The organism is Pseudomonas sp. TMP9 (assembly GCF_037943105.1).
In the GTDB taxonomy this organism is placed as follows: domain Bacteria; phylum Pseudomonadota; class Gammaproteobacteria; order Pseudomonadales; family Pseudomonadaceae; genus Aquipseudomonas.
In genome coordinates this window covers 1,903,164-2,012,946 of record NZ_CP149803.1, presented here as the reverse complement: position 1 = coordinate 2,012,946, position 109,783 = coordinate 1,903,164, and the positions used below count along the sequence as shown (strand labels likewise).

Sequence of the window (109,783 nt, the reverse complement as noted above, 5' to 3'; positions counted from 1 at the left end):
GGAATGGCGAACGGCAGCAAAATCAGCACATTCATCACCGCGTCGAGCTTGGGGAAGTGATAACTGACCACAAACAACAGCGGCAAAATCAAGACTAACGAAAGGGCCAATGCGGCAAAGCAGATCAGCAGCGAGCGGCCGAACGCAGATAAAAAGCGTGCATCGCTCCACAGCGCTAGGTACCACTTGAAGGTCAGCCCGCTGGGCAGAATGGTCGCCGACCAACTGGTAGAGAGTGAGTAGATAAGCGTGCCGAGCAGCGGCATGAGCAGAATCAACGTTAGGGTATACACCACCAGCTGATGAAACAGCGGTGAGCGTTTTTCAGCGTGGGACATGGTAGCTCCGGCGCAGCAGCCATTGGTGAACGATGGTGATCAGGGTCATCAACCCCACCAGAATCATTGCCAGAGCGCTGGCCATATTCGGGTCGAGAAAAATGTCGCCAGAGACCATGGCCGCAATCCGAATCGGCAAAATATTGAAGTTGCCGGTGGTCAGCGCATACACCGTGGCGTAAGCGCCCAAGGCATTGGCCAGAAGAATGACAAAGGTGCCGAGCAGTGCCGGGGTCAGCACGGGCAAGCCGATATGTCGCCAGAACTGCCAGTTGCTGGCACCGAGTAATTCAGCGGACTCGCGCCAGTCTTCGCGCAGTGCATCGAAAGCCGGGTAGAGCAGCAACACACCCAGGGGGATCTGGAAGTAGGTGTAAAGCACTATCAAACCGGTCTTGGAATAGAGGTTGAAGTCCTCTATCACGCCCATCTGTTTGAGCAGTATGGTCAGCGCGCCGTTAAAACCCAGCAGGATGACAAAGGCAAATGCCAGTGGTACACCAGAAAAGTTGCTGGTCATGTTGGAAAACGCCATGACGAAGTCGCGCAGCTTGCTGTCGACTTGGCGCAGCGAATAACTGCCGAGGATGGCAATGCTGATGCCGATCAAACTCGACCAGAACGCCACCTCCAAACTGTGGCGTATTGCCTGACGGTAAAAGGGCGAGGCAAAGGCTTCGGTGAAGTTGCCCACTCCCCAGCCGTTGGCGCTTTGCAGGCTATTGCTGGCCACCCACAACAGCGGTGCAATCTGGAAAGCGATAAAAAACAGGGCAAAGGGCAACAGGCACAGCAGCGCCAGCCATTTGCCGCGCAGAGCATGGATCATGCTAAAAGCTCCCGGCACACAGGCTTGTCGTGAGGCACACCGAGTAGCTCGCAAACTGTGCCGCACAACTCCAGCTGTTTAGGCTGGGCGTTGGCGTCGAGGCTGAAGGCGCTGCCGAGCACCAGCAACGGCACTTCGCGCTCTTCTGGTAAGAGTCCGTTATGCGAGCGGTCGTTGTTCATGCCGTGATCGGCCGTTACCAGAATCTGGTAACCCGCATCCAGCCAAGGTTGGATGTATTCGGCTAAATGCACGTCGGCCATGCGTGCGCTGTTACGGTATTGCGCGCTGTCGAGGCCATGTTTATGACCGGCATCGTCGATATTCATGGGATGCACCAGCAGCAGATTTGGCGAATGGCGCTGACGCAGGCTGTCAGCATCGGCAAACAGGTGCGAATCCGGGTAGTGGTCGGCGTAGTAAAAGTGGCCGTACTGAATCGGCAGCGCCGCATCGCTGGTATGGCGATCACGGGCGGCCTGGAAAGGGGAACGGTTATACAGCTCGCTGACCCAATGATAAGCCGCCGCCGCGGTAACCAGTCCGGCGTCGCGGGCATAATGGAACATGCTGCGCTGCGTCGAAAGGCGCGATACATCGTTATTGACGATGCCGCTGTCGATGGGTGTAACGCCCGTCAGAATGGCTTCATACAGCGGACGTGACAGGGCCGGGAGTTCACAGTCGAGCTTGTACAGTGCGGCGCGTCCGGCTTGGCAATAAGCCTGCAGATGCCCCAGCGCATGCTGAGCCACCTGATAGCTCAGGCCATCCAGAACGACGAGGATGACGTTGTGCGACATGGTTAAAAGCCTTAGCAATTGAATCGGCCCCAGAGGAATCTCTGGGGCCAGATGTATTAGTTCATGTTGATGATGACGTGCTCTTGCCACAAGCGCGGCAGGGCTTTTGAGGTGGCTTCCCAGGCAGCGGTATCCTTAACGGGCTGGACATTAGCGTATTGCTCTTGCGGCAACAGCTTGGCTTGGACCTCAGCCGGCATGTCGATGTGCTCCGCGCGGATCGGCCGGGCATTGCCTTTGGCCAGGTTGATCTGACCGGCATCGCTCAAGATGTACTCACGCGCCAGCTTGGCGGCGTTAGGGTTTTTCGCCCACTTGTTGATGATGGTGCTGTAGCCCGAGATAACCGAGCCGTCAGACGGGATCAGCACTTCGAAGCGCTCCGGGTCAATCTGGTCGCGGTAGCTCAGGCCATTGAAGTCCCAAACGATACCGACTTCGACTTCACCTTTTTCCAGGGTTTGAATAGTCGGGTTAGCCAGCGACAAACGGCCCTGTTTAGCCAGCTCGCCATAAAACTCCAACGCCGGTTTGACGTTGCTTTCATTGCCGCCCATGGCAATTGCAGCAGCCAGTACACCATTGACCGCTTGTGCCGCTGTGCTGACGTCGCCGGCAGACACTTTATAGGTGCCAGTTTTCAGGTCCGCCCAAGAACGCGGGATGTCCTTGACCAGTTGCTTGTTGACGATAAAAGCAATGGAGCCGGTGTAGGCGAGCATCCAGTGGCCGTCGGTGTCTTTAGCCCAGGCTGGAATCTGTTCCCAAGTGCTCGGTTTGAAGGCTTGCGTTACACCCTGCTGCACCGCGATGGGGCCAAAGGCAGCGCCGACGTCACCTATATCGGCGGTGGCGTTTTCTTTTTCAGCAGCGAACTTGGCAATCTCTTGGGCCGAGCTCATGTCCGTGTCCATATGCTTCAAGCCGTACAGCGTATTCAAATCGGCCCATGTATCCTTCCAGTTAGCCCAGCTGTCGGGCATGCCCACACTGTTCACCGCGCCTTCAGCGCGTGCGGCTTGTTCCAGTGCTTGCAAGTCCGTTTCAGCAGCCATGGCCGAGGTGGCCAAGGCGATGGCTGAGCCCATCAGTGAAGCCAGCAGCAGTTGTTTCATTGGAAGCTCCTTTGCGTTTGCGTTTGCGTTTGCGTTTGAAGTGCCTGCGGTGAAAAGTTCTGGTCTAGGTCAGCAAGACCCACGCCAATTTAGGCGAATTAAATGACAGTTTTATGTATGTGACCCTTTTTGAGCCTGAGCCACGGTTGCACACATTGCGGAGTCTCTAGCGTAGACCATGCTTAAGATCAGTTGAATAGTGCTTAAAGACTGAGTTTTATCAGCTTTTGCACCGCCTGTAAGAAAGTTGTCATAGCGTAGTCATCAAGACTGCTTAAACTTGAAACAAAATTTTTGGCACTGAACACACAGATAAACGTCTTTAAATGGGGTTGGACTAGTCCAAATTTGGAGGTCTTGATGCGCGATGAAGCGCCGCGGGCAGTCACGGCTATATGCCGGGCATTGGAAGAGCAGATCGAGCACGGCTTATTACTCGCCGGCAGCCAGTTGCCAGCAGAACGTAAGCTCAGCGAGGTATTTGATACCACGCGCATTACTCTGCGCGAGGCGTTGGGCCAGCTTGAGGCGCAAGGGTTGATCTATCGTGAGGAGCGTCGCGGTTGGTTTGTTTCGCCGCCGCGGGTGGCCTACAACCCATTGGTGCGCAGTCATTTTCACGCCATGGTCGGTGAGCAAGGCCGGATACCAGCCACCGAAGTGCTGAGCGCCAAGCTGATTCCAGCCAGTGCCGAGATCTGCCAGCTATTGGCGTTGCCGGCGCTGTCCAGCGTTTACCAGATTCGTCGTGCGCGGCGCATCGATGGACGGTTGGTGCTGTATGTCGAGCACTACCTCAACCCCAATTACTTTGCCGGCATTCTGGAGTTTGATCTGACGCGCTCGCTGACTGAGCTGTATGGCAGCGAGTACGGTATTTATTACGGTCGCGTCCGTTTCGACATGGTACCCACCGCCTTAAAGAGTGAAGCAGCGGCGGCTTTGAAAGTAGCAGTGGGCAGCCCTGCACTGCGGATTGTGCGTATCAACCGTGACCAGCATGGCCGCCTGATCGATTGCGATCTGGAGTTCTGGCGCCACGACGCCCTGCATGTCAGCGTCGAGGTACCAGAGTAGGGCGGGCTTAAGTCGCTGTTCGTAGGGTGGGTTGAGCGCAGCGATACCCACCAAGGCGTCAGCAGCTACAACTCGATGATGGCATGGCAACGTTGTAACCCGGATGCAATCCGCAACTATCGAGCGCTGCTCAAGCGGCTCCCAGATTGCATCCCGGCTACCTATTTAGCGGGTTTATGGCAGCTCGGCACTGGCAAAAAAAGCTGTTAGCACTTTCACCAAGTGGGCTAAGTCATGGCTGCCGGCCAGTTCGCGAATCGAGTGCATGGCGAAGGTTGGCAAGCCGATATCCACGGTGCGCACCCCCAGTTGGCTGGCGGTGATTGGGCCGATGGTTGAGCCGCAACCCATGTCGCTGCGGGTGACGAAACTCTGCACCGGCACCTCATTTTCCAGGCACAAGTGGCGGAAGAAGCCGGCACTTTCGCTGGTGGTGGCGTAGCGTTGGTTGCTGTTGATTTTGATCACTGGACCGGCGTTGAGTTTGGGGCCGTGATTTTCGTCGTGTTTGTCAGGGTAGTTGGGGTGCACGGCGTGGGCGTTGTCAGCCGAGACCAGCAGCGAGCGCTGGATGGTTCGCACGAAGGCATCTCCTTCGGGCAGCACACGGCGCAAGACTTGCTCCAGCATCGGGCCGTCGGCACCGCAGGCGGAACAGGAACCGACTTCTTCGTGATCGGTACAGATCAGCACGCAACTCTCGTCATCCGGCGCCGCCAGCAAGGCGAACAGGCCGGCATAGCAGGACAGCAAGTTGTCTAGTCGCGCGCCGGCGATAAAATCACCATTTAAGCCAATCACTGCCGCGCTCTGGGTGTCGTAGAAACTCAGCTCGTAATCCAGCACTGCGTCAGCACTAAAATCATGTTGGCGAGCCAGTTGGTCGGTGAGCAGGGCGCGGAAATCGGCTACATCAGTGCCAGTCAGTTGCGCCAGAATGGGCGGCAGTTCGTTCTGTGGGTTGATCGTCCAGCCTTGGTTGGCCTCACGGTTGAGGTGAATGGCCAGGTTGGGAATCACTGCGATGGGGCATTGGAAGTCGATCAGCTGGCTTTCCACCTTACCGTCACGGCGGTAGGTGACGCGGCCAGCCAAAGACAAGTCGCGATCAAACCACGGTGCCAGTAATGCACCGCCATACACCTCGACACCGAGCTGGAAAAAACCTTGGCGCTGCAGTTCTGGCTGCGGTTTAACCCGCAAGCACGGGCTGTCGGTGTGCGCGCCCACGAGTCGAATACCACCTTCGAGCGGCGCACGCTTACCGAGTTTGAAGGCGATGATCGAGGAGTCGTTGCGGGTCACGTAATAACGCCCGCCAGCTTGGGTGTGCCAGCTGTCACGTTCGTCTAGGTGTTGAAAGCCAGCCGCTTCGAGGCGCTGAGCCAGGCTTGCAGTGGCATGAAAGGGGGTGGGTGAGGCCCTGAGGAAATCGATCAGGCCTTGATTCAAATCGTCGCGCATAAGGCACTCCAGACGGCAATCGGACGAGTTTAGCGGATTTGGCCTGGGCTTTGGGCGGCCGCACTCAACAGATCAGCGCGGGATGCTGACCAGGCTGAGCACGTAGCCCTCGAACTCAGCGAACTGCCCTTGCAACTCGCTGCCAGCAGGCCACTCAGCATGCAGGTCAAGCAGCAAACGCATACTGACGCGATTGTCTGCGGCAACGCTCAAGAGTTCGGCGTCCTGAAAATAGAAGTGTTTGCGCACCGCCGGGTGGAGCGCCTTGAACAGGCTTTCCTTGAGTGAGAAGGTCAGGCTGATACGCGGCGCACGCTGTTCAATGGGCAAGCGCTCAAGGCGCAATAACTCGGCGGGGGTCAGGATTTCTTTCGCCAGGCGTTCTGCGCGGTTGGCCGGCATGATGCGCTCAACATCCAGGCCTAGGCCGAACCAATCTGAGCGATTGCCGACCACGGCAGCCGCCCAACCGCTGCCATGGGTGATGGAACCCAGTGTACCGTCTGGCCATTGGGGGGTTCGGTCTTCACCCATGCCGGGCGTAAGCGCAACGCCGCTGAGTTGCCGCAGGGCCTCGCGCGCGCACAAACGCCCGGCGAGGTATTCGCTCTGACGCTTGGCAATACCCTTGATCGGTTCGATTGCACAACGGCTGAAATCTTCATCATTCAAGCGCGCGGGGTCAAAGCGAGTGTTGATTAAACGCACTGCAGGCAAGGCGTGGGGTAAAGGCCAGTGCTCACTCAATGGGGCGCAGCAGGCAGGCAGGTAGTCTTTATTCATAGGCGCATTCTGCCGTCTGTGTGCGGCGGCGACCAGCCGCGTGCGTGCAGCCTTTGCCTGCATTGCTCTGAGCAATGAGTAGGGGGTCTTTGCGGTAGCTTTTTTTGGTTACGCCCCGCACATGCCTTGCTGCTAATTTTTGCTGAGGCGGGCCGATACTACTTATTTGCGCACCAGCAGACTGTCTGGTTTCAGTCGGCCATGGCATGCGCCAGCACCCCTCGATTGAGTCGATGTTCTATCAGGCGTTCGTTCTTTGCGGTGATGTGAGGTGTGTAGGTTACCGGCACAGCGGTCGCTGCATGTTAATCTGCCGAGATGGCCGAATTAGAGCCGTTCAGTGAGCTTGCCAATGTCTGTTGTTGCTTTATCTGCACACTTGATGCGCGGCACCGGCGCATACCGCCGGGCAACGTTTGCGTTGTTCTGCGCCGGCTTTGCCACCTTTGCTTTGCTGTATTGCGTGCAGCCATTGCTGCCGTTATTGGCCCAGCATTTTTCTGTTTCGGCGGCGGGCAGCAGTTTGGCCCTGTCACTGACGACCTTGAGCTTGGCACTTTGTTTGTTGGTGTCCGGCGCGCTGGCCGAAAGTTGGGGGCGAAAACCGGTTATGGCTGCTGCCTTGGGCTTGGCGTCGCTGTTGGGGATTGCCTGCGCACTGGTTGACAGTTGGCAGCATTTGCTCTGGCTGCGCGCCTTGCTCGGCCTGGCTCTGAGCGGGTTGCCAGCCTTGGCCATGGCCTATGTGGGCGAAGAGTTTGACCCCGCTGCGTTACCGGCAGCCATGGGCCTGTATATCGGCGGCACCGCGCTAGGCGGTTTGCTCGGGCGACTGTTGGCGGGCTTGCTCAGTGATCTGGGCGGTTGGCCGCTGGCATTGGCCGGCGTGGCCGGCATGGGCTTGCTGGCGTTGGGATTATTTATCGGGTTGCTGCCACCCTCACGTCATTTTCATGCGCAGTCGCTGTCGCTGCGCGGCCTGCTGAATAATTTCGCTGTGCACATGGCTAATAGCCAGTTGCGCCGTCTATTTTTGCTGGCGTTTTTGTTGATGGGCGGCTTTGTCGCCTTGTTCAACTACGTCGGCTTTCGCCTAGCGGCGGCACCGTTCAACTTGTCTTCTAGCCTGATCGGCCTGCTGTTTACGGTTTATCTGGTCGGTATTTTCAGCGCCGGCTGGGCGGGGCGACTGGTACCACGATTGGGTGCACGGCAGGTGATGCAGGCCAGTATTGGCATCATGCTGGTGGGCGTGGCGTTGTGTGCGACACCTTGGTTAAGTGCGGCAGTGGCGGGACTTGCCTTGTTTACCCTCGGCTTTTTTGCCGCGCATGCGGTCGCCAGTGGGCAAGTCGGGCAACGCGCAACAGTGGCCAAGGCGCAGGCTTCTGCGTTGTACCTGTGCGCTTACTACCTAGGCTCGAGTGTGATTGGTTACGCGGCAGGGTATATCTGGGAGCATGCCGGTTGGCTGCCAATGTTGGCGGTACTGGCGACGTTGTTTATCGCCGCCGGGATCAGCGCCCGCACATTGTGAGCCTTGGGCATAGGTTGTGCTGCCAGGCTTAAGCGCTGCGATAGCGATGATGTTGAGGCGATGGGTGTTATCACTGCGCGACGCGACCCATCTTCAGGACGAGCGTTTTAGTTTTGCTTATTCAGCGGCATCTCAATGGGTATTAGTACTTCATTGCGGCGCAAAAACCATGGCATAAACGGCGGGTTATAGCGGGCCCAGATGGGTTCGCCGACTGCGCGGAAGGCGTTTTTGGCTATCCAGGCGTCCAAATTAGCCTTGTTGCTGGCGTAGGCCTTTTCACTCCAAAAGCCTGAATAGCGCACGGCTGCCATATGCCGGGCGGGCACTTGGCGCAGCGTCACTTCCGGGTCTTTGGGGACCGGCAGGGTGTCCAGCGAATAACCCGCGGGCATCATAAAGCTCACTGCCCATTTGCCATTCACCTGCTGCTGGCCAACGGGTGAGGTCATGTCAATTTTTTCGCTTTCAGCTTCTTGGGCAACCGGGGCCGTCATGTCGATTTTCTGGCTGGAGGTGTTATTGCCGGAAATATAGTCAAACAGCCGGCTAAAGGCTTTGCTCCCCGCCTTGTCAAAATCTCCGTTCACCAGCGTTTCAGCGACGACATGGGGCTCATAGTTGCGGACCTCGAAGTTCTGCTCCTCAAGCACCACTGTGTATTGCGCTTCTTCAACTGCCATAGCGTTTCCAGCCCCGAGAATCGCGCCAAAAATGACTGCAGCCACCTGTTTTAGAGCTGTCATAAGCGTCCACCCTCAAATTACCCAACAATTAATAGTTAAAACCCGCTTGCCGTGTGTGCCAAGTGGCACCTGTTGCCGCCGGCTGTTGCGTGTGTCGTCGCGGCGTTTGGCCTAAGCGCTGCGTGCATATGCAGTCGGTTCAGCATTGGTTCAGCAAAGGTTCAGCGGCCGTTCAGGTTGGCGCAGGCAACATAGCAATACCTTAAGCAATAACGACTCAGCACTGGAGGCACGGCCTGAACCGCACACCGAGCAACCACCCCTTAATCCGTGTCGCGAACATAGCTGGCAGCCGGGTACCGATTTAGACCGACATTAACAGGCGCAATTCCATCGCCCTAACGGCGACCCAAATAGCCGCCGGCATGAGCAGATAAACAGCACTGGCCAGTATTGCCGGCAACACACGTGGACTGCACAGCGTTTCAGGCAGCTCAAACACACATATTACCAACCCTTACGAGTGAGAGAAAAACCATGAAAGCGATCAACTATATCGGTCTGTGCGCCCTTGCCTTGGCCGCCAACCAAGCCGCAGCCAACAGCGTTGTTGTTAACCAAGGCATTGCTCAAGAAGAAGTCTTGCAGGCGCAGCAAGCCTGGTGCGGTGCGCTGGTGAACATCAGCAACACCCACAAAAAAGAAGGCCAACGTGCGGCTAAAGATGTGGCTGAGCGAGTGATTGATGCCGCTTACGGTTATCAGATGGGTGCTGTGTTGTTCAAACCGACGCTCACTGTCGCCCCGCAAACCTTCCGCACCACCCGCGAAGGTGCCCTGTCTTACTTTGTCGGAGGTGATCCCGCTTTCCCGCAAGACAGCGGTTTCGCCTTGCAAGGCTGGAGTAAATGCGAGGTCGATAACGCCGCCGTGTTTATCGCTGGCGACAGTGCCACCACTATGGGCAAGGTGCACTTCACCGGTAAAGACGGCCAGGTGACCTCCGTAGACAAGACCTGGATGTTCGTCAAAGATGACGCCGGCCAACTGCGCATCGTTGCTCACCATTCATCGCTGGAATATCAGCCGTGATGCTTTGAGGCGAGCCAAACGTTGCGGGCACCTACTTGTCTGAAAACGGGTGCCAAAATTCGACCGGGCTGGCCCGGCCGTTGTATGACTGGAGACGCACGATGAAATTGCTGGTTGTGGAAGATGAAGCGCTGTTGCGGCACCACCTTTCAAGCCGGCTTGGTGAGCAAGGCCATGTCATTGATGCTGTTGCCACGGCGGAAGAGGCGTTGTACCGCGCCGCGCAATACAACCATGACCTGGCCGTGGTTGATCTTGGCCTGCCCGGCATGAGTGGCCTTGATCTGATTCGCCAACTGCGTAGCCAAGATAAACGCTTTCCCATCCTGATTCTGACCGCCCGCGGTAACTGGCAAGACAAGGTCGAAGGCCTGGCTGCCGGTGCCGATGATTACCTGGTTAAGCCCTTCCAATTTGAAGAGTTAGAGGCACGTCTTAATGCGTTGCTGCGCCGCGCTTCTGGCTTTACCCAGGCCAGCATTGCTGCTGGCCCGCTGGTGCTCGACCTGAATCGCAAACAAGCATTAATAGAAGGTCAGCCTCTGGCGTTGACGGCTTTTGAATACCGCATATTGGAATACCTTATGCGCCATCAACAGCAGGTCGTGGCCAAAGAACGGCTGAGCGAACAGCTCTACCCAGATGACGAAGAGCGCGACCCCAATGTGATTGAAGTGTTGGTGGGGCGACTGCGCCGCAAGCTTGAAGCGCAACTGGATTTCAAACCGATTGAAACCGTGCGCGGCCAAGGCTATTTGTTTACCGAGCGCTGCCGATGAGCGCCATTCAAGGTGCCACGCGGGCCAAAACCCTTCGCCGCACGTCACTGCGTTGGCGCCTGATGTTTTTTACTGCCGTATTAGCGGTGCTGTTTATGGTGGCGCTGCTGGCTGCTGTGCGCGGTGCCTTTCTCATCGCCCTTGAGAAATCTGTGGAGAAACGCTTGGCATCGGAAGCCGCCGCGCTGATCTCGGTTGCGCGTGTCGAGCAGGGTCAGTTGCTCATGCCTGCCGACCTGCCAGATGAAAAGCTCAATACCCTTACCGCTAAGCTGTTGGGGTTTATCTATGGCCGTAACGGCGTGCTGGTGTGGCAGTCCCGTTCTTCGCTGGACGAGAGCATCGATTACCGTCCGCAGTTCGACGGACTCGGTCAAGGGTTTGCGCGCATCGTTGATGGCGGTGGCAACGAATTTTTCGTTTACGAGATCGAAAGCCAACGACTGCGCGGGCAGAATGTGGCCTTCAGTGTTGTCATCATGCAGCCAGCCAGCGATTACCAAGCCATGTATCAAGGCTTTATGCAGCAGCTCTACCTGTGGTTGGGCGTAACCCTGCTGGTGCTGCTCGGTTTGCTCTGGTTCGGCCTGACGTGGGGTTTTCGTAGTTTGCGCGGCCTGAGTGCCGAACTCGATCAAGTAGAGGCAGGCACCCGCGCCAGCCTCAGCGAGCAACACCCCAGCGAACTGCTGCGCCTGACCGGCTCGCTCAACCGCCTGTTGGAAAGCGAGCGCCAGCAGCGCGAGCGTTATCGGCATTCCCTCGACGATCTGGCGCATAGCCTAAAAACTCCGCTGAGCGTGTTGCAAAGCGTCGCTGAAGTGATTGCCACCCAGGCGCAAAGCGGCGAGCACTCTCAGGTGCTGCAACAGCAAGTTGAGCGCATGAGCCAACAGATCAGCTATCAACTGCAGCGCGCCAGCCTGCGTAAAAGCGGCCTGGTGCGCCACAGCGTTGGCTTAAACGAGGTGCTCGACATGCTCTGCAATGCGCTGGATAAGGTCTATCGCGACAAAGAGGTAGACGTGCTGCGCGATTTTGCCCTTGAGCAGCACCTGCCAATGGAGCGCGGCGCGCTGCTGGAGCTGCTCGGTAATTTGCTTGAAAACGCTTACCGGCTGTGCCTGAGGCAAATTCGCGTCAGTGTCATCCGTCAAGGCCGCCTGCTCGAGCTGCGCGTAGAGGACGACGGTCCCGGCGTACCCGCCGACCAACGCGAACGCATCCTGCGCCGTGGTGAACGCCTGGACGCTCAGCATCCAGGGCAGGGCATCGGCACCGCAGTGGTTAAAGACATCCTCGACAGCTATGGCGGGGAACTGCTGCTGGAAGATTCAGCGCTGGGCGGTGCGTGCTTCAAGGTGCGTTTAAGTGATTGAGGCACCGGCCTTCAGTAACCAGAGTCTCTGAGGCCGCGCCGATTAAGCAAGGTGGGAGCGGTCAGCGTTGGTAAGGCCTCACATATCCCGGAACAGGTCGTTGGCATTGAGCAGGCTATAGGCGATTTCCGGGCGTTTTTCCAGAGCGCGGCGGATGGCCTTGGGGATGGCTTGGCGAGTTTTACGGCAAAGCCCAGGCTGCATTTCAATCTGGATACCGATGCCGCGCATGCTGCGCACTTCAGTTAGGCCAGGTGCGACGGTAATGCTTACGCCCAGCTGTTGATGGATGCGTTGCTGCATGTTCTCTAGATCAGCCAAGCTTTCAAGGTTTTCCAATCGTTCTAGCAGGCGCTTCTCTTCGGCGCGAGTGAGTAAGAGGATACGGGCGTCGCCACGAGCGTCGCAACGGGCGTCGTTACAGGTGCTGCTACCGGCTTTGTCTAACAGCTGCTCACGCCCGCAGTCGCAGGCGCCGGGAGGGCAGGGTTGGCGGATAAGGGGCGGATTAGTCATGGGGCGATCATAGCCATCTCAGCGGGCTTTTGCCCATGGGCTTAGGCTCTAGCCGCCAGCTTGAGTGGGCTTTAATGGCTGCCAGCAGTTTCTATTAGGCGCTATTTTGACGATTGGCTGCGGTGTACAAATGGCTTTATCGGTGCATAATCGCTTACCCAACTGCTTGCAGACCTTTTGGTTGTTATGCGCTCACTGAAAATTGCCCTGATCTGGATGCTAATGCTCGCCCTCCCGGCGCAGAGCATGGCGGCTATCAGCATGCAGTTATGCGCAGTTACGCAGTCCAGTGGTTCGGCGGCCCAGGTTGGTGCGCAAATGGCCGCGCATCATCCGGGCGCCATGCTTATGTCCGCGCCTGCCGGTGCCGATCGAGCTGTCCATCACGCCAGTAACGCCGACAGTTCGGATACGGGTGCGCCCACCGCAGATAACAGCCTGTGCAGCCTCTGCGCGTTCTGCGTCGGTGCAGTAACCCTCAGTTCGTTGATCAGCAGTGCTTCCCCGTTACACGCCATTGAGCCCTCGATGGCACGTCTGCATCAATTTGTCGGTTTTATCGCCGAAACCCCGGAAAGACCCCCCCGCCTGTTTCTCGCCTAAGCCAAACCATGCGTTGACGTGTCGGCCTTAATAAAAGCCGTTCTGCGTACTCCGCGTATTTAGCTCATAGCGGTCGCTCGCCTGTCATACGCAGGTAGCGCCGCTGCATGCGAGATGTTTCGATGAAGTGTTCTCTTTTTGCCCGTCAGCAGGCGCTAGCCTGTCTGGTGTTGCTACTTCCCATCAGCGCTTGGGCTGAATTGCCTGATCCGCTCGACAGCGCGGCTGCCACCACGGCCCTGGACTATCAATCGCCGCTCAAAACCTACCAAGGTTTTCGCGAGCAACCGCTGCAAAACTGGCGCGAGGCTAATGACTTGGTGGGTCGCATCGGTGGCTGGCGCACCTATGCCATGGAGCCCTGGGAGCAACCGGTCGACAGTGCGCCTGCGCCCTCTGCAATGCCGATGGGGGATAACCCACATGACCATCATTGAGGCGCGACCTATGACGCTCTTCTCACGCGCCAAGGGCGGCGTGCTCTTTGCACTGCTTGCGCTGCTCGGCGGTTGCGCCAGCTTTACCCCGGATGGCGGCTTCACGGCAGTGGAACAGGCTGGAGCGCAACTGGATAAACAGGTGGTGTGGGCGAAAACCCCAGAGCAACGTAGCCAGCTGGCCGAACGCGTCGCTGAGTTGTTGGCGCAGCCGCTGACGGTAGAGGCCGCCGTGCAGGTGGCCTTGCTGAATAACCGCAGTTTGCAGGCGAGTTTCGACGAGCTGGGCATCAGCGAGGCCGAACGGGTGCAGGCGGGGCGACTCCCTAACCCTGGTTTTTCCTTCGGCCGGCTGGAGAAAGGCACCGAGGTGGAATATGAACGCGGCCTGCATATCAACCTGGCGCGCCTGATTGCCATGCCGCTGACCTCCGGCATGGAGGCCAAGCGTTTCGAGCAGGTGCAACGGCAAACCAACCTAGCCCTGTTTGAATTGGCTACACAGACGCGTAAAGCCTGGTATGGCGCCGTAGCGGCGCAGGAAAGTTTGGGCTTTATGCGCCAAGTGATGGACTCCGCCGAGGCCGGTGCTGAACTGGCACGGCGCTTGGCCGCAGTTGGCAACTACAGCCTGCTGCAGCAGGCGCAGGAGCAGAGCTTTTACGCTGATGCCGGCTTGAACCTGATTCGCGCTGAACAAGCGCGGGTGCAGGCGCGTGAGCAACTGACGCGGTTACTGGGATTGTGGGGCGAGCAGATCGATTATCGCCTGCCTGAGCGTCTGCCCAAGTTGCCGGCTATGGCCGAGCAGTTGCCGGATATTGAGCGGCTGGCGATGCAGCAGCGTCTGGATATTCAGGCCGTACGCCTGGATGCTGAGCGCCTGGCCAGCAATCTGGGTTTGAGTAAAACCACGCGCTTTATCAACGTGCTGGAGCTGGGTGTAGTCAACAACCGCTCCAACGAGGAGCCGACCCAGCGCGGTTATGAGATCAGCGTCGAGTTGCCGTTGTTCGACTGGAGCGGGGCCAAGGTGGCCAAAGCCGAGGCGCAGTACCGGCAGATGCTCAATCGCGCGGCTGCCACGGCGGTCAATGCCCGCTCACAGGTGCGCGAGGCCTATTTGGGCTATCGCGCGGCCCATGACATCGCGCGGCATTACCGCGATGAGGTGATACCGCTGCGGGCGCGCATCGCCGAGGAGAACGTCCTGCAATACAACGGCATGTTTATCAGCACCTTTGATTTGCTGGCCGATGCGCGCAAGCAAATTCTCGCGGTGGACGGTTACCTGCAAGCGCAGCGTGACTTCTGGATAGCCAAGGCCGATTTGGATATGGCTCGCCTGGGGGCACCAAGCCTGTCAGCCAGTATGGCGACCACCACCGTTAGCGAAGAGCCCGCTGGGCACTGATCAAGGACACTTAGCCATGGTTTCACGACGTGATTTTTTCTTGGGTGCCAGCGCTATTACCGCTGCTGTCGCCACCTCTGCCGTTAGCCGGGTATCGCTGGCCGGCATTCCCGAGGCTGTGTCGCAAAGCAGCGCGGACACCATGCCGCCGTTGCAGCCGCAAAACGGTCGCCCCTATAACCCGGTGGTCACGCTAAACGGCTGGACACTGCCGTGGCGCATGAACAATGGCGTCAAGGAGTTCCACTTGGTTGCCGAGCCCGTGGTGCGCGAGCTGGCGCCTGGTTATAAGGCCCATCTGTGGGGCTACAACGGCCAGTCACCGGGGCCGACCATCGAGGTGGTGGAGGGCGACCGGGTGCGCATTTTCGTTACCAACAAGCTGCCCGAGCACACCAGCATTCACTGGCACGGCCAACGCTTGCCAAATGGCATGGACGGCGTCACGGGCCTGACCCAGCCAGCGATTCCGGTGGGCAAAACCTTTGTCTATGAGTTCGAGGCACGCCGCCCCGGCACCTTTATGTACCACCCCCATGCCGACGAAATGACGCAGATGGCCATGGGCATGATGGGCTTTTGGATCACCCATCCCAAGGCCCATCACCCGCTAATCAGCGAAGTGGATCGTGATTTTTGCTTCCTGCTTAACGCCTATGACATCGAGCCGGGGGCGTACACGCCGAAGATTATGACCATGCTTGATTTCAACCTGTGGACCTTCAACAGCCGCATTTTCCCCGGTATTGACCCGTTGGTGGTGCGGCATAACGACAAGGTGCGTATTCGCGTCGGCAACCTGACCATGACCAACCACCCCATCCACCTGCATGGCCACGAGTTTGAGGTGACCGGCACCGATGGTGGGCCGACACCTGTGGGTTCGCGTTGGCCGGAGGTCACCACCGACATCGCGGTGGGGCAAATGCGTCAAGTCGAGTTTCTTGCCGACGAGGAAGGCGATTGGGCGTTCCATTGCCACAAGAGCCACCACACCATGAATGCCATGGGCCATGACGTGCCGACGCTGGTGGGCGTCGATCACCGCGACATGACCCGTAAGATCGCCAAAATCATCCCGGATTACATGGTGATGGGCGAGCGCGGCATGGCAGACATGGCAGAAATGCAGATGCCGTTGCCGGCCAATACCGCGCCGATGATGACCGGCGACGGTCCCTTTGGCTCGGTGGAAATGGGCGGCATGTTTACCGTGCTCAAGGTGCGTAAGGACCAGCCGGCAGGCGATTACCGCAACCCTGGCTGGTTCCAACATCCGGCGGGCACGGTGGCCCACGAATGGACGGGTGAGCTGGCTAAACCGGCGCGCTCAAACGAGGCAGGCGGGCAGTCGATGCTGCTTAAGCAACCGATTACTGAGCCGGTCGAAGTGCAGGTACGAAAGCCTGGCGGGCATAACGGTCATTGATAAGAAATGTCTTTTTTGGAGAGGCTTTAGTCACGAACGTCGTGTGTGTCGTTGCGGCTAAAGTCCCTCCTTTGGGCGTTATTGAATTTGAGGAGATGGATCAATGAAACAGATACATGCTTTACCAATAGCCCTGCTCTGGTTTGGCCTGATGCTTAGCGGTCCAGCGCTGGCCCACAGTGAGCAACACGCCGCGCTGCACAGCGTGGCCGTAATCAAAGAGCAGAAGCCCTGGGGTATTGCCGGGGATCGTGAACAGATCAGCCGCACCATCGAGATCAGCATGAGCGACCAGATGCGTTTCAGTCCTGATCAGCTGGAGATTAAACAAGGCGAAACCATCCGTTTTATACACCGCAACCAAGGCAAGATGATGCATGAGTTCGTGCTCGGTACCCGAAAGGAGTTGGATGCGCACGCGGCCATGATGGCCAAGTTCCCCGGTATGCAACACGACGAGCCGTATATGGCCCACGTTGGGCCGGGGCAGGGCGGGGAGATTATCTGGACCTTTAATCAGGCTGGCGAATTTGATTTCGCCTGCCTGATTGCCGGGCATTACCAAGCCGGCATGGTCGGTAAAATTCGCGTGCAGGCTGAATAACGTTTTACCCAATCGAGAGGAAGCAAAATGAAAAAGCTATTAAATGCGATCGCTATGGTCGGTATGTTGAGCGCTGCAGCCTTCACCACTGTTCACGCAGCTGAAACAGCACCAAGCAGTACTGTGGCCATGAGCCAGGCCGAGGTGCGTAAAATCGATACAGCTAACCAGAAGATCACCCTGCGCCATGGCCCGTTAGCCAACTTGGGCATGCCGCCGATGACCATGGTGTTTAGCGTGCAGGATGCCGCTGAGCTCGAGGGGCTAAACGTGGGTGACAAGGTGCAATTTGTTGCGCAACAGCAGGGTAGTCAGTTTGTCGCAAGCGAATTGCAGGCCGTGCAGCCTTAGCGGATTAATCGGAGCCGTTATGCGGCCCCGATTACTTAATCAGGCTGCAGCGAAACGCTCGTTGAGGTAGGCAATGATCGCCTTGGACTCATACAGCCAGGTGCTCTGACCGTTTTCTTCGATGCGCAGGCACGGCACTTTAATCTTGCCGCCTTGCTGCTCCAAATCACTGCGTGCTTGGGCGTCGTTCTTCGCGTCGCGCAGGGTCACTGGCACATTGAGTGCGTGCAGCGCGCGGCGGGTTTTTACACAGAACGGGCAAGCATGGAATTGATACAGCGCCAGGTTGCTGGCGCTCTGCTCAACGGCAGCTTGTGCCTCGGGTGTACGTTTGAGCTTGGCCGGACGGCTGATCCAGTCGAGGAAGATAATCAACTGGCCGAGGCCGATGCGCAGTGCTTTGATAATCATGCTGAAGCAACCCTTGGGACGATAAATACGGGAGCGCAGCTTACCCGAGTTTTTTCACCTTGGCGTCGGTGCTGGTCTGGGTCTGCGCTCAACGGCATACTCCGCGCCTGATTGCTCAACCTCGGTGAGTGTGCGATGAAACCCGAAGACCTGCTGTTGCTGGTCACCCGCGAGATGCCCTTCGGCAAACACAAAGGCCGCTTATTGGCCGATTTACCGGGTAATTACCTTAATTGGTTCGCCCGCGAGGGCTTTCCTGACAGTGAAATTGGCCGGCTGCTGGCGCTGATGCAGGAGATTGACCATAACGGTTTGTCCGGCCTGCTCGACCCGCTGCGGACTAAACCGCGGGTGCCGTTCAAGGGTCAATAGAATGTTTTGCCGGCAATAAAAAACCGGCGCCAGGCCGGTTTCTTTTTTCGTAAACGTTGCTTAGTTATTCACCAGACTAAGTAACTCGCTACGTGTGGCCGCATTCTCACGAAACTCGCCGAGCATCACCGAGGTCACCATGGAGGAGTTCTGCTTCTCCACGCCGCGCATCATCATGCACATGTGTTGGGCCTCAATCACCACGGCGACGCCGAGTGCGCCGGTGACCTGCTGGACGGCTTGCGCAATCTGCCGGCTAAGGCCTTCCTGAATCTGCAGGCGGCGCGCATACATATCAACGATGCGCGCGACTTTGGACAGGCCGAGCACTTTGCCGTTGGGGATATAGGCGACGTGGGCCTTGCCGATAAAGGGCAACAGGTGATGCTCGCACAGTGAATACAACTCAATGTTTTTCACCAGCACCATTTCGCTGGCATCAGAACTGAACAGCGCATTGTTAGTGACGTCCTCAAGCGTTTGCTGGTAGCCCTTACACAGGTACTGCATGGCCTTGGCGGCGCGCTTGGGGGTGTCGAGCAGGCCTTCGCGGGAAACGTCTTCACCGAGCTTGGCAAGGATCGAGGTGTAATTTTTTTCGAGTGACATGGACACCCTCGTGGGTCTTTGCAGAGCGCGCAGGGTAGGGCGCAGAGGCAGGACTGGCAAGTACGCCAGCCCCGGGTGCAGCTACTTATTCGTCGCGGCCATCCATCATGGTGCGCTTGAGCAGCACGTAAACCGCGCCGGTGCCGCCGTGTTTGGCCAGGCATGAGGTAAAGCCGAGTACTTGTGGATGCTGACGCAGCCAGGTGTTGACATGGCTTTTGATCATCGGTTTGCGGCCATCCATGCGCACCGCTTTGCCATGGGTGATGCGCGCGCAGCGCACCTCTAGCTTGTTGGCCTCGGCGATAAATTCCCACAGGGTATCGCGGGCTTTCTCCACGTTCATGCCATGCAGGTCGAGGCTGCCCTCAAAGCTGATTTGCCCCAGTTTAAGTTTGCGCATCTGGCCTTCTTGCACACCATTAGCGGCCCAGTACAGGGGGTCTTCGGCGCCCACATCAATAACGAATTGATCAGACAGGCCATCGACTTTGATGCTGTCAACCCGCGCAGTGGCGGCCTGACGCAAGGTGGCCAGTTGGGCGCGGTTAGGTTTTGCCTTACCGGTGTCTGCACGGTCGTGCTTGATCGGTTTAACGCCTTGCAACTGGGCTTTAAACAGGGAAATGTCGTCGTCTTGCATTGAGGCCTCCGCTAGAGGCGCTAGTGTAACCAACCTAGCGGCCTTCGTGCGGGGCGGATCAGTCGCGCTTTTTCATCAGGTGCGGCGCCATGCTTAGGTCGCTGGAGAGACGTGAGCGGCGTCGGCAGCGACGCCAAAGCAGCACGCCGGTGCTCAGCAACACCAGGCCGATGATTATAAATACGCCGGCAGTGGTGGGTGATTCGTTGAGTGGGCTAAGCCCGGCCGGGCGGCCAAGCAGGGTCGCCATGCCAGCCATGCTCAGCAGCACGCCGAGTGTGGCCAACAGCGCTGCCAGCCCAGCCCCCAGGCGTAAGCGCCCGGTGCTGGCATTGCGTGGGCGCAAGCGGCGCGCGTCAAACCCGTCGGAGAGCTTCATGCCGAATTCCTCATGCCAAATTCCTCGGTGGCTATCGGCGGTATGACCGGTGTGTGCGGCTGGGGTTCAACTAAAGTGGCCAACGTGAGCCCGGGTTGCCAACCGTTAAGACGTTGCAGGCGCCGTTAGGTCAACGCGGCAGCGCGTGCAACCACTGCGGCAAAGTTGTCAGCCAACGCGATCATTTCCGCGCGGTGCATATCGGCGGCGCTGATCACGTGGCCATCTAGGGTTGGCAGGTCGCGGGTGGCGCAAGCGGCATCGACCACGGTGCAGCGGTAACCATAATCCTTGGTGGCGCGCACGGTGGTGCTGATGCTCGAATGGGTCATAAAGCCGCAGACGATCAGGTCTAAGTGCCCCAAGGACTGCAAGCGCTCGTGCAGGTCGGTGCCATTAAAGGCGTTGGGCATGCGTTTTTCGACGATGATTTCCCCCGGCAGTGGCGCCGCTTCAGGCAGATGCCTGCCGCGTGGGCCGCGTGGGTCGAGCAGGCCGTCGGGGATGCCCAAGTGTTTGACATGGACGATGGCGCTGCCCAGTTGGCGCGCGGTGGCCAGCAGTTGGGTGATTTCCTCCAGTGCGGCGTCCAGCCCCGGCAGGCGTAACACGCCGCTGCGGTATTCCTCTTGCGCATCGATGATCAGCAAGGTCGAGGTGCTCAAGCTGGCGGGGGCGTGGCCACGGCCGGTCAGGGCAAATAATGTTTGCGCGGTGGTCATGGCAGGGACTCCAAGCTGGCATGGGCAATACGGCCATTGTCCGCTTGTACTGCGCTGCTGTGAACCGCTGTGGGCGATGTTCTTTCGTGTGACCTCGACAGTCGGCGTCACTAAGGCTGGTGATTAACCGCAGGTTGGCCCTGCCTGAGCGCGAGCGCGTCGGACAGGCTGTTAGAATGACGAACTTTTTTCTGCGGAGAGCTACCGTGACCGACGTTACACACACTTACCCCACTCGCCTGCGCACCGTGCGTGACTATATTCGCTGGGCAGTCAGTCGGTTTCATGGCGAGGAACTGTTCTTTGGCCACGGCACTGACAATGCCTGGGACGAAGCGCGCCAGTTGGTGCTGGGTGCCCTGCACCTGCCGTATGAAATTGCCGACAGCTACCTCGATTGCCGCTTAGAAGACGACGAGCATGCGCACGTGCACGGCTTGCTTGCCCGGCGAATTGACGAGCGGGTGCCCACCGCCTACCTCTTGGGTGAAGCGTGGTTTTGCGGCCTGTCGTTTATCGTCGATGAGCGCGTGCTGGTTCCGCGCTCACCGATTAGCGAGCTGATTGAGCAGCACTTTGCGCCGTGGCTGGCCATGCAGCCTGCGCGCATACTTGACCTGTGCACCGGCTCGGGCTGCATCGGTATTGCCTGCGCTTATGAGTTCCCGGAGGCCGAGGTGGTGCTGGGTGACCTGTCTTATGAGGCGCTTGAGGTGGCTAATCAAAATATCGAGCGCCATGGTTTAGATGAGCGCGTTTACACCGTGCAGGGCGATGGCTTTGCCGGGTTGCCGGGGCAGCGCTTTGACTTAATCGTGTCTAACCCGCCGTATGTCGACGCCGAGGATTTCGCTGACATGCCGGCCGAGTACCAGCACGAACCGGAGTTGGGTCTGGCCTGCGGTGAGGATGGCTTGGACCTGGTGCGACGAATGCTGGCGGAGGCGGCCGACCACCTGACGGAGAAAGGTGTACTGATTGTTGAGGTCGGTAACAGCCAAGTGCATGTCGAAGCGTTGTACCCGGAAGTCGATTTCACCTGGCTGGAATTTCAGCGCGGCGGCCATGGCGTGTTCCTATTGGCCGCCGAGCAGTGCCGCGCGCATCAAACCTTGTTTCGCCAGCGCCTCTGAGACCGCTTAACGCAAGCTCAGGTGACGGCTAAGCAGGGCGCGTAACGCCGCCGGTTTAATCGGCTTGCTCAGGTAATCAAGGCCGGCAGCATGCACCTGAGCAATCAGCTCGGGGCGGCCGTCGGCGCTGATCACCACGCCAGGGAGAGGCTCACCCAAGCGCGTGCGCAGCCAAGCCATTAACTCGGTGCCGGTTTCGCCGTCATCCAAGTGATAGTCCACCAGTGCCAGTTGTGGCCGTACGTCTTCGCTGAGCAAGTGTTCGCACTCTAAGCGGTTACGTGCCGTCCACACTTGGCAGCCCCAACGTGACAACAGGCTGTGCATGCCCGTGAGGATGCTGTCTTCGTTATCCACGCAGAGCACTTGAATCCCGCCTAGCGGTTGGCCGTGGTGGTCCACTTGGGCGATAGGCGTGGCTACCTCGGCATGTTGCGCCAGTGGCACCGTGACGCTGAACACGCTGCCCTTACCTGGCCAGGAGCGCACCTGCAAGCTGTGTTCAAGTACCCGGCACAGCCCATCTGCAATCGCCAGGCCCAGGCCCAAGCCTTTTTCGGCGCGGGTTTGGTGGCTGTCGAGGCGTTTAAATTCTTCGAAAATAACCTTGCGTTTGTCGTCCGGTATACCCGGGCCACGGTCCCAAACCTCCAGTCGCAGGTGCAGGCCTTGACGGCGCACCCCCAACACCACACGACCCTTGGCATAACGAAAGGCATTGGTCAGGAAGTTCTGCAAGATACGTCGTAGCAGCTTGATGTCACTGTCGACGCGCAGATGACTGCCGCGTAAACGGAAATCTACGCCTTGTTCGGCGGCCAGTACCGTGAACTCCGCGCCTAGGGTGTCGAGCAGGTTGTTCAGCACAAACCCGTGGCGGTCCGGGGTGATGCGACCATTTTCTAGGCGCGAGATGTCCAGCAAGTCACTGATCAGGTCTTCAGCCGAACGCAATGAGCTGTCCAGGTGGCGAACCAGTTCGCGTGTGTCCTTCGGCAGGGCTTCATCTTGATGGGACAGGGCGGCAGAGAACAACCGCGCAGCGTTTAACGGTTGCATCAGGTCATGGCTGACGGCGGTAAGAAAGCGAGTCTTCGATTGGTTGGCGGCTTCGGCCACGCCCTTGGCCTCAGTCAGCGCCTGGTTCAGTTGGGACAACTCATGGGTGCGTTCGCTGACCCGTTGCTCCAGGCCTTCGTTGGCATCCTTGAGGGCGTGCTCCGCTTCGCGGAACGCGGTGATATCAGTAAAACTCATGACAAAACCGCCACCCGGCATCGGGTTGCCAATCAGTTCAATAAACTGGCCATTAGGGAACAACCGCTCGGAGGTGTGCGCGGTGCCTTGACGCATCCAATACAGGCGCTTGCTCACCTGCTCCTCAACATCGCCTGCACCGAGTAAGCCCCGTTCGGCGTTAAAGCGGATCAACTCCGCCACCGGTCGGCCGACATACACCTGGCCTTCGGGGTAGTTGAACAGTTCGATGTAGCGGTTGTTCCAGGCCACCAGGCGCAGCGACTGATCGACCACGCTTATGCCCTGGGTGATGTTCTCGATGGCCCCTTGCAGCAGCGCGCGGTTGAACTGCAGCACCTCTGAGGCTTCATCGACGATGCGCACCACATCTTCGACCTGCATCTCGCGGCCCTCGATGGCAGCCTTGACCACAGCGCGGGTCGAAGAGGCGCCGAGCACGCCGGCCAATAAACGTTCGGTGTGGGCGATCCAGTCACTGTTGGCGGTTTGGCTGGGGTCAAAGCCTTTACCCTGGCGATAGGCAAAGCGCATAAAACTCTGCCGCGCACGGTCTTCACCGACAAAGCGGTTAGCCAGCAGCAGCAGGTCGCCAACCTGCACCGCGAGCATGCTGCGGTTACTCGGTTTGTTGCCTAAGTCGTGGCCAATAAAGCGCCCGGCTTGCCAGTATTCGGCCACTCGCGCGCGGGAAAAATACGACACCGAGGCAAACAGCAAAAAATTACCGGCCAGCGACAGCACCACACCGCGGGTCAGCGGATCGACCTGAAAGCCCAGCGGCCCGTAAAGCAGCGTTTGGATGCCGGGCAACACGTCTATTGGCCAGCCAAAGCTGCGGGCAATCAACGGCATGACCAGGGTGTAGAACCAAATCAGCGCACCCAAAAATAGGCCAGCAAATACCCCTTGGCGGTTAGCTTGTTTCCAAACCAGCGCGCCAAACATGGCTGGGGCTAGCTGGCCGATGGCGGCGAAAGAGACTTGGCCAATGGTCGCTAAGCTGGCGTTGGAGCCGAGCAAGCGATAACACACGTAGGCCAGCAGCAGAATCACCACGATGCTGACTCGGCGCGCGGTGAGCATCCAGTGGCGGAAGGCTTCGAAGGGCCGCTCAGTGGTTTGCCGGCGCAGCAGCCAAGGCAGCAGCATGTCATTGGAAATCATCGTTGATAGCGCTACTGAGGCGACAATTACCATGCCCGTGGCCGCCGAAGCGCCGCCAATAAACGCCAGCAGGGCTAAGGCAGGGTGGGCTTCGGCCAGGGGTAGGCTGATCACGAATGAATCCGGGGTCACACCGGCCGGTAACAGCATTTGCCCAGCCAAGGCAATCGGCACCACAAACAATGCAGCCAAAATCAGGTAGGCGGGGAAGACCCAGCGCGCCAAGTTGAGGTCTTTAGGCTCGATGTTTTCCACCACCGTGACGTGAAACTGACGCGGCAAGCAGATGATGGCGATCATGGCCAGGCCGGTCTGAGTCATCATCGCCGGCCAGTTCACCGTTTGCGCCCAAAAATTATCCAGCGCAGGGCTGCTTTGGGCCTGGCTGAACACATCGCCAAAGCCGTTGTAGAGGCCATAGGTAACAAACACGCCGACGGCGAGAAACGCCAGCAGTTTGATCAGTGACTCAAACGCAATCGCCAACACCATGCCGCGGTGGTGTTCGGTGACATCCAAGTTGCGGGTGCCGAACAAGATGGTGAATAAGGCCAGGACCAATGACACGATCAACGCGGTGTCTTGCGCGCCGGGGCCATTAGCGCCTGCACCCGCGCCACTGAGCAGGTTGACGCCGAGCACGATGCCCTTGAGTTGCAGGGCGATATAGGGCAATACGCCGACCAAACAAACCAGCGCGACGACCACCGCTAACGCTTGGGATTTGCCATAGCGTGCGGCAATAAAGTCGGCGATTGAGGTGATGTTTTCCTTTTTGCTGATCATCACCATCTTCTGCAGCACCCAGGGTGCGAAGACCAAAATGATGATCGGCCCCAAGTAGATCGGCAAAAAAGACCAGAGCTGCTCGGCGGCTTGGCCAACTGCGCCAAAAAACGTCCAGCTGGTGCAGTACACCGCCAGCGACAGGCTATACACCCAAGCCCTTACCTTGGGCGGCATCGGCGTGGCACGGCGGTCACCATAGAAGGCGATGGCGAACAGGATGGCCATGTAGATCAACGCAACGGCGGCGATCAGCCCGCTGGACAGGGTCATGCATACTCCAAAAACAAACAAACAGGGCTGTTGGGCCAATGGCCGGCGCAGTGGCTGCGAGAGCCTAACGCGTCAGCGCCAAGACCAATAATTGCCAGTAGTCTCGCAGCAATGTGGCGGGGCGTCAGGTGCGACCAAGGTCGCACGCGTTCAACGCGCAAGGGGAGCGGCTGCATGACGCCATAATTGAAGCGTTTTGCATCCCGCATTGGCAAAACATTGTCCAAGTCCTTGCCGATTAGCGGGTAGCCATCCAGATCAATAGACCGGCCTGAAACACGCAAAAAGCCACTAAACAGGCGATGGTGAAGCGTAAACTGCCGTCTTCGCGTTTAAATACCTCGACGCGGTTTTCGAGTTTGCGCACTTTAACCTCAAACTCGCGCACGCTCTGATCCGCTTGCTGCAGCATGTTGGCGGCGTCGAGTAATTCAACGATCTGGACTTTTTCAGTGTGCCAATCACTGTGCAGCGAGCTGACCCGGGGCGCGCTGCACTGGGCCTTGATATTCAGTGGGTCGAGGTATTCAACCACCAGGCCTTGGGCCTGCAAGCAATGATCACGGCGGGCACGCGCTTCATCACTGAAGGCATCTTTGCTCGCCAGGGCGGTGGTTTCCACTTGATAGTGGGCGAAGTGCTGGCGCGCCCAGCCAATGCCTTGGGCCAACATAAAGCGGCCTAGGCCACGGTTTTCGGGTTGCACCAGCAGGCCTGTTTCAGGGCCGAAGCTGATCAGGCGCTGCGAGTGATTGGCCCACACCTCAAGAATGTTCTGCTCTTTGCGCACCAACTGGTTGGGCAGCTGTAACGTCAGGCGCAACAAGCTGTGATGCTTGCCCAGGCGCTCGACGCGGCCGAACTGGATAAAACGCAGCGGCCGTGCCCCGGTGTGGCGGTCGGTGGGCAAGGGCGCTAGGCGTAATAAACGGAAATGCTCAGGCGCAAGCTCAGCCCAAGGGTGGCTTTGTTCGACGACGGCCTGAGTAGCGGCGTCAGTTTCGGTTTGTGGCGCGGGGCTATCAGGCATAACGGCAATCCTGTTTGCGGCACGTAAAGGTAATTGTTATGGGTCTGTTATGCGTCGGCCCTGTGGCCTAAACGCAGATCGGGTGCGGCGCGGGGAGGCGCATTTACTCCGGTAAATCCAGCTTTCTAGTCGTGTTCTGCTGGCGATACGCTAAAAAGTGGCTTTGCACCCTCTGTTGTTGTCATTGCGCTTATCGGCCACCGGCCCGCTAACTGGAGGCTGGCATTTTGCCGCTGCGCTGGATAAACGTGACGATCTGCTCGCTTAAGCCATATGCCAACGGTAGTTGAGGGTTGTTATAGCTGGCCAGTTGCGCCGGTAAATCCAGCGCGCTGATGCGCAGCATATGGTTCATGCCGGGGATGATCACAAGTTCGGCATCCGGCTTGGCCACTTGTAATGCCTGAGCATCGGTGACGCTAACTTGAATGTCGTGGCTGCCTTGCACGATCAGCGCGGGAATTTTTAACTGTGCAAAGGCCTTGCTGGGTTCCTGTTGCAGCAGCGAGATCAAGTAAGGCTGCACGCTGGGACGAAACAGCACCTGCAATTGTGTGGGCACCTGCGGGCTTAGCTGCCCAGCCAGCAGGCGATCAAGCAGCCGGTTACTGTGCGCCAGCAAAGGCGGCGGCAGGCGCGCGGCCAGTTGTTCACGTAGCAGCTGGTCAATCGGCCGCGAACTGCCGGCAATCGATACCAGCGCATCGGCCTGAGCCTGTTTGGCTGCCAGGCTGGCAATCAGCGCGCCTTCGCTGTGACCAATCAGAATCAGCCGATTAAATGCAGGATCAGCCTTGAGCAATTGCGCCCAGGCCACCGCGTCGCTGACATAGCGGTCGACACTCAGGTCGCGCTCATCCGGTGTGGCGGCGCGGCTGGCGGCGACCCCGCGTTTGTCGTAGCGCAGGCTGGCGATGCCCTGTTTGGCCAGGCTTTGCGCTAAGCGTTTGAGGCTATCGTTTTGCCCGCCTTCGGGGTTGTTGCCGTCGCGATCAGTGGGGCCGGAGCCGGCAATCAGCAAAACCACAGGCATTGGTGTCGTTACATTGGGTTTCAGTAATGTGCCGTACAGCACGCCTTGGGCGGTTTGCAGGCGCATCGACTGTTGCACGCTGCTATGTGAGTGAGGCGCTGCTTGAGCCAGGGTGGGGAGCAGGCAAAAAGTCATTAGAAGCGCTCGCAACATGGAAAACATCTGCCAAAGAGGGGGACTGTTGGACGTTTATACGTGCTGAAGGTTCGAGGATGAACTGTGCGAACGCCACGGGTATACTCGCCGCCACTACTTAAATGGGGTTTGGCGCGGGTTAGCGCGGCCCTGCGCTGATTTTCGCGGAGCGTTTTGCACATGTCCGGCAATACCTACGGCAAGCTGTTTACTGTCACCACCGCTGGCGAAAGCCATGGCCCGGCGTTGGTCGCTATTGTTGATGGCTGCCCGCCGGGGTTGGAAATCAGCCTTGAAGACCTGCAGCGTGACCTTGATCGGCGTAAGCCGGGCACCAGTCGTCACACCACGCAGCGCCAGGAAGACGATGAGGTGGAAATCCTCGCTGGGGTGTTCGAAGGCAAAACCACCGGTTGCTCAATTGGTCTGCTGATTCGCAACACCGACCAGAAGTCCAAGGACTACTCGGCGATCAAGGATTCCTTCCGCCCGGCCCACGCCGATTACACCTATCACCACAAATACGGTATCCGTGATTACCGTGGCGGTGGTCGCAGCTCGGCGCGCGAAACCGCTATGCGTGTGGCGGCCGGCGCCATCGCCAAGAAGTACTTGGCCACCCAAGGCATCGTCATTCGTGGCTACATGAGCCAGCTCGGCCCGATCGAAATCCCGTTCAAAAGCTGGGACAGCGTCGAAGACAATGCATTTTTCTGCCCCGACCCCGACAAAGTGCCGGAGCTGGAAGCCTATATGGACCAACTGCGCCGTGATCAGGACTCGGTTGGAGCGAAGATTACGGTGGTCGCTGAAGGTGTCATGCCGGGGTTGGGCGAGCCGGTATTTGACCGTTTAGACGCTGACCTGGCCCACGCGTTGATGAGCATCAACGCCGTTAAGGGTGTGGAAATCGGTGCAGGGTTTGCCTGCGTGGCGCAGCGCGGCACCGAGCACCGCGATGAGATGACGCCTGAGGGCTTTTTGTCGAATAACGCCGGCGGCATTCTCGGCGGCCTCTCCAGCGGTCAGCCGATTGTTGCTCACTTGGCGCTTAAGCCAACGTCGAGCATCACCACGCCGGGCCGCTCCATTGATGTGCATGGCAACGCGGTGGATATCATCACCAAAGGTCGTCACGACCCGTGCGTGGGCATCCGTGCGACACCTATTGCGGAAGCGATGATGGCCATCGTGCTGATGGATCACCTGCTGCGCCACCGCGGGCAAAATGCTGATGTGCAGGTCAGCACGCCGGTACTGCCGCAGCTGTGACCAGCCGTGCGGGTGTACTGGCACGGCCTCACGTTTCGGCTCCAGGTTTATGCACGCCATGACCCCGGGGTTGCCTTACTGGCGTCTCTCCGGGTTCTACTTTTTCTACTTCTCGCTGCTCGGCGCCACGGCGCCGTTTCTGGCGCTGTATTTCGATCACCTGGGTTTTTCCGCGGCGCGCATTGGCGAGTTGATCGCCATTCCCATGCTGATGCGCTGTATCGCGCCAAATATCTGGGGTTGGTTGGGTGATTACAGCGGCAGGCGGCTGGCCATCGTGCGTTTTGGTGCGCTGTGCACGCTGCTGTGTTTTGCCGGCATCTTTATCAGCCAGAGTTACGCCTGGCTGGCGTTGATCATGGCCTTGCACGCGTTTTTCTGGCACGCGGTGCTGCCGCAGTTTGAGGTCATCACCTTTGCCCACCTCAAAGACAAAGCTGAGCGCTATAGCCAAATCCGCCTATGGGGCAGCATCGGTTTTATTGTCGCAGTGGTGGGGCTGGGTGAGTTGTTTGAGGTTCTCAGCCTAGACGCTTACCCCTGGGCGTTGATTCTGATCATGGCAGGCATCGTGCTGAGCAGTTGGTGGGTACCCAATGCGCAGCCGCACATGCGGCCTAATACCGAGGACCATGGCGGGTTTTTAAAGCAAGTGCGCCGGCCGGGGATTATGGCGTTCTACCTCAGCGTCGGCTTGATGCAACTGAGCAATGGCCCGTATTACACCTTCCTCAGTTTGCACCTTGAGGCGCTGGGCTATTCGCGCGGGATGATCGGCCAGTTATGGGCGCTGGGCGTGTTGGCGGAAATTGTGCTGTTTATGCTGATGGCCCGCTTGCTGGCCCGCTATTCACTGCGCACGGTGCTGCTGGCGAGTTTTTTGATTACCGCGCTGCGCTGGTTGTTGCTGGGTAACTTGGCCGACCATTTGCCCGTGCTGTTGTTCGCCCAGTTGATGCACGCTGCAACCTTTGGTGCCTTCCACGCCGCAGCCATGCATTTTGTGCAGCGCAGTTTTGCTGACCGGCAGCAGGGCCAGGGCCAAGCGCTTTATGCGGCGTTAGCGGGCGTAGGTGGGGCCATGGGTGCACTGTATTCTGGCTACAGCTGGCACAGCCTCGGCGCGGCCTGGACCTTTGCCATCGCCAGCTTGATTGCGCTGTTAGCGGCGGCGATCACCGCTCGTTACATGGGTGATGAGCGGCCACAGTCCTTATTTAAATAGACCTTACGAGAGCCCTGCCGATGAGCTGCCTGACCGTTTACCACCAGTCTTCGCCTGAGCATCCAAACAAGTTGCTGAGCCATGTCGAAGACATTGCCAGCACCTTAGCCGCGATCAACGTGCAATTCAGCCAAGTGCCGGTGCAACAGCCCGTTATCGCCGGTACTGCCAGCGCTGAGTTGATCACCGCGAATGGTGTGCAGATTGAGCAGTTGAAGGCGTTGTATGGCCATGCCAGTGTCGAGATTATCAGCCTGTGCGATGAGCGCGGCGAGGGCAGCGAACTGGCCCGTGACCTGCGTCAAGAACAAGCCTGCCAGCCGGCTCAGGTGCATTATTACCTGGCCGGCCGTGGCCTGCTGGCGCTGCACAGCGGTGATTATGTCTACAGCCTGTTATGCGAGAAGAATGATTTGCTGCTGCTGCCTGCGGGTATTGCGCACTGGTTCGATGCTGGCGCACACCCACGCGTTGCCGTGTTGCGTTTGTTTGACGCGCCGCAGGTGCCAGCATTTACCAGTGTTGCAGATGATTTTGCGGCGTCTTTTACGGGGCTGGATGATTGCTGATTAGGCCCACGCTGAACTCTTTGGGCCTGCGTCTATCCTAGCTAAGCGAAACCATCGCATAGGAGCGACAACGTATGGGTTCAATGTTTAACGGTTTACTGGGGCTGGTGATTCTGGCACTGGACATCTGGGCGATCCTCAGCGTCATCAAAAGTAACGCTACAACCGGCATCAAAGTCTTGTGGATACTGCTGATCGTCTTACTGCCGGTGATCGGCCTGATCATTTGGGCGCTGATGGGCCCGCGCGGCACGGTCAAGTTCTAATGCTGTGGCGGTCGGGTGCGTATCTGTTGGCGTTATGCCTGCTGAGCGGTGCCACTCAGGCCGAGGATCAGCAAGCCTGGACGGCGCTGCGTGAAGGCCGCGCCGTTTTGCTGATGCGCCACGCCACCGCGCCCGGCAACGGTGATCCGGCGAATTTTCAGTTAGGTGACTGCCGTACTCAACGCAACCTCAATCAGGCCGGCCGCGAGCAGGCGCAGCGCTGGGGGCAATTGCTGCAACGTCAGTGGATTAAACCGCGTCTGCTCAGCAGTCGCTGGTGCCGCGCTGAGGATACGGCTCGGGAAATGGGTGTTGCTGCAGTCGAAGTGTTGCCCGCTCTGGATTCGTTCTTTCAAACCCCCGCCACTGCCCGAGAGCAGACGGCTGCACTGATCGAGCAGGTCAATGCGCAAGCCCGTGGCGCGCCGATGGTGCTGGTCTCCCATCAAGTCAATATCACGGCCTTGACCGGCATCTATCCGGCGTCTGGCGAGGGGCTGATTCTGGCCTTGCCGCTGCAGGCTCCGGTGCGTGTGCTGGCGCGTATTCGGCCCTGAATTGTCGCGTGTTAAATACTCAGCAGCCGTTGTTCCGGTAGCTGCGCACCTTCCAGCTTGAGCAACAGTGCTTTGCGCGGCAAACCGCCGGCATAACCCGTGAGGCTGCCGTCGCGGCCGATGACCCGGTGGCAGGGAATGATGACGGCAATCGGGTTAGCACCATTGGCAGCGCCCACCGCGCGGACTGCTGTGGGCCGCGCGATCTCGGCGGCGAGGGCGCTGTAACTGCTGGTCTGCCCGAACGGAATGTACCGCAGCGCTTGCCATACCGCCTGTTGAAACACCGTGCCCTGCGGCGCTAAAGGCAGATCAAAGCGCTGGCGGCGCCCGGCGAAGTATTCATCCAATTGCTTGCATACTTCATCCAGCTCATGTGCTGCAGCGCGCCACTGCTCGCCGATTTTCCAAGGCTTGCCGTCGATATCCATGAGCACTTGCTGCAAACCACCGGCATCGCCGCTTAGGAGCAAGCGGCCGATGGGGCTGTCGTAGTGACGATAGAACATCGGCTTACCCTCGAAGTAGATGACCCTGCCAGACAATACGCGCAGCCTGAGCTGTTGTCAGAGCCTCACTGACGCCTAACGGGCTGAACAGACTATTGGTCGCCCCGATCAGGCATGCCCAATCCTTAGCAAATTCCCTGACGGTATTGCCCTGGCGTGAGGCCCTTCCAGCGCTTGAAGGCATGCAGAAAGTTTGACACTTCGCTGTAGCCCAAGCGCTCGGCGATGTCCTCTTGGCTCAGGCTTTCAATTGCCAGCAGTTCTTCGGCCAGGGCCTGGCGTACTTCTTCCTGTAATTGGCGAAAGCTGCTGCCTTGCTCGCCCAAACGGCGACGAAGAGTGCGGCTGCTGATATTCAATTCACCTGCGATTAGCTCCATGTCCGCCAGCCGGCCGGGATTACTCAATAAGCGATCACGGATCTGCCCGGCCAGTCCGTTGCGCACTTGGCGTTTGGCCAGCAAGGCTTGGCATTGCAGTTCGCAGAGCTGAGCGCTGTGCAGGTTGGCGCGCGGTAAAGGCAGATCCAGTAAGTGGCTGGGGAAGCTGATACGGTTCTGCGGGCAGGCGAACTCGGGTAACAGGCCGAATTGCTCGATAAAGCGCGCCGGGTCAGCCGGCGCTGGCAGGTTCAGTTGCACGCGGGTTAAAGGCACTTTGGCGCCGGTGAGTTCGCGCTGTATCACCATCACCGCCACCGCATCACGCAGCAACAGAAAATCGCGTACCGCATCGGGTAAATGGCTGCCATCCAACTCAAGGTGAGCGTGGTGGGTGTCTTCACTCAGGGTGATCCGGTTGAAGGCAAATGTGAGGTCTAGGTAGCGCAAGCCCAGTTCAGCGGCTTGGCGAAAGGTCTGGCTGCTGAGCAGGGCATAGCCCCAAATCCCGTAAGTGGTCAGTTTGTAGCGTCTGCCGGCTTGTAGGCCCAGATCCTGTTGCTCGGGCAGGGCGCTGATCAGGTTGTTGATCAGCTGCAGTTCCTGCGCACCTTCGATTTCACTGTGCAACTCCGCCAGCTGCAACGGGCTTAAGCCGGTATTGTGCAGGCAGCGCTCGACACTCAGGCCATGGTCGAGGCCCAGTTGGGTCAACAGTTGGGCGCTGGTGATGCTGCGTTTTGGCAGGTGGAAGGTGCTGGCTGGCATGCGTTGTCCGCGGCGTTTGTCCGAAAGTCACAATCAATTGGCCGACTATGCCATAACTCGCCAAGTGACAGGTACGTAGCATCGCTGTATCGATACTATTTGCGGTTGGGGATCTAACAATGCACAACACCTCCCAGAACCAAGCCTCATTACGCGTGCTGATTATTGGCAGCGGTTTTGGTGGCTTGGGCATGGCCATTCAGCTGCAAAAAGCCGGTATCAACGATTTTCTGCTGCTGGAAAAAGCCGCCGAGGTTGGCGGTACGTGGCGTGATAACAGCTATCCCGGCGCGGCGTGCGATGTGCCGTCGCACCTGTATTCATTTTCCTTCGAGCCGAAAACCAACTGGAGCCGCAAATTCGCGCCCCAAGCGGAAATTCACGGCTACATGCTGGACTGCGTAGCCAAGTATCAGCTGCGCTCACGTATCCGTTGTAATGCCGAGGTGGCCACGGCAGCGTTTGACGAAGCAGATGCCCTGTGGCGGGTAACCCTGAGCAATGGTGAAGCGTTCAGCGCCCAGGTTCTGATCAGTGCCTGTGGCCAACTTAACCAGCCGGCTTATCCGGCGTTGCCCGGTATTGAGCGCTTTGCTGGCGAGGCCTTTCACTCGGCGCGCTGGCGTCATGACGTGGATCTAATTGGCAAGCGCGTGGCAGTGATCGGTACCGGCGCATCGGCCATTCAGTTTGTCCCGAGAATCCAGCCCAACGTGGCGCAGTTGCAGCTGTTCCAGCGCTCGCCGGCCTATGTGCTGGCTAAACCAGACCGCACGTACCGGCCTTGGGAGCTGGCGCTTATGCAGCGCATGCCCTGGTTACAAAAAATTGACCGTGGCCTCAAATACTTGCATCACGAGGTGCGTGGCCTGGCGTTTATCAGCATGCCGTGGCTGATGAAATTGTTTCGCTTCAGCTTTGATCGCCACCTCAATAAACAAGTCAGTGACCCGCACTTGCGCGCGCAATTGCAGCCGGATTACCCCATGGGCTGCAAGCGTATTTTGATCAGCAATGACTACTTCCCGGCCTTGGCGCAGCCCAATGTAACGGTGGTGAGCGAGGCGATCAGCCGCGTGAGCGAAACAGCCATCATCACCGCTGACGGCCGTGAGCATCCCTGCGATGTGCTGATCTATGGCACCGGCTTTGCGGCTACGGATTTTCTTGCGCCCATGCACATCACCGGGCTTGGCGGGCAAGAGCTGAACCAGGCGTGGCGAGATGGAGCAGAAGCTTATAAGGGCATTAGCGTCAGCGGTTTCCCCAACCTGTTTATTCTCTATGGCCCCAATACCAACTTGGGGCATAACTCGATCATTTACATGCTGGAAAGCCAGTTCCGCTACGTACTCGGTTGCCTCGATTTACTGCGCGAGCAGGGCCTGCGTTACCTGGATGTAAAAGCGCCGGTGCAGCAGCGCTTTAATCAGCAGATCCAGGCCAGCTCACACCGCACGATCTGGGAGCAGGGCTGCTCAAGCTGGTACAAAACCGCCTCCGGTAAAAGCACCAACAATTGGCCGGGCTATACCTTCACCTATCGCCTGCAAACCCGCGCACCGGAGTTGAATGACTATGATTGCACCCGCTAAAACTGCAGCCGCCGAATTCACCCCGCCAGCCGCCGATCAAGCCTTCCTGCGCAGTGTATTGCGCACCAGCCTGCGCCTATTGTTCCGTGGCTTGGTGCGCCCGCCAATGCCCATTGCCGGGCAGCGTGGGTTGTTGCGCCTGTTGACTGCCGTCAGCCCAGCGCCACGTGGCGTCAGCCGTAGCAGCGGCATGCTAGGCGAGCGCTCGTGTGAGTGGCATAAACCCCAGGGTGGTGGCAGCACGGTCATGCTCTACCTGCACGGCGGTGCTTTTTTGATCGGCGGGGCGAATACCCATCGGGCGATTTGCTCAAACTTGGCTAAACGCGGGCAAATGGATGTGTGCGCCTTGGACTATCGCCTGGCGCCCGAGCATCAATACCCCGCGGCGCGCGACGATGCCTTGGCCGCGTTTCAAGCGTTAATCGACTTGGGCTACAGCCCTTCGCGCATCGTTATCGGTGGTGATTCCGCCGGCGGCAACCTGAGCTTGATCACCAGTTTGCGCTTGCGTGATAGGGGTTTGCCGCAACCGGCGGCGCTGGTGTGTTTTTCCCCGGTGACTGATTTTACCGGCAGCCACTTACATGAACCGCCGGCTGGTGATCCGTTGATTAACCATAAATGGGTGGAGCAAGCGCTGGCGCTGTATTGCCCGGCTGATGTAGCGCACGACGATCCCGGTTTATCACCGCAGTTTGCTGATCTGCATGACTTGGCACCGGTGCTTATTCAGGTGGGTGAAGACGAAATATTGCGTAACGACAGCCTGCGTTTTGCGGATAAGGCCAAGGCAGCGGGTGTGGATGTCTGCTTGCAGCGTTATCCGGGCTTGTGGCACGTGTTTCAGGCCCACGCGGGCATGCTCAATGCAGCGGATTTCGCCTTGGCTGAAGTGGTAGATTTTCTGCGCGCCCGGGGCTGCTGATGCGCAATATTTTAATTACGGGTGCAGCCTCAGGTATTGGCGCGGCCACCGCGCGGTTGTTTTATCGCCACGGTTGGCAGGTGGGTTTGCTGGATATAAATGCCCAAGCCCTGGCCGAGTTAGCCGCAGAGCTGGGCAATGCGTGGCACGCTGAACTGGATGTGACGGACCCTGCGGCGGTCAAGGCTGCACTGGCGGGCTTCTGCGCCCTACACGGCGGCCAATTACGCCTGCTGTTTAACAGCGCGGGGATTTTGCACTGCGGTCATTTCGAGGAAATTGAACTCAGCGCGCATACACGCATTGTGCAGATCAACGTGCTGGGTACGCTGAATATGACGCACGCGGCCTTCACTTACCTGAAAGCTACGCCGCAGGCGCAGGTGATCAATATGTGTTCGGCCTCGGGGCTGTATGGCGTGCCGCATTTGGCCAGTTACTCGGCGTCCAAATTCGCTGTGCGCGCGCTGAGTGAAGCGTTGGACCTGGAATGGGCTAAATATGGCATTCGCGTTGGTGATTTGATGCCGCCATTTGTGAGCACGCCGATGCTCAGTAATCAGCGGTTTAAAGCCCCAGTTTTGCGCCGCTTAGGCGTCAATCTTGAGGCGCAGGCGGTGGCTCAAGCTGCCTGGGAGCAAGCGCAGCACAGCAAGGTGCATCGGCCCATTAGCCTGCAGTTCAAGTTGTTGTACGGATTTGGCCAGCTGACACCCGCTTGGATAACTCGACGGATCATGGCCTGGCTCAGTCGTGACTGAGCGAGCTTGTCTATTTTTTGCTGGGCAAACCCCGATCGATAGGACTAATCTGCAAACAGCGCTTCAGGCTTGGGCACTCTGCTTAGGCCTGCGTTAACCGGTCCTGCTTTCGGGTCTGGCTATGGCACCTCAAGCGATCTAATCGCTTGACTCTCGGGCGGCACTGCTAAGGGTGCCGCGACATCGCTGAAGCTCAAGCGGTAGCAACTGGAAAGCGTTTATCAGGTTCTCGCACTGCAGTATCGACATTGAGTTGGTTCTTTAGCGTCCTGTAAATTTATCCATCGCCTGAGGAGATCACGTTATGAGCACAGCCTTGCACGATGATGCTAGCAATGGCGTTTTACGGCGGATGAAGGAGGGTGGTTTCGACTTTGCCAGCTTCCATCCCATCGAGTTTTATGCACTTTTTCCGGATGAGGCGCGAGCCCGTCAGGCCACCCGTAACTTTCGCGGTGAGTCGCTTCACGCCCTCGTAACCGAGCGTGATGACGGTGTTTGGCACCTACAAGTCAGTAAAGTTATGTTCGCCACTCACCATGGTATTGACGACTTTGAGCATGATCTGGAGTCGGTTGTGCTACCGCTTGGTGGCAAGCTGGATGGTTGGGGCGTAACCCAGGAGGTCAGACAGCCCTGAGTGCCATACACCGGCCAGCCATATGCTGGCCGGTGTCATTTCTACCTCGCTATCTCACGCCCAATCAATCGCCCCTCGACCCCAGCCTGCGCTTTGCTTCAGACTTGGCGCATGACCGATATTCTGATTTTGACTCACATTGATTACTGTCCACCGGCCCACCTCGCCAAGATGCTGGAGCAGGCTGGCCACTCTTTTACCGTGTTGCGCGTCGATTTGGGCGAACTGGAGAGCATCGACCTCGACCGCCCCAAGGCCGTGGCCATTATGGGCGGGCCAATGAGCGTGAATGACCCGCTTGCTTGGATTGAGCCTGAAGTGGCCGCGCTGCAGCATTTTATCCAACGCGATATCCCGCTGATCGGTCACTGCCTGGGCGGCCAGTTACTGGCCAAGGCGTTGGGCGCGGAAGTCCAGCGCGTGCTCTTTACCGAAAGTGGCTGGCAGCCGCTTAGGCGGCTCGATCAGGCCGCACCCAGCCCGTGGCTGGCCCATCTGCCCGAAACCTTTCCGATGTTTCAGTGGCATGGTGACAGTTTTGCTATCCCAGATGGTGCGCAGCCCTTACTCAGTAGCCCTTGGTGCAGCAACCAAGCGTTTGCCTGGGGTGACAAGCTGTTAGCCCTGCAGGGCCATCCGGAAATGAACGAAGCCTTAGTGCGCCAATGGCTAGACGATTGGCACCACTTGCTTGATGCCAGCCAACCGAGCCAGCAGAGCAGAGCGCAGATGCTTGAAGACCTGCCGGCCAAGGTCATGGAGTTGAACCGAGTCGCTGAAGGCTTCTATCGACATTGGCTCCAGCTGGCTGAGTTATGACGTCGTTAAGCGGGCTGATACTTTGCTCCTCTACCACCTGCGTAAAGCCACATGCCTTAGCCCGCTGACGACTTAAAATGGCGCGCCCCGCGCCCTGCAGGTCACGATTACGCTCCGGCTTGGTGCGTCCCTCGTCTGATAAATACTTAACATACTGATTTAAAACATTTTTACTGTGTGGCGCGAGCTTTGCAAAGCCGATTCCATGTCCGGGTGACAAGGAGTACGGCATGGCCCGCAGCTTTTATGATGAGATGTATGACGCGAGTGGCGTTGTCCGCCCGCACTATCAAGCGTTTTCCCGCTGGTTAGCGGATACCCCAGAGGAACTTCTGGCACAGCGCCGCCGTGAAGCTGACCTACTGTTCCATCGTGCGGGCATTACGTTCACCCTGTATGGCGATGATCAAGGCACCGAGCGGTTGATCCCGTTCGACATCATCCCGCGCAGCATTCCGGCCAGTGAATGGCGCATTGTCGAGCGGGGCTGCATCCAGCGCGTGCAGGCGCTGAACATGTTTCTCGCCGACCTTTACCACGACCAGCGCATCCTCAAAGCTGGGATCATTCCCGCCGAGCAGGTACTGGCTAACGAGGGCTACCAGATCGCCATGCAGGGCCTTAACCTGCACCGCGACCTGTACGCGCACATCGCAGGCGTCGACTTGGTGCGTGACGGCGATGGCAGCTACTACGTGCTCGAAGACAACCTGCGCACCCCCAGCGGCGTCAGCTATATGCTCGAAGACCGCAAGATGATGATGCGTCTGTTTCCTGAATTGTTCGCCGCCCAGCGCGTGGCGCCGATTGATCATTACCCCAATCTATTGCTCGATACCCTCAAGTCCTCCAGCCCACTGGATAACCCCAATGTAGTGGTACTGACACCGGGGCGCTTCAACAGCGCCTATTTTGAGCACGCCTTTCTCTCCCGCGAAATGGGTGTGGAGTTGGTCGAGGGTGCCGACCTGTTCGTGCGCGACGACAAGCTGTTTATGCGCACCACCTCGGGCGCTAAACAGGTGGATGTGATTTACCGCCGTCTTGACGATGCCTTCCTCGACCCATTGGCCTTCAACCCAGACTCCATGCTCGGTGTGCCCGGCCTGTTGGCGTGCTACCGCAGTGGCAATGTGGTGCTGGCCAATGCCATTGGCACTGGGGTGGCGGACGATAAATCCATCTACCCCTATGTCGACGACATGATCCGCTTCTACCTGAGTGAAGAGCCGATTCTGAAAAACGTGCCAACCTTTCAGTGCCGCAAACCGTCCGAGTTATCTCACGTGCTGGCCAATCTTGAACACTTGGTGGTCAAAGAAACCCAAGGCTCCGGCGGCTACGGCATGCTGGTTGGCCCCGCGGCCACCAAGGCCGAAATCGAAGATTTTCGCGCCCGTCTGATCGCTAAGCCTGAGGCCTATATCGCCCAGCCGACGCTGTGCCTGTCAACCTGCCCGACCTTTGTTGAGCGCGGTATCGCGCCACGGCATATCGACTTGCGTCCTTTCGTTCTGTCCGGCAAGGAAACCCGCATCGTCCCAGGCGGACTCACCCGCGTGGCCCTGCGCGACGGTTCGCTGGTGGTCAACTCGTCCCAAGGTGGCGGCACCAAAGACACGTGGGTAGTGGAGGATTCATCATGCTGAGTCGTACCGCCTCAGATTTGTACTGGATGTCGCGCTACCTAGAGCGTGCAGAAAACCTCGCGCGCATGCTGGATGTTAGCTATTCGCTGTCACTGATGCCGCAAGACGGCCGTGGCGATGGTCTGGAAGAGCTTGCCTTGCCACTATTGATTACCGGCACCCTTGACGACTACCTAGAGCGTCACGGTCCGATGCATGCCGAGCGCATGCTGAATTTCTTTGCTTTGGATGCGAGCAATCCGGGGAGTATTTATTGCTGCCTGCAGGCCGCGCGCAGTAACGCTCACGCCGTGCGCGGGCGAATCACCGCCGATATGTGGGAAAACATCAATGCCACTTGGCTGGAGATTCGCGGCATCGCCGAACAGGGCCTGGGCCGTTACGGCATCAGCCGCTTCTGTGAGTGGGTCAAAGAGCGCTCGCACCTGTTTCGTGGCGCCACCTTCGGCACCATCATGCGCGGCGACCCGTACCGCTTTATCCGTCTGGGCACCTTTATCGAACGCGCCGATAACACCCTGCGCCTGATCGATGCGCGCTATGAAATGCTCGGCGAAGACATCGACGAAATCGACGGTCGCCCAGCCCGCAGCTACTACCAGTGGACTGCGCTATTGCGCGCATTATCGTCATTCGAGGCGTTTGCCGAGATCTACCGCGGCTCGCCTGATACGCGCAAAGTCTCTGAACTGTTGTTGCTGCGCGCCGACATACCGCGCTCGCTGCGTGCCTGCATGGACGAGCTCAACCTGATGCTCGCCAGCCTGCCCGGCGACAACGGCCGCCCAGCCCAGCGTTTGGCCGCCGAGCTGGAAGCGCGGCTGCGTTACACCAGCATTGAAGAGGTGCTCGACGAGGGCCTGCACGCTTGGCTCACCGATTTCATCCTGCTGGTTCGCCAGCTAGGTCAAGCCATCCAAAGTTCCTACCTGGAGGTCGCATGAGACTGTCAATCAGCCACGACACTACCTATCGTTATGAAGATCAGGTACGCAACAGCATCCAGTATTTACGCATGACCCCGCACGACAGTGAGCGACAGCACGTGCTCAGCTGGGCATTAAGTTTGCCGCGCCCGGTGCGTGCGCAGATTGACCCCTACGGCAATATCCTGCACGTGCTGACGATGGATGAACCTCACGAATCCATCGTCATCGGCGCGCGGGGTCAGGTGGAGATCGACGAGGCCCGTGAAGCCGAGCACGAAAGCCAGTCGGCCTGGCCGTTTCTGCGCTTTACCCGCCTGACCGAAGCCGATGCCGCCCTGCGCGAGTTCGCCCAGTTGCAAAGCCACAGCCGCGCTGACCGCAGCGGCCTGATCGACCTGATGTACGCACTGAATGCACACATCAGCTACCAGCCCGGCACCACCGCCGTGGAAACCAGCGCCAGCGAGGCCTTCGCCGGCGGCAGGGGTGTCTGCCAGGATCACGCTCACGCCTTTCTCGCCTGCGCGCGCAGCCTGGGTGTTCCAGCGCGTTATGTTTCGGGTTATCTGTTTACCGACAGCGAAGACCATCTGGCCAGCCACGCCTGGGCCGAAGCCTGGCTGGATGGTGCTTGGTACAGCTTTGACGTAACCAACTGCCTGGCCAAACCGGAGCGGCATTTGAAGTTGGCAGTGGGCCTGGATTATCTGGATGCCTGCCCGGTACGCGGCATGCGCCGTGGTGGCGGCATCGAGCAGATGCACGCGCAGGTGGAGGTAGCACCGGTGATTCGGGTGCAACAGCAGTAGGCCGCTCTTCAGCCTCTCTGTCCGCTTGCGGGAGGCGATTGCATAGATGCAGGAGGTGGGATGGGTGTCACATTGTTCAACCCATCCTCCGGTCTTGGTCGATCAATGCGGCTGCCCCGCACAAAGCCCTTAAGGCTTCACCTTCCTCCCCGCCATATGCCGCAAATACTCAACCAATTCCCCCAGCGCCTTGTCACTTAACACCTCAACCGCAAACCCCGGCATCTTGCCTTGCGGCCAGCGACGCAAGCTCTGTGGGTCGCGGATATAGCGGGTAAGAAAGTTGCCCCTGAAATACTCGGTCGGGTTGTGCGGGATGTTCAGATCCGGGCCGAATTGCGAGTCGCCAGCACCGTTCAGGCGGTGACAGGCCATGCAATTCTTCTGGTACTGGGCAAAGCCTGCTTGCACCGCTGGGCTGGCGTCGGCAGCGGGAAGCAGCAGTGGGAAGCGCTGCGCCACTGGGGCCAGTTTGCGAATGGCGACGAGTTGGAACGGCCATTGCTCCGGGCCAATCTGACTGGCTGCTGGGTTTTGCCAGACCAGGTAAAACGGTCCGGCGCTGGCTTTGCCGTTACCGAGGGCGGGCCAGGGCTGCGCTGGGTCTTCGATGGCCAGCCAAGCTTGGCTACCAGTTTTGCTCAGCACAGGCGCAGCGGGCAGTTCGGCGGCAAAGCCGTCGCTGGCCACCAGCTGCAGGTGATCACCGAGTTGCACGCCTTCCAGCAGCGCTACCAGTGGTATGGCGCGGTAATGCATGCTGCGCTTGTAGCTGACGTCGTTGTTGATCTCGACGGTTTGCGCCTGTGGGTGGGCGAGCAGTTGGGCGCTGCTCAGGCTCTGGCTGCCGTTACCCAGCTCCAGGGTCAGTTCGGCGGCGTGCAGCATGCTCAATGGCAGCAAAGCCAGCAGACTGATCACTGCAGTGCGTTTGCTCAATCTTGAGATTCCAGGGCGAGCTTGAGTTCGTCATAGCTGCCGGCGTTGATCAAGTTGCTGTAACCCAAGGTGCGCAAGCTTTCCTCTGCGACGCTGGAGCGGCGGCCGCTGCGGCAGTAAAGAACGATAGGGGTGGCCTTATCCGGTGCAATGGCGCTGATGCGGTTAGCGATCTGCCCATAGTCGATCTGTTCGGCGCGGGGTAATGCGCCCGCAGCGAATTCTTCAGCCGTGCGCACATCAATCACCACGCTTTCGGGGGATTGCAGAGCCGTAACGGCGGCAGCCAATTTAGCGTCGCCCGCCATAATGGGCAGGCTGATGAGCAAACCGAAAGTGGTAAATAAACGGCGCATAACAAACTCCTTTAGGTGGTTAAGGCCACCCTAGCACAGGCGCTTAGTGTACCGCTGCGATGAGAAACGCAGCTGCCGCTGCACGCTCACTCCACGGTGGCGGGCAGGGCAGGAGCGGGGGCGGTGTTGTTTCATTGGTAAGGAATAAAACAGCCGCCTAAGGATTAGCTGACCAAGCGGGTCAGATTAGGCAGGATCAAAATCAGAGTGGTGGCAAACACGATCATGCCTGCCTGGCGTATTTTCATAGAATTAAACATGGCGATTGGCCTTATTGTTTTTGTGGAGACCCTCGCTAACCGCACAGCCAGCGCGGATGCATACCCCGTCAGGTGACGACTCAGCCGTCCCGGCAAAACCCGGCGACGACGCCTACAACAACCAGCCTGCTCAACCACGCTGCTGGTTTAACTTAACTGTAGGGCTGCAAAAGCGCGTCTATAGACGCCTTGATTACTAAGCGGCGCAATTTAGTGACAGGCAGTTATTACGGTTGCATGAGTGATGGCCGCCAGCCTTGAGTTAGACGTACTTATTCACGGTTACCCAGCGATTGACCGTTGGTCTGAGCTGAGTGGTCAATAGGCCTGAGCACTTCGGTCATTGAGCCTGTCCTGCTGCGGCGTATGGTGGGCCCACTCCACAAAAACAGGTGCAGGCTTGACCTGCACCGCCAGCCACCCTCCATTGGAGGTCTGAGGACGCCATGACCGAAGCATTTATTTTCGATGCAGTGCGCACGCCCCGCGGCAAGGGCAAGAAGGACGGCGCGTTGTACAGCGTTAAGCCTGTCGACCTGATCGCGGGTCTGCTCAAAGCGCTGCAAACGCGTAATAACCTCGATACCAGCCAAGTCGATGACATCGTTCTTGGCTGCGTGACGCCAGTCGGTGATCAGGGCGCAGACATTGCCAAAACTGCAGCCATGGTCGCTGATTGGGATGTAAGCGTGTCAGGCGTGCAGCTCAATCGCTTTTGCGCCTCGGGCCTGGAAGCAGTCAACCTCGGTGCGATGAAGGTGCGTTCTGGTTTCGAAGACCTGGTCGTTGTGGGCGGCGTCGAGTCAATGTCGCGCATCCCCATGGGCTCCGATGGCGGCGCTTGGGTGATGGACCCGGCCACAAATCTGGCCACGCACTTCACCCCGCAGGGAATTGGCGCCGACCTGATTTCCACCTTGGAAGGTTTCAGCCGTACTGATGTCGACAGCTACGCGCTGCGCTCGCAGCAAAAAGCGGCGCGTGCCAGCAAGGACGGTTCGTTCAGCAAGTCGCTGATTCCGGTGACCGACCAAAACGGCATTGTGCTGCTTGATCACGATGAATTTATCCGTGGCGATTCCACCCTCGAAGGCCTTGGCAAACTCAAGCCGAGCTTCGAGATGATGGGCCAGATGGGCTTCGACAGCACGGCGCTGCGAGTTTACAGCCATGTTGAGCAGATCAACCACATGCACACACCGGGCAACAGCTCGGGCATCGTCGATGGCTCGGCGTTGATGCTGATTGGCTCCGAAGCCAAGGGCCGCGAGCTGGGCCTGAAGCCGCGCGCACGTATTGTTGCTACTGCAGTCACCGGCACCGACCCCACCATCATGCTCACCGGTCCTGCGCCGGCCACGCGTAAAGCTCTGGCCAAGGCCGGGCTGAACATTGCGGACATCGATCTGTTCGAGGTCAACGAAGCGTTCGCCTCGGTGGTGATGAAGTTTATGAAGGAAGTGGGTGTTAGCGAAGACAAGGTCAACGTCAACGGCGGCTCCATCGCCATGGGCCACCCGTTGGGTGCGACTGGTTGCGCCATCCTCGGCACCTTGCTCGACGAGATGGAGAAGCGCCAGTTGCGTTACGGCCTGGCCACCCTCTGTGTGGGCGGCGGTATGGGCATTGCCACGATTATTGAAAGAGTTTGAGGCGGAGATAAGAAAAATGACTGACGCCATCCGTTACGAAAAAGGCCAGGACAATATCGTCGTTCTGACCATGGACATGCCCGGCCAAAGCGCCAACACCATGAACGCGGTGTACCGCGAAGCCATGGGTAAGATTGTCGACCGCCTGGAAACCGAAAAAGATTCCATCGCCGGCGTTATCGTCACCTCGGCAAAGAAGACCTTCTTTGCCGGCGGCGATCTGGCTGAGCTGATCAAGGTCACCAAGGCCGACGCGCAAACCTTCTATGCAATGATCCTCAACATAAAAGGTCAACTGCGCCGCCTGGAAACCCTGGGTAAGCCTGTGGTCGCCGCAATTAATGGCGCCGCCTTGGGCGGGGGCTGGGAAATTGCCTTGGCGTGCCATCACCGTATCGCCTTGGATAATCCCAGTGTGCAACTGGGCCTGCCGGAAGTGACCCTTGGCCTGCTGCCGGGCGGTGGTGGGGTAGTGCGCATGGTGCGCCTGCTTGGCTTGGAAAAAGCCCTGCCCTATTTGGTTGAGGGCAAGAAAATTCGCCCAGATGCCGCCCTCAAAGCCGGTCTGGTGCATGAACTGGCTGGCGACAAAGACGATTTGCTGGCCAAGGCCCGTGCCTGGATTGTTGCTAACCCCAACGCTGTGCAGCCGTGGGATGTGAAGGGCTACAAGATCCCCGGCGGTACGCCATCGAGTCCGAATGTAGCGCAGATGCTGGCCATTGCGCCGAGTGTGCTGCGCGACAAAACCAAAGGCTGCTTCCCGGCGCCAGAGAAGATCATGTGCGCCGCCGTCGAAGGTGCGCAGGTCGATTTCGACACTGCACAAATCATCGAGGCGCGATACTTCACCGAGCTGACCACCGGCCAGGTGGCGAAGAATATGATTGGCACCTTCTGGTTCCAACTCAATGAAATCAATGCCGGTGGCTCACGTCCGCAGGGTTTTGCACCCTATGTGACCAAAAAAGTCGGCGTGCTTGGCGCCGGCATGATGGGCGCAGGTATTGCCTATGTTTCGGCGGTTGCTGGTATCGATGTGGTGCTCAAGGACATCTCCATCGAAGGCGCTGAAAAGGGTAAAGATTACTCGGCCAAGTTGCTGGAGAAGAAAGTCGGCCGTGGCCAAATGAGCGCTGAGAAGCGCGATGGCATTTTGGCGCGGATCAAGCCCACCGCTAGCGATGCTGACTTTGCCGGCTGCGACCTGATCATCGAGGCCGTGTTCGAAGACCGCGACCTCAAAGCCAAGGTTACGGCGGCGGCAGAGCGTGCGGCGCTTTCTGATGCGGTTATTGCGTCCAACACCTCAACCTTGCCGATCACCGGCCTAGCTGGCGCGGTGCAGAATCAAGACAAGTTTATCGGCCTGCATTTCTTCAGCCCGGTGGACAAAATGCCGCTGGTGGAAATCATCAAGGGCGAGCAGACCAGTGACGAGACGCTGGCGCGCGGTTTTGATTACGTCATGCAAATCAAAAAGACCCCGATCGTGGTCAACGACAGCCGTGGCTTTTTCACCTCGCGGGTGTTCGGCACCTTTACCAACGAAGGCTTGGCCATGCTTGGCGAAGGCGTATCGGCGGCGATGATCGAGAATGAGGCGCGTAAAGCCGGCATGCCAGTCGGTCCGCTGGCGATCAGCGATGAAGTGTCGATGAGCCTGATGAACCACATTCGCCAACAGACCATTAAGGATCTGGCTGGCGAGGGTAAACAGATCCTCGACCATCCGGCGTATGCGCTCATCGACATGATGCTCAACGAGTACAAGCGGCCGGGCAAAGCGGCAGGTGCAGGTTTTTACGATTACCCTGCGGCTGGCGGTAAAAAGCACCTGTGGCCTGAGCTGAAGGCGCGCTTTGAAAAAGCCGACGCGCAGATTTCACAGGAAGATGTACGCGACCGAATACTGTTTATTCAGGCCATCGAGACGGTGCGTTGTGTGGAAGAGGGCGTATTGAAATCGGTGGCCGACGCCAACATTGGCTCGATCTTCGGCATCGGCTTCGCTGCGTGGACGGGCGGTGCGTTGCAGTTTATCAACCAGTACGGCGTGCAAGACTTCGTTGCCCGCGCCCAGTACCTGGCTGAACAATATGGCGAGCGCTTCTTGCCGCCAGCACTGTTACTGGACAAAGCCGCGAACAATCAGTTGTTTTAACGCTGAATTATCGATGGCCCTAAAAGCCGGCTCCTGTGAGCCGGTTTTTTTATGGGCGGTCTAAACATGGCTGCCGGCCTCATTGCGTAGCTGATTCAACACGCTTGATGACCACAGACCAGCTGTGCGATGGCCTGGCGCTCGCTGAGGTGGGTCGGCATACGCAAGGTGGTCAAGCTGCCATTGTTGAGTTGGATGGCCAATTCGGACTCAAAGTGGATGCCACTGCTGTCGACTGTGGCGTACGTCACGCCGTAGACGTTCTGATTGCTCAGTGATGGGCTGCTGCTCATATCTATACTCCTAGGGCGATAGGCGGTTATTTGCCGGCGCTGTGCGCAGCATTGAGCTGTGCGGCATGCAGGTGGCGGGTTTGGCGTTGGCTGCTGATGCTTTGGCGGCTGTTGAACGCTGAGGCGGCGAGCAAGCTGGCGAGGGCGGAGAAACGGCTCATGGGATGATCTCTGAGTGGTGGGCGCTGTGGCCGATGGGCAAATGATCCGCGCGTGCTACTCCAGGTAGAAGTGATTAATGCCTATGGTGGTTATTAAGCCGACTGATGGGCTAGGTAATTGGTCGGTTTGCGCCCTGAACTATTGCCTTGCCGGCTGTCTGCAGGCACGCTTGCGCGCTTGCAAATCAACCCTCCTGCGCCCTAGGTAACCGCCCATATGCCGCTGCAGATCTGCATCCTGGAAACTGATGTTCTTCGTCCTGAATTGGTCGACCAATACGACAGCTATGGCCGTATGTTCCAGCAGTTGTTCGCCCACCAGCCTATAGCGGCTGAGTTCAAGGTGTACAACGTGATGGAGGGGCATTACCCGCCCAATAGCGAGCGCTACGATGCTTATCTGGTGACAGGCAGCAAGGCCGACTCTTTCGGTACCGATGCTTGGATCCAGACGCTGAAAACCTACTTGCTTGAGCGCTTTAGCCAAGGCAGCAAGCTGCTAGGCGTGTGTTTCGGTCACCAGATCCTGGCTTTGCTACTGGGTGGTAAGGCTGAACGCGCCCAACAGGGCTGGGGCGTGGGTATTCATCAGTACCGCATGGCCACTAAGCCTGGCTGGATGAGCCCTGATCTTGAGGACCTAACCCTGCTCATCAGTCATCAGGACCAGGTCACCCAACTCCCGGCAAACGCCACATTGCTCGCCAGTAGCGAGTTCTGCCCGATTGCCTCTTATTGCATCGGCGATCAGGTTCTGTGCTTCCAAGGCCACCCCGAATTTGTGCATGGCTACTCGCGTGCGCTGCTCGACTTGCGTCAGCAGCATATCGGTGAGCCGGCCTACACCAAGGGTGTTAACAGCCTGCAACACGCCCATCAGGGCCATACGGTGGCTGAGTGGATGATGCGTTTTGTCGCGCAGGGTCGTGTTGGACTGGCTGATTTATAACCAGCCGGATCGCTTAAAGCTGACGAAAAGCCCGACGCAGCCAGTTGTAATCACCCCCAGTACAGCAAAGTAGCCGTATTGCCAGGTGAGCTCAGGCATGTTCTGAAAGTTCATGCCGTAAATCCCCGCTACCGCAGTGGGGAACGCCAGGATGGCCGCCCAGGCAGCGAATTTGCGTTGGGTGATGCTTTGCCGGGAAGACTCCAACAACAAGCCGATTTCAATGGCATGGTCGGCCATCTCGCGCAGGCCCGTGAGGTCTTCCAGTAGGCGGTTAACGTGGATGGCCACGTCGCGAAAGTAGGGGCGCATGTTCTTGTCTATAAACGGAAAGTCCAGGCGCTGCAACTCCTGACAGATTTCCGTCAACGGTCCGATATAGCGCCGTAGTCTCAGTAAATCACGGCGCAGGCCTTGAATACGCTCAACGTCAGTCTGACTCATCGGGTTTTTCAGCACGCGCTGTTCCACGTCCTCAAGCTCGATGTGGTAACTGTCCATCAGCGGGCGGTAGTTTTCGATTACGAAACTGAGCAGGGCGTAGAGCACGAAGTCTTCGCCGTGTTCAAGCAGCAGCGGTCGGGCCTCGCAGCGTTGGCGTACCCGCGAGTAGGGCGCGGATTCACCGTAACGAGCGCTGATGATGTAACCGTTGCCGGCGAACAATTGAGTTTCGACAAAGGTCAGTTCGTCGTTGACCAAAATAGGCGAGTAGAGCACTAGAAACAGCGCATCGCCGAATGTTTCCAGCTTAGGCCGGGTGTGTCGCTGCAGGGCATCTTCCAGCGCCAGTTCATGCAGGTCGAACTGCTGTTGCAGGCTACTTAGCTCCTCGCTTGCCGGGTCATGCAGGCCAATCCAAACAAAGTGCCCGGGCTTGTTCGCCCATTGCTTGCCTTCATTAAGGCTGATATCCGTAATCTTTTGGCCTTTGCTGTAAACAGCAGCTGCAACAATGCGACCCATGCTGCATCCCTTCTCGGCAGTAACTTGATTGGCAGTAACCTTTGGCACCAAGCTTAACGGCTTTCCCGTTGGCGACGTGACGCCACGATTGCAGCGAAACCTTCGTGCTGAGCATAAAGCCTGTACTTAGTTGACGTGCTGCTCACTTAAGGCCGTGCGCGCATTTCACAGAACTACCAAGTACGTAGGCTTTAACCAGGCGTTGTGGGGCAGACGGGTGCGTCAGGCGCGGCCTTCTATTTCTGCATCAAGGCTGTCGATGCAGGCGCGCATCTGTTGCTGGCACTGCTCCATCAAGGCGGGCAGGTCAGCCAAGGTCAAGCCGGCAGTGGGGATGGGGGCTAGGGAGCGAATTTTGATGATGCCGCTTTTCCAGCGGTTCAGCTGCATATGCTTAACGTAGGTACTGGTACAGACTTGGATGATAGGCACGCCGGCGGCAATGGCCATCTGAAAAGCGCCTTTCTTCAACGGCAGCAGGCCCTTGCCCAAATTACGCGTGCCCTCGGCAAATACCCAAATGGAGGTGTCTTTATGCTGCAGGGTGTCGGTGGTGGTGAGCATGGCCTGCTTGGCCTGTGCGGCATTACCACGGTCGATAAGAACGTTACCCGACAGCCAAAACAGCTGACCGAAAAACGGCACCCATTTCAGGCTTTTTTTACCCAGACAAACGGTACGCTCTGGCACCACGCTGCCGACCACGAACAGGTCATAGTTGGACTGATGGTTGGCGACTATCACCGCGCTGCGCACATGGTCGCGCAAGCTGGTTGTTTCGGTTTCAATCCGCAGACCAAGAATGCGCAAGGCCGGCCAAGAATAGAACCGTGCACACAGGCGGCTATTATCCGGGTTGAAGGGGCGGCAAATACCAAGCAGCAAACCGACAATGCCAGCCGCAACAAAGTGCAGGCTCATCAACAGCATACGGGCGAGAAATAGCATCAGGGAAGCCTATGGGCAGACCAAAAGGCGCGCAGTGTACGGCTGTGCACTGCTTTCGGCAATTGATGCTGATCAAGGCGTACAGCAGGGTTTGTAACCGTTTTCTACGGTCTTGGTTAAATGGCGTGTTAGAGGCCTTGCCGCGTTGCACGTTGGTATCTGAGTAGAGGGTGCAGCAGCGATGTTAGAAGGACTTATGGAGCAATCGCCGCAATGCGCAGGCCAGCGTGCACGGCGGTCAGCCAACACCTGATATCGGTATTTTCGGTTTGCATGGAATTGCTTGGGTTAAGAACAGCGCTTTTATTTAGCCAGTCAGGGCTGCGCATCATTTCGCTTATCCGGCGCTTCAGATAAAGCAAAGCCCGGTAAATTAGCCGGGCTTCGTGGTGTTACGCGGGGTGTTTACAGCGCCAACGTCTTATCCAACTCGACAGCCAGGTCGAGCGCATCAAGCAGCGCTTTACGCGCTTTCAGCTTGGTGTTCTTGTGCGCAGTCATGTTGATCTTTTTCATCTGCTTGGCGACGGCCATAGCGGTGGCGTGCAGCTGCTCAACGGGCACGACCTTGTCGAGGAAGCCTGCCTCCATAGCACCCTGCGGATCAAACATTTCGCCGTTAATGACCGAACGATTGAACGCTGATTTGTGCAGGCGATCACGGGCCAGCTCAATGCCAGCGTGGTGCATGGTCATGCCGATCTGCACTTCATTGAGGCCGATGGTGAATGGGCCTTCGACACCGATGCGGTAGTCGGATGACAGCAGAATAAAGGCACCCTTAGCCACCGCATGGCCCGGGCAGGCGACGATTATCGGGAAAGGATGGGCGAGCATGCGCCGCGCCAGAGTCGAGCCGGCGGCAACGAGATTGACAGCGTTTTGCGGGGTCGAAGTCATCACCTTAAGGTCGTAGCCGCCGGAGAGAATGCCCGGTTGGCCAGTGATGATGACGATGGCCTTGTCTTGCTCGGCGCGATCCAGAGCTGCATTAAACGCAGTGATCACATCCGGGGAAATGGCATTTACCTTGCCGTTACACAGGGTCAGGGTGGCAATGCCATCGTCAAGTTGGTAGCTGATCAGGTCGCTCATGGTCGGGCTCTTTGTGCTGAAGTGCAGCAGACGTTACTCATCCGCACCGGTCAGGTAAAGCTCGATGGCTGACTGGCTGGTCAGCGATCAGCGCTTACTTGGGCTATCAGGGCGATCAATAACGGTAATTGGTCAGTTTTGCTTGCTCAGCGCTAGGGTACCGACTGGTTAAAGAGGGTATCCGCATGCAGTGTTTCACCCGCCTTATCTCCGCGTGGCGCGCCTTATTGGCTTTGTCGCTATTGGCCGGTTTGCTCTGGCTGGCCAGTAACCCGCTTAGCCAAAGCCCTGATGGTGTGCTGGGGCTGTTTGCTTTGAGCTTGTTTGTCTCCACAGGTTTCATTCTGTTCGGCCAACAGCGATTCGAGCCAGGCCCGCCCAAACCCTCGTCTGAGGATCAGCATCTGGCTTAAGCGCATGAATTTTTTGAAAAAATATTTTGCCTTTGATGAGCTGTTCGGCTACATTTGCGCGCCTCGGTAGCCAGCAACGGCCATTGAGACCCGGTGAAGTGTCCGAGCGGTTGAAGGAGCACGCCTGGAAAGTGTGTATACGAGAAATCGTATCGTGGGTTCGAATCCCACCTTCACCGCCAGATAGATTCAGCTAAAGCCCCGACAACTAACAAGTTGTCGGGGCTTTTTGCTTTCTGGCGTTTGGCTGTGTCGATAACCTGCATTAAGCAAATGCGAGCTACAAGGCCAATCCCCGACGTTGTTTCGCGCGTACAAAGTAAATGGGTCAAAAGGCACGTCGAGGTGAGCGAGGGGCTGGCAGGAGTGATCAGAGCGTTGCTCAAAATTGGTCGAAGGTATACTGTTCATATATACAGTTAATCTTCAGGTCTTCACCATGGGTAATGCAACCATCCTCGGGCGCTTGGTTAGTTCAAATACTAAGCTGCCGTATTTTTCTTCCTATGTGGCCGCAGGCTTCCCCAGCCCAGCCGTTGACCACGTCGAACAGCAGGTCTCTTTAGATGAGCTTTTATGTATCAACGCGCCTCATACCTACCTAGTGCGCGCGTTGGGCGACAGCATGACGGGTGCAGGTATTTATGACCGCGACATCATGGTGGTCAGTCGCGGGGTAAAAGCTGTACCTGGGGATGTGGTCATCGCGATAGTTAATGGCGACTCCTGCGTGAAGCGCCTGACTAAGGTTGGCGAGGGGTATGTGCTCTGCTCGGAAAACGCCAAATATTCGCCAATCCATATCCTTGAAGGCGATGAGCTGCTTGTTTGGGGCGTCGTAACGGACAGTATCCATCGCCAACGCGCCCATGGATGAGAAGGTTATCGCGCTGATTGACTGCAACAGTTTCTACGCGAGCTGTGAACGTGTCTTCAGACCTGATTTGAAGCGCACGCCGATCGTCGTGTTATCGAACAACGATGGCTGTGTGGTTGCTCGCTCTGCTGAAGCCAAGCCGCACATTGCGATGGGTGCTCCTTATTTCCAGATCAAGAAGGATTTGGAGCGCTTAGGTATCGCTGTGTTCAGCAGTAATTATGCGTTGTACGGCGACATGAGCGAGCGCGTGATGAGCGTGATAGAAAGCCTGGTCCCGGCGGTGGAGGTCTACAGCATTGATGAGGCATTTGCCGACCTCACTGGTATTTCATCCCCGTTTGAGCCTCTTGGGCGGCGAATACGTTCGCAGGTTTTGCAGCTGACTGGCATACCAACTGGAGTGGGTATTGCCAGCACTAAAACGCTGGCAAAGCTGGCTAACCGCGCGGCTAAGCGATGGCAGCGACAAACGGGTGGGGTTGTTGATATTTGCGATCCGGTTAAGCGTGACAAGCTTCTCAAGGTGACGCCCGTCGCGGATGTCTGGGGCATTGGCAGAAAGCTGACGGTCCATTTGCATAGCCTTAATATTAAGACTGCTTGGGATTTAGCTCAGGCTGACCCTTGGGTGTTGCGCAAGCAGTTCTCTGTGGTGGTCGAGAAAACTGCGCGGGAGTTGCGTGGCATGGCCTGTATTGAAATGGAGGATGCCATCCACGATAAACAGGAAATATGCAGCAGCCGAATGTTCGGCAGGCGTCTGCTTGAACTGCCCCCGATAAGAGAGGCCGTCGCCACCTACGTCCATCGCGCTGCGGAAAAGCTTCGGGCGCAGCAGTCGGTGTGTAAGCAGATACGCGTCAGCATTCGGACCGGCATGTTTAATCCGCAGGAGGCCAAGTATTCCAAGGGAGTTATCTGTGAGCTGCCGTTCCATACCGATGACACACGGCTTCTCAGCAAAGCTGCATTGGATGCCCTCGAATACCTGTTCCGGCCTGGCTACGCATACAGCAAGGCAGAAATCTTGCTACTTGAGCTGTGCAAGCGAGGGGATGTATCAGGCGATCTGTTTGCGCCCGTTCCCCAGCCTGAAGCCGACCGCTTGATGAGTGTGCTTGACCAGATTAACGGCCGCTGGGGCAGGGGAACACTGCGTACCGGCCGTGTCCCAATTGACCCCGACTGGGGTATGCGTCGGGAAATGAAAAGCCCCAGCTACACAACTCGACTGGACCAGCTTTGGGAGGTGAAATGCCGGTAATTTTGGGTTGTTTGCAGGGTTTAAACGCAGCAGGGTGCTGATCACTTAACTTGTGCTTGGGCGCAATCGCTCCCCTTGCTTCTTGGGAGGGGGTGCGATCTAAAGTCAGCAGCCTCGTGACTGCACGTCGGAGTTTTTCGTTTCGACTGTTTGCTCACGACCTGCTGACCTTTATGGTGTGCTGGGCTTTGGATGGAGCGGCGCATGCGCGCGACTTGGGATATTTTCTGCAGCGTTGTCGATAACTACGGTGACATTGGCGTGACTTGGCGGCTGGCGCGGCAGTTGGTGGCCGAGCATGGCCTAGCTGTGCGGTTGTGGGTAGATGACCTGCAGGCGTTCGTGCGTTTATGCCCGCAAGCTGATGCGCAAGTGCTGCGGCAAACTCAGCAGGGTGTAGAGGTTTGTTTATGGCGCCAGGACTGGCAGACGACTGAGCCCGCTGACGTGGTGATTGAAGCGTTTGCCTGTGAACTGCCAGCGGCGTATGTAGAGGCGATGGCGCAACGCCATAACAAGCCTCTGTGGCTTAACCTCGAATACCTCAGCGCCGAGGAGTGGGTTGAGGGATGTCATGGTTTGCCGTCGTTGCAGTCAAACGGGCTGTCGAAGTTTTTTTTCTTTCCTGGTTTTACTCCCGGCAGTGGTGGTTTGCTGCGCGAGCGTGAACTGCTGACGCAGCGGCGAGCCTTTCAGGTCGACGACTGCGCGCGCGATGACTTCCTCTGCAGCCTAGGTGTTGAACCCATGGCTGGGGCTCTGATGATTTCGCTATTTGCTTATGAAAATGCAGCCTTGGGCAGCTGGCTAGAGGCATTGACGGCTGGGCCACAGCGTATTCAACTGCTGGTGCCTGAGGGGCGTATTCTGCGCAGCTTGCAGAGTTGGTTAGGCGGTATGGCCTTGCAGCCCGGTGATATTCGCCAGCGCGGCCAGTTGCATATCTACGTGCTGCCGTTTATGAGTCAGGAGCAGTACGACCGGCTGCTCTGGAGCTGTGACTTCAATGCGGTGCGCGGTGAAGACTCTTTTATTCGCGCGCAGTGGGCCGGGCGACCGTTGCTCTGGCATATCTATGAGCAGGCGGATAACACACACCTAGAAAAGCTCGATGCGTTTCTGCTGCTCTATAAAGAAGGTTTATCCGCAAACGCGCAGCGTGCATTGGTTGAGCTCTGGCATGCATGGAACAACGGCCAGGCAATCGACAAAAGCTGGGAAAAAATGCTGCAAAGCTGGCCGCAGCAGCATGAACATGCCGAAGAATGGTGCCTGCAGCGGGCTTCGCAGGCCGATCTTGCTGCGGCGCTGGTGCAGTTTTACCAAAATTGGCTATGATACGCGGCCAAGAATTCTGTAATTCCATCCAAAATCCGGATATTCGTATGAAAACCGCACAAGAAATGAAGGCCAACAGTGTGGCCCTGATCGACGGCCAACCTTGGCTGATCCAGAAAGCCGAATTCACTAAATCCGGTCGTAACAGCGCCATCGTTAAAATGAAGTTGAAGAACCTGCTCACCGGTTCGTCGACTGAAACCGTGTACAAGGCTGACGACAAGCTTGAGCCGGTGATCCTTGACCGTGTAGACGTGACCTACTCCTACTACAGCGAGCCTAACTACGTCTTTATGGACAACGAGTTCAACCAGTACGAGTTGAACAAGGATGATCTGGAAAGTGTCATGCCTTACATCGTTGATGGCATGAGCGACGTTTGCGAAGCCGTATTCTTTGAAGGCAAAGTGGTTTCGGTTGACCTGCCAACCACCATCGTTCGCCAGATCACCTACACCGAAGGCTCCGCTCGCGGTGATACTTCCGGTAAGGTGATGAAGACCGCCAAGCTGAGCAACGGCACTGAAGTTAAGGTTGCTGATTTCTGTAACATCGACGACTGGATCGAAATCGACACCCGTAGCGGCGAGTACAAATCCCGCGCTAAAGCCCCCGTCTAAGAACGGCTTTAACGGCGACAAGAAGCCTGACTTTGTGTCGGGCTTTTTTCTGCCTGCAATTTTTCCATCGTGCTTAACGGCGCTTTAAATTACGTTGCGTTGCTTGGTCCGCAGTGTTGCTCAGCTCTTGCGTTTAGGGGGCGAGCGAACTTTTGGTTGTGCTGTGCGCGTGAGGCAGTGAATCACCGGCGCGGCAAGCGGGCGATGCATCCGCTACAATGCGCGCCGAATTTGTCTTGCCCGAGAGCTCAGCTATGTCCGCTTGCCAAACCCCGATTATCGTTGCCCTGGATTTTCCGACCCGTGATGCTGCGCTGGTACTGGCTGATCAGCTTGACCCTGCGCTGTGCCGGGTAAAAGTCGGCAAGGAACTGTTCACCCGTTGCGGGCCGGAGATCGTTAATGCGCTGGCGGGTAAAGGCTTTGAGGTATTCCTCGACCTGAAATTCCACGATATCCCCAACACCACCGCCATGGCTGTTAAGGCAGCGGCTGAGATGGGGGTGTGGATGGTTAATGTGCACTGCTCGGGTGGTCTGCGCATGATGGCTGCTTGCCGCGAAAGCCTGGATAAACTCGCAGGGGTCAAGCCACTGTTGATCGGCGTAACCGTGCTGACCAGCATGGAACGTGAAGACTTGGCCGGTATCGGCTTGGATGTTGAGCCGCAGGCACAGGTGTTACGCCTGGCTGGCTTAGCCGCACAAGCCGGCCTGGATGGCTTGGTGTGCTCCGCTCAAGAAGCGCGAGCGCTAAAGACGGCCTACCCGGCATTGCAACTGGTGACCCCGGGGATTCGTCCGGCAGGAAGCGCTCAGGATGATCAGCGCCGCATTCTTACGCCGCGTCAGGCGCTGGAGGTGGGGTCTAATTACTTAGTCATCGGCCGGCCGATTAGCCAGGCTGCAGATCCGGCTAAGGCGCTGGCTACGGTCGTAGCCGAGCTGAACTGATACACAGCAAAAGGGCCGGAGTGATTCCGCTCTGGTCCACTGCCCGTGTAATCCAGATAAAAGCTAAATACATTCTTTGCCACTCGACTCCTCAGGTTTCCTCATGCATCCCGCCGCCGAAGATTCGCCCCTGGGTAAATCCAGCGAATACATTGCCACTTATACCCCCTCGCTGCTGTTCCCCATCCCGCGTGCGGCGAAATGGGCTGAGTTGGGCCTGAGCGCCGAGACGCTGCCGTATCAGGGCATTGATTTCTGGAACTGTTTTGAGCTGTCTTGGCTGTTACCGTCCGGTAAGCCGGTAGTGGCCATGGGCGAATTTGCCATTCCTGCGGACTCGCCGAATATCATCGAGTCGAAGTCGTTCAAGTTGTACCTCAACTCACTGAACCAGTCAGTGTTCAACACGCCTGACGAATTGGTAGCGGTTTTGGTGCAGGACCTCTCAGCCGCTGCTGGCAAGCCTGTAGGCGTGCGTGTGCGCAGCTTGGCGGATGTCACGGCCGAAGGTGTGGTGCAAGCGCCCGGTGTCTGTATTGATGAGCTGGATGTGAGCATCAGTAACTATGCGCAACCGCAACCAGAATTGTTGTGCTGCGATGCGCTGCGAGTCGTCGAGGAAAGCCTGCACAGTCACTTGCTCAAGTCCAACTGCCCGGTTACCGGCCAGCCAGATTGGGGCACGTTGGTGGTGCAGTACCGCGGCCCCGCGCTGGATCACGCCAGCGTGTTGGCGTATGTGGTGAGCTTCCGCCAGCATGCTGACTTTCATGAGCAGTGTGTTGAACGCATTTTTCTCGACCTGCTGCGGCTGCTCAACCCTGTGCACCTGACGGTCTACGCGCGTTACGTGCGGCGTGGCGGGCTGGATATCAATCCTTATCGCAGTACTGATGCCATCAACCCGGATAACCAGCGTTTGGTAAGGCAGTAATGCAAAACCCCAGCTAAGTGCTGGGGCTTTTTTCGGCGATGGTTGGTTTAAATACCCATATTGGCCAAACTTTGCACGATATTACGCAGGGTGCCAGCGAGGGTAGGGTGGCTCGCTTCAAAGCGCTCGACCGCCAAGTTGACCCCGTCAATCAAGGTGGCATCGGGGGCTGCTGCAACCTCGCGGGCCAGCTGTAATTCTATTTCCTGAGTCAGCACAAACAGCTCGGCTTGTTCCTCTTCAGTCAGTTGCGGCTGCTCGGCCAGTTGGTCGCGCAGATCTTGCAATTGTTGCTGCAGGCGGCTTGCAGGCATAGCGTTGTCCTTTTAAATGTCGATAAATTGGCTGACCTTGCGCGAGTGCGAAAGGTTTTGCATGTGCTCAGGTTAATCCAAGCTCGCCGGCTTTGCTTGCTTTGGATCAAACGTTAAGTACCGCTATGACGCGTCATCAGGCTCTAGCTTGGGGTTTCAGGCCTTTGAAGACGCTTTGCCAGAGGTCTCGCTGTAACTTTTATGATGATTGAGCTCTAGCAGCGTCAGGCTGGGTTGCATCGAAGGCTCACTGCAGCCGGTAACTGCTCAATAGCCATCTGGCTAGGGTGCTGACCTGTCTGGTGGCTGGTCGTTTTCCAGCGTTAGGCTGCCGATTGTCTGATTTTACACAACAAATAGTTGGGTTTTTCAGGTGATTGTTTGTCCGCTATGCTGCCTATTCAACGGGCTGCACCCTTATACTGCCCGCCTGATTTGGCAGCCTGAGGCAGCCTGAGTATTTTTCAAGGAGTGACTGTGATGCGTGTGATCGGTGCGAGCTGGATTCAACGATTGAGCCTATTGGTTGCCTGTACCGGCCTGCTATTGCTGCCTGCACTGGCGCAAGCCAGCGAAGAAGATCCTTGGCAGGGTTACAACCGCTTTATGTTTCGCATCAACGATAACGTTGATGCCTATACTTTGAAGCCATTGGCCAAAGGTTATCAGGCGGTGACGCCGCAGTTTCTTGAAGACGGCGTGCATAACGTCTTCCGCAACATTGGTGATGTTGGCAACTTGGCCAACAACCTGCTGCAGGGCAAGTTGCATGATGCGGGGGTTGATAGCAGTCGCCTGATTTTCAACACAACCTTCGGCTTGCTGGGCTTCTTTGATGTGGGCAGTGCCATGGGCCTGCAGCGTAGCGGTGAGGACTTCGGCCAGACGATGGGCGTCTGGGGCGTCAATAGTGGGCCTTACGTCGTATTGCCACTGCTGGGGCCGAGCACCGTGCGCGATGCCTTCGGCAGAGTGCCGGACAGCATGCTGACAGCTCCAGCCTCTATCGGTCACGTGCCAACTGCTAATGTGGTGCGCGGTGTTGAGGCCGTCGAGATTAGGGCTAACCTGTTGTCGGCTGAGCGCTTGATCAGTGGCGATAAATACACGTTCGTACGCAATGCCTACTTGCAAAACCGTGAGTTCAAGGTACGTGACGGCGACGTCGAAGACGATTTTTGATCGATCTGCACGTGTACATATTGAGGCGGCCATAAAGGGCCGCCTTTTTCTTGGCAGCGTATTTTCAGTTCATGCTGATAATGGCTAAACCAAGAGACTGGCGGCCGTCTTCCAAGAGGCTGACGCGCACCACCTCGGCGTATGCATCCAGCCCGCGCAACTCGTTATGGTCTGAGGCGATATGGACACGCACCTTGTCACCCATCTTTACCGCGCTTTCGGCCTCCAGTTGCATGCCTGTGCTGGAGAGATCGAGGCACAGTGCGGGAATTTCCTTGTCGTCATGGTGCAAGGTGACGGGCGCTTCTAGCCGCATGCGAATGTAATCACGCTTTTCACTGTAGTCATTTTGGCTCATGGGCATTTTCCTCTTGTTATGGGGTCTGTCCTGCAGCTCTTATAACCTTGGCTCATTTGAGGTGTAAAGCCGTGTTTCGACGACCGGCGCACGCTTGAATCACATAGCGGATGGGAGTACCGTCTGCGCCTTGAAGCACGCTGAGTTCGCGCGTCCAGGCAGTTGCCCTGACGTACAAGCCAACCCACACCCGGCGCAGTTTGCCTGGAAACCTCATGCACAAAACCAGTGCCACGCTGCTGATAATCGATGACGACGACGTAGTGCGCGCGAGCCTCGCCGCCTATTTGGAAGACAGTGGTTTTCATGTGCTGCAAGCCGTCAATGGTTTGCAGGGGCTGGAAATCTTTCAAGCGAAGTCGCCGGATCTGGTGATCTGCGATCTGCGCATGCCCCAAGTCGATGGCCTCGAATTGATCCGCCGCATCAATGCCCTGCACGTGGAAACTCCGGTCATCGTGGTGTCGGGTGCAGGCGTTATGAGTGATGCGGTTGAAGCGTTACGTTTGGGTGCTGCCGATTATTTGATCAAGCCCTTGGCTGATCTAGCCGTGCTTGAACACTCAGTAAACCGGGCGCTGGATCGGGCCAATTTACGCCTAGAAAACCAGCGCTACCGTGATGAGTTGGAAACGGCCAACCGTGAGCTGCAAGCCAGCCTGCATCTGTTGCAGGAAGATCAAAACGCCGGTCGCCAAGTGCAAATGAACATGCTGCCAGTAACGCCCTGGCAGGCCGACGGGCTGAATTTTGCCCATCAGATTATTCCGTCGCTTTACCTGTCTGGTGACTTTGTCGATTATTTTCGGGTCGATGACAGCCGTATCGCCTTTTATTTGGCCGATGTCTCTGGGCACGGAGCGTCTTCAGCCTTTATCACGGTACTGCTGAAGTTTATGACCACCCGCTTGCTCTACGAGTCGCGCCGCGGCGCAAGCTTGCCAGACATCAAACCGTCTGAGGTGCTCGCGCATATCAACCGTGGTCTGATCAACTGCAAGCTGGGTAAGCACGTGACCATGCTCGGTGGCGTGATCGATCAGGCCAACAATCGCCTGACGTACAGTATTGGCGGGCACTTGCCGTTGCCGGTGTTGTACAGCGAAGGTCAAGCTCACTACCTGCAAGGTCGTGGCCTGCCGGTTGGATTGTTTGTTGAGGCTGAATACAACGACCTAGAAATAGAGTTACCCGAGTCGTTCAGCCTGACGCTGCTCTCTGACGGTATCCTTGATCTGCTGCCGGGCGATACGTTGAGTGATAAGGAAACGCTGCTGCCGCAATTGATTAGCACTGCAGGCGGCACCTTGGATGGCCTGCGCAAGGCTTTTGGGCTGGCCAATTTAGGGGATATGCCGGATGATATCGCTTTGCTGGTGTTAAGCAGGAACCTTGCATGAACCCTGGGATAAGCCCCGGTAGAATTCAGTTTGCTGAGCAAGATGGCACGTTCATCTTGAAGTTTGTCGGCGAAGTACGCCTGACCCTGTGTTCGGCCCTAGATTCGACCATCGAAAAAATCTTCACCGCGCTGAATTTCTCAGCCATCGTGATTGATCTTACCGAAACGCGCAGCATTGACAGCACAACTCTCGGGCTGTTGGCCAAGTTATCGATTTTGTCGCGCTCAAAAGTTGGTTTGCTGCCGACTGTAGTGACCACCCACCCGGATATCACTCGTTTGTTGCAGTCGATGGGCTTTGACCAGGTGTTCAATATTGTTGATACGCCGCTGCCGTGCCCTGACTGCTTAGATGACCTACCGCCGCAGGATCAGTCAGAAGAGTTGGTGCGCGCCAAGGTACTCGAAGCGCACCGTATTCTGATGGGGTTAAATGAATCTAATCGCGAAGCCTTCCACGATTTGGTCAGTGCCCTCGAACACCACTGACACCGGCACGGCAAACAAACGGGGCGCTTACAAGCGCCCCGTTTGTATTTAAGCCTGAGCAGTCAGTAATTTCTCCAGCTTTTCTTGATCGCGGGCGAACAGGCGAATGCCCTCAGCCAGCTTCTCGGTGCCCATGGCATCTTCATTCATGGCCCAGCGGAATTGGCTTTCATTTAAGGGTTGTTTAGCTTCTGCGGCCTTGCCGGGGCTGAGCAGGCGCGCCAGTGGCCGCTGATCGTCAGCCAATTGCTGCAACAGCTCTGGGCTGATAGTCAGCCGGTCACAACCGGCCAGTTGTTCGATTTGACCAAGATTGCGAAAACTCGCGCCCATCACCACGGTCTTATAGTCGTTGGCCTTGTAGTAGTTGTAGATGCGCGTTACCGATTGCACGCCAGGGTCTTCGGCGCCCACATAATCGCGGCCTTCTGTTTTTTTGTGCCAGTCATAGATACGCCCCACGAAGGGCGAAATCAGAAACGCACCCGCATCCGCGCACGCCTGGGCTTGAGCAAAGCTGAACAGCAGGGTCAGGTTACATTGGATGCCCGCTTTCTCAAGTTGCTCAGCGGCGCGAATGCCTTCCCAGGTTGAGGCAATCTTGATTAGCACGCGTTCGCGACCGATACCGGCCTCTTCATACAGGCTGATCAGGCGTTCGGCGCGACGCAAGGTGGCTTGAGTGTCGAAAGACAGGCGCGCGTCCACTTCGGTGGAAATACGTCCGGGAATGATCTTGAGGATTTCACCACCGACCGCGACGCCAAAATGGTCGCAAGCCAAACCTAGATCGTCTTCGCAAGCCTTGATTGCGCATTGCAGCAGGTCGCTGTAGCGCGGCATGGCCGCCGCTTTAAGCAGCAGGGAAGGGTTGGTGGTGGCATCAACCGGCTTTAGGCGGGTGATAGCGTCGAGGTCGCCAGTATCGGCGACCACCGTGGTGAATTGCTTGAGTTGATCCAGCTTGGAGGTCATGACACAGCCTTGTGGTGACAGATGCAGCGACCTTACCCGAGTCAGTGGCCTTGCAGCAATTGCGCCGCTTGATCGAACAGCGCCAACGGCTCATCGGTCTTGTGAATGTCCACCGAGAGCAGCTGACGAAAGCGCCGCGCCCCATTAAAGCCCTGAGCCAGACCGAGCATATGCCGGGTAATGTGGTGCATGCTGCCCCCTTCGGCGAGGTGTGAGGCAATGTAATTACGCATGCTCAGCATGGCCTCAAAGCGGCTCATCACCGCGCGAGTTGAGCCGAACAGCTGTTGATCCACTTGGGCCAGCAGATAGGGATTGTGATAAGACTCGCGGCCGAGCATCACACCATCAAAGGTGTGCAAATGCTGCTGGCAATCTTCCAGCGTTTTGATGCCGCCATTAAGAATGATTTCAAGCTCGGGGAAGTCTTGTTTGAGCTGAGCCACAACGTCATAGCGCAGGGGCGGTACTTCGCGGTTTTCCTTAGGCGACAGCCCTTCCAGAATGGCGATGCGCGCATGCACGGTAAAGCTTGTGCAGCCGGCATCACGGACCGTACCCACGAAGTCACACAACTGAGCATAACTGTCGCGGCCATTGATACCGATGCGATGCTTAACCGTAACGGGTATGGCCACTGCATCGTGCATCGCCTTCACGCAGTCGGCGACCAACTGCGGATGCGCCATCAGGCACGCGCCAATCATATTGTTCTGCACCCGGTCACTGGGGCAGCCGACGTTTAGATTGACCTCGTTATAGCCAGCTTCCTGCGCGAGTTTGGCGCAAGCCGCCAGATCCGCCGGCACACTGCCGCCCAACTGCAGGGCTAGCGGGTATTCCGCTGCGCTGTGACGCAGAAAACGCGCCGTATCACCGTACAAAATAGCCCCGGTGGTGACCATTTCGGTATATAGCAGGGCGTGATGGGACAGCTGACGTAAAAAGACGCGGCAATGGCGATCTGTCCAATCCATCATGGGCGCAACCGAGAAGCGGCGGGACACTGTAGCTGGCGTGGTTGTTGGGTTGTAGCCTTGTGGCATGGACGTCTCCGGCGTACGCGGCGCTGATGAGTTACTGGGGCTTGTGGCTTATTTTAAAATTGGGTGATGCGCTGCACCACTCAAATGCTCGCCCGGACTAACGGCCAGCGGGTGTAACCGCATGGCAACGACAGGCCGCGTAAGAAGGCTGACGGCACGATCGGTCACACCGTTCAGATTCGAAGAAAAAGATGGGCTTCGAGTTTACACGCGGAGCCAGATCTTCGTCCGCAAGATAGCGGCCGAGCAGGGGCTGTTTCAAAAGACTGCATGGGATAACCTTGCACCTTGAATCAATCATAAGACTGTGGATTAAACGATGGGTTTTGAACAACTAGCTGAGCTACGCGACCTCCTACGGGCCGAAAAAGCGCCAGTAAAGACTGAGAGCGCGAAGCCGCCTACACGCAATCCTTCTGTGCAGGCCAAGCCTCGCGAGCAAGATCCTGCGGTGGAAGCGATCTGGCGATTGCAGAAGCACTTTCCATTGGCCTTCCCGGTCAATCCGGCTTCCAAGGTTCCGCTTAAGGAAGGCATTTTAAAGGATGCCGAGCAGCACCTAGAGCTACTGGGTGTATCCAGCGAGCAGCTCAAGCAGGGCATCGCCATCTGGTGCCGAGGAAATCGATATTGGGCAAGCATGACGGAAAATGCGCCGCGCTTAGACTTAAGCGGCCAAGCCGTTGGCATAGTTACGGCGCCTCAGGCGCTGCATGCCAAACAGCAGGCGAAGCGCCAGCGCGGACAAGCACGCCGTAATCAGGCAACGCCGAAAGAGCGTATTCAGGATAAGGCCGTCGATAGCGCCTTGGAACAGGCCATGGATTAAAAACATTCACCCTCTGTACCGAGTAGCAAAATCACTGGCGAGGTGCACGAGGGGATGATCAGGCCGCTCAATGAGCGGTAAGTGGCCGATTGCAATTCTTTACGTCAGCCTGCAATCGGCCCAGGCCGTGTAAACAAGCAGTCACCGTTGATTGACCGTAAAGGCAAGCCCTAGGTGCAAAAGAAACTAGTCAGCGTGCATCTAAGTCGAGCGTTACGATTCGGGAGCTTTCTGGCGGCATCTCATGTTTGGCGCCTGCGTTTTTTCACAGACTTGGCCGGTTATTAACGTTCTAAACAGTCGGAGGCGATTCATACTCAATGGCGTCGTCTTTTTCACTGCCACCGATAATCGCCGCTCCCACTAAGTCGCCAGTTACATTCAGGGCGGTAGCCCCCATGCCAACCAGTGAGTCAATCGCTACGAGCAGGGCAACCGTCTCGATCGGTAAGCCCACTTGCGCAAATACGGTGGCGATCATGATGATCCCGGCCCCTGGCACGCCGGCCGTGCCTATGGTTGCCAGCGTCCCAACGATTACGATTTGTGCCATCTGCATCAGGTCCAGCGGTACACCGATTACGTTCGCGGCAAAGACTGCCGATATCGCGATTCTGATTGCCGCTCCATCCATGTTGATCGTAGCCCCCAGAGGCAGAATGAAGCTATACGCCCGGTGGGAGAGCCCCATCCTGCTGGCGGCATCCATAGTAATCGGCAATGTGCCAGAGCTGCTTTGTGTGGCGAAGGCTGTAACGATGGGGGTTCTGGCGTAGCGAATAAAATTCCCTACTTTGACGCCCGATACCAGCATGGCTAGACAGTAAAGACCCGCGTGCACAAACAACGCGACATAAAACACCACCACCATGCCTGCCAAGGATGTAATCGTTGCGGCTCCTTGCTTTGCTACAGTGCCGGCCACGATAGCGAATATGCCGATGGGTAAGTAATGCAGCACACCGCGCATGATCATCATGGTCGCTTGGTTAAGACCCTCGACAACCGTGAGCACCTGCTTGGCCGCATTTCCATGGACCGGGGATTCGCGCAGCTTCAGCAACGCTAGGCCAAAGGTTACGGCGGTAAATATGATGCCAAGCATGTTCATCTGAGCAAAGGCGGTAAACAGATTATCCGGAACGATACTTAGAACGACGTTAACAATACTTGCCTGACTCTTCACCTCGACCACAGCATCGCTCGCAAGCTGCATACCGGCGCCCGGTGACAGCACTGACGCCACGGCCATGCCCACAATCATGGCAATGGCTGTTGTCAGCAGGTACCAGGCGATGGTTTTCCCACCAAGGCGCCCAACCCCCCCCGTACTTCCTTGGTTTACCCCCACAATCAAGGTAAAGAGCACGATAGGCACAATCAGGAACTTCAGCAGCCTCAGTAGCAGTTCTCCAAAGGGCGCAAACCAGTCAACGACCTGCTGATCTGCAAGCAGCCCTACACCGATACCCAAGATCAAGGCGATGGTGATGCGGAGTATTAGTGACGATTGCGTATACATTTTAAACATGGCGTACATGGCTTCTATTCTGGAATAAATGATGCGAAACAACCGGCTCCAACATTGATGCCGCAACGACTGCGCGACGCTTCATCCCTCCTGCGCTCGATACGCCCCTGGCGTCAGCCCTGTCCATTTTTTAAACGCCCGGTGAAACGCCGACGGCTCGGAAAACCCCAGCTGTTCGGCTATGTCCTGAATGGCTAAGTCATCGCGACCCAGATGGTAAATAGCCAAATCACGGCGCAGATGATCCTTGAGTTCTTGAAAGCTTGAGCCTTCTTCACGCAAATGCCTGCGCAATGTTTGCGGGCTCATGTGCAGGTGTTTGGCCACTGTGTCGAGGTCCGGCCAGTTGCTGCAGTCACGGCCGAGCTGGCGGCGAATTTGGCTGATCAAGCTGTCGCCGCCATCCGGGCGAGCGAGCAGGTCGGCGGGTGAGTGCTGGAGGAATTGTTTGAGGGTCCGCTCGTCTTGTAGCAGCGGCATGGCTAAGTAACGAGCATTGAACAGCAGGCTGGTGCGGCCCGCCGCGAAGCGTCTCGTGCAGGGGAACAGCAGTTCGTACTCGCCAGCATGGGCGGGTTGGGTGTAAGTAAACGTGGCTTCTTCCAGGCGGATGCGCTGACCGATCAGCCAACTGCCAAGGCGGTGCCAGATCACCAGCAGGCTTTCCACTAAGAAGTGATCGGGGTCGATTAGGGGCGAGTCATCCACGCTGAGCCGCGCCCAGTCGCCTTCACGCTGGATACTGATGGTCGGCGCTTGGGCAAATAGGCCGTAAAACAACGCACCTCGGCCCAGGGCTTTTTCCAGCGAATGACAGTGGATGATGGCGTAACACATCATGGCGAAGGTGCCGCGCTTGCTGGGCTGGCGGCCAAAGCCTAAGTATTCGTCGTCAAGGCTCTCCCAAAGCAACTGCACCAACCGGGCGAATTGCTCAGGTGCAACGCGTGCCCTTGGCTCGTCGAGCAGCGCCGGTTGGATGCCCAGTTGGCGCAACAGTGAGCTGCAATCGTGGCCTTGACGCTCGGCGCCGCGCAGGGCTGCACGGACAAAGTGGCTGGCGATAGTGCGTTCGCGCATGACGGCTCCTTGAAAGTACGCCGATGGTAGGCGGCGCATTGCTCATAGGACAAGTCAGTCGAGCGATTGGGTCAATCCAGGCTGAGCGCATGGGTCATTGAGGCCTTGCTAGCGCGCAGCCTAACCTGCAACACGACTTCAGCTCTGGGAGCAGCCCCGCATGCATCGCACTATTTTTGACACTGAACACAACATGTTCCGCGATTCCTTCGCCGCCTTCCTTAAAAAGGAAGTAGTGCCGCATCAGGATGAGTGGGAAGCCGCCGGCATGGTCAGCCGTGAAGTGTGGAAGAAAGCGGGCGACATGGGTTTTCTGCTGCCCTGGGCAGATGAAGAATACGGCGGTGCTGGGCTTAAGGATTTTCGCTATGAGCAGATCATGTGTGAAGAGTTAGCCAGGGTAAACGAGGCGGGCTTTTGGTTGCCGTTGCACTCGGCGCTTTGCGGCCCGTATATCGCCGAATACGGCAGCGCGGAACAAAAAGCGCGTTTTATGCCGGGCATCATCAGCGGTGAATTGATTCTTGCCGTGGCCATGACCGAACCGAGTGCCGGCTCCGATTTGGCGGGCATGCGCACCACTGCGGTGGAGCAGGGTGATCACTACGTACTCAACGGCTCTAAGGTATTTATCTCCAACGGCATTCTCTCCGATGTAGTGATTGTTGCTGCCAAGACTGACCCAAACAACAAACACGCCATGGGCTTATTTTTGGTTGAGCGCGGTATGGAAGGCTTCGAGCGCGGCAAGAAGCTGGAAAAACTCGGCATGAAGAGCCAAGACACCGCTGAGCTGTTCTTCAATAACGTCAAGGTGCCCAAAGCCAACCTGCTCGGCGATGCCAAAGGCGGATTCTTCTACTTAATGAACATGCTGGCTCAGGAGCGGCTGACCAATGCCTGCGGTGCAGTGGCGGCGGCCGAAGCCGCGCTGCAAACCACCATCGATTACGTGAAGGAGCGCAAGGCCTTTGATCGGCCGATATCGCACTTCCAGAACACCCGTTTCAAGCTGGCCGAAATGCGCACGCAAATCGACGTGGCTCAGGTGTTTGTCGACCGCTGCGTGATGGACCATAACGAGAAAAAACTCACCCCAGAGGTGGCCGCCGAAGCCAAACTGTTCACCACCGAGTTGCTGTGCAAGGTGGTCGATGAAGGTGTTCAGCTGCATGGCGGCTGGGGCTATATGTGGGAATACCCAATCTGCAAGATGTACGCAAACGCGCGTATTCAGCGCATTTTTGCCGGCACCTCGGAAATCATGAAAGAGATCATCAGCCGCGGTATGAAGCTCTAGGAGCAGGAGCCGTCAGCCAGTCGATTCGCGCGGTTAATCTGGATCGCCTGGCTGTACTCATTGCAGCCAGCGCATTGGCTAATTAGCGCTATGTAGACAATTAATTAATCGCAAAACCAGAACAATATGGATGACCAGAGGTCGGTGCGTGCGAGTACACAGCGGCTGGTTTAGCGCTACTGTTCAGGTCTGGAAAATAATAATAATGAGGTAAAAAATGATCGAACAACTGCCTCTGGAGCGCCTGGCGCTCTGGGTTGAGAAACGCCCGAATGCGGTGTGGCTCAGCCAGCCGGTGAATGGTCAATGGCACGATGTTACGTGGGCGCAAGTGGATGATCAGGCGCGGCGCATGGCTGCAGCGCTGCATGCGCTGGGTTGCTCGCCCGGTGATCGCGTTGCGTTGCTGTCAAAGAACTGCGCGGAGTGGGTGATTGCCGACTTGGCGATCATGCTCGCAGGTTTGATCAGCGTGCCGCTGTACCCCTTGCAGTCGGCAGAAAGCATTAACTACGTGCTGCATCATTCGCAGTGCAAAGTGATCTTCTTGGGTAAGTTAGATGAGCCTGCCAAGTTGGAGCCGGGTATTACGCCTGAGCTGATACGCATCGCCATGCCGTATCCAACAATCAAAGCCGAGCATGGTTGGCATGCGTTGCTGGCCGCGCATGCACCTCTGCTCGATGCCCATGTGCAGTCTGCCGATGCCCTGCTGAGTATTCTCTATACCTCTGGCACCACCGGCCAACCCAAGGGTGTGATGCTTTCGGCCAAGGCCTTTGCTTATGCGGGCAGCCAGTCGGTAAAGGAATTGCAGATTACCGAGCAGGACCAGTATTTCTCTTACTTACCGCTGTCGCATGCCGCTGAACGGTTTTTAGTGGAGATGAACGCGCTGTATAGCGGCGGACGGATTGCCTTTGTCGAGTCGCTGGAAACCTTTGCCAGCGATCTGCGCCATGTGCGGCCGACCGTATTCTTTTCCGTGCCGCGGCTGTGGACGCGCTTTCAGCAGGGCGTGTTGGAGAAACTGCCGCAAGCCAAGCTGGCGCGGTTGCTGAGGATTCCAATGATTGGCTCCTTGGTCGCGGGCAAAATTCGTAAAGGCTTGGGGCTGGACCGCGCGCGTATTTTGGTCAGTGGCGCGGCAGCAATTCCACCGGCATTGCTGGAGTGGTACCAGTCGATTGGCATGACAGTCTGCGAAGGCTATGGCATGACCGAGCACATGGCCTATGGCTGTTTTAATCGACCGGGGCAGGTGCGCTTTGGCACGGTGGGGCGGCCCATGCCGGGCAATGAGCTGCGCATAGCTGACAGTGGTGAAATCCTGCTGCACTGCCCGAGCCTGATGTTGGGCTATTACTTGGACCCTGAAAAAACTGCAGAAACTATCACTGATGGCTGGTTGCACACCGGTGACAAGGGCGAGGTTGATGCAGCGGGTTTCTTAAAGATCACCGGTCGGGTGAAAGACATCTTTAAAACCAGCAAGGGCAAGTACATTGCACCGGCGCCGATTGAAGGCGAGATTGCTAAAAACCTATTGGTCGAGCAGGTGTGCCTGATGGGCAGCAACCTTGCTCAACCATTGGCGCTGATCGAGTTATCACCCGCCGCCCGCCAGCAGGCTCGGGAACACGTAGCGGCTGAGTTGTTGCACACCTTGCAGCAACTGAATGCGCGGCTTGAGGCCCACGAGCGGCTCAGTCACTTTATTGTGGTGCGTGAGGCGTGGACCGTGGACAACGGTTGCATGACGCCGACGATGAAAATCCGTCGTAACGTGTTGGAAGGGCTTTTTCTCGATCAGCTGGCAGCACTGGATGCCAAGCAACCGCTGCATTGGCAGTGAAGCGTTGGCTTTTTTAGGCGTCAGCGAGCTGGCGGCTACAGAGATTGATTTGTTCAGGCCCGCTGCATGGGGCGGGGCGCGCAGGTTGAGCGCAGCGATACCCATCAGCATTAACGATTTCCCAAAGGAGCTGTTATGAAAGGCCCGCTGTCGACCTTGAAAGTATTGGATTTCTCCACCTTGTTGCCCGGCCCGTTTGCCTCGTTGATGCTGGCCGATATGGGCGCCGAAGTGCTGAGGGTCGAGTCGCCGACGCGCATGGATTTGGTGCGCGTATTGCCGCCCCATGACGGCGGTGTGTCTGCCAGCCATGCCTACCTCAATCGCAACAAACGCTGCATCGCCCTGGACCTAAAAAAGCCCGAGGCTGTGGAAATGGTTAAACAGTTGGTGGCTGAGTACGACATCGTGCTGGAGCAGTTTCGCCCAGGGGTGATGGACAAACTCGGGGTGGGCTATGCCGCGCTCAAGGAGATCAATCCTAAGCTTATCTACGTATCGATCACCGGCTACGGCCAAACCGGGCCCTATAAAGACCGCGCCGGGCACGATATTAATTATCTCGCGCTGGCCGGTATCGCCAGTTACACCGGGCGCCGTGAATCTGGGCCGTTGCCGTTAGGTATCCAAGCGGCGGACATCGCGGGCGGCTCGCTGCATGGGGTGATTGGCTTGCTGGCCGCGGTGATCCAACGTCAGGCCACGGGGTTGGGCCAGCACGTAGATATCAGCATGACTGATTGCGCTTTCAGCCTGCATGGCATGGCGGGTGCGGGCTATCTGGCGGCCGGGGTAGAGCCAGCGATGGAAAACCAAGCGCTCAATGGCGGCAGCTTTTACGATTACTACCGCACCCGCGACGGGCGCTGGTTTTCGGTGGGCAGCTTAGAGCCGCAATTTATGCAACAGTTTTGCGCCGCTATTGGTCGCCCAGAGTTGGCGTCGCGTGGCCTTTCTCAACGACCCGAAGACCAGCAAGCTCTGAAACGCGAAATTGAAATTGAGTTTGAAAAGCGTGACTTCGCTGAGTGGAATCAGCTTTTCGCTGAAATGGACGCGTGTGTAGAACCGATGCTCACCCTCAGCGAGGCGGTTGAGCATCCGCAGGTTAAAGCACGCGGCTTAATCACTCAGGTGCCTCGTGCGAATAACCAGCCGCAGGCGCAAATCGCCTGCCCAATAAAATTCTCCGGCGGTTTACCGGCCCCTCGGCATGTGGGCGCCGCACTGGGTGCGCACACCGCTGAGGTATTGGCCGAATTAGGCTACAGCGTTGAGCAAATTGCCGCGCTTAAAGCAGCAAAAGTGGTGGCCTAACTCCGCACTACAGACTGCGATCGCGTAAACACTTTGCTGTGTGCGTCATGAGGGTTAGTCGTCAAACGTTTGTTTTTCCGGCATAAGCCTGATGCACTTCGTCGCCGTGTAGCGTTATGTTTTGTGACGTACTGAAGCGCGACTCACTAGTTACTGCTTAATTTCTGGTTTGAGCAGCGCATGGCCACAAGACCGTGGCTGCAGGCTAATCATGCTGAGCCGTGACCATACAGCGCTTAGCCTCGATGATTATTCGAGCCGTTGTTCGCCGGTAAAACTTAAGGTTACTTTGCAGCGTCTGCAGAAATAGCGGCGGCCTTTGCTTACCAAGGCATGGCGCTGCGCCGAGAAGGGGAATTCACCCTGAGGGCAACTGCAACGGTAAATGTAGCGGTTGGCCATGCGCCGCTTGACCTCATAGGTATGACAACGGTTGGGCGCAAGCTCATAAACGCCGCGCATAATCAGTTGCCATTCCTCGCCGTGGGGCTGGATTTTTAAGCCAAATAGCTGATGGGCGATCAGGTGCGCCACTTCATGGGGCACGGTCTGTCTGAGGAAGTCTTCGCGGTTTTCCCGATACAACTGCGGGTTAAACCGCAGTTTGTTTTCCGTCAGGTGCGCCACCCCAGCTTTTTGCCCGCGCAGCTTGAAGCTCACGTCCGGGCGAGTAAAGGATCGTTTAAAGAAGGTTTCGGCTTTTTGATAGCAGTGTTCTACACAGCTCAGAAGATGCTCGGGCATGGCGCTGATGATCGAATAACGGGGCTGCAATTATGCCGAAGACGGGCATGGGTCGCAGCCCTAAAACGATGAAACCACCCGTAGGTGGTTTCATGCTGTTTCATTAAATACCGGATTAGCTGGTGTAAACCGGACCGACGCCGAAGCCCCAGAGAATCACCGAGCTGGCTATCATCGCCACCAGCACCACGAGGCCAACCGCCAGCACAGAGCTGGAAAACATAAAGCCCTCATCCTCAGGTATGCCCATAAACCTCGGTATCCCGACATATAGCAGGTACACCGTGTAACAGATGGCTGCGGTGCCCACCACCATGGCGAGCCAAAGGTGCGGGTAGAGTGCTGCAAGGCCGCCGATAAACAGCGGTGTGGCGGTATACGCGGCAAACACTATGCATTGTGTGAGGTTGGGGCTGGCATCGTAGGTGCGCGCCATCCAGTGAACAAAAGCGCCCATAACAGCCACCCCGGCGAGCATTGCCAAGTAGGTCATGATGGTCATTTGCAGCGCGCTTGATTCTGTCAGCATCACCGGTGCTCGGTCGCCAATAGCCCAACCCACTTGAGTGGTGCCGATGTAAGCCGATACAGCGGGAATTGCTGCAAGGATTAATACGTGAGTGAGATACATGTGGCTGATGCTTTCTTCTTCGCCACGAATTTCCTGCCATTCCCGGTCGGGATGGGTGAAAAGCCCCCAAACGTGGTTGATCATGTCAAACCTCCTTTATATGGCAGCCGCCCCCCAGCTCAGCGCCTGATACGCATGTGCAGCGTTATCAGGTACGAGGCCGAACCAATGCGACCGTATGTCGCAGTATAGGCAGCGATCCTGCGAGACAAGGATGAAGCATTAGAGCAAATCGGACTTTCAAGCGCGGCCGTAATAGCTTTCTAGTATTTCCATAGCCTTGTTAATCGACTGCAAACGCTCTGTGCTGCCGCCTCTGTCAGGGTGATGCAGGCTGACCAATTGTCGGTAGCGCTGTTTGATCCGTCCCGGCGTCAGGGGTTGCGGGCTGTCAGTCAGCTCAAAGAGCGCCAAGGCCGCCTGCTGTTGCTCGCCGCCCTCAAGGCATGACCAGAAGCTACGCAGCAACCTGGCGACCTCGTGCTCGTCGGTATCCCTAAGCTGGCTCATGTCGAGGTAATAGTCGCGCAGAGGGTCGTGCGCGTTCAATTGCAAGCTGTCCGACTGTGCATAACCGCCCTCAAAGGGCAGCAGCTGAATATCCAGCGCGGTGATGCGCAGATAACCGCTTTGGCTAGCCCAGAGCCGCTCACGCAGGCGATAGAGCGCGTTAAACAGCAGAAAATGCGTGCGAAACAGCACCAGTGCGTCGGTCAATGGCTGGTTCGGAATATGCGAGCAGTGGCGCTTTTTCAGCTGCTGGATCAGGTCGTACTCAGTCATACCGTTAGGTGCGCCGCGCAATAACTGATGCACGTGCTCGCAGAGGTCGAGGCTTGGGTCTAAATCGTCGTTCATCGGCCGGGCCTAGCATTTCACTTTGATGGGGGTAGGGCGCGTCACGCTTTCTGCGTAAAATGCCGCTTCTTAAACGACTTCCGGATTCCAGCGCGCCATGGGTAGCCTCTCGGTCAATCAGAACAAACTGCAAAAACGTCTGCGTCGCCAGGCAGGCGAAGCCGTTGCCGACTTCAACATGATCGAAGAGGGCGACAAAGTCATGGTCTGCCTGTCTGGCGGCAAGGACAGCTACACACTGCTGGATGTGCTGCTGCACCTGCAAAAAGTGGCGCCGATCAAGTTTGAGATCGTCGCGGTAAACATGGATCAGAAGCAACCGGGCTTCCCTGAGCATGTGTTGCCGGCGTACCTAGAATCCATCGGTGTGCCTTATCACATCGTCGAGAAAGACACCTATTCGGTGGTTAAAGAGAAAATTCCGGAAGGCAAAACCACCTGTTCGCTGTGTTCGCGTCTGCGGCGCGGCACGCTTTACACCTTTGCTGATGAAATTGGTGCCACCAAGATGGCCCTTGGTCACCATCGCGATGACATCTTAGAAACCTTTTTCCTCAATATGTTCTATGGCGGCACCCTCAAAGCCATGCCGCCTAAGTTGCGTGCTGACGACGGCCGCAATGTAGTGATTCGCCCGCTGGCCTACTGCAGTGAGGCTGATATCGAGGCTTACAGCCAACTTAAGGAATTCCCGATCATCCCGTGCAACCTCTGCGGCTCGCAGGAAAACCTGCAGCGCCAAGTGGTTAAAGACATGCTCAAGGAATGGGAGCGCAAGACGCCTGGCCGTATCGACATCATGTTTCGTGCCTTGCAGAACGTGGTGCCGTCACAGCTGGCTGACCGTAACCTGTTCGACTTTAAGAGCTTGAAAATCGATGACAATGCGGCCTCGCGTTTTGTTGACGTGATGAACCTTTGATTCAGCGAATTCCCCGCCTAAGGACTGCCGATGCGTGATTACAAATGGCTGCATGAGTACTGCCTGAATCGCTTCGGCTCAGTCGCGGCGTTGGAAGCGCGCCTGCCTTCACCGCGCAGTGCAGCTGAGCTGCGGGCGATCAGTAATGATCGCTATTTGTCGGTGATGAGTTTGCGGATATTCCGTGCAGGGCTCAGGCACAGTTTGGTGGACTCCAAGTGGCCTGCATTTGAGCAGGTATTCTTCGGTTTTGACTCAGAAAAAGTCGTGCTGATGGGCGCGGAACGGTTGGAAAACCTTATGCATGACGCACGTATTATCCGCCACTTGGGCAAACTAAAAAGCGTGCCGCGTAACGCCCAATTTATTCTGGATGTGGAGGCTGGGTATTTGCCGGGTATTCCTTCATCAAGCGCTGCCCGCCACCTTCTGCAGGAGGTGGCGGGCAAGCAAACGCGTCCCGCGCCTGGGTTTGCCTTCGGTGCATTGATTGCTGATTGGCCGGTGGACGATATCGTTGGGCTTTGGAAGTACCTAGCCAAAAACGGCAGCCAGCTTGGCGGTCTTTCGGCGCCAAGGTTTTTACGCATGGTAGGCAAAGACACCTTTGTCCCCAGCGATGACATGGTCGCCGCACTTAAGGCGCAGAAGATTATCGACAAAGTACCCACCAGCCTGAAGGAACGTGCGGCGGTGCAAGCGGCGTTCAACGAGTGGCACAAACAGAGCGGTCGTCCTTTGTGTCAGCTCTCAGTAATGCTGGCGCATACGGTTAACCACTGACCCGCTGAGCGCTGATTGCGCGCTGAGTGCTGCGCCCGCATCGAGCCACTTTTACGCACTCGCAAAAAGCAGGTTTACTGCGCAAATCAACCCGCGTCGCTTGAACTTGAGCGCTCGGCGGATGTGCATCTGCACAGGCTGGCGTTAGATGGTTTGCCGCAGCTGCTGAGTCACATCTAGGGCCATAGAATTTGCAAATGCATGTCATAGAGGGCATAGTCGCGATCTTAAAATTTTAACCGACACGGTCGTGCTCATGCTCAAACGCCTCGCACCCCTCGTGCCTATCGCACTTACTTTAGTCCTCAGCGCCTGCGCCAACCATACGCCGCAGCCCGAATTAACTCTCCAGCCACCGGTGTTCTCTTCTACCGACCTTGCTGAGTTTGACGAACAAGCTGAAGAAGCCGCCCTCGGCGATTTCACCGAAGAAAAAGCCTATAAATTACCTCAGTTAGCAGACGGCATTCTGTCCCATGGCTTGTCGCTGGTAGGGACACGTTATCGTTTTGGCGGCAGCTCGGTGAAGTCGGGCTTCGACTGCAGCGGCTTCATTGGCTTCCTGTTCAAAGAAGAACTGGGCATGAAATTGCCGCGTTCTTCCCGCGACATGATCAACATCAATGCGCCACTGGTGGCGCGCGATGAGCTTGAGCCGGGCGATTTGCTGTTTTTCAGTACCAATGGCCGCAATCGCGTCAGCCATGCTGGTATCTATATGGGGGATAACCAGTTTATTCACTCAAGCAGCAGTCGCAGTGGTGGTGTGCGGGTCGACAGTTTGAATGACCGCTATTGGAAGCGCACCTTCATCGAAGCTAAGCGCGCCCTCGCCATGGCACCTACTGATGCTGTTGTGCGTCATCCTTAACGTTTCTCGCGGCGATCAAGCGCACTGATCGCCGCAGACATTGCCCTTAGCAGCGCATCCCGATAATTTTCAACAACCTGCCACGCAAAGCTAACGCTTGCACTAGGTTGTGCAAGCCTGCAGAGTAAAGCGCATCCCGGCCCAGGACCGCTTTGTCTATGACCACTCTCTCTCGTATTAGCTTAATGATGCTCGTTGCTCTGCTTAGTGGCTGCGCCAGTCAAGCCCCTGCGCCAGTTTCACAGCCCACTGTTTATCAGCCCATCAGCAGCGGCAACGGTAATGCCGAGGATGTTCTGTTTCGAGCGCTGGGGCTGGTCGGTACGCCTTACCGCTACGGCGGCAATACCCCCGAAGGCGGGTTTGATTGCAGTGGGTTGATTGGGTTTGTCTACCGGGATGCTGCCGGGATCAAACTCCCCCGTTCGACCCGCGAGCTGATTAGCATGCGCTCCCCAGGCGTTGGCCGTGATGCCCTGCAAAGTGGTGATCTGGTGTTCTTTGCAACCAATGGCGGTAACCAAGTCAGCCACGCGGGTATTTATGTAGGTGATGGCCGCTTCGTCCACGCGCCATCCACCGGCGGCACTGTTCGCTTAGACAGCCTAAGCAACCGCTATTGGCAGCGTACCTATTTGAATGCCAAGCGAGTTTTCCCCCCGGAGTTGGCTAGTAATCCCTAACGGCGGTCCTTTAACGAGGCAGTTGGCATGACCAATCAGACGCTGAACCTCGATGGCGCTCTGCACCAATACCTGTTGGATGTTTCCCTGCGCGAAACGCCGCTGCTGAAACGTCTGCGCGATGAAACTGCGCAGCTAAACACTGCGCGCTGGCAAATTGCCCCTGAGCAGGGGCAGTTTATGGCTTTGCTGGTGCTGTTGGTGGGCGCGCGACGAATTATCGAAGTCGGCACCTTTACCGGTTACAGCGCCATCTGCATGGCCCAAGCCATGCCGCAAGAGGGTCGTTTGATCTGCTGCGATATTCCCGGTGATTACAACGCTACGGCTGAGCGTTATTGGCGAGAGGCGGGCCTCAGTGATCGAATCGAACAGCGTTTGGCGCCGGCACTGGCGACCCTAGCGGCACTTGAAGCTGAAGGCCTGGCGGGCACTATCGATTTGTTGTTTATTGATGCCGATAAGGCCAACTATCCAGCCTACTTAGAACACGCCTTGCGCTTGGTACGCCAAGGGGGACTGATTTTGTTCGATAACACGTTGTGGAGCGGGCGGGTGCTGGAGTCAAGTGGCCAGAGTGCCGACACCCTGGCAATTCAGGCGCTCAACATGGCTTTGCGCGATGATCAGCGCATCGATCTATCTCTTCTGCCACTGGGCGATGGCTTGAGCCTGTGCCGTAAGCGCTGAGGCTGCGTCGTCTGTATGCCCGAATCGATCCGCCTGCCGGCACAACCCGCTGTCTGCGAACTGTGCGCTCGCTCAGCTCCGCTGACTCGCCATCACTTGATCCCTAAAGCACTGCACAACAAGGTTTATGTGCAGAAGCGCTTCGGCAAAAGCGAGCGCATCAGCGCCACGCTTTGGGTGTGCCGCGCGTGCCACAACCAGATCCATCGGCTGTTCAGCGAAAAGCAACTGGCGTTGACCTACAACAACCGCGACAGCCTGCTCAGTGATGAGCGCTTGCGTACTTTTGTTGCGTGGCTGGCCGGCAAGCCGCCGGGTTTTATGCCTAAGCACTGAGTGCTGATCAGGTGCAACTGTGGTTAATGGTGAGCCTGTTTGGGTGAAACTGAGCCAGCAAAAGAATCCTAGCGCAAGCGGGGCTCAGGTCACGCGGTGCATTGGCGCCGCGAGCCTCTAGCCGATAGTCGGCTTGCTTAGCGGGTGACCAAGGCTCAACCTTGCTGGCATTAATGCCTCTGCAGCAATCGTAAGGGACGCAACATGAAGACAATCGGGCGCGGCAGTTTTTGGATTCTGCTGGGCGCATCGCTGATCTTGGCCTTGTCGCTGGGCATCCGTCATGGTTTTGGCCTGTTCTTGCCGCCGATGAGCGCTGAGTTCGGCTGGGGGCGTGAGGTATTTGCCTTTGCTATCGCGTTACAGAACCTAATCTGGGGCCTGACTCAGCCGTTCACCGGTGCACTGGCCGATCGTTTTGGTGCGCGCCGTGTGGTCATAGTCGGCGGCATTTTGTATACCATAGGCCTGGTCTGCATGGGCCTGGCCGACTCCGCCACAAGCCTGTCATTAAGTGCGGGTGTGCTGATTGGTCTGGGTTTATCCGGCACCTCGTTCTCGGTGATTCTGGGTGCAGTGGGGCGCGCAGTGCCGATGGAAAAACGCAGCATGGCCATGGGCATTGCCGCCGCCGTCGGCTCTTTTGGCCAGTTTGTGATGCTGCCGGGCACGCTGGGATTGATCAGTTGGTTGGGTTGGGCGCTGGCATTGATGGCTCTGGGTCTGCTGGTCGCTTTGATCATCCCGCTGGCGGCCATGCTCAAGGATGTCCCGTTACCGCGCACCGGTCAGGAGCAGACACTGGGCGAGGCATTGCGCGAAGCCTGTGCTCATTCAGGCTTTTGGCTGCTGAGCTTAGGTTTTTTCGTGTGTGGGTTTCAGGTGGTGTTTATCGGCGTGCACCTGCCGGCTTATCTGGTTGATCAGCATCTGCCTGCGCTGGTTGGCACCACAGTGTTGGCGCTGGTGGGGCTGTTTAATATCGCGGGCACCTACATGGCTGGCTTGCTGGGCGGGCGCATTTCCAAGCCACGTTTGCTCAGTGCGCTGTATCTGGCCCGCGCCGTGGTCATTGTGGCGTTTATTTTGACCCCACTAACAGTATGGAGTGCTTACGCCTTCGGCGTGGCCATGGGGCTCTTATGGCTTTCAACGGTGCCGCTGACCAATGGCACGGTGGCGACCCTGTTTGGGGTGCGTAATCTGTCGATGCTCGGCGGTATCGTCTTTCTCTTTCACCAACTCGGCGCTTTTCTTGGCGGCTGGATGGGCGGCTATGTGTATGACCGCACGGGCAGTTATGATCTGGTTTGGCAAATTGCTGTGCTGCTCAGTTTACTGGCCGCTGCATTGAATTGGCCGGTGCGTGAGCAGCCGGTGGCGCGCTTGCGGCAACAAGAGGCGAGCATATGAATACTGAGTATGGCCTGACTACTGCACTGGTATTGGCCACCATGGTGATTTTGGGTCTGGCTTGGTGGGGCTGGTCGCAAAGTGGTCTGGCATTTCTACAGCTGGGCTTAGGCGTGTGCTGAAGCGTCTAAGGCGGGTATTGTCTTCTTAATCAAGGTGATCTTCATGCGGCGTTTCCCTCTACTTGTAATGGTCATGTTCAGCGCTTGGGTCAGTTCTGCGCAGGCTGCTGAATGCCCCGCGCTGCTGCAGGGCGAATTGCAAAAGCTGCGCAGCCAGGAACGTATCGACCTATGTGAAACCTTTGCCGGCAAACCGCTGGTGGTGGTTAACACCGCTAGTTTTTGCGGCTTTACTCCACAGTTCAAAGGCCTCGAAGCCCTCTATCAGCGCTACAAAGATCAGGGTCTACAGGTGCTCGGCGTACCCAGTGATGATTTTCGCCAAGAAGCTGACAGCAGCGAAGAAACGGCCAAAATCTGCTACGTCAATTACGGCGTAACCTTCCCCATGACTGAAACACAGCGCGTAACGGGCGCTGATGCGGTGCCACTGTTCAAGGCGCTCACGGCGCAAAGCGAGGCGCCTGGCTGGAATTTCACCAAATACGTTGTGGATGCTCAAGGCAATGTTGTGGCCAGCTTCTCCAGTGGCACCAGCCCGGATGACCCAGCCCTGCTGGCGGCCGTCAAACAGGCGATTGCCTCGCAGCGCTGATTGCGAAACTACCCAAAGACGGCGCCCAATAGGTAAACCACCGGGCAGGCTTGCCCGGTCAAGCAAGATGACGGGGTATGCTCTCCTTGCGTTTTATCAAACAACCGCATTCTGGCTGCCGAGGTTGCGCAGCAGTGACCTTTGTCAGCGCCCGCCCTGTGTTACACTCGCGCCCGTTTTTGACCGCTCAGGTCAAGCCTGGCGCGGACTTAGCGTCTTTACACCTCTTCCAATAGGTCAGCAGAGCCTAAGGATCATCATGACGTTTAAGGCACCGGATAGCCTCGCTGAGCAGATTGCTCATCACCTTGCAGAACGCATCATCCGTGGTGAGTTAAAAGCGCGTGAACGTATTCAAGAACAAAAAGTCACCCAGGCACTCAATGTCAGCCGGGGTTCGGTGCGCGAAGCCCTGCTGATCCTAGAACGTCGTCACTTGATCGTAATTCCCCCACGTCGCGGGGCCCAAGTGGCTGAGCTGACGCCGCACAATGTCAAAAGTCTGTATGCGCTGGTGATAGAGCTATACATCCTGCTCGGTAAAGCCGTGGCTGATAGCTGGCAGGTGGAGGCTGATTTGCAGCCGTTTCTAGTGATTCAGCAGGGCTTGCAGGACAGCCTGCAGCGTCAGGACATCAACAGCTTTGTAGAAGGCAGTTTCGATGTGATGCGCGCAGCGTTGCCGTTTTGCAACAATCCCTACCTGCAAGAAACCTTAGAAAACCTGCTGCCGGCGATTAGCCGCACCTATCACCTTGCGTTAGAGCGGCGCAGAAGCGAAATGGGCCAGTTCATCAATACCTTTGCAGCCTTGTTGCAGGCCATTATCAGTCGCGACCATCAGGCCATCCGCCAGGTATTGCTCGGCTACGGTGAGCGCAACTGCCAGCTGGTGCTGGCTGCATTGGCTGAGGCCTAAGGGAACCGCTGCATGCGCCTTAAGTGCATCAAGCTCGCCGGGTTTAAGTCTTTTGTTGACCCGACCACCGTGAGCTTCCCCAGCAACATGGCCGCAGTGGTTGGGCCAAACGGCTGCGGCAAGTCGAATATTATCGATGCCGTGCGCTGGGTGATGGGCGAGAGTTCGGCGAAGAACCTGCGCGGCGAGTCGATGACTGACGTCATCTTCAACGGCTCCAACACCCGCAAACCGGTGAGCCAGGCGTCTATTGAGCTGATTTTCGACAACTCTGACGGCACCCTGACCGGCGAATATGCAGGCTATAACGAAATCTCCATCCGCCGCCGGGTAACCCGCGACAGTCAGAACACCTATTTTTTAAACGGCACTAAGTGCCGTCGGCGCGATATTACCGACATCTTCCTCGGCACTGGCCTGGGGCCGCGCAGTTACTCGATCATCGAGCAAGGCATGATCAGTAAATTGATCGAGGCCAAGCCCGAAGACCTGCGTAACTTTATTGAAGAAGCCGCCGGCATCTCAAAATATAAGGAACGACGCCGCGAGACCGAAACGCGCATTCGTCGCACCCATGAGAACCTGGCGCGCCTTACCGACCTGCGTGAAGAGCTGGAGCGTCAACTTGAGCGCCTGCATCGTCAGGCTCAATCAGCAGAAAAATATCAGCAATACAAAGCCGAGGAACGCCAACTCAAGGCACAACTGACAGCTTTACGCTGGCAGGCGTTGAATGAGCAGGTGGGTCAGCGTGAAGCGCTGATCAGTAACCAAGAAATTGCTTTTGAAGCCTTGGTGGCTGAGCAACGCAACGCCGATGCCAGCATCGAGCGCTTGCGTGATGGCCATCATGAGCTCAGTGAACGCTTTAACGTGGTCCAGGGTCGGTTCTATTCGGTGGGCGGTGATATCGCCCGAATTGAGCAAAGCATTCAGCATGGCCAGCAGCGCCTGCGCCAGTTGCACGATGACCTTAACGACGCCGAACGTGCGCGCCTGGAAACCGAATCCCACCTCGGTCATGACCGTAGCTTACTGGCGACTCTGGCCGAGGAGCTGGAGATGCTCCTGCCAGAGCAAGAGCTGACCGCCGCGGCGGCTGAAGAGTCCGCCGTTGTGCTGGAGGCATCTGAAAGCGCCATGCAGGCCTGGCAGGTGCAGTGGGATGGCTTTAATCAGCGCAGCGCTGAACCACGCCGCCAAGCCGACGTGCAGCAATCGCGGATTGCCCAGCTGGAGCAAAGCCTTGAGCGCCTTGCCGAGCGTCAGCGTCGCCTCACTGATGAACTGCAGCAACTGGCCGCGGACCCACAAGATGCCGCGATTATCGAATTGAGCGAGCAGATTGCCGCAAGCGACATCGGTCTCGAGGCGTTACAGCGTGAGGAAGAGCAGCAGACTGAACGTCTGCAGCAGTTGCGCACTGACTTGCAGCAAGCCGGTCAGTCCCAGCAACAGGCGCAAGGCGAGCTGCAGCGCTTAAATGGTCGCCTGGCCTCGCTGGAGGCCTTGCAGCAAGCTGCCCTTGATCCAGGCAAAGGTGCCGGCGATTGGCTGCATGAACAGCACCTGAGTGAACGTGCGCGCATGGCCGATGGCCTGCAAGTGGAAGCTGGCTGGGAATTGGCGGTGGAAACCGTCTTAGGCGCCGACCTGCAAGCTGTCTTATTGGATGATTTTCAGGGGCTGGATTTCTCAGGCTTAAGCCAAGGCGATTTGCGCCTTGCCAGCCCACGCAAAAGCGGTGTGCGGGTTGCTGGCAGCCTGCTGGACAAGGTCCAAACCAGTGTCGACTTAGCGCCTTGGCTGAGCAAGGTCAAACCGGTACAGAGTTTGGAGCAAGCCTTGGCTGCTCGGCTAACGCTGGCCGATGACGAAAGCCTTATCAGCCAAGATGGTTATTGGGTTGGCCGATATTTTTTGCGCGTGCGCCGCGCCAGTGACGAGCAAAGTGGTGTGCTGGCCCGAGGTCAGGAAATTCAAGGGCTGAGCCTTGAGCGTGAAGAACGTGAAGCAACCTTAGACTTACTCGACCAACGTTTAGAGCAATTACGCGACAGTCAGCAGGTTCAGGAAGAGCAGCGTGAGCAGCAGCGTCGCCAAGCGCAGGATCAAGCGCGGCATCTTGGTGAGCTAAAAGCTCAGCTCTCGGCCGGGCAAGCCAAGGTTGAGCAGCTGACCCTCAGACGCAGCCGTTTGGACAGTGAGCAGGTAGCTCTGGCCGAACAACGCGAGAGCGAACATGAACAACTGGGTGAGTCGCGGCTGTACTTGCAAGAGGCCTTGGATGCCATGGCCAGCGACAACGAGCAGCGTGAAAGCCTGCTGGCCAGCCGCGACAGCTTGCGTGAACGGCTTGATCGGATTCGTCAGGACGCTCGCCAACACAAGGACCATGCGCACCAACTGGCCGTGCGTTTAGGGTCGCTGAAAGCTCAGCATGACTCGACTCAGCAAGCGTTGCACCGCCTTGAGCTGCAAGCCGAGCGTTTGCATGAAAAACGTGAACAACTCAACCTCAACCTAGGTGAGGGCGAAGCGCCGCTGGAAGAGCTGCGCATGAAGCTTGAGGAGCAGCTCGACAAACGCATGGCGGTAGAAGATGAGCTCAAACTGGCGCGTCTGGCCTTGGAAGATGCAGACCGTGAACTGCGCGACGTGGAAAAGCGGCGCACCCTGGCCGAACAGCAAGCGCAGCTCGTGCGCGGCCAGCTTGAGCAACAGCGCATGGACTGGCAGGCTTTAAGCGTGCGGCGTAAAGCGCTGCAGGACCAATTGCTGGAAGACAATTACGACCTGCATGGTGTGCTGGTAAGCCTGCCAGCTGAGGCCGGCGAAACGGTTTGGGAAGAAGAGCTGGAGCGTTTGTCGGCGCGCATTCAGCGCCTTGGCCCGATTAACCTAGCGGCAATCGATGAATACCAGCAACAGTCAGAGCGGAAGCAGTATCTGGATGCGCAAAATGCTGACCTGGTGGAAGCGCTGGACACCCTGGAAAACGTCATCCGCAAGATCGACAAAGAAACGCGCAACCGCTTTAAAGAAACCTTTGATCAAATCAACAGTGGCTTACAGGCGCTATTCCCGAAAGTCTTTGGCGGCGGCAACGCCTACTTGGAGCTGACTGGCGAAGACCTGCTGGATACGGGCGTCACCATCATGGCCCGGCCGCCAGGTAAGAAAAACAGCACCATTCACCTGCTCTCTGGTGGTGAAAAAGCGCTGACCGCGCTGGCGTTGGTGTTTGCCATCTTTAAACTCAATCCTGCGCCTTTCTGCATGCTCGATGAAGTGGATGCGCCGTTGGATGATGCCAACGTTGGGCGTTATGCCCGGCTTGTTAAAGAGATGTCAGCAACTGTGCAGTTCATCTATATCACCCACAACAAAATTGCTATGGAGATGGCCGATCAATTGATGGGCGTCACTATGCATGAGCCCGGTTGTTCGCGTTTGGTGGCTGTGGATGTCGAGCAAGCGCTGGCGCTGGTGGAGTCCTGAGGCGCGAGGCGGTGTAAAGTTATCTTTCGTCGTGCTAGCTTAATGCGCATTGTTATTTGTCAGATGCACTAAAGGCCTGTCAGAACAGAGGCTTGGCATCGTAAAAAATTAGAAAATGGCCTTGGAAGGCTTTTCATCACATTTAAATTAGGGGTTAAGGTATTTCATGGAATTCGGTCTGCGCGAGTGGCTGATAGTCATCGGCATTATTGTCATTGCCGGCATCCTCTTTGATGGCTGGCGGCGAATGCGCGGTGGCAAGGGCAAACTCAAGTTCAAACTTGATCGCAATTTGTCTAACTTGCCAGATGATGATAGCGACCCTGATCTGTTGAGTTCGCCCCGGGTGATTGATCGCAACAATGACCCCGGCTTTGATGAAAAAGACCTGCCTCCACTGAGTGCCCGTGAATTGAACCGCCGCCGTACTGGTGAGCCACAACAAGGTGACCTCAATCTGGGTGTAGAAGAGCCCGTGCCCACGCTGCTTAATCCGGTTGATGATGAGCCTGAGAAAACCGCTGGCCAAGCCAAAGAAGCCAACAAGCCCTTACCGCCGGTTGAAGAAGTACTGGTGATCAATGTTATCGCCCGCGACGAAGAGGGCTTTAAAGGCCCAGCGTTGCTGCAAAATATTCTCGAAAGTGGTCTGCGATTTGGCGAGATGGACATCTTCCATCGTCACGAAAGCATGGCCGGCAATGGCGAGGTATTGTTTTCTATGGCCAACGCCTTGAAGCCTGGCACCTTTGATCTCGACGATATCGAAGGTTTCAGCACGCGCGCTGTAAGTTTCTTCCTCGGCCTGCCGGGGCCGCGTCATCCCAAACAAGCATTTGATGTGATGGTGGCGGCCGCGCGTAAGTTAGCCCATGAACTCAATGGCGAGTTAAAGGATGACCAGCGCAGCGTTATGACGGCGCAAACCATCGAGCACTATCGTCAGCGCATCGTCGAGTATGAGCGTAAGCAACTGACCAACAAGCGCTGATTTAACCCGACATATAGAAAGAGCAGCCCAGGCTGCTCTTTTCGTTTGAGAGCTCACCGCAATGACCGACACCTCGCTTGCCGCACCGCGCATTCTGCAACTACGGGCTGAACTGGATGGGCATAACCATCGTTATCACGTGCTCGATGAGCCGAGCGTTCCAGACGCCGAATACGATCGCCTGTTCCACGAGCTAAAAGCCCTAGAGGCTCAGCACCCTGAACTGATCACGGCTGAATCGCCCACCCAGCGGGTCGGCAGTTTGGCGCTGTCGGCTTTTGGCGAGGTTAAGCATGAAGTGCCAATGCTCAGCCTGGGCAATGCCTTCGAGGAAACCGACCTGCTGGATTTCGAGCGTCGGGTACGTGAAGGGCTTGATTTTCCTGCTGGCGATCTGTTTGGTGGTGGCGCTGAGGTTGAGTACAGCTGCGAACCCAAGCTTGATGGCCTGGCCGTCAGCCTGCTGTACCGCGAGGGTGTGCTGGTGCGCGGGGCAACGCGCGGTGACGGCAGCACGGGCGAGGACATCAGCGTCAATGTGCGCACCATCCGCAACGTGCCGCTTAAATTACAGGGCCAAGGCTGGCCAGCCGTGCTTGAAGTGCGTGGCGAAGTCTTTATGTCCAAGGCCGGTTTTGAGGCCTTGAATGCACGGCAGCTGGAGCAGGGCGCCAAGACGTTCGCCAACCCGCGTAATGCCGCAGCGGGAAGCCTGCGTCAGCTGGATTCAAAAATCACCGCCAACCGCCCACTGGAGTTCTGTTGCTACGGTATCGGTCAGGTTCACGGTGAGCTGCCGCAAACCCATGTCGGGATTCTTCAGGCTTTAAAGCACTGGGGCATGCCGATCAGCCGTGAGCTGAAGCTGGCCAACGGCGCAGATGAATGCCTTGCGTATTACCGTGATATGGGTGAGCGCCGTGAGTCGCTGGGTTATGAGATCGACGGCGTGGTGTTCAAGGTCAATAGCCTGGCCTACCAGCGTGAATTGGGCTTTCGCGCCCGTGAGCCGCGCTGGGCAATTGCACATAAATTTCCTGCGCTAGAGGAGCTGACCGAACTGCTGGATGTGGAGTTTCAAGTCGGTCGAACTGGCGCGGTCACCCCTGTTGCTCGCTTAAAGCCGGTCAAAGTCGCGGGTGTGACGGTGTCCAATGCCACGCTGCACAATATGGATGAGGTGGCGCGCTTGGGCGTGATGATCGGCGATACGGTGATTATCCGCCGCGCCGGTGATGTCATCCCGCAGGTGGTGCAGGTGGTGCTTGAGCGGCGCCCCGATAACGCCAGGGCCGTGCATATTCCCCAAAGTTGTCCGGTGTGCGGTTCTCACGTTGAGCGCACTCAGTTGGTAAAACGCAGTAAGGGCAAAGAAACCTTCAGCGCAGGATCGGTGTACCGCTGTGTGGGTCGTCTGGCCTGCGCTGCACAGCTTAAACAGGCCATCATCCATTTTGTTTCGCGCCGCGCCATGGACATCGAAGGTTTGGGTGATAAGACCATCGACCAATTAGTCGATGAAAAGCTCATCGCCTCGCCAGCCGATTTGTATCAACTGACCTTTGAGCAAGTCATCAACTTGGAAGGGTTTGCTGAAGTGTCCAGCAACAAGTTGCTGCAGGCCATTGCCGACAGCAAGCAACCCAGCTTGGCGCGCTTTATCTATGCCTTAGGCATTCCCGATGTGGGTGAGGAAACCGCCAAAGTACTCGCCCGCGCGCTGGCATCCTTGCAGCGCGTGCAGCAAGCCCTGCCCGAAGTGCTCACCTACCTGCCGGATATAGGTTTGGAAGTAGCGCATGAAATCCACAGCTTCTTTGCCGACAGCCATAACCAACAAGTGATCGACGCCCTATTGGCCAGCGATCAATGTGGGCTGCACCTGCAGGGGCAGGGCGAGCTGAGTGCTGAGTTCAGCGCCAGCGCCACATTGGCCGGTATGCTCGACAAGCTGCATATCCCCTCTGTTGGCCCAGGAGGTGCGCAAAAATTAGCGTATAAATTCGCCAGCTTGCAGGCCATATTAGCGGCGGATTGGCTGGACCTGCGGCAAACCTTGCCAGAGAAACAAGCGAAGGCGGTGCGTGAGTTTTTTACTCGTGTTGCCAATGCCGAGCGTGCATGTGCCATTGAGGCTCAGTTGCAAGCCTTTGGCATGCACTGGCATAGCGAGAAAAAAGTCATCGCAGGTTTACCGCTGGCTGGGCAGACGTGGGTGCTGACGGGCAGCCTGGAGATCATGAGTCGCGACGTAGCCAAGCAAAAACTGGAAAGCTTGGGCGCTAAGGTGGCAGGTTCAGTATCGGCAAAAACCAGCTGTGTGGTGGCCGGGCCGGGCGCCGGCTCAAAGCTGGCAAAGGCCAGTGAGTTGGGGCTGCAGGTAATGGATGAGGCGCAGTTCTTAGGCGCGCTAGCAGGCTTTGGCCTGTGACTTGTTGCGCTAGCTGATGGCCTCTCACGCGGTGTCGTAAGAGGCCAAGCGCCACGCGGCGTTATTCCAAGGCAAGCCGCGCGATCAAACGCACGCCGGGTAACGCGCGTTCAGTCACCGCGATATTCACAACCACTGGTGCAGGTTTCGTGAATGCGAATACGCGACAGCTCGGGCAGCAGCGGCTTGAGCTGTTGCCAAATCCACTTGGCCAATACTTCACTGGTGGGGTTTTCCAGGCCAGGTATGTCGTTTAAGTAGTTGTGGTCGAGTTGTTCGTAGAGCGGTTTGAAGATCGCCTTTATCTCGGAAAAATCGCGTATCCAGCCGGTATAAGGATCAACCTCACCTTCGATATACACCGCCACTTTGAAGGAGTGCCCATGCAGGCGTCCGCACTTATGACCTTGCGGGACATGAGGCAAGCGATGTGCGGCCTCAAACATAAATTCTTTAAACAATTCCACGGTATTTCTCTTAAGTGCTGTGCGGCCAACAGGGTACTTTGCAAGGCACGAATTTTACCAGCTCGCGCAGCGGTTAACGCAGTCTCGTAAACGCTGGACAGCGCGATGCAGTGGATGATGCATCAGCTGAAGCAGGTATGCGCACGGGTGCAGGGTTATCGGGCGCACTAATTTCCAATCGGGGCCAATTATGAGCGCTTTGCCCCAGCGATTATCGCCAAACAGGTGCCTGAATTTTCTTCTGTTAACCCGGGTTATGGCTTTAAAGTGCGGCCTATTTAGGATCAATCATCAGGAGTGAGTTATGCATCCATTTGACGCGCCGCATCCGCCTAAATTGGCGTTGCTGCTCGGTTACGCCGGCCTGGTACCTTTTGTAAGCGGGGCTTTGGGCATTTGGATCACGCCGGAGGGCTGGCGTGTGGTGGTGTTGGCGGCACTCTTGGATTATGCCGCAGTGATTTTGGCCTTTATGGGGGCGATTCACTGGGGCTTGGCCATGCGTGCAGAAGATGCCGGTGAGTCGGCGCAGATTCAGCTCGGGCTGTCAGTGATACCGCCCCTGCTAGGCTGGCTGGCGATCAGCGGCGGTATGCCGACCAGTTTTGCCTTGCCACTGTGTTTGCTGGCGTTTGGCGGCTTATATGCCGCCGACCTGCGGGCGGTCAAACTGGGTTTGGCGCCGCTATGGTATCCGAGCTTGCGCAGGCCGCTGACGATCATCGTCTGCCTGAGCCTGCTGGTGGCCTGGGCCAGTGTGTTACTGCGCTGAATTGAGCCAGCGCTCGACCGACTCCAGAGTCTGCACGCGCCGCTGCGTCCAGTCGCCTTGAATGCACAGCAGTGGTTGTTGGTGCAGGCGCAGCCACTGCTCACATTGCTGGTGGAAGGCAAGCCGTTGGGCTAGTTGCGGCTGACAGCGCTGGCCGTCGTCAACCCAAGGAACCGCGACGGGGTCGAGCAGCAAATGCAGGTGATACCCGCGCTCGAGCAAGGCGGGTTCAATCCAAGCAGGGCAATCGCCAAATAATGATTGGCTCCAGAGCAGATTACTCAGCAAATGAGTGTCGAGAATTAACAGCTCAGGGCGTGCCGCTCTGGCTTTATCTTCCCAGGCGAGTTGCCCCTGCGCGATAGCACTGATGTCGGCAAAGCAGGTGTCACGCTGCTCGCGTTGAATAAAGTGGCGAACGTACTCGCCGACCAATTGCCCGCCAAAAGTTGCTTGGATTTCCCCGGCCAGCCAGCTTTTGCCGCTGGACTCCGGCCCTGTGAGTACCAGCACTTTCATACGTCAGCCAGCGCACGGTCACGCCGCCAAGTCAGCCAGCCGTTGACGGCCAGCAGGGTAAATACGCCATACAGCAGAGCGGTGGGGTACAGGCCCTGCTGCACAAACAGGGCAACGAACAATAGATCAAGAACGATCCACAGCGGCCAACACTCAACCCGTTTTTGCGCCATCCACACCTGAGCCACCAGGCTGAATGCGCTGAGTGCCGCGTCTTGCCAAGGCGCCGTAGCGTCGGTGAAGGTCGCCATCAGATAACCGAGAGCGAGAGCACCGACAGCACCGATGGCCAGGCTTAGCAGTATGTTTTGCTGGCTCAGCCGACTGACTTGAACGCCGCTTTGACTGCTGCCACCGCGCGTCCATAGCCACCAGCCGTAGCCTTGCAGCACCGCATAAATGCCTTGCAGCAGCATATTCGAATACAGCTTGCCGTCATAAAAAATCCAAGCGTAGAGCAACACCATGATTAAGCCCAGTGGCCAGCACCAACGGTTTTGCCGCACGGTCAGCCAAACGGCGCATACGCCAAGCGTTGACGCGATGATTTCCAGAGGCGACATAAGTTACCGATGTACGAGTGATAGTGGGCGACGATTGTAACGATTAGCGTACCTGAGGTCTTTGCTGTCGAACGACGCACGTCAGCTTGATGGCAAATAGCTATGGCTTTACCGATATACTTCGCCCCCTTTAGGAGTCGTGTCGTGTTCAGGTCCGTTTTAACTGCCGTCAGCGCCGTGTGTTTATTAGTTTTTTTCCAGGTCGCGCAAGCTGCAGCCGACAACTCGCGTGCAGCAGAAAAGCCACCGGCGTCTGTGGTGTTTCTTAATCCGGGGTTCTCTAATGAGCCTTTTTGGGTTGGCTACAGCGCATTTATGCAGGCGGCGGCTGATGACTTAGGTATGCAGTTGCAAGTTATCTACGGCGAGCGTGATCCGCAGCTTCTGCTGCACAAAGCCCGCAACGTGCTGGCCAGCGAAAACAAGCCGGACTACTTGCTGTTCGTCAATGAAATGTACACAGCGCCTGAGTTGCTGAGGTTGTTCGCCGATAGCCCAATCAAGCTGTTTTCCCTGCACAGCACGTTAACGCTCGAACAACAGCAGATGGTTGGTGGTTCGCGTGGGCAGTATCGCAACTGGATCGGTAGCTTGGTCCCCAATGACGAGCAGGCCGGCTATTGGATGGCTAAAGCCTTAATCGCCAAGTTGCAGGGTAAGCCGGGCAGCCTGCTGGCCTTTGCTGGCGTTCGCGATACGCCATCCTCCAACCTACGTGAAGATGGCCTGCGACGCGCCTTGCGCGAGCATCCGGAAATTAAACTGCAACAGCTGTTATTCGGTGAATGGGCCCGCCAGCGGGCCTATGAGCAAGCGCAACTGATGCTGCCGCGCTATCCCGACGTGCAGTTGGTGTGGGCGGCCAATGATGAGATGGCGTTTGGGGTGATGCAGGCGGCGCAGGAATTGGGCAAACAGCCTGGAAAAGATATCCACTTGGCAGCGCTAAACAATTCCGATGAGGTGTTACAGGCGCGCATTGACGGCAGAATTTGTGTGCTGGTCGGCGGGCATTTTACCTTGGGTGGCTGGGCCATGGTCATGCTGCATGACTACCATGCTGGGCTGGATTTTGCGAAGCGAGGCGGTAAGGATCGGGTTGATCGGCTGTTCAGTTTGCTCGATGCAAAGCAGGCCGCGCGCTTGCAGCAACGCCTCAACGTGCCGGGTTACGCAGTGGATTTTCGACAGTTCAGCGCGGTGTATCGGCCGCAAATCAAAAACTATGGCTTTTCTGTTAAACCCCTGTTGCAGTGACTCAAACCCCCGCCATGTGCAGCACCAGTTTGACTACAGCGAAGATCACCAGCACAAATACGGCCGTAAACAGTACCCCGAGAATAATGAAGTGACTGGGCTTGCCGCGCGAGAAATCTCGGCTGCGGTTCTTACCGCTCTGCACGCCCAGCGCTGCACTTAAAATGCTCTGCAGCATTTCCCACAGTGTTAGCGGTTTATCTTGATCATTGTCCATTGTGCAATCCTCTTGTCTGTACAGAGTAGCTGCGAAGGCTGGCAATGCGGAGTGTCAGGGCTTATTGACCCGCACTGTTGACGCTGGATGTTGCAACAATTCGGCTGGCGGTCGTCGCGGCCGACGTAGCAGCTCACCGCCGCAGTTTGGACACCTGCCCTGAAGGCTTTGCTGGGCACATGTTTGACAAAAGGTGCACTCAAAAGAGCAGATCACTGCATCCGGTGAGTCCGCCGGCAGGTCACAATCGCAGCGCTCACAGTTGGGGCGTAATTGCAGCATGGCCGGCTCCTCGAAATGCTTGTTGCATTGAGCATAAGCGCTAACGCCGGAATGCAGAAAGCTCTGCAGTCAAATCCATGGCAATGACTACGAGTAACTGTATAAGCGCAAAGCTTTATTCGCGCTGCACAAAAGACGCTGTGGGCTCTGATAAAGGTAGGTCGGCAACTCAGAGCCCTTGAGAAAGCAGCGGATTACTCCGGCATGCTCCACGGCTCCAGCACAAAACTTTGCTCGCTAAGTTGGTCGCGGGACTGCTTTAGCAGGCCTGCAAACTCAACGGGGTCGCTGTAAGTGCTGCTGGACAATTGAGTGCGGCCGAGCACGCGTGTGCTGGTGCGGTCGATCACGCTAAGGCTGAGGTTGCCAGTGCCGTCTTGCTGGGCCCATGCAATGCATTGGAAAGGTTTAAAGGCACGGTCAGCAATCAGCAGAGCTTCGTTAAAACGCAGCGGTGCGTTCATGGGGTCGGTTTCTCCGAGGTGGTCCCAGCTACACAAGGGCAAGCGGTGATTACACGCTTGCCAGTCATAGCTGTTGATGAACAAAGCTGACCGCTAAGTCACATGCTGGCTAAGAAATGCACGAAAATGTCCGATAAAACACAGTTTTATCGGATCAATACTAGAAATAGGTTGAGGGAGCGGGCTCGCAGGTCACCGGTAATCGAGCGGGTAAGCGGATATCAAAGTGCTTGCAGTTGCTCGCCGAGGCGACCGCTTTCAACCAGTTCGAGGAACTCATCACCGAGGCGCCGGCTTTCGCTCATAGCGGTGCGCCAATAGCGCTCACGACCGGAATCATCGCCGAGGTAACGGCTGAAATCTCTGCGGTCAGGGAGTTTTCCATGGGGCAAGCCTGCCAAATAGTCGCGTGAAGGCGCGAGCAGCAGCACATCTTGCAAACGCCCCTCGTCACCACGGCGCCAAGGCATACCTTTGTCGAACCAGCCGGGGATAACCTTATCGGTGAAGTGTGGGTACAGCACGATGTCATCACCGCTGTAAGGCAGGTCGAGGTGATAGTCGAGCAGGCCACCATCGCGGTAAGTTCCAGGTCCAGCGCCGGGAATATCTCGCACCCCTTGCATAACCATCGGGATCGAGCCCGACGCCAGCAAGGCCTGGCGCAAGTTCTCGCCATCAAGCTCAAGGCAGCGCGAGGGGAAGTCACTGAGGGCTTCCAGCGGTGGCGCCTGGCGTGCGTCGTGCAAAATTATCCGTTCAAAGTGTTTGCCCAAGCGCGCGCGACCCAGCAGGTTATTGCCAATCACCGAAGAAAGGCCCAAACATAGAGCGCCGCGATGATCATGCTGGAGCAAGCCACGGCTTTTCACCACGACGATATTCAAGCGGTAGTGGGCGTTAGTGAGGATGCTGGCTGCGTCGTCACCCAGGAGGTGTTCCAGCATCAGGCTGCAACTGTGCGACACCTCAGCCATGCTCACGCCTTTGGCATAGCGTTGTGAGGTATACAGTTCACCGAGGCGTCGAATGCCGGCTGCAGCGTCGGGTAAACATGCACTGGCGAAACGCCAAGAACCGATAGAGGCACCAATCAACGAGCGTTCACGCGGTACTCGCGGCAACCAGTCGCCGAACAGTGCCAAGTCTAGCCCCTGAATACCCAACGCCTTTGGCCCGCCTGCAGCACCCGGCAAAATGCCGACATCTGCCGGTTGAAGGCCTTGTTGGCGAATGCGTGCGAATGCACGTTTACCGGCCTTAATAGTCAGGGCGGGGGACTTGATTATTATCGCGCTCATGCTGGCCTCTATCGCTCAAGGCGGTGATTATAAAGCCCCTTGAACACAGACCAAGCGACTTCAGCGCGTGAATGATGCGCGCATGGGTCTGGATAAATCAGGCTTAAAGCAGCAGGTTAAGTAAATTCAGGTTGGGTTAAGTCATGTGCAGTAACGTGATCTCCATCGAAAGCCAATACCCAGCCAAGGACTTGAATATGAAAACATTGACCGCTGTAGTTGCTGCCACTGCCCTGACCCTCACTGCAGGCTTAGCTCATGCCCGTGACTTGGGTCCTGATGAGGCCCTTAAGCTGCGTGACGCCGGCACCATTCAATCTTTTGAAAAACTTAACGCCTCAGCTATGGCGCTGCATGCCGGCAGCACCACCGAAGACACTGAGCTGGAAGAAGAATACGGCCGCTACATCTACCAAGTGGAAGTTCGCGATGCTCAAGGCGTGCAGTGGGATATCGAGTTGGATGCGACCAGCGGCCAGGTCCTGAAGAACCAACGAGATAATTAATGAGCCGCATGGCTTGTCTTGTACGCCCAGTTCTGGCCTGCCTGCTGTTGACGCTAGCGTTTAACAGCAGTGCCCGCGACCTGAACCAAGATGAAGCCCTTCGCCTACGCAGCGAAGGGTTGATCATGCCCCTTGATCAGTTATTGCAGAAGGCATTGCAGCGCCATCCCGGCGCCGTTTTACTCGAAGTTGAGCTGGAGGAGGAAGACGGCGTGCTGGTTTATGAGGTTGAGTTAGTGACCAAACAAGGCGTCGTGCGTGAGCTCGAGTTACAGGCGGGCACAGGTGAAGTGCTCAAGGACGAGGCGGAAGACTGAATGCGATTATTACTGGTTGAAGATCACGTCCCCTTGGCTGATGAACTGCTGGCCAGCCTAAATCGCCAAGGATATGCCGTTGACTGGCTCGCCGATGGCCGCGACGCCAGCCATCAGGGCGCAACCGAACCCTATGATTTGATTATTCTTGACCTCGGTCTGCCCGGCAAACCGGGGCTTGAGGTGTTGCAGGACTGGCGGGCGGGCGGCTTAAGCACGCCAGTGTTGATCCTCACCGCGCGTGGCTCCTGGGCGGAACGTATTGAAGGGCTTAAAGCCGGCGCTGATGACTACCTGAGCAAGCCGTTCCACCCAGAAGAACTGCAACTGCGCATTCAATCGCTGCTGCGGCGCGCTCGTGGTCTGGCTAACCAGCCTCAGCTGGAAGCGGCGGGGTTGCAGTTGGATGAAAGTCGGCAAACCGTCAAGCGTAACCATGAAGACGTTCAGTTGACGGCTGCTGAGTTCCGCTTGCTGCGTTACTTCATGCTGCATGCCGGACAATTACTGTCCAAGAGCCACCTAGCCGAGCACTTGTATGACGGCGAGAACGAGCGCGACTCCAACGTAATTGAAGTCCACGTTAATCACCTGCGGCGCAAATTGGGTCGCGAGATCATTGAAACACGCCGTGGCCAAGGTTATCGCTTTAATGGGGATGGGGCTTGAGGTCGATCCAGCGACGGTTGAGCCTAGGGCTAATCAGCGTGCTGCTGATTGTGGGTCTGCTGCTTGGGCAAAGTAGCTTGTGGTTGTTTGACCGCAGCCTGCGCAACTATTTGCAAGCAACCTTGCAAGATGAAACACAAACCCTTTTGGGGGCGATTGTGCGCGGCCCCAATGGCTTGCAGCTGGATGAACGCCGCCTTAGCGCCGCGTTTAAGCGGCCTTATTCAGGTCTGTATTTTCGTATTGACCTTGCCGGGCAAAACTGGCGTTCGCGATCGTTGTGGGACCGTGAGCTGACGCCTGCTGCAACCTCAGGGCTGCAGGAGGCTCTTAGTGATGGCCCGCAAGGCCAGCTTTGGTTGGTTTACCGCGCTGATTATCAGCGTTATGGCGAGCAAATCGTCATTCACGTGGCGCGTGATTACACGCCCATCCTTAACAGTTTCAGCCAGGTGCAGAAAATTATCCTAGCGCTTGGAATAGCGGCTCTGGTGCTGATTCTGTTGCTGCAGCGCCTGACGGTTAGCCGCGCTCTGCGCCCGTTGGAAAAAGCGCGTTTGCAGCTTATGCAGCTGCAACAAGGCCAGCGCAGTCAGTTAGACCAGCACGTACCGCTGGAGCTTGAGCCGCTGGTGGCGCAGATCAATCATCTGCTGGCGCACACCGAGGACATTCTTAAACGTTCACGCAATGGCTTGGGTAACCTCGGCCATGCCCTAAAAACGCCACTGGCGGTGTTATTCAACTTAGCCACCCGCGATGAGCTCAAGCAATTTCCACAGTTACGCGAGAGCCTCAACGTGCAATTGCAACAGATCGAACAACGTATCGCCCGCGAGCTGGGCCGCGCGCGGCTGGCTGGGGAAGCACTGCCGGGCGCGCACTTCGATTGCGCGCATGAGCTGCCGGAACTGTTCTCGACCCTGACGATGATCCATGGCAACCACCTAGAACTCAACTGGCAGGCTGAAGCCGGGCTGCGTTTGCCTTGGGATCGCGAAGACCTGTTGGAGCTGCTGGGTAATTTGCTGGATAACGCCTGTAAGTGGGCTGACAGCGATGTGCAGTTACACATCAGCCGACAAGCAGAAGGCTATCAATTGCTGATCGATGATGATGGCCCGGGTATCGACGCGACTCAGCGCGAAGAGGTCATCAGTCGCGGCAACCGTTTGGATGAAGCGGTGGCCGGGCATGGCTTAGGGTTAGGCATCGTGCGCGACATTGTCGATGCGTGGGCCGGGCAATTGCAGCTAACAGAAAACCCACTGGGCGGTCTACGCGTTAGAGTAACGCTGCCGCTCAAGCGCACCTGAGAACTCAGGCACGCTTAACCCAAGGCTCACATGCCGTTGGCAAACTCAGGGTTCGTCATGTCGATAGCGGCGCGAACCGGAACGAGGGCGTGCGCGTACTTAACCAGAATATCCAGCTCATAATCGATGCGTGCATGCAGGCGCTGATCATCTTCATTACTCGGCGCGGGGGTGTTCAAGACCTTCTCAACATTACGCACAATCAGGTGTTCAGGCAGGTAGCAGAGCCTGCAGTTCTTGTAGCTGGAGGCGCGAAGTTCACTGATCGGATAAGCCCCACCCACACCTGACGAGACCCCCACCAGTAACCCTGGCTTGTGCGCCAGTTCCGCTTTGCCAGCGTAAATGAAAAAGTTCTTGATGGCCGGGCAGGCCATGCCATTCCACTCCGGCGAGATAATGACCACGGCGTCTGCGGCAATCAATTGCTTGCTGTAGAGCCCCCAAGGGCCACTGTCCTCAGCTGGCCAAAGTGGCAAAGGCGCAAGGCCAAGGTCAATGACTCGGCTGTGCGCATCGTCGGTATAACCTAATTGAATAAGCCGCTGGCGAAGGAAGCGGGCGACCTTCCCCGATTGGCTGTTGTTACGGCTGGACCCAGCCACCAAAGCGATTTTGAGCATCGTGTACCTCTAAATAAGCGCGTCAAAAAATTAAAAACGCAGGCTAACGATTGCAAGCCTGCGTCACACGTAAACAACCACCCGAACAACAGTCCAGTGGTGTCATGTGTTGGTCATTAGACGCGGAACTGGTCCATCAAGCTTTGTTGGTGGTTAGCCAGTTTATTCAAACCCTGGCTGATTTTTGCTGATTCATCAGCCTGAGATGAAATTGACTCAGTAACATCACGGATAGACGCCACGTTACGGTTGATTTCCTCGGCCACCGAGCTTTGTTCCTCAGCTGCGCTGGCAATCTGCAGGTTCATGTCGGTAATGACACTGACCGCCTGACTGATGCGTTGCAGCACAGCCACCGCTTGTTCAACTTGGCTAACACTGCCTTGGGCTTGGCGATGGCTGCTGTGCATGGTGCTGACCACCTCTTTGGTGCCGCTTTGCAGGCCTTCAATCACCTGACGGATTTCCTCAACCGAATCCTGAGTGCGTTTGGCCAAGTTGCGCACCTCATCGGCCACGACTGCGAAGCCACGTCCGGCTTCACCCGCGCGAGCGGCTTCAATCGCAGCATTCAGGGCCAGTAAGTTGGTTTGCTCAGCGATTGAACGAATGACTTCGAGCACTGAGCCGATTTTCTCGCTGCTGTCAGCCAAGCCTTCAACTTCCTGCATGGCTACGCTCATTTCTTTGGAGAGCAACTCAATGCTTGAAGTGGTCTGGGCGATAACATCAATCCCTTCGCGGCTGGCTTGGTCGGCGGTGCGCGCGGCTTCCGCTGCTTGGGCCGCGTTGTGCGCGACGTCTTGCGCCGTGGCGCTCATTTCTTGGAAGGCCGTGGCCACTTGATCAACCTCGCGGTATTGCTGTTGCATACCGTCGCTGGTTTGGTTGGCGATCAGGGCGGATTGGTCGGCTGTGTTGCGGGCATCCTGCACGCTGCGTTTCACGTCAGCGATTATCGGTTGCAACTTGTCGAGAAAACGGTTGAACCAACTGGCCAATTGGCCCAGTTCATCTTGCTTGGCATAGTCCAAGCGGCGAGTGAGGTCACCTTCGCCGCTGGCAATATTTTCCAACATGGCTGCTACGCCAAGTATCGGGCGGGTAACGCCCAATGCCATCAGCCAAATAAGTAGAATGCCAATAACCCCCACAACCAAACCCAGGCCAAGGGAAACAGCCGTGTTGCGCGTGCCAACTGCATCCATTTCGGCTTCGAGACGAGCGGCTGGGGCAAGCAAAACCTGCTCAGGGACTTCAATTAAAACGCCCCAAGGCGGTGAAGTAGGAATGGGTAGCAGCGGCTGCAGCACCTGCAGCGCGCCGTCATAGTGCGAGGCATCCGGGCGATTGCTGGCGAGCCGGCTGAGTATCTCGCTGTGCCGTGTGCTGAATGCTTTATCCAGTTTACCGCCCAGCAGGCTGCTGTCACGGCTATAACCTGCCAGCAAGCCGGCTGGGCTGATGATGCTGACGTGTCCGGCACCATCAAACAGGCCCTGGTGAGCTTCGATGCTGAGCGCTTGCAAGCTGGCGAGGCTGATGTCCACACCCAAAACGCCAATGACTTTACCGTCTTGTTCCAGTGGGAAGGCGATGCTGGTCATTAAGATTTTCACCCCATCCGCCTCATCAATATAGGGGTCAAGTAGGCACACCTGTTTTTTCTGCAATGGGCAGCTGTACCACGCGTTGTAGGGCGCACCGCTGAGGCCTGGTGTGGTGTTGGTTAGATCCTTTTCTGGCATGGTTTCTGAGCTAAGTTCGCCGTTATCGCCCTGCGACCAGTACACCGAGAAACGACCCTTATCATTACTGCCGAGGTTGGCCTGGTCGGGGAAGAGCTCATCTTTGCCATCCAGCGCGTTGGGCTCAAAGGCGACATAGACGCCCAATAAGCTACGGTTGCCTTCCAGCGCACTGCGCACATGACGGGTTAAGTCCTCACGCAGATCAAATGCGTCAAGAAAGCGTTTTTCTGCCTGCTCGCGGATAAACAGTACTTGTGTGGCCGCGCCGCGACCGTATTGGTAAGCATCCATAAAATAGCGTTGTATCTGCAGCGCTTGGGACTCACTGCGCGCCGTCATGCGCAGCTGCGCTGACTCTTCAAGCATTTTAGTGCTGGTCTTTTTAACCAGCTCGGCATTGCGTGAGGCTTGAATGACCGAAGCCGAAACGAGCACAGCAACGATGGCCAGCAGGCATAGACCTGCCAATAGGGTAATTTTTAACTGGATGGAGAGCCGGCTGAACAGCATTTTCAGGACCTTTTATGGAGGAGGCTTACGGCGACTATCGGCGCTTGAGCGCTTTTCTTTAAGTTCACGCGGATTAAAGCAGCAAATTACAGACCAGCAGAACCGCAAGCACGAGAGTAAGAGAAATTAATTACGCGTTGTAGTAAATAATTTACGGCTGTTTTGACAGGTTGGTCAGCATTGTGCAGAGTACGCGCCCTTCGCCAAACCGGCGGTGCATACACGCAAGGCCAAGGCCTTGCAGACTAAGTCAAGAGTGGGAGTAATTGGATGAACGCAGTTGTTGCGGCCGTGGGAATCATGCTGATTCTCAGCTTATGCCGTGTGCATGTGGTGGTGGCCTTGATTATTGGCGCATTGGCCGGAGGTTTACTCGGCGGCTTAGGTATTGAGGGCTCACTGGCGGCCTTTAACAAAGGCTTGGGCGGCGGAGCTACCGTGGCGCTGTCTTACGCCTTGCTGGGTGCCTTTGCGGTGGCGATTGCCAAATCCGGTTTGGCCCATGCGTTGGCGGATAAAGCCTTGTCGATGGTCGGCAAACAAGACGCTAAAAGTGCGGGGTTGCTCAAGTGGTTATTAATCGCTCTTTTGCTGGCGGTGGCGATTTCTTCGCAGAATATTCTACCGATTCACATTGCCTTTATTCCGCTGCTGGTGCCGCCGCTGCTGTATGTACTGAGCAAGCTGCAACTTGACCGCCGTTTGATCGCCTGTGTGCTGACGTTTGGTTTGATCACCCCGTATATGTTCCTGCCAGTGGGCTTTGGCGGAATTTTCCTTAATGACATTTTGCTAGCCAATGTGGCCAGTGGCGGAGTGGATGTCACCGGGCTAAAAGTGACTCATGCCATGGCTATTCCCGCGCTGGGTATGCTGTGCGGGTTACTGATTGCAGTGCTGTTTAGCTACCGCAAAAAGCGTGTGTATGACCTCAGCAAAATCGAGCAGGTCGAGCGTGTTGATGTCGCCTACAACACGCTAAGCCTGCTGGTGGCCGGGGTCGCTATTGCTGCCGCCTTTATCGTTCAGCTGTGGCTGGACTCGATGATTATCGGTGCGCTGGCGGGCTTTATCATCTTCTCGGTGTCCGGCGTGGTGCGCTGGAAAGAAGCTGACGGGTTGTTTACCGAAGGCATGAAGATGATGGCGATGATCGGCTTTATCATGATTGCCGCCGCAGGTTTTGCCGAAGTGATGAAGGCTACCGGCGAAGTGAAAAGCTTGGTTGAAAGCTCAGCCGCACTGATTGGCAATGACAAAGCACTGGGCGCGCTGCTGATGCTGCTGGTCGGCTTGCTGGTGACCATGGGCATTGGTTCATCGTTTTCGACCGTGCCGATCATTGCAGCGATTTTTGTGCCGCTGGGGTTGCAACTGGGCTTTAGCCCGCTGGCTATTTTGTGCATCGTGGGCACCGCCGGCGCGCTGGGTGATGCCGGCTCGCCTGCTTCTGATTCGACCTTGGGGCCAACGGCTGGCCTTAACGTCGATGGCCAGCACAACCATATTTGGGACAGCGTTGTACCGACCTTCCTGCACTACAACTTGCCCCTGTTGGTATTCGGTTGGGTAGCGGCCATGGTGCTTTAAACGTGCATCGTTTATTTACCAAGTACTAGCACTAGACAGTGAGCGCGTAAGCGGGGCTACTGAGAAATCGGTAGCCCCGTTTTTATTGGCGTCGCCTAAGCAGTGCTCATGCCTGGGCTTGCCGTTGGCTGGCCTGCGCCAGGTCCTTTTTATCTGTTGCAGATCGACGTTAAGCGCAATAGCAGGCACGCTCCACAACGCTCCAGCTTCGAGATAGCTTCGAGATAGGCCCGAGATAACGCTTTGATGAGTTAGACCGAGATATTCCCAGGGAGAAACGTGAGATAAGCCGGGACAAGCTGGCACGGCCTGGGATTCTAACGAGAGGAATTTTAAATAGAGTTGCAGATACTGCAATGGGCGGGAGGCCCGGTCAGGCGTCGCTGGCCGGGCTGAACATATCACCTTGTCGGTGTGCGATCGCCTCCTTACGCGCCGCTTTCACAATCTTATAAATCCACTGCAGCGACACTCCGTACTTGCGGGCGAGGTCGCTGTGGTTGGAACCGTTGAAGTCATCGTAGATCTGCCGATCACGGCGACTCAGCTTGATCGACTGGCCCATCGGGAAGTAGATGTTTTGGCCACCCCAGTGCGCCGCCATACGGTCTGACACTTCCTTCGCAACGTGCTGAGCCTTTGCGCTTTCCATTGAGACAAGTTCGGCCAGAGCAATGGCGATGTGCTCAGTCAGGTCTATCAGCAGCTCAGGGCCTTTGCTTCGGAAGTCGGTCATGCATCCCCCTTGTCAGATTTAGCGGCGCGAAGAACGCGCTGGTGCCACTTCTTCAAGTTCTCGATGACTTGGCTAGCCTGGTCTGCCGATAGCCACTGAAGCGCGGCCACCTTCGTCATGCCCAGGGCAAACTTAGCCAGGGCTTCCTCGGATGAATCGCGTACAGCGCCCAAGCCATGGAGTGTTAGCCAGAGAGAACGAATCTTTTTTGACTGCTCATCCTGGGCCAGTGGCCGCTTGGTCTTTTTGTTTGGACGAACGATGAAGCCTCGCTGCTTAAGCTGTTCCAAAACCCTCAGCAGGTTTGGAACACTCAAGTCAGCAGTAGATGTTGCGCCGTCCAAGCCCTTCATCCCAGCCAGCATCAGGCGGTAGGTATCGTCATCCATACGCAGCTCACGACGAGCAACGTGGATCAGCTTGATAAAGCGGAGACGGTTAGGATTGGGAGGCGCAGCTTTCATCGTCACACCGCCGCAATACTGAGGTTGATAGGGTCGTAGCGGTCGGTATCACCTACACGCTGATAGACGCGGATGTAGACGGCGGTACCGTTTACCTGGATGGAATCCTTAAGGGCTTCCATGGCGAGCTTCCAGTCCACGTCATCGATCTCGATACGCAACAGGCTGAGCACGTCTCCGGTTTTGATCTGGCCCTGCTTGTTTGCTCGGAATGCGCGATCAACCAGCACGCGCAGGTGCTGGTCGGCACCTTCGCTCCACTTGCGGATGCAGCGGTCGATCAGCTCCTTTGCCGCGAGAATTTCCTCGGTGAAGGTCAGGCGCTCGGCCATTTGGCGTTCGACTTTGAACTGTCCATCATAGGTGGTGATGGAGGCATTGCCCTTCTTGCCGCCGATGGTCACGCCGTAGCGCTCGTTTGAAAGTGCAATGAGATCGTCGATATCGGCCAGGGCTTTGGCCTTGAACTCGATCAGGGCCTTGTTGATCTCCAGCGCAATGCGGGCCAGATCTCGGGCGACCTGGTCGCGCAGCTTGTCGTGCTCGCGCACCTGGTGTTCAGGCACCAGGTGGCCAGCACCGTTGCGCACATAGCCGGCCGGTACCGGCGTTTGGTGAGTATCAGCCATTGTTCTTCTCCTCATTATTAAGCCAGCCGTGGTCACGCTGGCGGCGCGACAACTCCAGTACCCGTTGCGCCTCAGTAGCGATGGCTTCCACGTCGCTATACCACTCACCGTCAGCCAGACCACTGACGAACTCTTCGAGCGGTCCATACTCAGCAATGGCGTGACCGGCCGACCAGGCGATAACCTCGCCACCAGCGGCCTCGCGAGGCACTTCATTGCTGTTGGCGCCACAGATAACCAGCGTGTCGTAACGCTTGGCAGGAGTACTCATCGGTTCTGCTCCTTCACCAGGGAGAACCACGCAACGTCGACACCACGAATGGTCACCGCGTTGCGGGTGAAGCGGCCTTCGGTGCGGTGACGCTGGCCGCGTACTTCGTGGCCGAAGCGGCGGGCCAGCAGCTCAACACTGTCGATGCTGATGATGATGGTGTTGTCCAGGAAGGACATCGCCGTGATCTGCAGACCGGCATCACGCACGGCGCGGGTCAGTTCGTTGAACTCAGCCAGCTTCGGCAGGAACTCAGGCGCAGTGATGCTCATTGGCCGCTGAACAGGTGGTGCTACAAGCTGAAGACTGGCCATGTCACACCTCCTCGTCGCTGGACATAGTGGGGTCGATGCTCAGGGGGAACTTCTGAATCCACTCCCGCGCGATGTTCAAACCGATGCGAAAGCCCTTGAGCTGCTCGCCCGCTAGGATTAACGGATCATCCCCAGAGCCGAGGCGTACCTCGGTATCCTTAGGTGCGTCGAGAACTGTGTCGAAGTTGCGCAGTTTGTTCTTATGCCACTTGATCAGCCCTTCGGCGATCTCCTGCAGATTGCCGGGTGCAGCACTTGCATCGATCTGTTCCTCGAACAATTCGAGCATGTCTTCCAGGCGAGCCTTCTCCTCGTTGGCTGCCTGCAGCTGATCACCCTGGTCGAACCGGCCGCCTACCAGGCTCCAAGCCGAGGCCCACACACCGGCCTGTTCCATAAGCATCGCGATATTGATAGCCATGTCACACCTCCCGAACGATTTCGTCAGTGACAAGGGACTCGCCGACGCGAGCGGCCAGGTTCATTGCAGCAACCATCATGTTGCCGATGGCAAGCGGGTACAGCAGGCTCTGCAGGCGATCACGGCTGGTGGCAGTCAAACGCTCGGCCAGGGCCTCAATCCCCTTAGCGCTAATGACGTCATCCAGTTTTTTTCCGGCGCGGCCGAGACGGAATGTCAGGAACTCGTCGAGTCTGGCGGCAGTAACAGGCTGCAGTTCAGCCACTTCAATGCGTTGCACCACCTCGCGCACCTCGGCATTGCGCTCGCTCAGTTTCACTTTCAACTCAGGCTGGCCGATCAGGATGATGCTGAGTAGCTTGGTAAAACCAGATTCCAGTTCACGCAGACGCTTGAGGTGCTTAAGGGTCGCGATAGGCAGGCTGTGCGCCTCCTCAATGATCAGCACGTGCCGATAGCCACTCTCATAGCTGTTTTTAAGTGCCCGGTGCATTTGCCGGAAGCGGGCCTCAGGGTTGGACTTTGGCCGCTCCAGAGGCGTGATGGTGTCTACGATGGCCTCAGCAATGTGCGGCGTTTTCAGGGCCTTGCCCTTGTCCCCCCGGTCTTCCATCGCCAGTACGTAGGGCTCAATCACAATGACCGGCGCATCTTCAGTACGCAGGCGGTTGATCAAATCCCGGCGCAAAGTACTTTTGCCTGCACCGGACTCGCCGATGATGGCCAAGAAGCCATCGTGTCTGGCTGCTTGATACATGGACTCCCGGATGTAGCGAATATCCGGGCTCACGTACATGTCTTCAGCGCACTGCAGATCCTCAAACGGGTCTCGGAAAATGCCGAAAGCACGTTTAGTGTCTGGCAGTAACACCTGTTTACGTAGCAACATAGGTTCGCACTCCTGGTCGGATTTGGATTTTTTGGTTGGGTTTGCAGGGGCCTGGGCGTTGGCGCGCTCAGGCTCCACCTCTTCAAATGCGGTATTCACCGCAATATCGTTAGCGCCGCTCTGCTTGAGGAAGCCCTCAACGCGAGTGCGCAGATCTACTGGATCGATGGTGCGCGGCCACTGCTTGTGGTTGATCAGCAGGGAAACCGTGGCTGAACTCACCCCCAAATGTTTGGCCAGCGTGATTTGCCGCTGATCGAGATCGGCTAGTGCATTTTTTAGCTTCAGCATCATTCACCTCCAACCACGCGCAGGCCTGGGCGCGTGGGTTTGTTAAGGGTTGCGGCGACGCCATCCAGATCAGCCTCAGGCACGCCGTTCGGGTAGTTGGATTTCAGCCAAGCCATCGACTCTGCCGACCAAGCGGGTACACGGGCGCGCAGCAGCTTGGCGGCGGCGACATGGGTCATTGGTTGCAGTTCGATGGTCGGCAGATTGACGTCCAGCGCCGTGCCACGCTTGGGCAGGTAGGTTGGTAGCTGGGCGTCTTCGATATGCTGATATGGCTTGAGCTTCCCGCCGAAAGGGATGGCCTTGGCCTTGCGCGCGGCATCTAACTCTTCCTGGGTGTCGACGCCCATGGCCAACTTGGCGGCTTCCTTGCGGGCGATCTGGGCCGGGGTTTCCGCGTGGCGTTTGAATGCTTCGCCAACCACCGGAGCCAAAACATCGAAGCCATACTCGTTGCGTGCAATCACCGGCACCACGTAGTACACCTCGTGCCCTAGGGCATCCACGCTCACCACCTGGGCGGCGTCGTCGCGCCACGGGTTGCGAGTGACCAGTACCTTCTCGCCAACCATCACGCCCGGTACCGAGGACACATCGTACTCAGTGCCCAGGAAGCTGACGCGCAGCTTGCTGTTGACCTTACGGCTCTCCGGCTCGGCTACCGCCAACTGGCGGCACACCTCAACACTTGGCACCTTGATCAGTTGATCCTGGCGGATGCTCAACCACATGGCGGTGCGACTTTTGCCATACCGCGAATGCACCGCTGTAGCGTTGAAATGGCTGCGCCACTTCTTGGCCATGGCATTCAGTTCTGCAAGGTCGGCCACCGGCTGAAAGCGCAGGCCCGCCTCAAACTTGCGCTCGATGATGTTTCGCGCGTTCTCCACCTGGCCAGTTACCCGAGCAGCACCTGGTGCATGCACAATCATCTGAATGCCCAGCGAGCGGCACAGGTTCTTGGCCAGCCCACCGGTGTTGGCAGAGCCTGGGTCCATCATCAAAGCAGACGGCTTGCCGTGCAGCACATCAGCGCCGCCACGTTCCTGCATGGCATTGATCAGCACGCTGGTCATGTTCTCGCCAGACTCAGCCCCCATCACATATTCCAGGTAGATCCAGCCGCTGGTGTGATCGGTGATTTCATACGACCACACCCGGTCGGCCGCAATGCGCGCCAGGTTCTTCGGCTTGTTCTTGTAGAACTCGTCCTGGTTCATTACCCGCAGGCCATTGGCGCGGGTATCAGCACCGGGCTTTAGGTAATAAAGGACGCAAATGGAGGCATCGATCTGCCAAACATGGTTTGGATGCAAGCTGGCCAGCTCGGTGACCGGTGCAGGAGCCAACAGCTGGTCCGGGTGTAAGCGGTAGCTGTATAGCCCGCGAGCGATGGCGCTAAGCGACAGTGGCCGCAGTTCGCCCGTTTTCTTATCCAGCGCTTCAGCGCGAATCATGCCGCTGGCACGCAGTGCTTCTACGGCATCGCCCAAGGCATACAGGCGCTTCTCATTGCGTCTGGCCGACTCCATGATGGCGGCGCTGATAGTCAGTGCCTCCTCACGGCGGAGTGCGCTCTGGCCGGCATCCGCACGGCGCTTACGGGGAGCACTCACACGCACCTCCTTTAATTTGCGATAGAGCGTGGCCATAGACATGCCCAGCTCCTGCGCCGTGCTTTTGCACAGCGTCGTGCCCTGGCCGTGGGCTGCGGATTGCAGCTGACGGTCCAGATCGACGAGGCGTTGAGTGATCACGGCGCTCATGGCTTAGGCTCCCTGCTGCTCGCCAAGAAGCGAATCAACATCGGCAGTCAGCCAGTCCGGTGCGCCTTCCATATCCTCTGGCAGGTGGAATTCACTGCGAATGCCCGCCAGCAGAGTTTCCAGCTGGCGCACCAGGGTGGCCTTGAAGCTGCGGTGGTCCACCCCGTGCGCCTCGGCATGCTCGGCGAGTTTGCTGAAGCCTTCACGCAGCTTGCCAGTGATGTCCGTTTCGGCCTCATAGGCCAGCGCTGCAACCTCTTGGCGCAGCGCTTTGGCGCGTTCGTCTGGGGTCATTGCCGCCACCTGACGCCTGGTTTTCTCCAGGGTCTGGCGGGTTTCATCCAGCTCACTATTCTTGCGTGCCATCACCTCGCCCTGGGCGCTGTAGCTTTCGCGGGTCTCGCGTAAGGCGGCGCGCAGTTCTTTAACCGACATGCTGGCGACGTCATCAAGGCTCAGCTCACCGGTCTGGCCACTCAACTCCAGTTCGTCGATTTGTTCGTCATCAAGGAGCAACAACTCGAACAGCTTGCTCTGGCTGCCGATGGCCTTAAGCATCGGCGTAGAACGGCTGGCAAACTTGGCTGCGGTCTGCATAAAGCGTTTGGCTACACTATGGTCAATTCCGAGCACCTCTAAGCGCGGAATGAATTGCCCGTGCTCGCAGGCAGCCTTGAGTACCGACAGGCCGCGCCCCACCTCCAAACAAGCCTCTACGCTGCGGCGCATATTGGCGGCGATATCGCGCTGAATTAAGTCTGGATCGGTGCAGTCGGCAGGCAATTGGTAGCCCAGTTGCACAGCCAGTGTCCGCACTGCGGCGTCCTGCTCGCTGTGCAGCACAGCCATGCGGTTATGCGTGGCCAGCAGCGTATCGCCATCCAGCGCTTGCAGTTCAATAGGTGCCACACCCTTATTTGCGGTACGTCCCATGGTCGGTTCCTTCTTTTATTAGTGGCGGGTGCCTGCCAGCACCCGTTGGTTGATTTCGTTGATGCGGCCCTGCATACGCGACATCTCCTCGGCATGCGCCTGGGCGATCTGCAGCAGGGCCATACCAGGGGCAAAGCGGCCGGTGTCCAGCTTTACCGCTAAGCCCTCATCAATCAGCGTCTGCATCGCTCGGGTGATGTTGCTTGGGCTGTCGCCGGTAAGCTGGGCAAGCTCGGTGTTAGAAAGGCCATGCAGGGCATTGCCCTTCAGCGCCTTAAGCGCCCGCAACACACGGGTGGCGGAGGTAAAGGTGCGGCTCATGGCCGTTCTCCCAGTTCGAGTTGTGGTTGGGCGTGCTGTTGCACATTGCCCCGGTGCCAAGCCAGCTCTTCAAGGCCAGCCTGAATGGCGGCGAGAGTGGCGCTGGCCTCGACGTTGTCCGAGTAGAAGCCCATCAACTGGCCAGCAGCCTCATGCAGGGTGGTCTGCAAGGTCTGGATGTCGTGGGCGCTGCTGGTGCGCCCGGTGGGCACGTCGATCAGCAGCTTGCCACCGCTGCCAGCCAGCCAGCGGGTGACCAGGTTGATGCCACAAGCCTGCTCATAAGCCGGGATTAGCACAGCCGGCATGCGGCCGTTGGCGATCCACTTGTAGAGCGTCCAGTGATCATCCAGCCCCATCAGCGCAGCAATGCGTTCGATGCCGAAGTTAAAGCGCTCCTTGGCGTGCTGCTGGCAAAGCTTGAGGGCGTCACGCAGTGCGATGGGCTGGGCGCGTTTCCATTGTGCTGGGGTCATTGGAAGGTCCTCCGCTGATGGGCTGGAACGCCTTCCAAACAAAGACTGGGTTTGCGAATTGGCAATCGCGTTGCGATCTGCACAATAGATATGACGGAGTTCATGACGAACCTCACGCAGCCTGGCTGGCAGTGTTCGGGTTGGCTTTCAGGCCAAGTGCAACGGCACCACGGTGTGCTTCGCCGCGTAGGCCTTTGAGGCGACCTCGCAGTAGGTCAACCATGATCATGCGGTCGATGCCCTGGGCCTGGGCCCAGTGGGTTTTGCAGATGCCATGGCGGAGAAACCAGGCATTGGCGCTTTCCGGGGTTTGTGGGTACGGCAGCGGTGCCGTGTCGAGCGTGTATTGGCTTTTCATGGGGGGCTATTCCCTGTGGTAAATTGCGGTTATCAGATGAGGCAGGCTTATGAGCGAGCAAGCATTGCGGCAAGAAATTGCCGAACTACGCGCCAAGATCGAAGCAGTGGATGACTGGGCGGCTGGCGTACATCGAGTGCTGGCTGATGTGTTGCCGTTTCTGCTGCGAGGGCACCCCGAGGTTGAGAAGGTGCAGCAACTGTTGCAGCAGGCAGACCGTCGCTATGAGGAGCTGAGTGCCCACCCTGAAACGTCACAAGGGCCTGGTCTGTATGAGCCGGGCAAAATTCTGAACCGCCTGTTTGGCGTGCAGGGTGTGTGGCCAGGGGTTGACCCGCAGCAAGCAGCTCACGAGTCGGTAGAGCAAGTAAGCCGAGCAAAGCGTTAGCGGATCGAATGGTTAACAGTTGCCGACCATCGCTGCGGGTGGACTCAAGCACTAACGCTTGAGCTATGACTGAGTGCGGGCGTTCAGTTAAAGGGTTCATGGCGTTTCTCTTCGTGGCTAGACGAGGTGTTGCGCTGTGGTGTGTGGGCAATGATGGTGCTGATTTCGGCACCTGTCAATATATTTGGTGCTGAAATCTGCATGATTAATGTGCGACTAAAAGAAGAGCGTGAGCGCCTTGGTTTCACGCAGCCTGATTTTGCAGCCGCTGCTGGGGCGGCAAAGCGAACACTCATTGAGTGGGAGAAAGGCAGCACCTCTCCTAACGCAGTGCAGATTGCTGCACTTTCATCAGTCGGTGTTGATGTGCTCTACGTGTTGACTGGGCATCGCGCTGAATCAAATGGTGCGACGTCGCACCATTTGCCAGCCCAGCCATCCAGCGTAATCGACCCTGAACGCCTCTCGCGCATCGTGGAAATGCTGGAGACAACCGCTCGGCTGGCGGGACGTAAGTGGCAGATCAAAAAGCTGGTAGCCGTTGCGGCTGAGGTCTACAACGTCCTGGCCGATGAGCCGGCCCTGGACGAGCCCAAGGTGGAAAGGATTTTAAAGTTGGTAGTCAATCGCTGAAGTAGCAGGAGCTGAGATGCATAGCGAAGAAGAAAGGTTGGCCAGGCTGGCCGACAAAGTAGTCGAGGGGATGAGCAGTCAGCCCCTTGATGAGCAACCGGCACCCCAAGCCGGAATCAAAATAAAAGCCAACAGTGGCAACATCAATTTCGGCAACCAGTACAACATCGGTACGCTTTCCGTTGGAGGGGGCAGAGGTAGTGGCGACGGATGTAGTGGAAATGTACATGCTCGCCAGCTCCACCAGTGGTCGGTAGCAGAGCTGAAAGCTACGTTGGCCCACTATCGCGCCCAGTGGTGGAGCGGCTTTCGCGGCTACTGGCTGAACATCCCGTGCGTGCTCATGTTGGCACTGTTATTTGGTGTTGCTGGCAGCCTATTTGCGGGTGTCCTACCTATCCGCGAACCGCAGCACATGTGGCTGGTGCTAGCGCCAACAGTACTAGCCATGCTCGGCCTCAGCTTCTGGCTGACGCATATTCGCCGCATTGAAGGGCGCGTCATGGCAGAAAGTCGGGCGACGATAGACGCTATTCGAACTGAAATACGTAAAC

The 109,783-nt window shown here is 57.2% G+C and carries 121 protein-coding genes and 1 tRNA gene (2 of these 122 only partly in view); 67 read left to right on the top strand and 55 right to left on the bottom strand.

From position 1 onward, the window contains the following. The 4 genes in view from WF513_RS09680 to WF513_RS09665 are tightly spaced (at most 56 nt apart) and all read right to left on the bottom strand, a layout consistent with a single transcriptional unit that may run on beyond the window. Positions 1-338, bottom strand: the beginning of a protein-coding gene (locus WF513_RS09680) for an ABC transporter permease (protein WP_339079174.1). The gene continues 457 nt to the left of window position 1, outside the view; only the first 338 of its 795 coding nucleotides appear in the window; it begins with the start codon at positions 336-338; its stop codon lies off the left edge, out of view. Further along, positions 325-1,164, bottom strand: a complete 840-nt coding sequence (locus tag WF513_RS09675) for an ABC transporter permease subunit (RefSeq protein WP_339083506.1) — start codon at positions 1,162-1,164, stop codon at positions 325-327. Before WF513_RS09675 ends, WF513_RS09680 begins: the two co-directional genes overlap by 14 nt. Next, positions 1,164-1,970 carry an alkaline phosphatase family protein gene (locus WF513_RS09670; RefSeq protein ID WP_339079173.1) on the bottom strand — a complete coding sequence of 269 codons (807 nt, stop codon included), beginning with the start codon at positions 1,968-1,970 and terminating at the stop codon, positions 1,164-1,166. Before WF513_RS09670 ends, WF513_RS09675 begins: the two co-directional genes overlap by 1 nt. A gap of 56 nt (positions 1,971-2,026) precedes the next feature. Continuing rightward, complete coding sequence (locus tag WF513_RS09665; protein ID WP_339079172.1) at positions 2,027-3,085, bottom strand: ABC transporter substrate-binding protein; 1,059 nt, start codon at positions 3,083-3,085, stop codon at positions 2,027-2,029. Positions 3,086-3,445: 360 nt separating this feature from the next. On the opposite strand from WF513_RS09665, the gene WF513_RS09660 reads away from it, so the two are divergent. Further along, positions 3,446-4,162 (top strand): UTRA domain-containing protein, encoded by a 717-nt coding sequence (locus tag WF513_RS09660; RefSeq protein WP_339079171.1) that lies wholly within the window; start codon positions 3,446-3,448, stop codon positions 4,160-4,162. 174 nt (positions 4,163-4,336) lie between these two features. Here the strand turns inward: WF513_RS09660 and WF513_RS09655 are convergent, their stop codons facing one another. Continuing rightward, on the bottom strand, positions 4,337-5,626 hold the full coding sequence (locus WF513_RS09655; RefSeq protein WP_339079170.1) for a M18 family aminopeptidase: 1,290 nt from the start codon (positions 5,624-5,626) through the stop codon (positions 4,337-4,339). Positions 5,627-5,698: 72 nt separating this feature from the next. After that, on the bottom strand, positions 5,699-6,409 hold the full coding sequence (locus WF513_RS09650; RefSeq protein WP_339079169.1) for a 4'-phosphopantetheinyl transferase superfamily protein: 711 nt from the start codon (positions 6,407-6,409) through the stop codon (positions 5,699-5,701). 352 nt (positions 6,410-6,761) lie between these two features. Here WF513_RS09650 and WF513_RS09645 point away from each other — a divergent pair, with 352 nt between their 5' ends. Then, entirely contained in the window at positions 6,762-7,946 is a 1,185-nt protein-coding gene (locus WF513_RS09645; protein WP_339079168.1) for an MFS transporter, read from the top strand. Between the two features lie 107 nt (positions 7,947-8,053). On the opposite strand, the gene WF513_RS09640 is transcribed toward WF513_RS09645, so the two are convergent. Next, a complete protein-coding gene (locus tag WF513_RS09640) occupies positions 8,054-8,692 on the bottom strand; it encodes a heme-binding protein (RefSeq protein WP_339079167.1) in 639 nt (212 codons plus the stop codon). 477 nt (positions 8,693-9,169) lie between these two features. On the opposite strand from WF513_RS09640, the gene WF513_RS09635 reads away from it, so the two are divergent. The 3 genes from WF513_RS09635 to WF513_RS09625 all read left to right on the top strand — a co-directional run bounded on the left by WF513_RS09635 (position 9,170) and on the right by WF513_RS09625 (position 11,882). Beyond that, positions 9,170-9,724 (top strand): hypothetical protein, encoded by a 555-nt coding sequence (locus WF513_RS09635; RefSeq protein WP_339079166.1) that lies wholly within the window; start codon positions 9,170-9,172, stop codon positions 9,722-9,724. A 101-nt stretch (positions 9,725-9,825) separates the two neighbouring features. After that, positions 9,826-10,503, top strand: coding sequence for a response regulator (locus WF513_RS09630; protein ID WP_339079165.1), 678 nt, complete (start codon positions 9,826-9,828; stop codon positions 10,501-10,503). Beyond that, the gene (locus WF513_RS09625; RefSeq protein WP_339079164.1) at positions 10,500-11,882 is read left to right on the top strand and encodes an ATP-binding protein; all 1,383 of its coding nucleotides are present in this window, start codon (positions 10,500-10,502) and stop codon (positions 11,880-11,882) included. The genes WF513_RS09630 and WF513_RS09625 overlap by 4 nt, the downstream gene beginning before the upstream one ends. 78 nt (positions 11,883-11,960) lie before the next feature. Here the strand turns inward: WF513_RS09625 and WF513_RS09620 are convergent, their stop codons facing one another. Continuing rightward, a complete protein-coding gene (locus tag WF513_RS09620; RefSeq protein WP_339079163.1) occupies positions 11,961-12,398 on the bottom strand; it encodes a hypothetical protein in 438 nt (145 codons plus the stop codon). 186 nt (positions 12,399-12,584) lie between these two features. Here WF513_RS09620 and WF513_RS09615 point away from each other — a divergent pair, with 186 nt between their 5' ends. From WF513_RS09615 to WF513_RS09590, 6 genes are all read left to right on the top strand, one after another. Continuing rightward, on the top strand, positions 12,585-13,001 hold the full coding sequence (locus WF513_RS09615) for a hypothetical protein (protein WP_339079162.1): 417 nt from the start codon (positions 12,585-12,587) through the stop codon (positions 12,999-13,001). Between the two features lie 122 nt (positions 13,002-13,123). Beyond that, positions 13,124-13,438, top strand: a complete 315-nt coding sequence (locus WF513_RS09610) for a hypothetical protein (RefSeq protein WP_339079161.1) — start codon at positions 13,124-13,126, stop codon at positions 13,436-13,438. Then, positions 13,425-14,852, top strand: coding sequence for a TolC family protein (locus WF513_RS09605; RefSeq protein ID WP_339079160.1), 1,428 nt, complete (start codon positions 13,425-13,427; stop codon positions 14,850-14,852). The genes WF513_RS09610 and WF513_RS09605 overlap by 14 nt, the downstream gene beginning before the upstream one ends. 16 nt (positions 14,853-14,868) lie before the next feature. Beyond that, a complete protein-coding gene (locus WF513_RS09600; protein WP_339079159.1) occupies positions 14,869-16,281 on the top strand; it encodes a copper oxidase in 1,413 nt (470 codons plus the stop codon). A gap of 103 nt (positions 16,282-16,384) precedes the next feature. Then, positions 16,385-16,885 carry a cupredoxin family protein gene (locus tag WF513_RS09595; RefSeq protein ID WP_339079158.1) on the top strand — a complete coding sequence of 167 codons (501 nt, stop codon included), beginning with the start codon at positions 16,385-16,387 and terminating at the stop codon, positions 16,883-16,885. 27 nt (positions 16,886-16,912) lie between these two features. Further along, positions 16,913-17,236 (top strand): copper-binding protein, encoded by a 324-nt coding sequence (locus tag WF513_RS09590; protein ID WP_339079157.1) that lies wholly within the window; start codon positions 16,913-16,915, stop codon positions 17,234-17,236. A gap of 39 nt (positions 17,237-17,275) precedes the next feature. Here WF513_RS09590 and WF513_RS09585 read toward each other — a convergent pair whose 3' ends face one another. Continuing rightward, the gene (locus tag WF513_RS09585; RefSeq protein ID WP_339079156.1) at positions 17,276-17,647 is read right to left on the bottom strand and encodes a glutaredoxin; all 372 of its coding nucleotides are present in this window, start codon (positions 17,645-17,647) and stop codon (positions 17,276-17,278) included. A 135-nt stretch (positions 17,648-17,782) separates the two neighbouring features. Between WF513_RS09585 and WF513_RS09580 the strand changes: the two genes are divergently transcribed. Beyond that, positions 17,783-18,019, top strand: a complete 237-nt coding sequence (locus WF513_RS09580; protein ID WP_339079155.1) for a DUF3820 family protein — start codon at positions 17,783-17,785, stop codon at positions 18,017-18,019. Between the two features lie 60 nt (positions 18,020-18,079). Here WF513_RS09580 and folE read toward each other — a convergent pair whose 3' ends face one another. The 4 genes from folE to WF513_RS09560 all read right to left on the bottom strand — a co-directional run bounded on the left by folE (position 18,080) and on the right by WF513_RS09560 (position 20,372). Beyond that, a complete protein-coding gene (gene folE, locus WF513_RS09575; RefSeq protein WP_339079154.1) occupies positions 18,080-18,628 on the bottom strand; it encodes a GTP cyclohydrolase I FolE in 549 nt (182 codons plus the stop codon). An 85-nt stretch (positions 18,629-18,713) separates the two neighbouring features. Beyond that, the gene (locus WF513_RS09570; protein ID WP_339079153.1) at positions 18,714-19,271 is read right to left on the bottom strand and encodes a Smr/MutS family protein; all 558 of its coding nucleotides are present in this window, start codon (positions 19,269-19,271) and stop codon (positions 18,714-18,716) included. A 58-nt stretch (positions 19,272-19,329) separates the two neighbouring features. Then, the gene (locus WF513_RS09565; protein ID WP_339079152.1) at positions 19,330-19,650 is read right to left on the bottom strand and encodes an LPXTG cell wall anchor domain-containing protein; all 321 of its coding nucleotides are present in this window, start codon (positions 19,648-19,650) and stop codon (positions 19,330-19,332) included. A gap of 125 nt (positions 19,651-19,775) precedes the next feature. Next, positions 19,776-20,372, bottom strand: a complete 597-nt coding sequence (locus tag WF513_RS09560; RefSeq protein WP_339079151.1) for a cysteine hydrolase family protein — start codon at positions 20,370-20,372, stop codon at positions 19,776-19,778. 206 nt (positions 20,373-20,578) lie between these two features. On the opposite strand from WF513_RS09560, the gene prmB reads away from it, so the two are divergent. Beyond that, positions 20,579-21,505 (top strand): 50S ribosomal protein L3 N(5)-glutamine methyltransferase, encoded by a 927-nt coding sequence (gene prmB / locus WF513_RS09555; protein WP_339079150.1) that lies wholly within the window; start codon positions 20,579-20,581, stop codon positions 21,503-21,505. 6 nt (positions 21,506-21,511) lie between these two features. On the opposite strand, the gene WF513_RS09550 is transcribed toward prmB, so the two are convergent. The 3 genes from WF513_RS09550 to WF513_RS09540 form a co-directional block, all read right to left on the bottom strand. Beyond that, on the bottom strand, positions 21,512-24,988 hold the full coding sequence (locus WF513_RS09550; RefSeq protein WP_339079149.1) for a PAS domain-containing hybrid sensor histidine kinase/response regulator: 3,477 nt from the start codon (positions 24,986-24,988) through the stop codon (positions 21,512-21,514). 238 nt (positions 24,989-25,226) lie between these two features. After that, complete coding sequence (locus tag WF513_RS09545) at positions 25,227-26,018, bottom strand: hypothetical protein (protein ID WP_339079148.1); 792 nt, start codon at positions 26,016-26,018, stop codon at positions 25,227-25,229. 208 nt (positions 26,019-26,226) lie between these two features. Then, positions 26,227-27,117 (bottom strand): alpha/beta fold hydrolase, encoded by an 891-nt coding sequence (locus WF513_RS09540; RefSeq protein ID WP_339079147.1) that lies wholly within the window; start codon positions 27,115-27,117, stop codon positions 26,227-26,229. Between the two features lie 249 nt (positions 27,118-27,366). On the opposite strand from WF513_RS09540, the gene aroC reads away from it, so the two are divergent. From aroC to WF513_RS09515, 5 genes are all read left to right on the top strand, one after another. Beyond that, entirely contained in the window at positions 27,367-28,458 is a 1,092-nt protein-coding gene (aroC, locus tag WF513_RS09535; RefSeq protein ID WP_339079146.1) for a chorismate synthase, read from the top strand. A gap of 58 nt (positions 28,459-28,516) precedes the next feature. Next, a complete protein-coding gene (locus tag WF513_RS09530; protein ID WP_339083504.1) occupies positions 28,517-29,683 on the top strand; it encodes an MFS transporter in 1,167 nt (388 codons plus the stop codon). A 20-nt stretch (positions 29,684-29,703) separates the two neighbouring features. Continuing rightward, positions 29,704-30,252, top strand: coding sequence for an acireductone dioxygenase (locus WF513_RS09525; RefSeq protein ID WP_339079145.1), 549 nt, complete (start codon positions 29,704-29,706; stop codon positions 30,250-30,252). Positions 30,253-30,326: 74 nt separating this feature from the next. Then, positions 30,327-30,518 (top strand): PLDc N-terminal domain-containing protein, encoded by a 192-nt coding sequence (locus WF513_RS09520; protein ID WP_339079144.1) that lies wholly within the window; start codon positions 30,327-30,329, stop codon positions 30,516-30,518. Beyond that, the gene (locus WF513_RS09515) at positions 30,518-31,075 is read left to right on the top strand and encodes a histidine phosphatase family protein (RefSeq protein ID WP_339079142.1); all 558 of its coding nucleotides are present in this window, start codon (positions 30,518-30,520) and stop codon (positions 31,073-31,075) included. The genes WF513_RS09520 and WF513_RS09515 overlap by 1 nt, the downstream gene beginning before the upstream one ends. Before the next feature lie 11 nt (positions 31,076-31,086). Here WF513_RS09515 and WF513_RS09510 read toward each other — a convergent pair whose 3' ends face one another. Next, entirely contained in the window at positions 31,087-31,584 is a 498-nt protein-coding gene (locus WF513_RS09510) for a methylated-DNA--[protein]-cysteine S-methyltransferase (protein WP_339083502.1), read from the bottom strand. A gap of 125 nt (positions 31,585-31,709) precedes the next feature. Then, complete coding sequence (locus WF513_RS09505) at positions 31,710-32,732, bottom strand: AraC family transcriptional regulator (RefSeq protein ID WP_339079141.1); 1,023 nt, start codon at positions 32,730-32,732, stop codon at positions 31,710-31,712. Positions 32,733-32,851: 119 nt separating this feature from the next. Here WF513_RS09505 and WF513_RS09500 point away from each other — a divergent pair, with 119 nt between their 5' ends. The 8 genes from WF513_RS09500 (at position 32,852) to WF513_RS09465 (ending at position 40,862) form a co-directional block, all read left to right on the top strand. Continuing rightward, complete coding sequence (locus WF513_RS09500; RefSeq protein WP_339079140.1) at positions 32,852-34,327, top strand: NAD(P)/FAD-dependent oxidoreductase; 1,476 nt, start codon at positions 32,852-32,854, stop codon at positions 34,325-34,327. After that, positions 34,305-35,255: an alpha/beta hydrolase gene (locus tag WF513_RS09495; protein ID WP_339079139.1), complete on the top strand. Its 951-nt coding sequence runs from the start codon at positions 34,305-34,307 to the stop codon at positions 35,253-35,255. Before WF513_RS09500 ends, WF513_RS09495 begins: the two co-directional genes overlap by 23 nt. Further along, positions 35,255-36,016, top strand: a complete 762-nt coding sequence (locus WF513_RS09490; RefSeq protein ID WP_339079138.1) for an SDR family oxidoreductase — start codon at positions 35,255-35,257, stop codon at positions 36,014-36,016. Before WF513_RS09495 ends, WF513_RS09490 begins: the two co-directional genes overlap by 1 nt. A gap of 304 nt (positions 36,017-36,320) precedes the next feature. Next, a complete protein-coding gene (locus tag WF513_RS09485; RefSeq protein ID WP_339079137.1) occupies positions 36,321-36,656 on the top strand; it encodes a ribonuclease E inhibitor RraB in 336 nt (111 codons plus the stop codon). 111 nt (positions 36,657-36,767) lie between these two features. Beyond that, complete coding sequence (locus WF513_RS09480; protein ID WP_339079136.1) at positions 36,768-37,475, top strand: type 1 glutamine amidotransferase; 708 nt, start codon at positions 36,768-36,770, stop codon at positions 37,473-37,475. A 230-nt stretch (positions 37,476-37,705) separates the two neighbouring features. Then, a complete protein-coding gene (locus tag WF513_RS09475) occupies positions 37,706-39,124 on the top strand; it encodes a circularly permuted type 2 ATP-grasp protein (RefSeq protein ID WP_339079135.1) in 1,419 nt (472 codons plus the stop codon). Further along, the gene (locus WF513_RS09470; RefSeq protein WP_339079134.1) at positions 39,118-40,068 is read left to right on the top strand and encodes an alpha-E domain-containing protein; all 951 of its coding nucleotides are present in this window, start codon (positions 39,118-39,120) and stop codon (positions 40,066-40,068) included. The genes WF513_RS09475 and WF513_RS09470 overlap by 7 nt, the downstream gene beginning before the upstream one ends. Further along, a complete protein-coding gene (locus WF513_RS09465) occupies positions 40,065-40,862 on the top strand; it encodes a transglutaminase family protein (RefSeq protein WP_339079133.1) in 798 nt (265 codons plus the stop codon). Before WF513_RS09470 ends, WF513_RS09465 begins: the two co-directional genes overlap by 4 nt. 129 nt (positions 40,863-40,991) lie before the next feature. Here the strand turns inward: WF513_RS09465 and WF513_RS09460 are convergent, their stop codons facing one another. After that, positions 40,992-41,750 (bottom strand): cytochrome c, encoded by a 759-nt coding sequence (locus WF513_RS09460; RefSeq protein ID WP_339083500.1) that lies wholly within the window; start codon positions 41,748-41,750, stop codon positions 40,992-40,994. A 47-nt stretch (positions 41,751-41,797) separates the two neighbouring features. Further along, positions 41,798-42,157: a rhodanese-like domain-containing protein gene (locus tag WF513_RS09455; RefSeq protein ID WP_339079132.1), complete on the bottom strand. Its 360-nt coding sequence runs from the start codon at positions 42,155-42,157 to the stop codon at positions 41,798-41,800. Positions 42,158-42,863: 706 nt separating this feature from the next. Between WF513_RS09455 and WF513_RS09450 the strand changes: the two genes are divergently transcribed. Further along, positions 42,864-44,069: an acetyl-CoA C-acetyltransferase gene (locus WF513_RS09450; protein WP_339079131.1), complete on the top strand. Its 1,206-nt coding sequence runs from the start codon at positions 42,864-42,866 to the stop codon at positions 44,067-44,069. A 16-nt stretch (positions 44,070-44,085) separates the two neighbouring features. Further along, positions 44,086-46,233: a 3-hydroxyacyl-CoA dehydrogenase NAD-binding domain-containing protein gene (locus WF513_RS09445; protein WP_339079130.1), complete on the top strand. Its 2,148-nt coding sequence runs from the start codon at positions 44,086-44,088 to the stop codon at positions 46,231-46,233. A gap of 95 nt (positions 46,234-46,328) precedes the next feature. Here the strand turns inward: WF513_RS09445 and ptrC are convergent, their stop codons facing one another. Continuing rightward, positions 46,329-46,526, bottom strand: coding sequence for a type III secretion system co-regulatory protein PtrC (gene ptrC / locus WF513_RS09440; RefSeq protein ID WP_339079129.1), 198 nt, complete (start codon positions 46,524-46,526; stop codon positions 46,329-46,331). A 26-nt stretch (positions 46,527-46,552) separates the two neighbouring features. Then, the gene (locus tag WF513_RS09435) at positions 46,553-46,687 is read right to left on the bottom strand and encodes a hypothetical protein (protein ID WP_339079128.1); all 135 of its coding nucleotides are present in this window, start codon (positions 46,685-46,687) and stop codon (positions 46,553-46,555) included. A 217-nt stretch (positions 46,688-46,904) separates the two neighbouring features. Here WF513_RS09435 and WF513_RS09430 point away from each other — a divergent pair, with 217 nt between their 5' ends. Next, a complete protein-coding gene (locus WF513_RS09430) occupies positions 46,905-47,636 on the top strand; it encodes an amidotransferase (RefSeq protein ID WP_339079127.1) in 732 nt (243 codons plus the stop codon). On the opposite strand, the gene WF513_RS09425 is transcribed toward WF513_RS09430, so the two are convergent. The 3 genes from WF513_RS09425 to WF513_RS09415 form a co-directional block, all read right to left on the bottom strand. Beyond that, the gene (locus WF513_RS09425; RefSeq protein WP_339079126.1) at positions 47,631-48,602 is read right to left on the bottom strand and encodes a magnesium and cobalt transport protein CorA; all 972 of its coding nucleotides are present in this window, start codon (positions 48,600-48,602) and stop codon (positions 47,631-47,633) included. The two genes, WF513_RS09430 and WF513_RS09425, sit on opposite strands and share 6 nt — an antisense overlap. 222 nt (positions 48,603-48,824) lie before the next feature. Then, complete coding sequence (locus WF513_RS09420) at positions 48,825-49,550, bottom strand: 1-acylglycerol-3-phosphate O-acyltransferase (protein ID WP_339079125.1); 726 nt, start codon at positions 49,548-49,550, stop codon at positions 48,825-48,827. 405 nt (positions 49,551-49,955) lie between these two features. Beyond that, complete coding sequence (locus tag WF513_RS09415) at positions 49,956-50,645, bottom strand: crotonase/enoyl-CoA hydratase family protein (protein WP_339079124.1); 690 nt, start codon at positions 50,643-50,645, stop codon at positions 49,956-49,958. Between the two features lie 185 nt (positions 50,646-50,830). Here WF513_RS09415 and WF513_RS09410 point away from each other — a divergent pair, with 185 nt between their 5' ends. The 8 genes from WF513_RS09410 (at position 50,831) to queF (ending at position 57,047) form a co-directional block, all read left to right on the top strand. Continuing rightward, positions 50,831-51,058, top strand: a complete 228-nt coding sequence (locus WF513_RS09410; protein ID WP_339079123.1) for a hypothetical protein — start codon at positions 50,831-50,833, stop codon at positions 51,056-51,058. A gap of 92 nt (positions 51,059-51,150) precedes the next feature. After that, positions 51,151-51,240 (top strand) — tRNA-Ser (locus tag WF513_RS09405). A 257-nt stretch (positions 51,241-51,497) separates the two neighbouring features. Continuing rightward, complete coding sequence (gene umuD, locus WF513_RS09400; protein ID WP_339079122.1) at positions 51,498-51,935, top strand: translesion error-prone DNA polymerase V autoproteolytic subunit; 438 nt, start codon at positions 51,498-51,500, stop codon at positions 51,933-51,935. After that, entirely contained in the window at positions 51,928-53,202 is a 1,275-nt protein-coding gene (locus WF513_RS09395; protein ID WP_339079121.1) for a Y-family DNA polymerase, read from the top strand. Before umuD ends, WF513_RS09395 begins: the two co-directional genes overlap by 8 nt. Positions 53,203-53,406: 204 nt before the next feature. Continuing rightward, complete coding sequence (gene earP, locus WF513_RS09390; RefSeq protein WP_339079120.1) at positions 53,407-54,540, top strand: elongation factor P maturation arginine rhamnosyltransferase EarP; 1,134 nt, start codon at positions 53,407-53,409, stop codon at positions 54,538-54,540. Positions 54,541-54,587: 47 nt separating this feature from the next. Next, positions 54,588-55,160 (top strand): elongation factor P, encoded by a 573-nt coding sequence (gene efp / locus WF513_RS09385; protein WP_339079119.1) that lies wholly within the window; start codon positions 54,588-54,590, stop codon positions 55,158-55,160. Positions 55,161-55,414: 254 nt separating this feature from the next. Then, on the top strand, positions 55,415-56,113 hold the full coding sequence (gene pyrF / locus WF513_RS09380) for an orotidine-5'-phosphate decarboxylase (RefSeq protein ID WP_339079118.1): 699 nt from the start codon (positions 55,415-55,417) through the stop codon (positions 56,111-56,113). A gap of 103 nt (positions 56,114-56,216) precedes the next feature. Beyond that, complete coding sequence (gene queF, locus WF513_RS09375; RefSeq protein ID WP_339079117.1) at positions 56,217-57,047, top strand: NADPH-dependent 7-cyano-7-deazaguanine reductase QueF; 831 nt, start codon at positions 56,217-56,219, stop codon at positions 57,045-57,047. Between the two features lie 47 nt (positions 57,048-57,094). Here queF and WF513_RS09370 read toward each other — a convergent pair whose 3' ends face one another. Further along, positions 57,095-57,361 (bottom strand): DUF4404 family protein, encoded by a 267-nt coding sequence (locus WF513_RS09370; protein WP_339079116.1) that lies wholly within the window; start codon positions 57,359-57,361, stop codon positions 57,095-57,097. Between the two features lie 480 nt (positions 57,362-57,841). Between WF513_RS09370 and WF513_RS09365 the strand changes: the two genes are divergently transcribed. After that, complete coding sequence (locus WF513_RS09365) at positions 57,842-58,543, top strand: VacJ family lipoprotein (protein ID WP_339079115.1); 702 nt, start codon at positions 57,842-57,844, stop codon at positions 58,541-58,543. A 64-nt stretch (positions 58,544-58,607) separates the two neighbouring features. Here the strand turns inward: WF513_RS09365 and WF513_RS09360 are convergent, their stop codons facing one another. Next, positions 58,608-58,901, bottom strand: a complete 294-nt coding sequence (locus tag WF513_RS09360; protein WP_339079114.1) for a PilZ domain-containing protein — start codon at positions 58,899-58,901, stop codon at positions 58,608-58,610. Positions 58,902-59,116: 215 nt separating this feature from the next. On the opposite strand from WF513_RS09360, the gene rssB reads away from it, so the two are divergent. Further along, on the top strand, positions 59,117-60,301 hold the full coding sequence (gene rssB / locus WF513_RS09355) for a two-component system response regulator RssB (RefSeq protein ID WP_339079113.1): 1,185 nt from the start codon (positions 59,117-59,119) through the stop codon (positions 60,299-60,301). An 8-nt stretch (positions 60,302-60,309) separates the two neighbouring features. After that, positions 60,310-60,792, top strand: coding sequence for an anti-sigma factor antagonist RssC (gene rssC / locus WF513_RS09350; protein WP_339083498.1), 483 nt, complete (start codon positions 60,310-60,312; stop codon positions 60,790-60,792). A gap of 48 nt (positions 60,793-60,840) precedes the next feature. On the opposite strand, the gene tal is transcribed toward rssC, so the two are convergent. Together tal and dusA are read right to left on the bottom strand one after the other, a co-directional pair. Next, positions 60,841-61,767 carry a transaldolase gene (tal, locus tag WF513_RS09345; protein WP_339079112.1) on the bottom strand — a complete coding sequence of 309 codons (927 nt, stop codon included), beginning with the start codon at positions 61,765-61,767 and terminating at the stop codon, positions 60,841-60,843. A 41-nt stretch (positions 61,768-61,808) separates the two neighbouring features. Further along, positions 61,809-62,813 (bottom strand): tRNA dihydrouridine(20/20a) synthase DusA, encoded by a 1,005-nt coding sequence (dusA, locus tag WF513_RS09340; RefSeq protein WP_339079111.1) that lies wholly within the window; start codon positions 62,811-62,813, stop codon positions 61,809-61,811. Positions 62,814-63,132: 319 nt separating this feature from the next. Here dusA and WF513_RS09335 point away from each other — a divergent pair, with 319 nt between their 5' ends. Then, positions 63,133-63,642 carry a ProQ/FinO family protein gene (locus tag WF513_RS09335; protein ID WP_339079110.1) on the top strand — a complete coding sequence of 170 codons (510 nt, stop codon included), beginning with the start codon at positions 63,133-63,135 and terminating at the stop codon, positions 63,640-63,642. 292 nt (positions 63,643-63,934) lie between these two features. Here the strand turns inward: WF513_RS09335 and WF513_RS09330 are convergent, their stop codons facing one another. Then, positions 63,935-65,215, bottom strand: coding sequence for a dicarboxylate/amino acid:cation symporter (locus WF513_RS09330; protein WP_339079109.1), 1,281 nt, complete (start codon positions 65,213-65,215; stop codon positions 63,935-63,937). 39 nt (positions 65,216-65,254) lie between these two features. After that, positions 65,255-66,253: an AraC family transcriptional regulator gene (locus tag WF513_RS09325; RefSeq protein WP_339079108.1), complete on the bottom strand. Its 999-nt coding sequence runs from the start codon at positions 66,251-66,253 to the stop codon at positions 65,255-65,257. A gap of 160 nt (positions 66,254-66,413) precedes the next feature. Between WF513_RS09325 and WF513_RS09320 the strand changes: the two genes are divergently transcribed. The 3 genes from WF513_RS09320 (at position 66,414) to WF513_RS09310 (ending at position 70,725) form a co-directional block, all read left to right on the top strand. Beyond that, a complete protein-coding gene (locus WF513_RS09320) occupies positions 66,414-67,553 on the top strand; it encodes an acyl-CoA dehydrogenase family protein (RefSeq protein ID WP_339079107.1) in 1,140 nt (379 codons plus the stop codon). Between the two features lie 217 nt (positions 67,554-67,770). Then, complete coding sequence (locus tag WF513_RS09315; protein WP_339079106.1) at positions 67,771-69,408, top strand: AMP-binding protein; 1,638 nt, start codon at positions 67,771-67,773, stop codon at positions 69,406-69,408. Positions 69,409-69,543: 135 nt separating this feature from the next. Further along, the gene (locus WF513_RS09310; protein ID WP_339079105.1) at positions 69,544-70,725 is read left to right on the top strand and encodes a CaiB/BaiF CoA-transferase family protein; all 1,182 of its coding nucleotides are present in this window, start codon (positions 69,544-69,546) and stop codon (positions 70,723-70,725) included. A 249-nt stretch (positions 70,726-70,974) separates the two neighbouring features. Here WF513_RS09310 and WF513_RS09305 read toward each other — a convergent pair whose 3' ends face one another. The 3 genes from WF513_RS09305 to WF513_RS09295 all read right to left on the bottom strand — a co-directional run bounded on the left by WF513_RS09305 (position 70,975) and on the right by WF513_RS09295 (position 72,958). Beyond that, entirely contained in the window at positions 70,975-71,469 is a 495-nt protein-coding gene (locus tag WF513_RS09305) for a SprT family zinc-dependent metalloprotease (protein WP_339079104.1), read from the bottom strand. A gap of 115 nt (positions 71,470-71,584) precedes the next feature. Beyond that, the gene (locus WF513_RS09300) at positions 71,585-72,184 is read right to left on the bottom strand and encodes a Yip1 family protein (protein WP_339079103.1); all 600 of its coding nucleotides are present in this window, start codon (positions 72,182-72,184) and stop codon (positions 71,585-71,587) included. A 156-nt stretch (positions 72,185-72,340) separates the two neighbouring features. Then, positions 72,341-72,958 (bottom strand): DNA-J related domain-containing protein, encoded by a 618-nt coding sequence (locus tag WF513_RS09295; protein ID WP_339079102.1) that lies wholly within the window; start codon positions 72,956-72,958, stop codon positions 72,341-72,343. 97 nt (positions 72,959-73,055) lie between these two features. On the opposite strand from WF513_RS09295, the gene ttcA reads away from it, so the two are divergent. The 13 genes from ttcA (at position 73,056) to ligA (ending at position 87,215) form a co-directional block, all read left to right on the top strand. Continuing rightward, on the top strand, positions 73,056-73,880 hold the full coding sequence (gene ttcA / locus WF513_RS09290; protein WP_339079101.1) for a tRNA 2-thiocytidine(32) synthetase TtcA: 825 nt from the start codon (positions 73,056-73,058) through the stop codon (positions 73,878-73,880). Between the two features lie 30 nt (positions 73,881-73,910). Beyond that, positions 73,911-74,663: a DNA-3-methyladenine glycosylase I gene (locus WF513_RS09285; protein WP_339079100.1), complete on the top strand. Its 753-nt coding sequence runs from the start codon at positions 73,911-73,913 to the stop codon at positions 74,661-74,663. Between the two features lie 256 nt (positions 74,664-74,919). Then, a complete protein-coding gene (locus WF513_RS09280) occupies positions 74,920-75,534 on the top strand; it encodes an NlpC/P60 family protein (RefSeq protein ID WP_339079099.1) in 615 nt (204 codons plus the stop codon). 158 nt (positions 75,535-75,692) lie between these two features. Next, entirely contained in the window at positions 75,693-76,217 is a 525-nt protein-coding gene (locus WF513_RS09275; protein WP_339079098.1) for a C40 family peptidase, read from the top strand. A gap of 27 nt (positions 76,218-76,244) precedes the next feature. Continuing rightward, on the top strand, positions 76,245-76,907 hold the full coding sequence (locus tag WF513_RS09270) for an O-methyltransferase (RefSeq protein WP_339079097.1): 663 nt from the start codon (positions 76,245-76,247) through the stop codon (positions 76,905-76,907). Between the two features lie 15 nt (positions 76,908-76,922). Next, complete coding sequence (locus tag WF513_RS09265) at positions 76,923-77,243, top strand: hypothetical protein (RefSeq protein ID WP_339079096.1); 321 nt, start codon at positions 76,923-76,925, stop codon at positions 77,241-77,243. A 213-nt stretch (positions 77,244-77,456) separates the two neighbouring features. Continuing rightward, positions 77,457-78,656: an MFS transporter gene (locus tag WF513_RS09260; RefSeq protein ID WP_339083496.1), complete on the top strand. Its 1,200-nt coding sequence runs from the start codon at positions 77,457-77,459 to the stop codon at positions 78,654-78,656. After that, a complete protein-coding gene (locus tag WF513_RS09255) occupies positions 78,653-78,778 on the top strand; it encodes a hypothetical protein (protein WP_339079095.1) in 126 nt (41 codons plus the stop codon). Before WF513_RS09260 ends, WF513_RS09255 begins: the two co-directional genes overlap by 4 nt. A 43-nt stretch (positions 78,779-78,821) precedes the next feature. Next, positions 78,822-79,373 carry a glutathione peroxidase gene (locus WF513_RS09250; protein WP_339079094.1) on the top strand — a complete coding sequence of 184 codons (552 nt, stop codon included), beginning with the start codon at positions 78,822-78,824 and terminating at the stop codon, positions 79,371-79,373. Between the two features lie 259 nt (positions 79,374-79,632). Continuing rightward, positions 79,633-80,292 carry a GntR family transcriptional regulator gene (locus WF513_RS09245; RefSeq protein ID WP_339079093.1) on the top strand — a complete coding sequence of 220 codons (660 nt, stop codon included), beginning with the start codon at positions 79,633-79,635 and terminating at the stop codon, positions 80,290-80,292. A 12-nt stretch (positions 80,293-80,304) separates the two neighbouring features. Next, positions 80,305-83,793, top strand: a complete 3,489-nt coding sequence (smc, locus tag WF513_RS09240) for a chromosome segregation protein SMC (protein ID WP_339079092.1) — start codon at positions 80,305-80,307, stop codon at positions 83,791-83,793. Between the two features lie 166 nt (positions 83,794-83,959). Next, a complete protein-coding gene (gene zipA, locus WF513_RS09235; protein WP_339079091.1) occupies positions 83,960-84,784 on the top strand; it encodes a cell division protein ZipA in 825 nt (274 codons plus the stop codon). A gap of 61 nt (positions 84,785-84,845) precedes the next feature. Continuing rightward, positions 84,846-87,215: an NAD-dependent DNA ligase LigA gene (ligA, locus tag WF513_RS09230; RefSeq protein ID WP_339079090.1), complete on the top strand. Its 2,370-nt coding sequence runs from the start codon at positions 84,846-84,848 to the stop codon at positions 87,213-87,215. Positions 87,216-87,325: 110 nt separating this feature from the next. On the opposite strand, the gene queD is transcribed toward ligA, so the two are convergent. Further along, positions 87,326-87,682 carry a 6-carboxytetrahydropterin synthase QueD gene (gene queD, locus WF513_RS09225; protein WP_339079089.1) on the bottom strand — a complete coding sequence of 119 codons (357 nt, stop codon included), beginning with the start codon at positions 87,680-87,682 and terminating at the stop codon, positions 87,326-87,328. Between the two features lie 304 nt (positions 87,683-87,986). On the opposite strand from queD, the gene WF513_RS09220 reads away from it, so the two are divergent. Continuing rightward, the gene (locus WF513_RS09220; RefSeq protein ID WP_339079088.1) at positions 87,987-88,454 is read left to right on the top strand and encodes a DUF3429 domain-containing protein; all 468 of its coding nucleotides are present in this window, start codon (positions 87,987-87,989) and stop codon (positions 88,452-88,454) included. On the opposite strand, the gene WF513_RS09215 is transcribed toward WF513_RS09220, so the two are convergent. Both WF513_RS09215 and pnuC read right to left on the bottom strand, forming a co-directional pair. After that, the gene (locus tag WF513_RS09215) at positions 88,443-88,973 is read right to left on the bottom strand and encodes an AAA family ATPase (RefSeq protein WP_339079087.1); all 531 of its coding nucleotides are present in this window, start codon (positions 88,971-88,973) and stop codon (positions 88,443-88,445) included. The genes WF513_RS09220 and WF513_RS09215 overlap by 12 nt on opposite strands. Beyond that, positions 88,970-89,536 (bottom strand): nicotinamide riboside transporter PnuC, encoded by a 567-nt coding sequence (gene pnuC / locus WF513_RS09210; RefSeq protein ID WP_339079086.1) that lies wholly within the window; start codon positions 89,534-89,536, stop codon positions 88,970-88,972. The genes WF513_RS09215 and pnuC overlap by 4 nt, the downstream gene beginning before the upstream one ends. Positions 89,537-89,680: 144 nt before the next feature. Between pnuC and WF513_RS09205 the strand changes: the two genes are divergently transcribed. Next, positions 89,681-90,793, top strand: a complete 1,113-nt coding sequence (locus tag WF513_RS09205) for an ABC transporter substrate-binding protein (RefSeq protein WP_339079085.1) — start codon at positions 89,681-89,683, stop codon at positions 90,791-90,793. Between the two features lies 1 nt (position 90,794). Here WF513_RS09205 and WF513_RS09200 read toward each other — a convergent pair whose 3' ends face one another. The 4 genes from WF513_RS09200 to WF513_RS09185 form a co-directional block, all read right to left on the bottom strand. Continuing rightward, positions 90,795-91,010 (bottom strand): DUF2970 domain-containing protein, encoded by a 216-nt coding sequence (locus WF513_RS09200; RefSeq protein WP_339079084.1) that lies wholly within the window; start codon positions 91,008-91,010, stop codon positions 90,795-90,797. 54 nt (positions 91,011-91,064) lie between these two features. Continuing rightward, positions 91,065-91,292, bottom strand: coding sequence for a DUF1272 domain-containing protein (locus WF513_RS09195; protein ID WP_339079083.1), 228 nt, complete (start codon positions 91,290-91,292; stop codon positions 91,065-91,067). A gap of 194 nt (positions 91,293-91,486) precedes the next feature. Further along, positions 91,487-91,756 (bottom strand): hypothetical protein, encoded by a 270-nt coding sequence (locus WF513_RS09190; RefSeq protein WP_339079082.1) that lies wholly within the window; start codon positions 91,754-91,756, stop codon positions 91,487-91,489. A 221-nt stretch (positions 91,757-91,977) separates the two neighbouring features. Further along, positions 91,978-93,057: a patatin-like phospholipase family protein gene (locus WF513_RS09185; RefSeq protein WP_339079081.1), complete on the bottom strand. Its 1,080-nt coding sequence runs from the start codon at positions 93,055-93,057 to the stop codon at positions 91,978-91,980. Positions 93,058-93,254: 197 nt separating this feature from the next. Between WF513_RS09185 and WF513_RS09180 the strand changes: the two genes are divergently transcribed. Genes WF513_RS09180 through WF513_RS09165 form a run of 4 tightly spaced genes read left to right on the top strand, consistent with a single transcriptional unit; the run spans position 93,255 to position 95,865 of the window. After that, complete coding sequence (locus WF513_RS09180; protein WP_339079080.1) at positions 93,255-93,563, top strand: PepSY domain-containing protein; 309 nt, start codon at positions 93,255-93,257, stop codon at positions 93,561-93,563. 8 nt (positions 93,564-93,571) lie between these two features. Then, positions 93,572-93,880: a PepSY domain-containing protein gene (locus WF513_RS09175; RefSeq protein ID WP_339079079.1), complete on the top strand. Its 309-nt coding sequence runs from the start codon at positions 93,572-93,574 to the stop codon at positions 93,878-93,880. Further along, a complete protein-coding gene (locus WF513_RS09170; RefSeq protein ID WP_339079078.1) occupies positions 93,881-94,549 on the top strand; it encodes a response regulator transcription factor in 669 nt (222 codons plus the stop codon). Continuing rightward, on the top strand, positions 94,546-95,865 hold the full coding sequence (locus WF513_RS09165; protein WP_339079077.1) for a sensor histidine kinase: 1,320 nt from the start codon (positions 94,546-94,548) through the stop codon (positions 95,863-95,865). The genes WF513_RS09170 and WF513_RS09165 overlap by 4 nt, the downstream gene beginning before the upstream one ends. A 26-nt stretch (positions 95,866-95,891) precedes the next feature. Here the strand turns inward: WF513_RS09165 and WF513_RS09160 are convergent, their stop codons facing one another. Together WF513_RS09160 and WF513_RS09155 are read right to left on the bottom strand one after the other, a co-directional pair. Further along, entirely contained in the window at positions 95,892-96,488 is a 597-nt protein-coding gene (locus tag WF513_RS09160) for an NAD(P)H-dependent oxidoreductase (RefSeq protein ID WP_339079076.1), read from the bottom strand. A gap of 116 nt (positions 96,489-96,604) precedes the next feature. Further along, a complete protein-coding gene (locus WF513_RS09155) occupies positions 96,605-98,749 on the bottom strand; it encodes a methyl-accepting chemotaxis protein (RefSeq protein ID WP_339079075.1) in 2,145 nt (714 codons plus the stop codon). Between the two features lie 270 nt (positions 98,750-99,019). Between WF513_RS09155 and WF513_RS09150 the strand changes: the two genes are divergently transcribed. Beyond that, complete coding sequence (locus WF513_RS09150) at positions 99,020-100,339, top strand: Na+/H+ antiporter NhaC family protein (protein WP_339079074.1); 1,320 nt, start codon at positions 99,020-99,022, stop codon at positions 100,337-100,339. 373 nt (positions 100,340-100,712) lie between these two features. Here WF513_RS09150 and WF513_RS09145 read toward each other — a convergent pair whose 3' ends face one another. The 12 genes from WF513_RS09145 to WF513_RS09090 form a co-directional block, all read right to left on the bottom strand. Then, positions 100,713-101,075, bottom strand: coding sequence for a Mor transcription activator family protein (locus WF513_RS09145; RefSeq protein ID WP_339079073.1), 363 nt, complete (start codon positions 101,073-101,075; stop codon positions 100,713-100,715). Then, a complete protein-coding gene (locus WF513_RS09140) occupies positions 101,072-101,539 on the bottom strand; it encodes a regulatory protein GemA (protein WP_339079072.1) in 468 nt (155 codons plus the stop codon). The genes WF513_RS09145 and WF513_RS09140 overlap by 4 nt, the downstream gene beginning before the upstream one ends. 2 nt (positions 101,540-101,541) lie before the next feature. Continuing rightward, the gene (locus WF513_RS09135; protein ID WP_339079071.1) at positions 101,542-102,168 is read right to left on the bottom strand and encodes a DUF3164 family protein; all 627 of its coding nucleotides are present in this window, start codon (positions 102,166-102,168) and stop codon (positions 101,542-101,544) included. Continuing rightward, positions 102,161-102,439 carry a hypothetical protein gene (locus WF513_RS09130; protein WP_339079070.1) on the bottom strand — a complete coding sequence of 93 codons (279 nt, stop codon included), beginning with the start codon at positions 102,437-102,439 and terminating at the stop codon, positions 102,161-102,163. The genes WF513_RS09135 and WF513_RS09130 overlap by 8 nt, the downstream gene beginning before the upstream one ends. Further along, entirely contained in the window at positions 102,436-102,753 is a 318-nt protein-coding gene (locus WF513_RS09125) for a hypothetical protein (protein WP_339079069.1), read from the bottom strand. The genes WF513_RS09130 and WF513_RS09125 overlap by 4 nt, the downstream gene beginning before the upstream one ends. A gap of 1 nt (position 102,754) precedes the next feature. Then, on the bottom strand, positions 102,755-103,174 hold the full coding sequence (locus WF513_RS09120; protein WP_339079068.1) for a host nuclease inhibitor protein: 420 nt from the start codon (positions 103,172-103,174) through the stop codon (positions 102,755-102,757). Between the two features lies 1 nt (position 103,175). Beyond that, positions 103,176-104,354 carry an AAA family ATPase gene (locus tag WF513_RS09115; RefSeq protein WP_339079067.1) on the bottom strand — a complete coding sequence of 393 codons (1,179 nt, stop codon included), beginning with the start codon at positions 104,352-104,354 and terminating at the stop codon, positions 103,176-103,178. Beyond that, a complete protein-coding gene (locus WF513_RS09110; protein ID WP_339079066.1) occupies positions 104,354-106,120 on the bottom strand; it encodes an integrase in 1,767 nt (588 codons plus the stop codon). Before WF513_RS09110 ends, WF513_RS09115 begins: the two co-directional genes overlap by 1 nt. 3 nt (positions 106,121-106,123) lie before the next feature. After that, positions 106,124-107,053 (bottom strand): hypothetical protein, encoded by a 930-nt coding sequence (locus WF513_RS09105; protein ID WP_339079065.1) that lies wholly within the window; start codon positions 107,051-107,053, stop codon positions 106,124-106,126. An 18-nt stretch (positions 107,054-107,071) separates the two neighbouring features. After that, positions 107,072-107,374 (bottom strand): helix-turn-helix domain-containing protein, encoded by a 303-nt coding sequence (locus tag WF513_RS09100; protein WP_339079064.1) that lies wholly within the window; start codon positions 107,372-107,374, stop codon positions 107,072-107,074. Next, entirely contained in the window at positions 107,371-107,850 is a 480-nt protein-coding gene (locus WF513_RS09095; protein ID WP_339079063.1) for a hypothetical protein, read from the bottom strand. Before WF513_RS09095 ends, WF513_RS09100 begins: the two co-directional genes overlap by 4 nt. Positions 107,851-107,962: 112 nt before the next feature. Further along, complete coding sequence (locus WF513_RS09090) at positions 107,963-108,208, bottom strand: DNA-binding protein (protein ID WP_339079062.1); 246 nt, start codon at positions 108,206-108,208, stop codon at positions 107,963-107,965. 49 nt (positions 108,209-108,257) lie between these two features. Between WF513_RS09090 and WF513_RS09085 the strand changes: the two genes are divergently transcribed. From WF513_RS09085 to WF513_RS09075, 3 genes are all read left to right on the top strand, one after another. Further along, positions 108,258-108,596, top strand: a complete 339-nt coding sequence (locus WF513_RS09085; protein ID WP_339079061.1) for a hypothetical protein — start codon at positions 108,258-108,260, stop codon at positions 108,594-108,596. Positions 108,597-108,746: 150 nt separating this feature from the next. Next, positions 108,747-109,229 (top strand): helix-turn-helix transcriptional regulator, encoded by a 483-nt coding sequence (locus tag WF513_RS09080; protein WP_339079060.1) that lies wholly within the window; start codon positions 108,747-108,749, stop codon positions 109,227-109,229. 16 nt (positions 109,230-109,245) lie between these two features. After that, a protein-coding gene (locus WF513_RS09075; protein ID WP_339079059.1) for a hypothetical protein crosses the window boundary here: on the top strand, positions 109,246-109,783 show its 5' portion. Its footprint extends 8 nt past the window's final position; the window shows 538 of its 546 coding nt (coding positions 1-538); its start codon is at positions 109,246-109,248; its stop codon lies off the right edge, out of view.

Excerpts from the sequence above, each read along its gene's own strand:
- WF513_RS09180 (WP_339079080.1), top strand. The coding sequence starts at position 93,255 with ATGAAAACATTGACCGCTGTAGTTGCTGCCACTGCCCTGACCCTCACT.
- WF513_RS09275 (WP_339079098.1), top strand. The coding sequence starts at position 75,693 with ATGACCACTCTCTCTCGTATTAGCTTAATGATGCTCGTTGCTCTGCTT.
- WF513_RS09185 (WP_339079081.1), bottom strand. The coding sequence starts at position 93,057 with ATGAGCGCGATAATAATCAAGTCCCCCGCCCTGACTATTAAGGCCGGT.
- WF513_RS09505 (WP_339079141.1), bottom strand. The coding sequence starts at position 32,732 with ATGCCAGCCAGCACCTTCCACCTGCCAAAACGCAGCATCACCAGCGCC.
- WF513_RS09490 (WP_339079138.1), top strand. The coding sequence starts at position 35,255 with ATGCGCAATATTTTAATTACGGGTGCAGCCTCAGGTATTGGCGCGGCC.
- WF513_RS09585 (WP_339079156.1), bottom strand. The coding sequence starts at position 17,647 with ATGATTATCAAAGCACTGCGCATCGGCCTCGGCCAGTTGATTATCTTC.
- WF513_RS09560 (WP_339079151.1), bottom strand. The coding sequence starts at position 20,372 with ATGACCACCGCGCAAACATTATTTGCCCTGACCGGCCGTGGCCACGCC.
- WF513_RS09620 (WP_339079163.1), bottom strand. The coding sequence starts at position 12,398 with ATGACTAATCCGCCCCTTATCCGCCAACCCTGCCCTCCCGGCGCCTGC.
- umuD (WP_339079122.1), top strand. The coding sequence starts at position 51,498 with ATGGGTAATGCAACCATCCTCGGGCGCTTGGTTAGTTCAAATACTAAG.
- earP (WP_339079120.1), top strand. The coding sequence starts at position 53,407 with ATGCGCGCGACTTGGGATATTTTCTGCAGCGTTGTCGATAACTACGGT.
- WF513_RS09425 (WP_339079126.1), bottom strand. The coding sequence starts at position 48,602 with ATGGGTCGCATTGTTGCAGCTGCTGTTTACAGCAAAGGCCAAAAGATT.
- WF513_RS09590 (WP_339079157.1), top strand. The coding sequence starts at position 16,913 with ATGAAAAAGCTATTAAATGCGATCGCTATGGTCGGTATGTTGAGCGCT.
- WF513_RS09150 (WP_339079074.1), top strand. The coding sequence starts at position 99,020 with ATGAACGCAGTTGTTGCGGCCGTGGGAATCATGCTGATTCTCAGCTTA.
- WF513_RS09125 (WP_339079069.1), bottom strand. The coding sequence starts at position 102,753 with ATGGCCAGTCTTCAGCTTGTAGCACCACCTGTTCAGCGGCCAATGAGC.
- WF513_RS09485 (WP_339079137.1), top strand. The coding sequence starts at position 36,321 with ATGAGCACAGCCTTGCACGATGATGCTAGCAATGGCGTTTTACGGCGG.
- WF513_RS09120 (WP_339079068.1), bottom strand. The coding sequence starts at position 103,174 with ATGGCTATCAATATCGCGATGCTTATGGAACAGGCCGGTGTGTGGGCC.
- WF513_RS09640 (WP_339079167.1), bottom strand. The coding sequence starts at position 8,692 with ATGACAGCTCTAAAACAGGTGGCTGCAGTCATTTTTGGCGCGATTCTC.
- WF513_RS09270 (WP_339079097.1), top strand. The coding sequence starts at position 76,245 with ATGACCAATCAGACGCTGAACCTCGATGGCGCTCTGCACCAATACCTG.
- WF513_RS09215 (WP_339079087.1), bottom strand. The coding sequence starts at position 88,973 with ATGAAAGTGCTGGTACTCACAGGGCCGGAGTCCAGCGGCAAAAGCTGG.
- WF513_RS09370 (WP_339079116.1), bottom strand. The coding sequence starts at position 57,361 with ATGCCTGCAAGCCGCCTGCAGCAACAATTGCAAGATCTGCGCGACCAA.
- WF513_RS09650 (WP_339079169.1), bottom strand. The coding sequence starts at position 6,409 with ATGAATAAAGACTACCTGCCTGCCTGCTGCGCCCCATTGAGTGAGCAC.
- WF513_RS09415 (WP_339079124.1), bottom strand. The coding sequence starts at position 50,645 with ATGAGCGACCTGATCAGCTACCAACTTGACGATGGCATTGCCACCCTG.
- WF513_RS09305 (WP_339079104.1), bottom strand. The coding sequence starts at position 71,469 with ATGCCCGAGCATCTTCTGAGCTGTGTAGAACACTGCTATCAAAAAGCC.
- WF513_RS09130 (WP_339079070.1), bottom strand. The coding sequence starts at position 102,439 with ATGAGTACTCCTGCCAAGCGTTACGACACGCTGGTTATCTGTGGCGCC.
- smc (WP_339079092.1), top strand. The coding sequence starts at position 80,305 with ATGCGCCTTAAGTGCATCAAGCTCGCCGGGTTTAAGTCTTTTGTTGAC.
- WF513_RS09335 (WP_339079110.1), top strand. The coding sequence starts at position 63,133 with ATGGGTTTTGAACAACTAGCTGAGCTACGCGACCTCCTACGGGCCGAA.
- WF513_RS09660 (WP_339079171.1), top strand. The coding sequence starts at position 3,446 with ATGCGCGATGAAGCGCCGCGGGCAGTCACGGCTATATGCCGGGCATTG.
- WF513_RS09480 (WP_339079136.1), top strand. The coding sequence starts at position 36,768 with ATGACCGATATTCTGATTTTGACTCACATTGATTACTGTCCACCGGCC.
- folE (WP_339079154.1), bottom strand. The coding sequence starts at position 18,628 with ATGTCACTCGAAAAAAATTACACCTCGATCCTTGCCAAGCTCGGTGAA.
- WF513_RS09430 (WP_339079127.1), top strand. The coding sequence starts at position 46,905 with ATGCCGCTGCAGATCTGCATCCTGGAAACTGATGTTCTTCGTCCTGAA.
- pnuC (WP_339079086.1), bottom strand. The coding sequence starts at position 89,536 with ATGTCGCCTCTGGAAATCATCGCGTCAACGCTTGGCGTATGCGCCGTT.
- tal (WP_339079112.1), bottom strand. The coding sequence starts at position 61,767 with ATGACCTCCAAGCTGGATCAACTCAAGCAATTCACCACGGTGGTCGCC.
- WF513_RS09595 (WP_339079158.1), top strand. The coding sequence starts at position 16,385 with ATGAAACAGATACATGCTTTACCAATAGCCCTGCTCTGGTTTGGCCTG.
- WF513_RS09320 (WP_339079107.1), top strand. The coding sequence starts at position 66,414 with ATGCATCGCACTATTTTTGACACTGAACACAACATGTTCCGCGATTCC.
- WF513_RS09670 (WP_339079173.1), bottom strand. The coding sequence starts at position 1,970 with ATGTCGCACAACGTCATCCTCGTCGTTCTGGATGGCCTGAGCTATCAG.
- WF513_RS09475 (WP_339079135.1), top strand. The coding sequence starts at position 37,706 with ATGGCCCGCAGCTTTTATGATGAGATGTATGACGCGAGTGGCGTTGTC.
- WF513_RS09170 (WP_339079078.1), top strand. The coding sequence starts at position 93,881 with ATGCGATTATTACTGGTTGAAGATCACGTCCCCTTGGCTGATGAACTG.
- WF513_RS09085 (WP_339079061.1), top strand. The coding sequence starts at position 108,258 with ATGAGCGAGCAAGCATTGCGGCAAGAAATTGCCGAACTACGCGCCAAG.
- WF513_RS09255 (WP_339079095.1), top strand. The coding sequence starts at position 78,653 with ATGAATACTGAGTATGGCCTGACTACTGCACTGGTATTGGCCACCATG.
- WF513_RS09410 (WP_339079123.1), top strand. The coding sequence starts at position 50,831 with ATGCAGTGTTTCACCCGCCTTATCTCCGCGTGGCGCGCCTTATTGGCT.
- WF513_RS09285 (WP_339079100.1), top strand. The coding sequence starts at position 73,911 with ATGCGTGATTACAAATGGCTGCATGAGTACTGCCTGAATCGCTTCGGC.
- WF513_RS09455 (WP_339079132.1), bottom strand. The coding sequence starts at position 42,157 with ATGCGCCGTTTATTTACCACTTTCGGTTTGCTCATCAGCCTGCCCATT.
- rssB (WP_339079113.1), top strand. The coding sequence starts at position 59,117 with ATGCACAAAACCAGTGCCACGCTGCTGATAATCGATGACGACGACGTA.
- WF513_RS09510 (WP_339083502.1), bottom strand. The coding sequence starts at position 31,584 with ATGTTCTATCGTCACTACGACAGCCCCATCGGCCGCTTGCTCCTAAGC.
- ptrC (WP_339079129.1), bottom strand. The coding sequence starts at position 46,526 with ATGAGCAGCAGCCCATCACTGAGCAATCAGAACGTCTACGGCGTGACG.
- WF513_RS09195 (WP_339079083.1), bottom strand. The coding sequence starts at position 91,292 with ATGCTGCAATTACGCCCCAACTGTGAGCGCTGCGATTGTGACCTGCCG.
- WF513_RS09245 (WP_339079093.1), top strand. The coding sequence starts at position 79,633 with ATGACGTTTAAGGCACCGGATAGCCTCGCTGAGCAGATTGCTCATCAC.
- WF513_RS09540 (WP_339079147.1), bottom strand. The coding sequence starts at position 27,117 with ATGCGCCTGCAAACCGCCCAAGGCGTGCTGTACGGCACATTACTGAAA.
- WF513_RS09395 (WP_339079121.1), top strand. The coding sequence starts at position 51,928 with ATGGATGAGAAGGTTATCGCGCTGATTGACTGCAACAGTTTCTACGCG.
- WF513_RS09450 (WP_339079131.1), top strand. The coding sequence starts at position 42,864 with ATGACCGAAGCATTTATTTTCGATGCAGTGCGCACGCCCCGCGGCAAG.
- WF513_RS09365 (WP_339079115.1), top strand. The coding sequence starts at position 57,842 with ATGCGTGTGATCGGTGCGAGCTGGATTCAACGATTGAGCCTATTGGTT.
- WF513_RS09095 (WP_339079063.1), bottom strand. The coding sequence starts at position 107,850 with ATGACCCCAGCACAATGGAAACGCGCCCAGCCCATCGCACTGCGTGAC.
- queF (WP_339079117.1), top strand. The coding sequence starts at position 56,217 with ATGCATCCCGCCGCCGAAGATTCGCCCCTGGGTAAATCCAGCGAATAC.
- WF513_RS09665 (WP_339079172.1), bottom strand. The coding sequence starts at position 3,085 with ATGAAACAACTGCTGCTGGCTTCACTGATGGGCTCAGCCATCGCCTTG.
- WF513_RS09570 (WP_339079153.1), bottom strand. The coding sequence starts at position 19,271 with ATGCAAGACGACGACATTTCCCTGTTTAAAGCCCAGTTGCAAGGCGTT.
- zipA (WP_339079091.1), top strand. The coding sequence starts at position 83,960 with ATGGAATTCGGTCTGCGCGAGTGGCTGATAGTCATCGGCATTATTGTC.
- WF513_RS09445 (WP_339079130.1), top strand. The coding sequence starts at position 44,086 with ATGACTGACGCCATCCGTTACGAAAAAGGCCAGGACAATATCGTCGTT.
- WF513_RS09300 (WP_339079103.1), bottom strand. The coding sequence starts at position 72,184 with ATGATCAACCACGTTTGGGGGCTTTTCACCCATCCCGACCGGGAATGG.
- efp (WP_339079119.1), top strand. The coding sequence starts at position 54,588 with ATGAAAACCGCACAAGAAATGAAGGCCAACAGTGTGGCCCTGATCGAC.
- WF513_RS09110 (WP_339079066.1), bottom strand. The coding sequence starts at position 106,120 with ATGAGCGCCGTGATCACTCAACGCCTCGTCGATCTGGACCGTCAGCTG.
- WF513_RS09615 (WP_339079162.1), top strand. The coding sequence starts at position 12,585 with ATGCGCTCACTGAAAATTGCCCTGATCTGGATGCTAATGCTCGCCCTC.
- WF513_RS09135 (WP_339079071.1), bottom strand. The coding sequence starts at position 102,168 with ATGGCTGATACTCACCAAACGCCGGTACCGGCCGGCTATGTGCGCAAC.
- WF513_RS09295 (WP_339079102.1), bottom strand. The coding sequence starts at position 72,958 with ATGAACGACGATTTAGACCCAAGCCTCGACCTCTGCGAGCACGTGCAT.
- aroC (WP_339079146.1), top strand. The coding sequence starts at position 27,367 with ATGTCCGGCAATACCTACGGCAAGCTGTTTACTGTCACCACCGCTGGC.
- WF513_RS09315 (WP_339079106.1), top strand. The coding sequence starts at position 67,771 with ATGATCGAACAACTGCCTCTGGAGCGCCTGGCGCTCTGGGTTGAGAAA.
- WF513_RS09525 (WP_339079145.1), top strand. The coding sequence starts at position 29,704 with ATGAGCTGCCTGACCGTTTACCACCAGTCTTCGCCTGAGCATCCAAAC.
- WF513_RS09090 (WP_339079062.1), bottom strand. The coding sequence starts at position 108,208 with ATGAAAAGCCAATACACGCTCGACACGGCACCGCTGCCGTACCCACAA.
- WF513_RS09550 (WP_339079149.1), bottom strand. The coding sequence starts at position 24,988 with ATGACCCTGTCCAGCGGGCTGATCGCCGCCGTTGCGTTGATCTACATG.
- WF513_RS09610 (WP_339079161.1), top strand. The coding sequence starts at position 13,124 with ATGAAGTGTTCTCTTTTTGCCCGTCAGCAGGCGCTAGCCTGTCTGGTG.
- WF513_RS09630 (WP_339079165.1), top strand. The coding sequence starts at position 9,826 with ATGAAATTGCTGGTTGTGGAAGATGAAGCGCTGTTGCGGCACCACCTT.
- WF513_RS09115 (WP_339079067.1), bottom strand. The coding sequence starts at position 104,354 with ATGCTGAAGCTAAAAAATGCACTAGCCGATCTCGATCAGCGGCAAATC.
- WF513_RS09265 (WP_339079096.1), top strand. The coding sequence starts at position 76,923 with ATGCCCGAATCGATCCGCCTGCCGGCACAACCCGCTGTCTGCGAACTG.
- WF513_RS09515 (WP_339079142.1), top strand. The coding sequence starts at position 30,518 with ATGCTGTGGCGGTCGGGTGCGTATCTGTTGGCGTTATGCCTGCTGAGC.
- WF513_RS09325 (WP_339079108.1), bottom strand. The coding sequence starts at position 66,253 with ATGCGCGAACGCACTATCGCCAGCCACTTTGTCCGTGCAGCCCTGCGC.
- WF513_RS09465 (WP_339079133.1), top strand. The coding sequence starts at position 40,065 with ATGAGACTGTCAATCAGCCACGACACTACCTATCGTTATGAAGATCAG.
- WF513_RS09435 (WP_339079128.1), bottom strand. The coding sequence starts at position 46,687 with ATGAGCCGTTTCTCCGCCCTCGCCAGCTTGCTCGCCGCCTCAGCGTTC.
- WF513_RS09530 (WP_339083504.1), top strand. The coding sequence starts at position 28,517 with ATGACCCCGGGGTTGCCTTACTGGCGTCTCTCCGGGTTCTACTTTTTC.
- WF513_RS09645 (WP_339079168.1), top strand. The coding sequence starts at position 6,762 with ATGTCTGTTGTTGCTTTATCTGCACACTTGATGCGCGGCACCGGCGCA.
- WF513_RS09360 (WP_339079114.1), bottom strand. The coding sequence starts at position 58,901 with ATGAGCCAAAATGACTACAGTGAAAAGCGTGATTACATTCGCATGCGG.
- WF513_RS09565 (WP_339079152.1), bottom strand. The coding sequence starts at position 19,650 with ATGAAGCTCTCCGACGGGTTTGACGCGCGCCGCTTGCGCCCACGCAAT.
- WF513_RS09495 (WP_339079139.1), top strand. The coding sequence starts at position 34,305 with ATGACTATGATTGCACCCGCTAAAACTGCAGCCGCCGAATTCACCCCG.
- WF513_RS09140 (WP_339079072.1), bottom strand. The coding sequence starts at position 101,539 with ATGAAAGCTGCGCCTCCCAATCCTAACCGTCTCCGCTTTATCAAGCTG.
- WF513_RS09600 (WP_339079159.1), top strand. The coding sequence starts at position 14,869 with ATGGTTTCACGACGTGATTTTTTCTTGGGTGCCAGCGCTATTACCGCT.
- WF513_RS09605 (WP_339079160.1), top strand. The coding sequence starts at position 13,425 with ATGACCATCATTGAGGCGCGACCTATGACGCTCTTCTCACGCGCCAAG.
- WF513_RS09460 (WP_339083500.1), bottom strand. The coding sequence starts at position 41,750 with ATGCTGCACGCCGCCGAACTGACCCTGGAGCTGGGTAACGGCAGCCAG.
- WF513_RS09175 (WP_339079079.1), top strand. The coding sequence starts at position 93,572 with ATGGCTTGTCTTGTACGCCCAGTTCTGGCCTGCCTGCTGTTGACGCTA.
- WF513_RS09520 (WP_339079144.1), top strand. The coding sequence starts at position 30,327 with ATGGGTTCAATGTTTAACGGTTTACTGGGGCTGGTGATTCTGGCACTG.
- WF513_RS09145 (WP_339079073.1), bottom strand. The coding sequence starts at position 101,075 with ATGACCGACTTCCGAAGCAAAGGCCCTGAGCTGCTGATAGACCTGACT.
- WF513_RS09220 (WP_339079088.1), top strand. The coding sequence starts at position 87,987 with ATGCATCCATTTGACGCGCCGCATCCGCCTAAATTGGCGTTGCTGCTC.
- WF513_RS09190 (WP_339079082.1), bottom strand. The coding sequence starts at position 91,756 with ATGAACGCACCGCTGCGTTTTAACGAAGCTCTGCTGATTGCTGACCGT.
- WF513_RS09500 (WP_339079140.1), top strand. The coding sequence starts at position 32,852 with ATGCACAACACCTCCCAGAACCAAGCCTCATTACGCGTGCTGATTATT.
- WF513_RS09155 (WP_339079075.1), bottom strand. The coding sequence starts at position 98,749 with ATGCTGTTCAGCCGGCTCTCCATCCAGTTAAAAATTACCCTATTGGCA.
- pyrF (WP_339079118.1), top strand. The coding sequence starts at position 55,415 with ATGTCCGCTTGCCAAACCCCGATTATCGTTGCCCTGGATTTTCCGACC.
- dusA (WP_339079111.1), bottom strand. The coding sequence starts at position 62,813 with ATGCCACAAGGCTACAACCCAACAACCACGCCAGCTACAGTGTCCCGC.
- ttcA (WP_339079101.1), top strand. The coding sequence starts at position 73,056 with ATGGGTAGCCTCTCGGTCAATCAGAACAAACTGCAAAAACGTCTGCGT.
- WF513_RS09200 (WP_339079084.1), bottom strand. The coding sequence starts at position 91,010 with ATGGACAATGATCAAGATAAACCGCTAACACTGTGGGAAATGCTGCAG.
- WF513_RS09470 (WP_339079134.1), top strand. The coding sequence starts at position 39,118 with ATGCTGAGTCGTACCGCCTCAGATTTGTACTGGATGTCGCGCTACCTA.
- WF513_RS09080 (WP_339079060.1), top strand. The coding sequence starts at position 108,747 with ATGATGGTGCTGATTTCGGCACCTGTCAATATATTTGGTGCTGAAATC.
- WF513_RS09310 (WP_339079105.1), top strand. The coding sequence starts at position 69,544 with ATGAAAGGCCCGCTGTCGACCTTGAAAGTATTGGATTTCTCCACCTTG.
- WF513_RS09655 (WP_339079170.1), bottom strand. The coding sequence starts at position 5,626 with ATGCGCGACGATTTGAATCAAGGCCTGATCGATTTCCTCAGGGCCTCA.
- WF513_RS09160 (WP_339079076.1), bottom strand. The coding sequence starts at position 96,488 with ATGCTCAAAATCGCTTTGGTGGCTGGGTCCAGCCGTAACAACAGCCAA.
- WF513_RS09100 (WP_339079064.1), bottom strand. The coding sequence starts at position 107,374 with ATGAGCCGCACCTTTACCTCCGCCACCCGTGTGTTGCGGGCGCTTAAG.
- WF513_RS09635 (WP_339079166.1), top strand. The coding sequence starts at position 9,170 with ATGAAAGCGATCAACTATATCGGTCTGTGCGCCCTTGCCTTGGCCGCC.
- WF513_RS09250 (WP_339079094.1), top strand. The coding sequence starts at position 78,822 with ATGCGGCGTTTCCCTCTACTTGTAATGGTCATGTTCAGCGCTTGGGTC.
- WF513_RS09280 (WP_339079099.1), top strand. The coding sequence starts at position 74,920 with ATGCTCAAACGCCTCGCACCCCTCGTGCCTATCGCACTTACTTTAGTC.
- ligA (WP_339079090.1), top strand. The coding sequence starts at position 84,846 with ATGACCGACACCTCGCTTGCCGCACCGCGCATTCTGCAACTACGGGCT.
- WF513_RS09545 (WP_339079148.1), bottom strand. The coding sequence starts at position 26,018 with ATGCCTGATAGCCCCGCGCCACAAACCGAAACTGACGCCGCTACTCAG.
- WF513_RS09625 (WP_339079164.1), top strand. The coding sequence starts at position 10,500 with ATGAGCGCCATTCAAGGTGCCACGCGGGCCAAAACCCTTCGCCGCACG.
- WF513_RS09580 (WP_339079155.1), top strand. The coding sequence starts at position 17,783 with ATGAAACCCGAAGACCTGCTGTTGCTGGTCACCCGCGAGATGCCCTTC.
- WF513_RS09420 (WP_339079125.1), bottom strand. The coding sequence starts at position 49,550 with ATGCTATTTCTCGCCCGTATGCTGTTGATGAGCCTGCACTTTGTTGCG.
- WF513_RS09105 (WP_339079065.1), bottom strand. The coding sequence starts at position 107,053 with ATGGGACGTACCGCAAATAAGGGTGTGGCACCTATTGAACTGCAAGCG.